The sequence below is a fragment of the Corynebacterium sp. KPL1995 genome (assembly GCF_000477935.1).
Classification (GTDB): domain Bacteria; phylum Actinomycetota; class Actinomycetes; order Mycobacteriales; family Mycobacteriaceae; genus Corynebacterium; species Corynebacterium pseudodiphtheriticum.
On record NZ_KI515715.1, the window covers coordinates 2,057,317 to 2,172,659 of the forward strand.

Sequence of the window (115,343 nt, forward strand, 5' to 3'; positions counted from 1 at the left end):
CCTTGAAGGCTCAAAGTTATGAGGCAAAAATCCCGCACAGATACCGACCAAACCCGAGGCGATGATCGCTGGTGGATATGCCGAAACTGCTCCGCCTTGGTCATATAACACCGTCAGGGAAAACACTAAGATCGCGCCTCCCGCAATCATTCCCAAACCAGCTGCTAAGCCATCCAAACCATCTACAAAATTTATGGCATTAATAAGCATCACGGTAAACAACACAGTCAAGATTAGAGACTGGACTTGACCAAGTACGACCGTGGTTCCGTCCCCAATCGGCAGAAAAAGCAGCGTCCAGGTTAATCCCAACAGGCTCATCAAACAGGCTGCAACAATTTGTCCCACCAACTTGAGCACCGCAGTTAGCTCAAACAAATCATCCAACACGCCAACGATGACAATGGCAAAAGCCGACCACAGTACCGCCGTCATTTCCGGGGTCACTGGCATAAAACCGCGGTTCAACGCCGGTAACTGCATTGCGAGAGCAACCGCGAGCAAAAAGCCGCTGAACATAGCAACCCCACCGAGCCGGGGCGTTGGCTGAGTGTGCACATCACGAGCGCGGATTTCCGCTATGCGTCCGGAACGCACCATTACACTCCGAACCAGGCCAGTGATCAGAAAAGTCACGGCTGCTGCAACCAAAAGCACCAGTCCAAGTTCCCGTATCGGGATTCCCGCCGCCCCCATCAGTTTTTCTCTTTATGCAGTGCCTCCGGCGAAAGCCCAAGCACTTCTGCAATTCGGTCCGTACTAATTGCGCCCTCACGCAAAACCACCGGGTGCGGCCCCGACAGATCAACGATGGTAGAGGCTTGCCCCACAGGACTGTCACCATCATCCAAATAGACAGCGACATTGCGCCCAAGTTGCTTTTCCGCCTCAAACACCGATTTCGGCGGCTTCTGTCCAGAAATATTTGCCGAAGAAACCGCCATTGGACCAACTTCCTGCAGGAGCGATATAGCCACGGGGTGCAACGGCATGCGCAACATAACCGTTCCACGCGTATCGCCCAGATCCCAAGGCAGCGAAGGAGCCTGCGGGACGATAAGAGACAGTCCACCTGGCCAAAATGCTTCAATCAGGGTTTTGGTCTGTTCAGGGAATTCTCGGACCAGGCCCTGGACCGTCGCCCACGAACCAACGAGCACGGCTATTGGCATGTCTCGCCCCCGTTGTTTCGCCTCGAGTAACCGAGCGACAGCATCATTGTCAAAAGCATTACACCCTAGGCCGTATAGAGTGTCAGTCGGCATAACCACCAACTCGCCAGCACGTGCTGCCTCTACTGCTGCGCTTATTCCAGCGTTGCGTTGATTACTGTCATCGCAGGAATATGTTGTGCTCATTGCGCCTTTGCCTTTCTCATCCCTCACGTGATCGCTGTCGACTTTTCCGTGCCCACCCAGGCCGGACATGGCTACTCAAGATCGCTATATAGATGTCCCTCGGAGCCGCAGCCAATACGTGCTTAGTCTACGCGCTAAGATTTTACGCGTTTGGCAGCAGTCACAAACCGCTTCCTGCCGGTCAAATCAGCTAACGGGGTAACGGCACAAAGATCTGCTTCTGCTTTAAACACCTGGAGTGATTGTTCTGAAGTTGCATCGTCATGTTCGATACCTACTAAACCTCCAGGTCTTAATAAGCGCGCACATTGCACAGCGAGCCCATTAATAACATCCATCCCGCTCTCGCCGGCGAAGACGGCATCATCAGGATCCGCATACACCTCAGCATCTAACGTGTCATCGCGCGGAACATACGGAGGGTTGCACACTATGAGATCCACCTGGCCCGCAATGTCGGCTAGCAGCGTCGGATCGAGTACATCTCCGTCGACTAACTCATAATTGAGACCACAATGTTGCTGCAAGTTGTACAGATTTTTTTCTGCCCACCGCATGGCTCGTGAAGAATATTCCACGCCAATGACCCGGGCGGCGCTGAACTCGTGCGCAATATAAGCGGCAAGAGCGCCAGTCCCGGTGCACAGATCTAACACCACCGGGTGCTCGGAAGTAATGTCTCCGACAAGCTTGTCGACGGCCCATTGCGCAAGCACTTCCGTTTCTGGCCGTGGAATGAAAACGCCTGGCCCGACGAGCATATCCAGCGGTCCAAAGGGAGCAGATCCGATAATGTGTTGCAGCGGCTCACGACGTTCTCGCCGCTCAATTGCCGAAGCTAAACCTTTGGGAGCAGGTTCACGCAAATGAAGAAATACTTCAGCGGACCCTACAGCAAGATAGTGTCCCGCAAGTAAACGAGCCTCACCCGCGGCGTTTGCAATACCGGCAGCAGAGAAACGACGAATGGCTGAATGCAGCACCGCGTGTAGCGGTGGCTGCTTATCCGGCACCGGAAACTCCACGCGTTACTTCGCCTCTAAGCGCTCTGCACGTTCTTGATCCTGCAAAGCCTTGATCAAATCGTGCATGTCGCCATTGAGGACGCTATCCAAGTTACTGGCTTTGTATCCGATGCGGTGATCCGCAATCCGGTTTTCCGGCCAGTTATAGGTCCGAATTCGTTCTGAACGGTCCATCGACCGCACCTGCGAAGCTCTTTGTTCACCCGCTTCTTCGTCTGCTTTTTCCCGCTCAATCTGATCCAACCGCGCCTGCAGCACCTGCATGGCCCGTGCTTTGTTTTGGATCTGTGAACGCTCCTGCTGGCAGGTCACCACCAGCCCGGTCGGCAAGTGCGTGATACGAACTGCCGAGTCCGTGGTGTTGACTCCTTGTCCACCTTTGCCTGAAGAACGGTAGACGTCGATACGCAAGTCTTTTTCGTTGATGTCGACCGATTCTACTTCTTCCGGCTCCGGGTAGACCAGAACACCAGCCGCGGAAGTCTGGATGCGCCCCTGGGATTCGGTTACCGGCACGCGCTGTACACGGTGCACTCCGCCCTCATACTTGAAAAATGCCCAAGCGCCATCACGACCAGGGTTTTTCGCACGGAAAGAAATCGTCATATCTTTAACGCCACCGAGATCAGATTCATTCAGCGCAAGTACGTTCCAGGCAAAACCGGCCTTATCGGCGAAACGCTCGTACATGCGGGCAAGGTCGGCGGCGAACAATGCGGCCTCTTCCCCACCTGCACCAGCCTTGATCTCCATAATGATATCTTCAGAATCTTGCGGATCCCGCGGTGCTAACAGGTCAGCAAGCTTTTCCTGCAACTGTTCTACTCGTACCGCAAGTTCATCAGCTTCCGATTGAAAATCATGATCCTCGTAAGCCATCTCCCGCGCAGCTTCTAAATCTTCTTTCGCTGCGGTCAGCTCTTCATAGGTGAGCATGATAGGCCGCAATTCGGCATAGCGTTTCGAGAGCTTACCGAATTGTGCCTGGTCACCGGCAATTGACGGATCTGACATCTGGGCTTCAATGCCACGATATTCAGAAACGACATCGTCGACAAGTGATACCTCATTAGCCATTAATTAGTCCTCTTCTTCAAGCGCCGCTGCCATCGGAGCCGACGACGCAACCTGCATCAAGAATTCGCCATTCGACTTCGTCTTCCGCAGCTGTTTAATCAACAAATCTATAGCCTGGTGCGAATCCAGCGCGGACAAAATCCTACGCAGCTTCGTCATAATGCGCGCTTCTTCTGGCACCAACAGCAACTCGTCTTTCCGCGTGCCCGATGGGTTGACATCAACTGCCGGGAAGACACGGCGCTCGGAGATTCCACGGTCCAGCTTCAGCTCTGCGTTTCCAGTGCCCTTGAACTCTTCAAAGATCACGGTGTCACCAGTCGAACCGGTCTCCACCATAGCGGTCGCAATGATCGTCAACGACCCACCGTTTTCAATGTTGCGGGCCGCACCAAGGAATCGCTTCGGTGGATACAGTGCGTTCGAGTCGACACCACCCGAGAGGATGCGACCAGACGCTGGTGACGAATTATTGTATGCACGGCCCAGACGGGTGATCGAATCCAACAACACGACGACATCCTGGCCCTGTTCTACTAAGCGCTTAGCACGCTCAATAGCAAGTTCGGCAACTGCGGTGTGCTCTGAAGGTGGACGATCAAAAGTTGACGCAATGACTTCACCATTGACGTTGCGTTGCATATCGGTAACTTCTTCTGGGCGTTCGTCGACAAGCACTACCATCAGATAGCATTCCGGATTGTTCGTCGAGATTGCGTTCGCGATGTTCTGCAAGATGGTCGTTTTACCAGCCTTTGGTGGCGAAACGATCAACGCTCGCTGGCCTTTACCAATCGGCATGATCAAGTCAATCACGCGGGTGGTTAGAATCTTCGGCTCAGTTTCCAGACGCAGACGCTTATTCGGGTACAACGGCGTGAGCTTACTGAATTGTGGTCGCTGCTTGGCTTCTTCAGGGTGCAAACCGTTGACGGTTTCCACGAACACCATCTGGTTATACTTTTTCCGATTACGGCCTTTGCCATGTGACTGTCCGCCACCGGTCATTTTCACCTTGCCGGTGAGATAATCGCCAGTACGCAAATGGAAACGGCGAACCAAATTGGTGTTGACGAAAACATCAAGCGAACTCGGACGATATCCCGTAGTACGCAAGAAGGCAGCATTGCCATCGACTACTTCCAGAATGCCCGCGACTTCTTGCAGACCGTTATTGCGGTTGTCATTGTTACCGCCTTGGTCATTGCCACCATCGTGGTTATCCCCCTGATGATTTCCAGAGTGATCATTGCTTAACCCGTTATTGTCCCGGTTGTTACCACGATTCCGGTGTTCCCGTGAACCCCGGTTGTCGCGGTCGTCGCGGCCACCACGTGCATTGCGGTTGCGGTGGTCATGGTCAGTACGATCTTGGCGCTCAGATTGGCCACCCCGATCTGCTACCTCACCAACATTGTTGTCAGTACTGCTGTGGTCCTGAGAATCATTTTGTACCGCTTCCTGCTGGTGATTGTTTTCACCTAAACGACGAACACGCCGACCTCGACGCCCTCTCCGGGTGTTAGCAGCCGGGCTAGTACGTTGCACAACGGGCTGCTGACCGGGGTGCTGCTCCTGGTCTTGCGTTTGAACCGCTTCATCAACCTCCGACGCCTGTGTAGCCTGCAACGATCCGCGACGGGAATCATTGTCGTTCCGGCGATTCCGGTCATGTTCATGCTGCTGGTTGTGCTGGTTGTTGTTAGCGCGAGCTTTAGCACGTGCCCGGCGCGCACGGCGAGCTGCTGCAGGCGAAGGGGTCTCTTCCTCTTGTGCAGCACCAGGGGTGTTCTTGTCTAGACCCGGTTGTTGCTGCCCTTCTTTGCTGTCCCTAGCGTGATCGCCACCATCCACTGTGGCATCTTGCTTTACAGATACGGGCTGCTCAGTGTGCTCGGTTGAGGCAGGAGCTTCATTTTCAGGCGAATTCCGTACGCTGCCTGCTCCGGATTCCTGAGCGGCCAATCGCGCGGCACGCTGTGCTTCTAACTCGGATTTCTTCATTCGCGGCAACGGTTTCTCAGTGGATTTACGTGGCACCTTACCAGTTTCAATTGCTACGATCAGCTCTCCCTTACGCAGGGCAGTGATGCTTTTCAACCCTTTGGCAATGGCAAGCTCCCGCAATTCAGGAAGCTTCATGGAATACAGGTCTGGGTTGTCCGTTGTGCTCACGGATATCCTTTCGCGTCGATTTTTCTCGCGTGATTCAGGTAGCCCCGATAACCGGGGATCCCGGACTACAGCCTGGGTGCGGGCAGTGCGCAACGCGTGCGCGGAAGAGATTGTGAGATGCCTTGGCATCACTTCCGGCTGCTTGCTTTCTGCGCGCAACACCGTGGCAGTAGTGAAAAGTTAAAAGACTAATTCCAAATTTCTCATTCGGATCCCGCACGGCGAGATACCGCAGCATCTTCGCTCGGGCATTCCTGATTGTGAGAATTTAGAATAATCGTGCAGACGGTGTGAATACTCTGCCTACCGATTTCACGCACCAGTGTAGCGCACATCAATGTTTTTTCGTATTTACCCCCTAATGGAGCCATATTCCCATTCATTCTCTAACCTTTTACTGTCCCGCTAGGCATTATTCGGCAGCTACTATCTAATGCCTGCAGTCACCGCTAAAATTGGGCTCATGCTCTCGACGATGCAGGATCTGCCGCTGTCTGTGTCCAGAATTTTGGAATACGGTCGCAGCACGCACGCCACGACGAAGGTCACCACCTGGTCTCCGGATGGCCCCCAAGAAACGACTTTTAGCGCGATCGCGTCCCGGGCAGCGGCATTTGCGCACGCATTACGTACACGTTTTCAGATTGATGGCGACCAGCGGGTCGGCACCTTGCTTAATAACTGCGCCGAACATCTCGAAGTCATGTTTGGCGTGATGTCAATGGGGGCGGTCTTCGCTCCACTCAACAAGCAGTTGATGCTGGATCAATTAACGCACATCGTCAATCACAGCCACACCGAGATGCTGGTCGCCGACCCGCGGATGATCAACCAAGTGCGAAAGATTACAGAAGAGGCGCCGTGTGTACGCACCGTGGCTTTCATTGGTTTACCAAGGCCTAATGAGCTCGCGGATTTCGCGGAGCAGTTACCAGCTCATATTTCGGTGTATTCCTATGAATCCCTATTAGATGGCCAACCAACCACTTTTGATTGGCCAATAGTTGACGAGCGTGATGCTACCGCGCTGTGCTATTCGACAGGCACAACTGGAGCACCGAAAGGCGTGGTCTATTCACACAGAGCAATCTACTTAGCAGCACTACAACTGCGTACCACTGATTCTCTTGCCATCACTCATGGCGAATCATTTCTGTGTGGTGTTCCGATCTATCACGTGTTGTGCTGGAGCGTCCCCTTTGCTGCTTTTCTATCCGGCGCTCCCTTAGTACTCCCCGACGCTGACACCTCTGCACCAACACTCGCCACGATCATAGAAGCAACACACCCGAGACGCGCGAACGGCGTGCCCAGCCTCTGGATCCAGCTGATGGTGCACTATCTGAAGAATCCACCAGAGCGGATGTCGCTGACAGAAATATTCGCTGGAGGCTCCCCAGCGCCACCGTCGTTGATTAAAATCTGGGAGGAGCGCTACGGTGTCGATGTCGTCCATGTCTGGGGAATGGCGGAAACTACCACCATAGGCACTGTTTCGCGCCCACCATCAGGCGTATCTGGAGAAGCGCGCTGGGGATACCGGATTTCGCAGGGGCGTTTTCCGTCGATGCTGGAATACCGCGTAGTAAACGACGGAGAAATCGTGCCGAACACCGACCGCAATGAGGGCGAGATCCAAGTTCGGGGAAATCTGGTTACTGGATCATACTTCCATTCTGCTGCAGAAGCGTCCAACGGAACCGCAGCGGAATTCCGAGGCCAAGATGTCGCCGATGATATTGATGCCGCTCGTAACAAGTTTACTGACGACGGCTGGTTACGGACTGGCGATGTGGGTTCCATCACCAAAGATGGTTTTTTGACGGTATCCGACCGTGCCCGGGATGTGATCAGATCCGGCGGCGAATGGATTTATTCCGTTGGGCTGGAAAACATGGTGATGGCTTCCGACAGGGTTGTGGAATGTGCCGTAATTGGCTACCCAAACCCGAAATGGAATGAGCGCCCGCTAGCAGTCACCGTGCTACACGCTGGTGTACCACGCACCGAAGCTACAGCCAGTGAACTGCGCAATTACCTTCGCGAATCGCTGCCGAATTGGATGGCACCGGAATATTGGGCTTTTGTCGATTCCATCGATAAGACCTCCGTCGGCAAGTTCGACAAAAAAGATCTCCGTGAGCACCTCGAAGCTGGTCGCTTGGATATCATTGCCTTGCCAGGTCCTGGTGTGCGCATCGAGCAAAAAGATGACACAGAAGATTCAAAACTCACCGATGGTACATCATGATCATTCCCACTGTCAGACTCATTGTGCCTGCCGCACAGGGATATTAAAATAGGAACTAATATGTCCACATCTGTTGCGCTGCCTGATCCTACTACCCCTCCGACCTCGCCTGTGCAGGATATCGCTAACGATCTTCCTGCAGCCAATGCCGACGGCACCCGTCTACTCCTTGATCGTTACGGGCGCACCGCGCGCGACCTACGCGTTAGTCTCACAGACAAATGTAATTTACGCTGCACTTACTGTATGCCAGCCGAAGGCCTGCAGTGGATGCACAATAGCGCAGTGCTTGCCGACGACGAAGTTATCCGTTTAGTTCGCATCGCCGTGGAAAAACTGGGGGTTCGAAAATTACGGTTCACCGGTGGCGAGCCCTTACTGCGTAAATCCTTGCCCAGCATCATCGAACGCAGCAAGGCCTTGACAACGGATACCGGGGATGCGCCAGAAATCGCCCTGACTACCAACGGGCTCGGGTTAGATAAGCGCGTAGCTAGTTTGTCAGCTGCCGGACTAGATCGAATTAACATATCCTTAGACACCATCGACAAGGCAAAGTACACGGCCCTAACACGCCGTGACCGTCTGGATCATGTGCTGCGCTCAATCGATAAGTGTGCCGAAGCTGGTTTAAGCCCTATCAAAATCAATGCCTTGGTAATGAAAGGCGTCAATGAAGACGACGTCGTCGATCTCGCGGCTTTCGCACTCGATAAAGGGGCGCAGCTGCGATTTATCGAGCAGATGCCACTAGGACCACGCGAGGCCTGGTCCCGGGAAGATATGATCACCGCCGACGAAATACTAGCGAAGCTGCAATCGTCGTTTATTATGACACCGGCAAAACAACCACGTGGTTCTGCCCCTGCTGCCTTATGGGATGTGTGGAAAAATGCAGATCGTAGCGTGCACCGAGGAAAACTGGGCATCATCAGTTCAGTCTCCTATCCGTTCTGCGGAGACTGCGACCGCACTCGTCTAACCGCAGACGGGGCAATCCGCACGTGCCTATTTAGCAACCGCGAAACTCAGTTACGCGATTTGCTTCGTGCTGGTGCCAGCGACGACGAACTAGCCACAATCTGGGCAGCTGCCATGTGGGAAAAACTTCCTGGCCACGGCATCAATGACGAAGGCTTTTTGCAACCTGCACGGACAATGTCTGCTATCGGTGGTTAAGGTGGCGACACAATAATGATTACTTCTTCAGTCTCGGTTGCAGAACACCTCAAGCGTGTACGTGAACTCGTACAACCGACCAAGCCCCAGCGCTTATCGGTAGAGGAAGCTCATGGATGCTACCTTGCGCAGACTGTGCAGGCCCGCGTCGCTATCCCCTCTTTCCACAATTCCGCGATGGATGGTTTCTTGGTCCATGACAAAGATCTTTCTGGATCTGGCCCGTGGACGCTGCCGGTATCCGGCGAAGTTGCGGCCGGCGGGCTTCCACAAGAAGTTGTGCCAAATCAAGCCCTTCGCATTATGACGGGGGCCCCGATTTCCGGGGATGCAAAATCATTGCGGGTGATTCCGTCAGAATTCACGGACGCATCGCTAGGACCCGCACAATTACCAACACAGGTAACCATCCACGAGGCACCAAAGAAGCGACATATCCGGTTGCGCGGTGAAGTAGTAACACCAGGCGAAGACATCGCTCACCCCAACACACTTATCGACGCTGGGACCCTGGCATTTTTTCTCACCGCTGGTGTCTCTCACGTGTCGGTATACCGTCGCCCGCAGGTTGCTGTGATTTCTTCCGGAGATGAATTAGTTTCCACCGCCAACGTTGGTGCCGCAGCTACTAACAATGTCTCGAACGCTGCCGGTGTTGCTACCGGTGTCGGCACCGCAGATGAAAATGCGGATTACCGCATTGCAGATTCCAATGGCCCAATGGTTGCCAATTTGTTGGCTGAGCACGGCCCAGTCGACGTTCGCCGATTCCACGTCGGCGATGGAACCGACAAGCTCACTGCGCTTCTCGACGAACTTACGTCGTCAAGCGCACAGCCAATAGATCTCATCGTTACCACCGGTGGGATCTCACAAGGCGCTTTCGACGTGGTCAAAGCTGCCGCTGTAGATTCCCCAAACGCGGATTTCTGGTTCGGAAACGCAGCACAGCGGCCCGGTTCACCACAAGGCGCTGGCCTCTGGAATGGCACGGCTGTCGTAACCCTACCGGGCAACCCTGTTGCTGCCTATGTCTCTGCGACGGTATACGTACTTGCCTGCCTATATATTTTGCAGGGTCGCGTAACCTCCACCCCAGCCGAGGCCAGGAGCACAACCAAGTGGTGGCCACACTGCGCTGCCTTGGTTCACGCTCACCCAACCCTGCCACTCCCGAGGCCTGGAAAAACCCAATTGGTACCCGTCCAGGTCGTTCCTGCTGACACCGGATTGCTCGCGGTTCCAAATACCGGAGGAAATCCCGGTTCACATTTCGTCAGTGCACTCATAGGAATCGACGGTCTAGCAGTGATTCCGCCAGCAGAAGACGTAGAGCACCCTGATTCCCCTGGAATGGCAACCGTACTCGGCTGGTCTCGTTAACATCTTGATAGGAAGCGAAAATACATGAAACAACCCCCGCATTTAGACAGTTCCGGCAACGCCTACATGGTCGATGTGACAGAGAAGAAACCAACTGTTCGCGCAGCAACCGCTGTAGCTTCTGTTGTGTGCTCCAAGGAGATTCTGGAAGCCTTACGCAATGGAACCGTCCCCAAAGGTGATGTCTTCGCTGTCGCACGTATCGGCGGTATCTCTGCTGCGAAACGGGTTCCAGAACTGCTCCCATTGGCTCACACAATCGGGGTTCACGGGTGTGAGGTTTCCCTAGATTTGTTGGAAGATCGCCTGCGCATCGAAGCCACAGTACGCACCGCGGACCGCACAGGCGTGGAAATGGAAGCCCTCACTGCGGTCAACGTTGCCGCACTCAACGTAATCGACATGGTCAAAGGCGTCGATCGGAGCGCATATATTAGCAACTGCGCGATCATTAAGAAATCCGGTGGCCGTTCCGGCGACTGGTCTCGCCCGGAGCCGCAATAGGTCACAAAAACACCACCACGTAAAAGCTATGACCAACGCAAATCAGCCAGAAATTCTTGCCGACGATTCCCCCGCCTACGACGACCTTGCCGTCATTATTTTGGCCGGGGGCCGTTCAGAGCGGATGGGCGGAATTGATAAATCCACGATCCGTCTCAACGGTACCCGGTTAATAGACCATCAACTTGCGGGTGTGCTGTCACTCGGTGTTGAGAAGCAAGCGATCGTGATCGTTTCCACCAAACAGCTAGCTGCAGAAATCTCGCACACTGCAGAAAATCCAGCCTTCGGTGGGCCATTAGCCGGGATTTCTGCAGGATTATCAGCAATTCCGACAGGTGCACAACGTGTAGCAATCTTGAGCGTAGACGCGCCGGACTCGTGGCAGCTACTACCCGCACTTATGGCTGAACTGACACGGCATACGGAACGGGATGCAGCAATCATTGAAGATGCGGCGGGAATCGCGAACCCATTGTGTTCAGTTTGGAAACCGGAACGCCTGCAGGTTAATCTCGCAGAAATTGGTACTGCGCACAACAAGCCAGCCCGTGCTTTAGTGCGTCACGCAGATTGGATTGGCGTCGACGGTGGCGGGCTTGAGGTAGATTACGACAGTCTCGCTGAGTTGAAAGTACGTGGCGCGGTAGAGCTACCTACAGATAATTCCCGCTAAATTTGCACGACTATGTGCTTCTATACTCTGCAGTTACTCGAGCTTGCGGTTCTGCAGAAGAAGTTTATTCAGCCTGCCGCGTGAGCCAGCCGTCAATCCCACCACGCAAATTTCCCAGGCGGGTCATACCCGTCGCCTGTAGGTACGCGATTGCTTGGCTTGAACGCTTACCTGCTGCACAATAAATGACTACCGGGTGCTGTGGATCATGTGCACGAACGGTGCTGATGACTTGAGCTGCGACAGTCTCACCGGCGATTACAGAACTCGCTTGCTCACCAGGGCGCTGAGCACTGCCGTTAAAGGTCGATAGCGGGATATTTAATGCACCAGGAACCGAGTATTCAGCATATTCATCGGGTTCACGGACATCAATGACCACAGCATCCTCTGGAATGTCATCGACCACTAGGCCTTCTTCGAGCTGATTTCCGGGCTCCTCATTAGCGTCTGCCCTTATAGGACCGCTAGACAATACAGACTCACGCGTGATTGCATTAGCTCGTACTGGGATATATTCCCATTCCCCCAACAGCGCGTCGAAGTAACCCAGACGCCCTGATAGCGGCTTTCCAATGCCTGTGAGTACTTTTATTGCTTCTAACGCCATAGCCGAGCCCACCACTCCGACCACTGGTCCCAGCACTCCTGCTTGTGCGCAAGAAGGAACCGAACCAGGCGGTGGCGGCGTAGGAAAAACATCCTCATAAATTGGACCATCGCCTAAACCGAACACTGAAACTTGTGCGTCAAATCCCAGAATTGAACCCCATATATGCGGGATTCCGCTGCGCAATGCAGCCCACGAAATAAGGTATCTGGCACCTAAGTTATCGGTGCCATCTATCACCAGATCAGCCCCAGCAAAAATCTCCCGCGCGTGTTCCCTATCTAGTTCAGCATTGATGACAGCAACCGCTATATGTGGGTTCAGGGTTTTGATAGTATCCCTCGCCGAAGCAGCCTTCGGGGTACCGATTGTCTCAGTGGTGTGGATAATCTGACGGTGCAAATTAGATAACGAGACTTCATCACCATCAATGATGGTTAGCGCGCCTACCCCTGCAGCGGCCAGATACAGCAGCGCTGGAGAGCCTAATCCACCGGCGCCAACCACAACGACGTGCGAACCAGCTAACTTTTCTTGTGCTTGTCGGCCAAAACCGCGCAAGCTAAGTTGTCGCTGATAACGCGCAACCCATTGCGGATCAAACTCCATGTACTCTTTGCCTCCCTAGTGATGCTGTCTCCCTTATGACGTTATGACGATTCACCGTCTAGTCCAGGCCGACCCATTGCGTTGAGCCATCAGTAAGAAATTGTTCTTTCCAAATTGGCACTGTAGCTTTGACACGATCTGCCAATTCAGCACAAGCAGCAAATGCTTCCTTACGGTGTGCACTCGCTACCACAACGGCGAAAGCCAGCTCTCCGATCCCAAGCTTGCCTGTGCGATGCGCAGCCCACAGGCGCACATCCGGGTACTCGGCGGCAATGTCAGCGACGACATTTGACAATTCCTTCTCGGCAGAGGGGTGCGCGGTATACACGAGCTCGTCGACCGAATGTCCGTGGTCATGATTGCGGATAATACCGTCAAAAGTAACAACAGCCCCGGCAGTCGCATCGGGCACCAATCGCTGCGCTTGTTCGCGTAATGGCTCCAACGGCTCGTCAGTAAGGGCAGTACCGATGATGTGCGCGTTTAGCGTGCGCTCTCTCGCTTGGTCCGCCGCAGCTGTGGGTTCTCCAGAAGAATTAGGAATGATGTTTGCCATGATTGGTGACTTGGCGTCCTTTCAAAATATTAATTGCATGGACCAACACGTCTTCTAGCACCTTGACGCCGTCGCGCACTCCTCCCGGTGAGCCAGGCATAGCCATCACGAAGGTCTGTCCCACAGTGCCTGCTAGTGCACGAGATAGTGTTGCAGTCGGCGTTTTTTCCAGACCTTTTGACCAAAACGCGTGTGCAATACCAGGCAGCTCCCGATCCAGATGTGCTTGGATCGACTCAATCACCTGATCATCTGGACTAATTCCTGTTCCACCTGACGTTAAAATCACGTCAGGCCTGTCAGAACTAGCGAAAATTTCAGCAATAACAACGGATATATCTTTATCCGCGACCACGCGTGCATCCGGGGTGCAAAAGCCTTGCTCCCGTAAAAATCTCACAGCAATGGGGCCGGATTCATCAGTGTAGAGTCCGGCTGCGGCACGAGTCGAGGACACCAGCACCAATCCTCTAGGTGCAGGATGCCCAGCATGCTCTGTATTTTGGTCATGCCCAAACTCAAGGGAATCTGCAGTATCGCTACGCGCCATGCTGGCCTTTCTGCTGTAGTGAGCTCACATTCGCCGCACGATCAGTACGGGCTTTCCGCCCCCAATCTTATTCGAAAACCCGCATACCGCGATAGAATGTGCGAATCTCACACTGCCTAGCACACCGTGATATTGCTATCCAGTAAACAATCCTGCCGCGCGCACCATCGTGTCCCATAGCCCGAAGGCCAAACTCACACCGATAAAAATACCCAGAATGAGCGAAACCGCGTTGTGCGCGAAACTAGAGTTGCCTTTTGCCTGACCGCTCTCCTTTGCTTCCCGTTCTGCGTCTTCAACAGCTTTGCGGTCAGCAGCTTCTTTTTGCTTGACGACGTCTACATCGACATGGTGTTTCTCATTGACAGGTTTGATCAAAAGGTTCGCGACGACACCGACAACCAGCAATCCACACATCAACAATAAACTTGCCCGATACAAGTCAGCACCTTCTAAGCCAGCATCGGCACGGGATTCCACCACCGTGTTCACGATCAGTGGGCCAGCGACACCGGCAGCAGCCCATGCCGTGAGCAACCGACCGTGGATCGCTCCAACGTTGTAGACACCGAATAGATCTTTCAGGTAGGCGGGCACTGTAGAAAAGCCACCGCCGTAAAAAGAAATGATGACCAGCGTACTGAGAACAAAAATGGCCAGCGACGCTGAAGAGAAACTGGCAACCACCAAGTACAAGAGTAATCCGAGACCTAAGTAAAGGAAATAGGTGTTTTTCCTGCCGATCCAGTCTGACACCGTTGACCAGACAAAACGACCCCCCATATTCGCTAGCGACAGCAAGCCCACATAACCTGCGGCTGCGCCCGCCGTAATTTCTGCGAAATAATCCTGCACCATCGGGGCCGCATTTTCTAAAATTCCAATGCCGGCCGTGACGTTCACGAAAAGCACAACCCACAGCAGCCAAAATTGTGGGGTCCGCAAGGCTGTATTCGCTGACACATTTCCCGTGGTTTTCATCTTCGTTCCGGAGTTACTCTCCGGTTGATATCCCTTAGGTTTCCAGTCTGGATGTGGTAACCGGATCGCATAAGCCCCTAGCGCAATGACCACCAGATACAAGGTAGCCAAGGTCAGGAACGTCCCATAGAGGCCGTCGGCAAGATTCGCGGTATCTGAACCGCCTCCAAAGAATTCCATCATGGTATTGGAAGCAGGACTCGCGATTAAGGCACCGCCGCCGAATCCCATAATCGCCATCCCAGTAGCCAGACCGGGTTTATCTGGAAACCACTTCATCAAGGTTGATACCGGGGAAATATAGCCAATCCCCAATCCAATACCGCCGATTACTCCATAGCCCAAATAGACTAGCCATAACTGCCCAATTGCGAGACCAATTGTAGCGACGAAAAAGCCAATAACCCAGAACAGACCAGCAGTTGCCATTGAGGTTCTCGGCCCAACTTTTTCAACCCAATTTCCAGCAACGGCTGAAGAAAGCCCCAGCATTCCAATAGCAAGGGAGAAGATCCACCCCACGGCCACTTCACGGACAGCAAAAAACTCCATCAACGGGGCTTTAAATACCGAAAAGGCATAAACCTGGCCGATCGATAAGTGAATTGCCAATGCAGCTGGTGGTATTAACCAGCGATTAAATTCTTTCGGCGCAATGATCCTAGTACGCAAAAAGAATGAGGTGGCCGTTGCCATAAGTGTCTCCCCATAATTATTGTGTGTTAATTCACTGACTCTAGTGTGCTAAACATAATAGAGGATGGTGACCCAGACAGCAGAAAATAGGCCGACCTTGTAGTCGTTTTGGGGCTTCCCGGGTTTTCGCTCACATCTTGGTGTCCTAAAACCTCATAGCCCCGTGCAGGGCAAACCAGCTAAAGCGGATAAGCCCACAACCGCTGACGCGCGTTAACGGTAGCACCAGCCGGAACGCGCACCAGCGCGTCTGCGGCTACTGCCTGCTGCAACAGGTGCGAGCCAGGCCCAGAAACGACTCGCGCTCGAACATGCCCGCTGGAATATTCAAGTCGGGCCCGTAAAAATTGATCTTTGTCAGATAGCCCCGTCAAAGGCTCCGCAGACATAACCTTGATTGGCTCCGGGACCAATCCCACCGCAGGAGCAACGAATAACCGGAAACTCACCAACGACGAGACCGGGTTACCCGGCAAACAAATACACGGTACACCTGCAAAACTTCCATAACCTTGCGGCCCACCAGGTTGTTGGGCTACCGCACCAAACCAGGCGCCGTCTCCGTCAGCAAGCAGCTGCCGCACGACCTCGTATTTCCCTTCGCTAATGCCGCCTGAGGTAACGACCAAATCTGGATGATGCACGTCGATAGCCTGCTGCAAGCTAGTAGCAAGCGAATCAACGTCATCATCAATATGCACCCGGCCTACCGGCTCTAGCCCGTAGCGCTGTGCTTGCGCCGCCAACATGGGGAAATTCGCATCCGGAATGACGGCGGAGCCAGCTTCGGCATCCAATTCACCAATCTCGGCAACCTCTGCCCCACCGGTAGCAATCAGAACCCGCGCGCGCTTGCGTACCTCAACATTCGAAACCCCCTGGAGTGCCAAAGCTGCAATCGCAGTTGGGTTCAACACCTCGCCGGAATCAACAATAATCTCGCCAGCTCTGCTATCAATGCCTTGTTGCCGTATGAACTGCCCTTGCTGCGCCATAGAAATTTCCCGGCGCGGTGCTGTGGGCTTGCCCCGGGAGGTGTCTGTATCCGTGCCACTAGCACCATCGTTGTGAATATTTTCCGGAAATTCCGGTGGTACAGCGTCTTCAACACGCACAATGGCTGCTACGCCTGCGGGTATTTTAGCTCCGGTCATGATTGGCACGATCGTCTCACCGCTATTGTCAGGGTCAATCCCCTGTGGATATTTCAGCGCCGGATCAGCTCCGGCTGGAATATCCGCGCCCACGGAGAAACTACCCGGCAGGCGGTCCAAAGCTGCCTGGCTTAGGGCATAGCCATCGACCTGTGAATTGGAAAACCGCGGCGAATCATACCGCGCGGGAACAGCTGTAACAAGGTAACGGTCTAAAGCATCAGACACCAGAATGGTTTCTGTACTCGGCCAAATACCGTATTGTGCGATCAATTCGGTGATATTAGCCAAGTGTTCTTCTGGAGTTGGCTTTGTGCTTCCAGCCGCTTGCTGTCGACAGTTGCTCATAATTCTATTTAAGCACTGTTCTATTTAAGGTGTGTTGTATTTAAGCAGTGTTCTGTTTAAACACCATGTATTCAAACAACGCGTTATTTAGGCACCTTCCAGCGACCTCAGCCGGGTATGTTCTAGAACATGTTGAGTCTAGAAAATGTCTCAGATTTTCAAGCTATTGCATACTCCCGAGTCAACCAGGCAGAATGGTGGTTATCATGCTGAGCATTCATTATTTTTCCGCCGCGCGCGCCGCCGCCGGAACCGCCGAAGAAGTGATCACCGAAACTGACCACGAAACACTAGGGGAACTCCTCGATTCCCGCGCCCAGCTACATACCGGGACTACAGATTCTGGGATGAGTTTGGCAGACATTTTCCCGCGGTGCAGTTTTCTCGTCGACGGCGCTTCCGCGACTCGGTCTACTTCCCTGGCTGGAGTGCAACGTATCGACGTGTTGCCGCCCTTTGCCGGGGGTTAAAGCGCTACCGCGGCTTGTCCCCAACGGATATTCCCCGTTGAGTGACTAAACCCATTAAGCATTTGATCCGACCAAGCACCTAAACTAGTGACATGTCTGGAGCACAGGAAGGCACGGGACCTGGTAGAAAAACTGCACAATCCACTAAAACTCTAAAACCCGCTAAAACCGCAAAATCAAGGCTGCACCCGAAAAAGTTGCTGCCAGCACTTGGCTTACCACCGTGACCTCAACACTTGATGTCGATCCGCAAGTGCTTCGCGCCACTATTAAGGATGTCCTGGACCTCACCAGTATTGTCGCCCACGAACACTCCCGTCCGGCTGCACCGGTGACAGCATTTCTAGCAGGTTTGGCCGCTGGTCAACGCACTTCTGGAGGCACCCACGCTGAACAAATCGAAGCTATACAACAACATCTAGCGCACCTAGCTGATTTAGCACGCGGTACCAGGTAGGTTGTCCGATATGGCGCGAAGGCTTACATCCCGCACTCCGATCACCCGCGTATACCGCGAAGAAACCAACCCTGATATTGCTGCTACAACGGACGCCAGTACTAAGGCACAGCGTGTCAGTCCTGCCGACTCTCGTATTGTTGTCTCCGAACGCATCGATTCACTCGCGGTCGAAGAACCCTTGCAGATCCGCGTCAATGGCACAGATTTCTTAACGACGATGCGCACACCAGGCAATGATTTCGAGCTCGTCCACGGGCTCCTGCATGCTGAAGGCGTCATCAGCCAGGCGTCGGATATTGCGACAATTCGATACTGTGGCGGGGCGGTCGGCAATGACGGACTCAACACGTATAACACTCTTGATGTGGCTCTAACCCCTGCAAAAACAGAAGATAGCAACCAAGATTTTGCCACTGTCACCGCAGGCAAAAGCGACAGTCAGCCGTTTTCATTGCCTGTACGCTCAGTGCTCACTACCTCAGCCTGCGGCATTTGCGGAACTACCTCGATCGATGACGTCGAAAAGCGTAGCTCCTACCCGATTCACCCAGTTCGCCCCACCGCAGAATTTGTGTTGTCCCTACCAGGGTTACTAGAAGCTGACCAAAAAGCATTCCGCCGTACCGGTGGTATCCATGCTGCAGGCGCTGTCAGCAATGACGGACAGCTCATCCTCGCCCGCGAGGATGTGGGTCGACACAATGCTGCGGACAAGGTAATCGGTGCGATGTTGATGCATGGTAATTTGCCGGCAAAACAGATGTATTTGGTGATGACCTCGCGCGCCAGCTTCGAGCTCGTGCAAAAAGCCGTACTTGCTGGATTCTCCGGACTGGTGACTGTATCGGCCGCCACATCATTAGCAGTTGATCTCGCACGTCAATCAGGACTTTTTCTCAGCGGGTTCACCCGTGAAAATCGTTTTAATTTGTACAATGGATTCTTAGAAGATACCCCCTAGAGACGTTTTATCAGGAGAGATTAATGCGTTCTCGTATCCGCGCAACCACCATTCGTCGCATCGCCATGGGTACTGTCACGGCCAGCGCCATCACTCTGGCTGGTTGCCAATCCAGTGGCGGAGACACCGCCGACTCCACCGCTAACGATTCCAAAGACGCTGCTGCGGCGCAGGATGTTACCCTGTTCGCCGCAGCTTCTACCCGCGTAATCGGCGATGACCTGGTAGACGAAGCGAAGAAGCTCGACCCACCAGTGAACTTAACGATCAACAATGCAGGATCCACCGATTTGGTAAATCAAATCAACGAAGGTGCGCCTGCCGACGTCTTGTTGACCGCGGATACCAAGTCCATGGACAAGGCCAAAGCCAACGGTGACGTCGATGAATCCAAAATGGTGGCCGCAAACACACTAGTAATGGTGGTTCCCGCCGATAATCCAGCCAATATCAACAGCGTCGAAGACCTCAACGAAGACACCACCCTGGTCCTCTGCGACCCGACGGTTCCTTGTGGCAATTTGACGGAGCAACTGGCCACAGAAAATAGCCTAGAGCTACACCCATCCTCGTTGGAACACTCCGTCACCGACACCCTGGGAAAGGTTACCTCTGGTCAGGCTGATGCAGCATGGGTTTATAAAACCGATGCTATTGCTGCCGGTGATAAAGTCGAAGTCATTGAAATTCCCAACTCCAAGAATTTCGTCAATGACTACCCTGCAGCTGTCCTAAAAAATGCGGCGAACGCGGAAGCTGCTCAGGCTGTTCTCGCATTGCTCCACGGTGAAGCAATGCGTTCGGTGTGGGAAAACGCTGGGTTTTTGCCAGCAGCCACCAAATAAATCACCGTTGAAAGTACCGCGCCATGGCACACCCGCATTCTGCTGATTGGACCCCATCCCCAGTTCGACCGAAAAACCCTATTGCCCTGGTTTTTCTCGCTGCGGTAGCCGTGATGACGGTACTGGGCCCGCTGTTAGCCCTAATCTTGCGCGTCCCTTGGGATCGCTTTACCGAAATTGCCACTAAGGCTTCCACGCTAGAAGCCTTAGGCTTATCCCTGTACGCCGCAGTTTTATCGACGCTCATCACCTTGGCGCTAGGCATTCCGCTCTCACTGTGGTTATTGCAAAGCCGTGCAAGCGGTTGGTTCATTCGCTTACTTTTTGTATTACCGCTAGCAATGCCACCGGTGGTAGCCGGTTTGGCACTCACCGCAGCAATCGGCCGGCGTTCTTATACTTCCGGAATCCTGGATGCGCTTGGCATTAATATCGCATTTACCTTTAATGGTGTCGTCGCTTCTCACGTCTTCATTACATTACCGTTCATCATCGTGTCCGCAGACTCTGCGCTGCGCCAAATTAACCAAGAAATCATAGATTCCGCACTCAGCATCGGCATGAGCTACCGTCGCGTGATCTATCACGTAATCCTGCCAACGATTTTGCCCGCGGTCGGCACCGGTGCAGGGTTAGCCTTGGCTCGTTCACTGGGAGAATTCGGCGCTACCCTCACTTTTGCTGGTTCCTTGCCCGGTGAAACTCGGACGCTCCCGCTAGCGATTTATCTTAACCGCGAAGTAGACGCAGATATTGCATATGTACAAGCAGCGTTGCTGATCTTCATCGCCATCATCGTTCTCTGCTTGTCGGCTCTTCCGACGGTATGGAAAAAGCGCCACAAGCACCGCGTAAGCCACAACATCGGGCTCGATCGGCAGCGGCTGGGTGAGCTCACAGGCGCAACCACTAACCCCGTGGGAATCAACGTGAATGGTTGCCACGTTGAAGCAGGTTCCACCACCGCGGTGGTAGGCGCCAATGGTGCCGGGAAAACGACGCTTATGAAAGCAATCGCGGGACGCTTGGGCGGGGCCGAACTGGATTTTTTTGCTGCTTCTGGCCACGAATCCGTCGATAAGCCGCGAGTCATCATCCTCACCCAAAACCCAGCACTGCCTCCGGCTTCCACTGTGTTACAGGCAATCACCATGGCAACACGAGATACGGGACGTGCGGAAGAATTGTTAAACGCAGCTGGGTTAAGCGAACTAAAATCTGTCCCCGTTCCGGCCTTATCCGGAGGCCAATCACGCCAGGTAGCCATCGTCCGTGCTATTGCGGCCAGCCCAGAAGTTTTGATTTTGGACGAGCCATTTGCCGGTCTGGATAGCTCTATTGCTGCCCAATGGAAAGCTTATTTCCGCTCTACCTCCCAACAACGCACAACATTGCTAGTCACGCACAATGGCCATGACATTTCTTCCTTGTCTGATTACGTAATGTCAGTTGCGGCTGGCAAAATCGTCTCGTATGACAAAACTACGAAACTCACTTCTGCACCAAGCACGAAGTTTCTCGCCACGACTCTAGGGCTTAACGCCCTTGTAGCGCGCTTGTCACAGAATGTAGGGGCAAACGCACTGGGTAGCGGTAGCGTGCAAATTAGTTGCGGGCAGCTCTCACTAACCGTGGGGGAAAAACGCATTGAACTTAGCGACGAAGACTTAAAGGCAAACAACGGAGAAAACCTCCAAGTCCTTGCAACCTGGTTACCTTCAGATGCCTGGTTAAAGAAGGGCGAAGCGAAAGAGACCACCGCTGAAGAAAATTGTTGGGTGGGCACGATCACGGATATCTCCGTGCCGCACCCCACAGTGTGTGACATAACTGTTTGTACTCACGGCGAACAAGTAAAGATTACTGTCTCGCCACTCGATGCTTCCGAACTCGGATTAGAACTCGATGATGAAATCACCTGGGGCGTCAGTGCCGATAAACTGGCGGTAACCAGCCTAGCTGCAGAAGAACATAAGAACTAAGAAAATTCCGCAAACCATCTGGTGGTGAGCACTGCCCACCGCCCCGCCAAAGACAACAGCGTCCCCTAGACAGAAAAAACTAGGAGCCCGAAGGCATACACGAACTTGCGGGCTCCTAAAATTCTCAGCGCTATTTTTTAGCGACATTCCTCGGCGCAGTGAAAACTAAGCGTGGCTCACACAAGTTTCCACGGGTCCGGCGACTCCAAGTTCAACGACTTTGAGGTTCTGTTCGCGGGCGTCAGCAAGTAATGCTTCGTCAATATCCTCGGTGTGCAAGACCATGATGGTCGGGCCTGCTCCAGACAAATAGGCAGCATAACCGCGATTGCGCAAACGGTTGACCCACTCGGCCGTCACTGGCAGCACATCAGAGCGGTACGGCTGGTGCAACCGATCGCGGGTACCTTCCCACAGCAAATCCGGGTGATGCTGGATGGCCACCGTCATGACGGCTACACGGGAAACATTGAATGCGGCGTCGCCGTGTGTGACGTGGCTCGGCAGCACCCGGCGGACTGCTGGTGTTGAAGCATGGAAATCTGGGACAATCGCAGTCGCACGAATCTCATCGTGTACATCAAGGCTTACAGCCTTATATTCTGGGGCAGAACGTCCGTCCACCGGCACCGTCATCCACGATACCGTGGCTCCACCGAGCACCGAAGCAGCAGCATTATCCGGGTGTCCTTCAAATGCTGAAGACAACTGCACCACCTGATCGTCGGAAAGAGGATATCCAGCAAGGGCATTCGCGGCAGCCACACCAGCGACGGCCGAAGATGCCGAAGATCCTAGGCCACGCGATTGCGGAATGGCGTTGGTACATGTGACTCGTAGGCCGGGCGCAGTAGCATCAGCTGCGTTTAACCCAGATCTTAAAGCTTTGACGACCAAATGTGAGCCGTCCCGTGGAAGGTCATCTTCACCTTCCCCATAGATCTCGATTTGCAGGCCGGATGAGATAACCTCGACTTCGATGACATCATAAATGCCCAATGCAAGACCTAATGTATCGTAGCCTGGTCCCAGGTTTGCTGAAGATGCAGGAACGCGAACGGTCGCTTTCGTGCCGATTTCAAGTTCAGTGCTCATAAACTGCGTAGCTCCCCTGATTCCCTAAACATCCAAACGGATGACAGAATGCACTTTCTTGACGTCTGAAGACTTCTTCAACGCCTCGACGGTGTCGTGCAATACAGATTCTTTCGCACTGTGGGTGACAACAATAAGACGGGCGATACCGTCTTCATTCTCCTCCTGGCGCACAGTGCGCAAAGAAATCCCCTGTTGTGCGAAAGTGGCAGACAGATCAGACAAAACTCCGGCGCGATCAACCACTTCCATGTCGATATGGTAGCGCGTGTGCACCTCACCAAAATCTGCGATTGGCAAGTTTGCGTAAGTGTTATCGCCCGGTGCTCGGCCGCCATGCACTTTATTCCGGGAAGCTCCCACGAGGTCGCCCAGCACGGCAGAAGCAGTTGGGTCGCCACCGGCACCATTACCGTAGAACATCAGCGAACCAGCGGCTTCTGCCTCCACGAAGATCGCGTTATAGGACTCATTAACCGAGGCCAGAGGGTGATCTTTCGCCACCAGAGTTGGGTGCACCCGCGCATTAACGGCGTCGTTGCCCTGATCGTCGGTGATCTTTTCACAGATTCCAAGCAGCTTAATGACATACCCTGCTTTATCTGCAGCCGCGATGTCTGCAGCGGTGATGTCACGGATACCTTCACAGTGCACATCTTTGAAGTTGACGCGCGTATAGAACCCAAGTGAAGCCATGATCGCTGCCTTGGACGCGGCGTCGTGGCCATCAACATCGGCAGTGGGATCTGCTTCCGCATAGCCCAAGTCGGTAGCAATTTGCAGAGCCTCGTCGTAGCCCATGCCCTCGGTAATCATCTTGTCCAGAATGAAGTTCGTCGTACCGTTGACGATTCCAGAAATACGCTGAATCTGGTCACCGGCTAGCGAACGGCGCAACATACCGACGACTGGGATCGCCGCGGCCACAGCTGCCTCGAAGTATAGATCTACTCCAGATTCTTCTGCAGCTTGTGCGAGTTCATCGGCATGAGCTGCGACAAGCGCTTTATTTGCCGTAACCACAGATTTACCAGCACGCAGCGCAGCAAGCACCAGCTCGCGGGGATATTCAATGCCGCCAATGAGTTCAACGACCACGTCGACGTCGTCACGCGCGATCAAAGCGTGTGCATCGCCGGTAATCATTTCCGGATCTACACCGCGACGCGGCTTGGAGGTGTCGTCAACTGCAACTCCGCGCAATTCCAATGGGCCCCCGACGCGCTGACGGAAATCCTCGGAATTTTCCGCAAGCAGGCGGATTACCTCGGTACCGACGGTACCCATTCCTAATACCGCAATTCCAACAGGCTTGCCAGCATTGTTCTCGGTATAGGTTGGTGAATTAGCGACCATGTTGTTTCGCATTCCTTCGTAAATCGTCGTTAGTCAGTTACTCAAACGAGCAATTACGTATCTACGCAATCGCTCATTCGGCGGTTTTCACGGGCGTGCGCATTCAATGGTACCGGCTTTAACGGCAGACTTAACTTGCTTGGCGAAATTTATTCAGGCCGCATTCACTTCAGCATCTGTGCTCAGTACGCGCTTCCACTCCACATAGTCAGCTCAATCCGCGTCCCGCACCACCTCGAGGCTAAGCAAATCCTCAATGGTTTCGCGACGCAGCATAAGCTCCGCTCTTCCGTCCCGTACTGACACCACTGCTGGGCGGGTAAACGCGTTATACCGCGATGACATCGGATAACAATAAGCTCCCGTCACAGCTAGACCCATCAAATCACCAGTACGAACATCCGCCGGGCAAGCAAAGTCTGGGATCAGAATATCCCCGGATTCACAATGTGCACCCACGAGGCGGGTAGATTTTTGGTGTCCATCAGTAAATCGTGAGACCACTCGCGCATCGTAATCTGCGCCGTAGAGTGCGGGACGAATATTATCCGACATTCCACCATCTACCGCAAGATACCTGCGGTAGCGCCCCTCGTCGATTTGCACGTTTTTATCAGTACCGACTTCGTAAACCGTTACCGCTGCCGGACCGACAAGTGCACGACCAGGCTCGACAACAACTTTCGGCGGTTCAATTCCCAAAAAAGCCGCCTTATTATGCACTGCAGTAATCAAATCTTCGGCAATTCCTGCAATGTCCAGCTCGGAGTCATCGGCGAGATACGGCACGCCGTACCCCCCACCCAGGTCCAAAATGGGTAGCTGCAACTCCAAATCTTGGTGCACGCGCGCAAACAATTCCAGCAAGCGATCCGCGGCTAGCTTGAAACCATCAGCATCGAATACTTGTGAGCCCACATGGCAATGGATTCCGTGCAGATCTAAGTTGTTCGCCTGGTGCGCGTCGACGATGGCCTGCCAAGCATCACCAGCGGCTAAGGAAAAGCCAAATTTTTGGTCTTCGTGACTGGTAGCAATGAATTCATGCGTGTGTGCATCCACGCCAGGCGTCACTCGCACCAAAACTGGCTGCTTCCTGCCCAGCTCGGCAGCAATCTCATTAAGTTCGACAAGTTCGCCAGGCGCGTCCAGCACCACGTGTCCTACATGTGCGGCAACGCAATGTCTTAAAAACTCCCGGTTTTTGGTATTGCCGTGCACCGTAATGTGCTCGGCTGGAAATCCGGCGCGTAACGCAATCAACAGCTCATTAAGTGAGGCTACGTCTAAAGATAAGCCCTCGTCATTGACCCAACGGACAATATGCGTCGACAACATTGCTTTCGAGGCGTAATGCACATTCCTGGCCCCGTGAAACGCCTGCGCCATATCCCGGCATCTGGACCGGAAATCATCTTCATCAAACACCATGACGGGAGTACCGTATTTCTCGACGATTTCTGGCAAAGACACTCCAGCAATAGCCACCGTGCCGTCGTCCTCACGGCAGGCATTACGAGGCCAAACATGGCTAGGTAGTTCGTTGAAATCAGAAAGGTGCATGCTCATGCGACTACATCCGTTCCGGAGCGTTAACCCCCACCATAGTCAAACCGTTATGCAGTACCTGTCGCGTTGCCCGTGCCAATGCCAACCGAGCGCTATGAATTGGTTCTGCGTCTTCACCAGCTTTTGGCAGAATCTGGCACTGGTCGTAAAAACGGTGAAAAGTCGCCGCCAAATCTTCTACGTAACGAGCGATTCGGTGCGGTTCACGCAACTGCGCTGCGGTGGCTACTACCTCCGGGAAATCACCCAGAGTACGGATCAAGTCGCCTTCCTTATCGTGCAACAACAGACCGAGATCGGGGTCATTGCCGTCGACTTTAAGCTCAGCAGCTTTACGTTCGATGGAGCACAGCCGAGCGTGACCATATTGCACGTAATACACCGGATTGTCGGCAGACTGCGCAGTCCACAATTCCAAATCAATGTCCACCGAGGTATCAACGCTGGAGCGCACTAACGAGTAACGTGCCCCGTCCGTACCAATGGCTTCGACCAAATCCTCCAGGGTAATCACGGTTCCAGCACGTTTCGACATGCGCACCGGTTTGCCATCGCGCAGCAGGTTAACCATTTGACCAATCAATACTTCGACGTTGTCTGGCTCATAACCCAGCGCCTGTGCCGCAGCACGCAAACGTCCGATGTAACCATGGTGGTCGGCACCTAGCATATAGATTGCTAAATTGTGGCCACGATCAAATTTATCAGCGACATACGCGATATCACCAGCAATATACGCGTGGTCACCATCCGATTTAATCACCACACGGTCTTTATCGTCACCAAATTTTTCTGCGCGTAACCACCAGGCACCGTCAGCTTCATACAAATTGTCGTTGTCTTTCAGCGTGGTAATTGCTTTTTCGACTGCACCAGACTCATATAAAGAGTTTTCATGGAAATAAACGTCGAACTCAACACCAAATTCGCGTAATGAGGCTTTGATCTGCTCGAACATCATCTCTACGCCAAGCGCACGGAAGTTTTCCTGCACTTCGGCTGGCTCACCATCAAGTGCTGCGGGGTTCTTTTCGACGACTGCACTAGCGATTTCCCGGATGTAATCGCCTCCATAGCCATCTTCGGGAGTCGGCTCACCTTGCGCAGCAGCCACCAACGACCGCGCAAAGCGGTCAATTTGCCCGCCGTGGTCATTGAAATAATACTCTCGGGTAACTTCTGCCCCGCAGGCTTCCAATACGCGGCCCAAAGAGTCCCCAACCGCGGCCCAGCGAGTTCCACCAAGGTGGATGGGGCCGGTAGGATTCGCCGAGACGAATTCCAAATTGATCCGCTGACCAGACAGTGCATCCGAATTTCCGAATGCTTCCTCTTCCCGTAGGATCTTGGCGACGATTTCCCCCTGTGCGTCGGCAGCCAGGCGAATGTTCAGAAATCCCGGGCCCGCAATTTCTGCTTGATCAATCGCGGAGTTTCCTGCTAATGCTGCCGCCAGCCAGCTGGCGAAGTCGCGCGGGTTTGCCCCTGCCTTTTTCGCTACCTGTAGAGCCAGATTACTGGCGTAGTCACCATGCTCCGGGTTGCGCGGCCGTTCCACTGTCACCACCTCAGGCAACGCAGACGTGTCTAAGCCGCGCTCTGCCAAGATGGTGGTGGCGGTGTCTTTAATTAATTGCGAAAGATCAGCTGGAGTCATAGCTCCTTAGTGTAATAGACAAGCAACCTGGCTTAAGAAACAGGCAAATTGAACATTTTTAGAAGTCCACAGAACGGTCGTACGGTGTCCGGCGTTTCCCGACACCCTGCACAACTTAAACCGCTAGCATCGCATGAAGTAACTATTTTCACTTTCGCCACTTTTGGAAGGACTTGCGAGTGCGATCGACACCATTTTTTCAACGGAGCCGTACCACTATCGCCAGCATTGCTTGCCTGGGCGCTTCCGTTGCGTTGTTCCAACCTTTAACAGCACACGCCGGCATCGCACAACACCCCGCCCGCAATGCAGAGATTACCTGGGAAGACTGCCCCGCGCAGGTTACCGACGACAATGCAGAATGTGGCCGCATCGACGTTCCTACCTACCACGACACCCCAGAAGCTGGCAGCATCTCCGTCGGCTTTGTCCGGCAGAAAGCTTCTGGAAGCTCGCGCGGCGCATTATTCGGCAACCCGGGCGGACCTGGCGGAGACGGTTATTCTTACTTCGCAGGTGACATGTTCGAATGGCCTGATGGCATCACCCAAGAGTGGGACCGTATCGTCGTCCAGCCACGCGGCCTACCGGGTTCTACGCCAGTGCGCTGCGATGAACCCCGAGATATCATTGCCAATAATCCCATCACCCGCCCTGGCGGATTCTGGAAAGATGCCTGCGAGAATTCCACACCGGGATACACCGATTCCTTGACCACGCAGAACACCGCGCATGATTGGGAGTGGGTACGCCAGGCGCTGGGATACGACGAAATCTCGATCCTAGGCCTGTCCTACGGCACCTACTTGGGATCTGCCTACGCAAGCGCGTACCCACAACATACAGATCGGTTAATCCTCGATTCCGCCATGAACCCCTATGCTTCGTGGGGTGGTGTACTCACGCAACAAAAACGGGGATACGACAACGCCTACGCAGATTTTTTCACCTATGTGGCTGACCGCAATGACATTTATGGTCTCGGCACCACCCCGCTAGCCGCCTATAATTCATGGTCGCACAAGGTTTTGGAAGAATCCGGAGTAAACCCCACCAATCTGCCCCCAGCTGCCCGAATTGGTGACCTACCAGCAGGATTGGAATGGTCCGGGGAAATTGGCACAGAAATTATCAATGCCACGAGTCAGGGTTCTGCCCAGCTGGAACATTTAACGCGTTCCGCACTCGCCCCTGGCGCCAGCCTCGATCAATCCTTGACCGCTATCGTCACCCACCAGTTGGTTCCGCAACCACGCCAGTGGGACAAGCTCGCGAAACAAATCAATGGCAGCGAGGATATGTTTGCTGAACTGGAACAGCCTACCGAACTCAGTGATGAAGAAATTGCGAAGATCCAACAAGCGCAAGTTGCCACGATTGCGACGCAGCAGTTATTAGTCTGCAATGAAAACACGACGCCAACGAACCCTGCGTTGCTGCCGGAATACCTGTGGGCAAACTATGTCGTCAGTGATATTCCTACTGCCAATTCTTACAGCTTGGCGGCTGGCCACACGTGCAACGGTGCGGCACCGATTACCGGAGTGGCTCACTTGGATGGCGCCGAACTTGCCGTGCAACCGCTTCAGGTCAGTGCCACTGGAGACCCACAAACCGTCTACGCTGACCACAAAGCTCTTGCCGACGTCATGAACGCGCACGTTCTCACCGTCCATGGCCCAGGCCACGGTCACGTGGGCAACGGCAACAAAGTCGTCGACGATATCGTCGTAAACTACCTTCGGACCGGCAAGGCCCCGCAGCAGTCCGATGCGCCGGGCTACTTCGAGCAATAATCGGCCCTATTTTTCCCAGAAACACCCGCGACCTGCTAATTATTGCCAATGAGAGACGAGATGTTAGTATTTAGGTCGCGGTAAATTCCGCGGGATTGCCCCCGTAGCTCAGCGGATTAGAGCGTCGGTTTCCGGTACCGAAGGTCGAAGGTTCGAACCCTTTCGGGGGCACACTGTATTCTCTCGAGACATCGTTGCTGTTTTCAACGGTGTCTCGAGACTTTCGTCGTTTAGCTAATTTTCTCTCGCACATAAGCCTGTTAATTATCCTGCCGGGGAGCAGACGATGCAGACGGCGGACACCCATCGGCTGCTTCGTATCCAGGGATATTGTCCACCGCGAGCACGGCATTCATAAAGCGTTGAATGCTTGGTTTATCGTCCTCATCTAAGTGATCGAAAATCAACCTGCGCACCGACTCCACGTGATCAGGCACTGCTTTTTGCAGCCGCTGCATACCGTCATCGGTGAGCACCACGCTGACGCCGCGGCCGTCACCGCTGAAGCGTTCTTTACGTAGCAATCTCCGCTTTTCCATACGCGTGATCTGGTGCGAAGTTCGGGATCGGTCCCACACCAATTCATCGCATAGTGCGCACAAGCGCAGGCAGTGATTAGGCGCTTCCGAAAGAACGACAAGCACCCCGTATTCCGCAGTCGACAATCCGCTAGCATTCAGCAGTGTCTCGTCTAAAACGCGATTGATCTTACGGTTTGCCTGCAAGATGCTACGCCACAGGTCTTGTTCATGATCATCAAGCCAACGTACTGGTTCCGCCATGACCATATACTAACGAATTTTGTTGACAAGTCAGATTTCACCGGATTGATCACTATCCTGCTGGTTATTCAGATGCGTGCTTAATGAACTAACCGGCGGTCAATTCACGCATCGAATAGCGCTGGGCGCCCACCACCCGGGAATAGCGCTCCGGCATACACGTCAACACGAATACCTGAGTCTGTCGGGCAATTTCACTAAATAACGTCGCCATAAGCCGGAGCCGTCGTGCATCAGTCGATCCCAGCGCATCGTCGACCATAACCGGCACAGGAATTATTGGCAGCTCACCTGCAGCAGTACTGCCCTGCTGGCCGTGAGCAGTCAATGCAGCAACCGCAAAACGAACCAACAACGCCAATTGCTCCTGGGCTCCGCCAGATAGATGCTCAGTCTCTAAAGCCTCATCACCAATGATGCGCTGAGAAATCGCGAGGCTTTCATCTAATTCGAAACTGACAGATTGATCAAAAACCACGCGGGCGAAACGCTCAAGCTCGCGGGCAAATGGTTCCATGTATCGCTGGCGTGCAGCATCCCTATGCCGGATTAACGTCTCCCGAAGGCGGGCTGCAGCGTGGGCACGTCGTTCGACGACGGCATAGTCAGCTTTTCGGTTCTCCAGCTGCGCCTCGGCCTTGTGTAGCCGCTCCGCCGCTCCGGTAGCGGCCTCGATGTGCGAGGTTAGGGCTAGTTTACGATTCTCGGCTTCGCGTATGGTCCTTTGTAACTGAACAAGATGGGCTTTTGCACCCTCCCAGTTCCGCATGGCCATGGAAACATCAGCATCATCGGCAGCGGCTTGTGCAGCTTCCCGTTCGTTGATCGCTTGCTGCCAATGCATATTCGCAAGTTCAACATTTTCACGCAGCTTCTCCATCGAAGCAGAATCCGCACTCACCGAAACTTTTTCTTTAGCATTAACAACGCGCTCAGTGGCTAGACCGTAGCGTTCACGCACACGCATCGCCTCCGTTTCGGCAGGCCGACCATCATAAACTGCAAGCTTATTTGCTGCGTCTTCCAATTCTTCACGGGCCTGTTCTTCAGCTGCTTCGGCAGTACTCAGTTCTGTTGCAATCTCATCAACAGTCAATCCTGCTAGCTGGTCCGCACTCGTTTCGGTGGCAATTTCGGTGCCAGGTTCAGTACCCGAATCCGCGACTCCACCATCATTGGCATACTGATCTAACCCGGCAAGCTCTTGGACCACATCGTCGATATCCTTATCACCTACGACACCAGCTCGCCGGTTCCGCAAAGCAGTGATTTCTCCATCAAGCGCATCGCACGTGGTATAAATCTTTTCTGCACTCTCCAGATCAGAACACTGGAATTCACGCAATAGTTCGTCTAAATGTGCCCGAGCCTGTTCCAGTGCAGATAGCGCGGACTGGGTGTCTTCCTGTTCCCGCTGTGCACTGCGATAAATCGCAGTAATATCGCCGAACTGCACCGACATGCCGTCGGAAAGCGCAAGGCTGTGTTCCGGCTGGAATTTTTCGGTAGCTTGCTCGTCATGTTCTCCGGCCCCGCTCAGCACAGGCGACCCGAGAGAAATTTCGCGGCTACCGGTGTCATCTACGACAGTGACCGTAGTTGGAGAACCTGCACACAGTTCCAGTCGCGCAGCATGGGCGTCGGCAAGCTTTTGTTCAACCACCACATCATCATGAGCTTGGCGCAGACGTTGCCATGCAGACCGATCTATATACGCGGGTAGAGCCGCCAGCTCCGCACGAGCTTCCGCGATCTTTGTATCAATCCCCTCTACCTGGTCTAGTAAGTGACGCAGTTCCTGTGCCCGCTGTGCGTTGCGTAGTTTGCTCGAGGCCACACGGACTGCCTTGTGCCGATCCCGTTGCGCTCGGTATTTTGCATCAGCCTTGTTTTTCGTATCCTGCAGCTGGTCAATGATTACTGCTTCTTGCCTTGCCGCTTCTTCTGCCTGCTGCAGCTGCTCTGACAGTTCGTCCCGGCGCGATTGCTCCTGCTTAAGTTCGTCGATCAGAGCAGTACGGGCTTCTAATAGCTCTAATTGCGAATTTTTCTGCTGCATTGCTTGCCGTACCGATTCCACAGCGTCGCTCAGCCGTTGCTGTACTGTTTCCGCATTCTGCTTCGCAGCTTCCGAATTGGCATATTCGTGCTCTGCATCGGGGATTTCGCCCGCGGCGAGTTTTTCACGTTCACTGAGTTCTTCGTATTCTGCGACGTATCCAGCTACGTGGTCGAGTTGCTTTTTTGCCTCGTCATAACGGGATTGAGCAGCGTTGAGTTCTTCTTCTGCAGCTTTCAATTCTTTCGCAGGCTTACCGGTCTTTGCAGTGTAATAACGTGCGTATTCTGCATTGACGGCCGCAAGCAGCCGTGATTCTTCCTGCGCTTGTTCCGTGCTCGTGCCTGACACAGGAGAAAAGTCAACGTTTTCTGAGTTCTCGATTGCTGTGCCTGCTATGTCCTGCGCCGTCGTATTCACGGAGCCGTTGCCTTCATACCATATATGCCCGGATTGCAATGAGCTTTCCACGCTAGGGATGCCGGCTGCGGCGAGCGAATGGTGTAGTTTTCCTTGTCGGACAAACAATGCATCCAACAGGTCGGTATCAAGATATTCACTGATGATCGCGCGGAACTCGTTTTCGGCTTCATCACCGCGCAAACTTGCTTTTTTCGGGCTTTGGAATTTCAGCTCGCATTTTTTGCTCGCGGCCGAGCTGGAAAATTGTTTGTAGATTTCCATGCGGTACGGACCAATCGACAGGTCAAGCCGTATCTCTGGCCATCCGGAACCGTCGGCAGGAACGAGAGACTTAATATCCTTCGGAAACCCCGAATACTTATAATTCAGGCACGCGTCGATGGCGTCCATGATGGTGGATTTTCCCGCCTCATTATCACCATGAATCACGACGACGCCTGTCTCGGGTAACTCAGAAAGCTCCAGCTGGCTAATTCCTCGGACATTGTGCAGGTTGAGTGAGTGTATACGCATCATCGGCGCGCCTCCTTCGTCAATCGGAATAGTAAGTGTGCGCCGTCACGCGCGGCATCGTCGTGGTCAGCATCATTCAACAACTCTTCAAGCGCAGCCCGGGCATAGCCACTAACGTCGAGATTTTCTAGCTCATCTGCTTCTGGCTGGAGATTCAGCCCCTGCGACGACCGCGATTCATACAGTGCCCCGAAGCTAGGGCGAAGCTCCGCTAACTCACGCTCCAACCGCATGGTATCGGTCAAGCTCAACGCACCGCGCAGATAATATTTCACCACCGTGCGTCGCTTGTTGGCGTAACTGTGCAGGTAGCTCAGAAACCCATCAACGGTAGCGGCATCATCGAGTTCGGGTTGAAGTGCGTGAAATTGCCACTGGCCAATAGTGTGCTTGACGACGCTTACTGCTGCTTGCTGCACGGAGTGTGTGGCGGGCTTGGTGATACTGACGACCAACACGTTCCCAGAATCGGTTTCTCCGCCGTCTGTGGGAAAACCCCAGTCCGTTATTTTATGAAAATCCGTTGTTTCTGGTGCCCCGGAGAACCATACTTTTCCGGTGGTGCCCAGTGACGCCGTGGAATGGGTATCACCAAGAGCAAGATAATCGATAGTCCCTGACTCTAAAGCTGTTTCCACACAATTCAGATCAATCAAATCGGGCTTGATCTCATCGCCATACGATTCCACCTGCCCGTGGCCCACCATCACGCGGATGGCATTTGTTGGTTTCAGCCCCTCTAGTGCGGCAGCTACCAAATCATGGTCCGGGCTTTTCACCAGCAAGGGAGCGCCAACGAGTTCGACACCATCTGCTACTTCCTGTGGCGTGTTGTTATCGATGACGTGAATATTGGACAATTCCCGTGCACTGAAAAAGATGGAATCCGCCACGAGTGGGTCATGATTTCCGGGAAGCAAATACACCGGCACCGGTAGCGATTGCATCGTCTCTAATGCGCGATCTAATGTCCGTCGCTCTAAGGAATTATCGTCGAAGACGTCACCTGCAACAAGGATGAACGCGCAGCCTTCTTGCTGAGCAAGCTCACCTAATTTTTCAATCGCTAACAGACGTGATTCTTCAAAGCGTGCGCCTGCATCGCCGTCAAGGAAACGCCGATGCATACCCAACTGGAAATCGGAAGTGTGGAGGAAAGTGACGGTCTGATCTGTGCTCGAATGCTTCACAACTACATTGTTAACACAGCCGTCTCACATTACTGCTTCCTGTGCGTTAAATGATGGTACATATCTTCGATATCGGATACGGCACGCAGCAAATCAATATTGGTGTGGCTAACCGCGCGCAATGCTTTGCGCAGAAGGTCTGGGTCTGAATCATCCAGCGCAGGGGCGATCTTTGGGCTGGGCACGGCTGGTAATTCCCTGCCACTCCAAAAAGTTTCTGCACCATCTTCGGTGGCTTTGCGGGCGACGTCCTGTGCAGAGGCAGCGATCATCTCTTCGAGTTGCCGCAGTGAGATTCCGCGCAGATGAAAAACGGCTGCCGGATCGGCGTCCAATTTTCCGCCCAGCTCCTCGGCAAATGCGACCAGGTGTTTACAGATCCACGCACTGTCGGGACAATCGCAATAACAGCGAATATCACTATCATCTTCTGCCAGCAGCACTGCCAGGACGTCGTCGGCAAGCTCACCGGCACGAACTCGCTCCATCGCCCCGGAAGTTTCGGCCAACATCCGCCCTACGGAGTTCAATTCAGAAACCGACCGCGGCGGGAGTTGGATAAGCACCGAAAACGGTTGATTCTGTGAGCCGGCTACCTTGCCATGCGCAGCACCGTTGTGAATATCGATCTCCACTACATGACCGCTGCGGGCGTAATCGATACCACGCTGATAGCGTCCGTTATCCGCATTCTCTAGGATCATCCGACGTAGCTCCAAGCCAGCAGATCCCTGCAATGGGCGTGAGCGTTGCATTTGTCGGACGGTCTCATGCAAATCAGGGGCTTTTTCTACCCGCTTTCGTGCCCCAAAGTTCGCATAAATGACATTATCCGACCCGGAATCCGATTCAGAGTCTTTCACACCCTTGGGTACCCCATTCTGCCTACGCTTATCATTCATAGCTATTGCTCACGGTAACTCATTAATTCTGCCAATTGTTGTGGGTCCAATTCAGTAATCCAGCCTTCACCTTCACCCACGATGGCGCCTGCCAAATGTGTCTTTCCGTCAAGAATATCCTGAATGGATTCCTCCATCGTCCCAGCGCTGATCATCTTATACACCGCCACATTCTTCTGCTGGCCAATGCGGAAAGCCCTGTCAGTCGCCTGGTTTTCCACCGCCGGATTCCACCACCGGTCCATGTGCACAACCATCGAGGCCGCAGTGAGATTCAAGCCGGTCCCGCCTGCTTTCAACGACAGAATCATCACGGCCGGACCGTCGTCTGCCTGGAAATCACTCACTAGCCGGTCGCGCTTTTGTTGCGGAACGCCGCCGTGCAAAAAAGGCACGCTTTCTCCGAGTTGCTCGCTCAAATATGGCTGCAGAATCTCCCCAAATGCCCGGTATTGCGTGAATACCAGCATGCGCTGGCCAGACTGCACGGCGTGATCCACCAGCTCCATGAGTTTCTCAATTTTTCCTGAGCGATGTTGGCCTTTCAGCGTCACTGGTGAGCCATCGCCTAAGTAATGTGCCGGATGATTACAAATCTGTTTCATCCGCGTCAGACTGGCCAACACCATGCCCCGGCGCGCCATGCCTTTATCTTTGGTCTCGAGCTGGCGTTGCACGTCATCAACTAGAGCTTTGTACAGGGCAGCCTGTTCATCGCTCAACGTGACGGTGAGCACTTCCTCTGTTTTTTCCGGAAGATCATCGATGATGGCGGGATCTGTCTTCAGTCGCCGGAGAATAAACGGTGCTGTCAAACGTCGTAACCGATCCGTTAATGCCTCATCATTATCGCGTTCAATTGGTTTCGCGAAGTGGTGTCGGAAAAAGCTTGCCGAGCCCAGCACACCCGGATTGGTGAAATCGACAATGGAACGCATCTCGGACAAGCGGTTTTCTACCGGGGTACCCGTCAAAGCAATGCGATGGCGAGAAGGCAAAGAACGCACGCTTTTCGACGCACGGGTCGACGAGTTTTTAATAGCCTGCGCCTCATCTAGCACTACGCGATCCCATTCTATGCGTCCCAGAGCAGAAAAATCGCGACTCACAGTGCCATACGAGGTAATAACGAGATCACGTTCTGTCGCCACACGAACAAACTCATCACCAGTGGCACGCTGGCTGCCGTGGTGCACCAAGATTCGCAGGCTAGGTACGAATTTCGCTGCCTCCCGGGCCCAGTTTCCTACCACTGAGGTCGGCGCCACGACGAGTGTGGGACCAGTCGATTGTTCGCGGTGTTTTTCGATCGCAGTCAAAGACAACAGTTGCAGTGTCTTTCCTAAGCCCATGTCGTCGGCAAGCACAGCCCCCAGGTTGTTGCGCGACATCCAGTACATCCAATCCACGCCGCGGCGCTGATAATCACGCAACTGCGCATGCACGGTATCTGGGATCTCTACCCTCTGGGGTGCTGGTGTTTCCATGCCTCCGAGCAGGCTAGCGTGCCAGTTCGATCCGGTAAATTCGATGGGCTCATCGGCCATCGACTGTAGCGCCAGCTCGCGGAGATCACCGACGGTCACTTCCTGGGCACTAAAACCCCCATTGCCTGGTGCGCCATCTGCATGGGCGGCACCTGCGTTGTTCTTGACAGCGTCGTTATAGGCCTGTCGCAATCTTTCGGCTTCTGCCGCCAGTTCGTCAGCGTCGGGGGAATCCGCCAAGCGTGCCATCTCCGCTAACCGTGCGGCTTTTTCCATCCGCTTTTTCGCGCGCTTCGTGGCAGTTTCCGACAGCTGATCCATATAGCTACTGATGCGGTTGAGGGCCTGCGTATCTGCCATAACCCAGTTACCGCGTAACTTGATCAAGCCGGATTTCGAGTTCACCAATTCCGACATTTCGTCGTCGCTCAGTTCCTGGTCGCCGATGGAAAGCCGCCAGTTGTATTGCACGAGCTTATCCATGCCCAGTTGCGATTGGGTTGCTTTCTCATTGACCTCGCGAGTTTCTAGTTTGGCGGTGGTTTCGAGCTGCGACCAGGCACGTGGCAGCATGACAGTAAACCCCGCTGTACGAAGATCAGTAATGTCTGAACTCACGAAGTCCACAACATCTTCGGTATCGACGTAGACATCCCAATCACCTGCATTAGCATCGTCGTGCCGACGACGCATGCGCTCTACCGGGTCCAGGTTTGGTTCCAACATCGGCGACACCCGGATTGCTTCCAGGTGCGATTTACGAAGCAACTCGACGCTCGAGTGGTCGAGCTGGTCTGTACGAATGGGCTGTGGAGAATCTGTTCCGGAACGAACTTGCACTCGGATAGGCCACTGCGCATCCGGTTCATCTGGCGGTTCATTCACAATCACGACTAATTGCAAATCAACAGAAGTAATCGAGTCGTTCCAGTCGTTTAGACCACGTAAAAGCGCTCCTTTACCCCGCCGGATAGGTTGACCTTTCAACAGAGCTTGCGAAAAATCATGCCATGGATAAGGGCGGGGTTCGCTAGCTAATGACTGTAACTGCGCAATGGTTATCCAATGCACCAGGTGGTGGGACAGCTCATCGGAAAGATCACGGTTATTTACCGTCAAAATACCCGGACATGCAGCAATCATTTCGCTAAGCCAGCCACGTTCTGACAATCCGGTAGCAAGGTGCCACTGCGGGAACCATTCACCTGCTTGATAACTCAACCGTATAGTGACTCGCCCAGCCTGAACGAATTTCGTCAGCCCCGTATACATACGAATAAGCCAATATAAATCCGGAGCGATCGCATTGCGCTGAGATTCGGTTGCCGCAGGGGATGCGCTGTCAAGAAACTCGAGTTCACTCAGGATTTTCACAGAATCTTCTGGGGCAAAAAGCCCCATCGGAACCATAAGCGAGACGTCTTTGCCCTTGGGGGTGCGCAAGGATATTCGCGCACGATTACGGAAGCTCCGCCGCTGCAACAAAGACTCCACGATCGGAGGAAAAGTACCCGCTGGGACCTGCTCCGGTAGGACAATTTTCCGCCCTTCTACCCTCTCGATCCATAAACTCAAGCCAGAAACAGGCAGCCATAGACCATGCAGAAGGAACGAAGACATAATGGACAGACTACCAGTTCGTAATCGCGACAGAATCCAATTGTTATTATTCTGTTACTTTTGTCAGTGTTCCCTGCTAAGAGCCTAAAAATCCTGATATTTCTCTGAGTTTGACGCAGCTAACATTTGGGTGAGCTGCGAATTCTCACTACGGTAAGGCATTGGTCCACAAAAACCAGGCGTTTTGCTGTGCACGTCAACAACAGTGACCACCGACAAGGTGCTCGCGGTGGCTTGACCACGCAGGAGGCTGCCAGGTTTTCAGTGGTAAGCAGAGCTCGACAAAAACTCTTGCCTGGCCGACTAACGCCAGGCCGTGTACAAGAAACACGTATTTTACAGTACGTCAGATGTCTATTTATTAGGAGTAACGGTGACAGAATCAACCTGGTTTGTCATCGCGATCATCATCTACATGTTCGGGATGCTCGCGATTGGCTACTGGAGCTATAAACAAACAGATCAATACGACGACTACGTCCTCGCCGGCCGTGGCCTACCACCGTTCGTGGCCGCCTTATCCGCTGGCGCATCGGACATGTCCGGATGGTTGCTCATGGGACTTCCGGGCGCTTTGTTCGCATCCGGCATGGTTGAGCTGTGGATCGCCATCGGCCTCACGATTGGTGCATGGGTCAACTGGAAGGTTGTCGCCCCACGACTGCGTGCTTATTCCGAGATCGCCGATGACTCGATTACGGTTCCTTCCTTCTTCGAAAACCGCCTAGCAGATAAATCCCGTGTCCTGCGTGTTCTGTCCGCAGCGGTTATCATCTTCTTCTTTACCTTCTACGTTTCGTCTGGCATGGTCGCCGGCGGCCGCTATTTCGAGTCAACATTTGATGGTGACTACCTGCTAGGCCTGCTGATCGTGGCTGCCATCACGGTTGCCTACACCTTTATTGGTGGATTCTTAGCGGTTTCCTACACCGACACCGTTCAGGGCATCATCATGTTCCTGTCCCTGATGATCGTTCCGGTCATGGCGTTCGTTTCTTTGGACAACGGCTCCGATATCTTTAGCTTCGCAGCAAACAACAACTACGCCACCGACGGCGTTGTTGAAGCAAACCCCGAATTCTTTAACTTGTTCAACGTTGGTTCTGCTGCAGCCGTGGCAGCCATCGTCGGTAACTTCGCTTGGGGCTTGGGTTACTTCGGCCAGCCACACATCATCGTGCGTTTCATGGCTCTGCGTAACTCCACCGACGCCCGCGCCGGCCGTTTCTGGGGTATCGGCTGGATGCTGCTCTGCGTCATTGGCGCAGTATTCGTAGCCTTGGTCGCTACTGTCTTCTTCACCCAGACCGGTAACTCCATCACCGATCAGGATTCCTTCGAGACCGTATTCTTGGACATGGCACGGGTAATGTTCCACCCATTGCCAGCAGGCTTGGTCCTGACTGCGGTTCTGGCAGCGATCATGTCCACCATGTCCTCTCAGCTACTAGCGGTGTCCTCCTCTCTCATCGAGGACCTCTACAAGATGTTCGCCAAGCGCAAGCCAAACGAGCAGGTCCTGATCAACCTGTCCCGCACTTGCGTTGTTGCCGTTGCCGTTCTTGCAGGAATTCTGGCAGTGAACCCAAGCGATTCCATCCTTGGCTTGGTTGGATTCGCCTGGGCAGGATTCGGTTCCGCATTCGGTCCAGTCGTGCTGTTCTCCCTGTACTGGAAGCGCCTAAACGCTCCTGGTGCTATCGCCGGTATGGCCACCGGTGCAATCGTCTCGGTTGTCTGGGGCGTATGGTTCTCCGACATCATCTACGAAATCGTGCCAGGTTTCGCCGCCTCGGTAATTGTGCTGGTACTGGTCACCTTGGCAACCAAGGAACCAGAGACAAAGGTCAAGAAGCAGTTCGATCAGGCTTCCAAATTGACTGACATTGCTACCGAGAACGAAGACGTAGATTTCGACGAGGCAGCACAAGAGGTTAAGAAGTAACTTCTTCTTTTCCACCTCCGATTATTCTCGTGGCACGAGATCCTACGGCTGCGGGAATATAAGACATCGATAGCCTTTGGGCGAGCAACATCTCGCCCAAAGGCTATTTTTATGGTCGTACGGAAACTGTTCGCAAATTAGGCGATATCGGTTGGCTTAGTGGAGCATGGAACTTTAGTGCAATCTTTGCCGTCCAATCGCTTATGACCGCTCAACTGATGCCGCTGACTCGCACGAAGACCGCAGAGCCGGAAAAACCATCGGCTAAATCTGACAGCTCACATTCGGTAGGCACGCTGATCTACCGTGCATTTTTGCTGCTTTTATCCATAGCAACCATAACTGCATTGGTGATGGGTGCATGGTCCAAACTAAACCCCACGACGTATGACAACGCCCTCATGCTCCCTGAGTGGCAGGAGTTAGAGAACCAATTAATAACGACACCACAAAGGCAAAAAATTCCAGGATACGAACGGGACCGCTTCGGCCGTGGTTGGGGCCAACAAGGAGCCTGCTCGACGCGAGAAGCCGTGCTTCTTGCATCGAATATGCAGCCACGTTCTGAAGAATATCGCCGTCACTCCAATGAACTACCACAGCCCACCAAACCAGAATCCTGCAAGATAAAGAATATCGAGATTTGGGATGAATATGCCGGTGGCTCAATTTCGATTGTAGATTCAGCGCGCCACGTAGATATTGACCATATTTTCCCGCTTTCCGCGGCTTGGGACTTAGGGGCACATTCCTGGGAACAGACCCGTCGCCAAGATTTTGCAAACGATTACCGGAACTTGGTTCCTACCGATGCAAGTGCAAACCGAGAAAAATCAGACTCCCTACCAAACGAGTGGATGCCATCTGACGTCTCAGCACATTGTTGGTACGCTCGCAGGGTTGCATATATCGCAGTGCTCTATGAGCTATCGATTCCCGAACCAGACGTTAAGCGAATGAATAAGGCGTGCCGACTCTTCGGTCTCTTCGCTGACTAACTATGCGCTGGTAGAGTGGCATGCGGAGTTTTTGCCCCCATTAATTTCCTTACCGAAAGGGATAGTCCATGACAAGTTTTTTGATTATTCTGCACATAGTCGCGGCGGTACTGTTTATCGGCCCGTTAATGGTTGCTACTTCTGCATTCCCTGCACAAATCCAAGAAGCCAAATCCGGTACCGCTACCGCAAAAGGTGCGGCTTCAGTCCTCTACCGGATCACCAAAGCCTACGGCTTCCTGTCCGCGCTTGTTCCGCTGTTGGGTCTCGTAGTTTTCCTTAGCGATATGGAAACCTACGGCACCCAAGGTAAATTCCACGCATCGATTTTATTGGCAATTATCGCTTGGGTTATCTTGCTCGTGGTCATTCTTCCACGCCAACGCACCGCCTTGGGAGTATTGGGGATGCTTCCAGAAAGCGAGGCTTCACCAGAAGAAGACAAGATCGCTAGCTGGTCTCAGGTGAAGAAACAACTATCTATGTACGCCGGAATCTTTAATCTCATCTGGATTGTGGTTATGGTTCTGATGTTCGTATAAGTCAAACAGATCCCAGAATTCCCGTAGCTTAGCCAACAAACAGCAACGCCCGGGCCAGGAATATTTTCCTGGCCCGGGCGTTAATTATCTACAGCATAGCTACTTAGAGCACCCTACTAGCTCAGGATAATAAGCTAGCAGGCTGGACGGGAGCTCGCTAATTACGGAATTTTCCGCCTTTGCGGCCGCCCTTGTTCTGCCGACCACCGCCGTCACCGCCTCTGAAACCACCACGCGATGGCGCTCCATGATCTTTCCGGATCTTAATCAATTCACCAGAGATCCGGGTATCAGACAAGCGGTCCAATACTGCGGGATCCAAATCGCGTGGCAGCTCAACAATCGTATGCTCGGCTCCGATGTTAATACGGCCGAAATCTTTGCTACTCAAACCGCCTTCATTTGCCAATGCTCCGACGATGGCACCTGGACGTACGTGTTGGCGTTTACCCACTGCCAAGCGGTAAGGCTGGAAGTTACCATCTCGGTTATTCCGGCCACCGCGATCACGACCGCCACGATCACGGCCACCACGTCCACCTCGGTCATCAAAGTCACGGCCACCTCGGTCATCAAAGTCACGGCCACCGCGTTTATCATTGAAACGGTCTTTGCGCTTATCAGCCGGCTGTTCTTTCAGCAGGAATTCTTTGTCGCCTTGCATCTTCACAGCCAGAGCTGCAGCGATATCGTCCATGGCAACGTCATTGTTCTTCGAGTACTCACGAATCATGGTACGGAAGAAATCTTTGTCCTTCGCTGCAAGCGCCTCAGTGATGCTCTGTGCGAAGTTTTTCTTTCGCACTTCATTTACTTCATCAACCGTCGGCAACTGCATCTCTTCGAGCGTCGCCTTGGTAACTTTCTCAATGGAACGTAGCATGCGACGCTCGCGTGGAGTTACAAACAAGATCGCTTCACCACTACGTCCGGCTCGAGCTGTACGGCCGATACGATGCACATAAGACTCGGTATCGCCAGGGATATCGAAGTTAATAACGTGCGAAATACGCTCTACGTCTAGGCCTCGTGCGGCAACATCAGTTGCAACCAGAATATCTAGACGACCAGACTTCAGCTGTTCAACGGTACGTTCGCGCTGGTTTTGTGCAATGTCACCATTGATTGCCGCTGCGCTATAACCCGCTGCACGCAGTTTTTCCGCAACTTCTTCTGTCTCATGCTTCGTGCGAGTAAACACGATCATGCCGTCATAATCGATGACTTCCAAGATACGGATGAACGCATCAAACTTAGCGCGGTGCTGCGTAAAGAGGTAGCGCTGAGTGATGTTTTCGTTAGTACGCGCCTGGGACTTAACAGTTACTTCTGCTGGGTCATTCAGGTACTGCTTAGATAAGCGGCGAATACCATTGGGCATTGTGGCGGAAAATAATGCAACCTGTTTTTCCTCAGGAGTATCGGCCAAAATGCGCTCAACATCTTCTTGGAACCCCATGTTGAGCATTTCATCTGCTTCATCGAGCACAAGGTACCGAAGCTTGGAAATATCCAGGCTGCCTTTTTCCAAGTGGTCGATGACACGGCCAGGCGTGCCGACGATAATTTGCGCACCACGCCGCAACCCGGCTAGCTGAATCCCGTAGGCTTGCCCACCATAGATCGGCAAGACCTCGATACCACCGAGGTGTTTGGCAAAAGACTCAAAGCTATCTGCAACTTGCAGTGCTAGCTCGCGAGTAGGTGCCAATACCAAAGCTTGCGGGAATTTCTCGGTGGAGTCCAGCTGAGCCAGAACAGGTAAAGCAAAAGCTGCAGTTTTTCCTGTACCAGTTTGAGCCAAGCCCACCACATCGCGACCCTGCATAAGGATCGGGATGGTTTGTTCTTGAATTGGAGATGGCTTTTCAAAACCTACGGCTTTTACCGCTTCTACCACATTGGTAGGCAGGTCGAGGTTGGAAAAACCCTGAGGACTATCGTTGGCCGTAGCTTGCGCTGCAGCGTCGGTGTGCTCAGAAGTTTCGCCACTCTTAGCAACGGCACCTGCGGTGTCCTTGGTGTTGCCTTGCGAATTTTCCTGAGATTCCGACCTAGTCGATGGAGACTGACTGAAGTTATCCGGCTCGTTGTCGCCGCCGGTGGCGTTATCGGTAATGCTCATTGCCTGATACACACTACGTCAGCAAACAGAAAAACACCATTTAGCGCCAATTTTCGCACACCCGAGTTCCCCACAGCACAAAGCCACCAACCTAACAGTGAGGTGGAACACATTATTTTTCTCTATACTTGTGGCATGACTTCTCATTCAGCTGTTTCCTCTACTCCACACCACTGGGATGGTCGACACGATGGCGATGGTCCAGAATTCCACCGTTGGCATTCAGTTATCGACACAATACGAAGCAACCCTGGAGCCGCAATTCTCGGCTTCGCATGTGATGAAGGAGCCCGGCGTAATGGATGCCGTCGTGGCGCCGCCGAAGGCCCGCATGTACTCCGCGAAGCTCTAGCTAACCTTCCAGTTCACAACGCACTACCCCGATACGACGCCGGCACCGTCACAGTCAACGGCACCGATATGGAAGGCGCCCAGAACGAGCATGCCAAACTGCAAAAATAGTCGCTACCGCGCAACAGGCATTTCCTGAAGGTTAGCGTCACGGCTAAGCAAGGTTTCACGTCCCGGGATCCAAGCAAAGAATGCCAACGCAGCTACTCCAGCACTGAGTAAGAATGCCCAAGTAAAGCCCCAATTATCAGCGGCAGCACCTATCGCGAGAGGACCGAAGATCATCCCAAGGTCCATGGACATTTGAAATGCTGCGAGGACTTTGCCTCCGGAGCGTTCATTGCCAATTACATCAGCCAGTGTTGCCTGCTGCGCAGGAACTGCAATCCCAGCTGCTGCACCACTCAGGGTTGAAAGAACAAGCAGAAGCCACAATGTGTCTGCTGTTCCATAAAGCCCGACACAAAGCGCACTAGCTGCGAACCCCACCACAATCATGGGCTTACGGCCGATCCGGTCAGCTAATCGACCCGAAAACTGCAATACTATGGCGTTACCAGCTGCATAGGCAGCTAACGCGTACCCGGCAGCAGCTGCACTATCGGTAAATACCGCAGCAGCAAACAATGGAATGACTGCGACGCGCACCCCCATATTGACCCAGCCATGCGCAAAATTCGACACCAGCACGCTACGAAATGCAGTATCCTGCATAGCTTCCCTATAAGTCATTTTCGCATTGTTCGTGGGCTGCTGCGTCGAAGCATTCATTCTCGGCATTAATACCCAGACCACCACCGCTGCGAAACACAAACCGATACCATAGATCAAAAACGGCCACCGAAAACCCAAAAAAGCAAGAGCTGAACCCACTAATGGCCCGAGGATGCTGCCTAACAAAAAACTCGTGGCATAGGTGGCAGAACATTTACCTCGAATTTCTGGCGGTGCGAGTTTCACGATCAGGCCCATTGCAGAAACGGTAAACATAGTGGAACCGATTCCTGCTAAAAAGCGCAGCAACAAAATTTGCCAATATTCTTGTGCGATAGATATGAGTCCGGTGTTGATCGCGACCAGCAGCAATCCCGTTATGTATACCCGCCGAACACCGAGTTTGTCAGCTAAGATTCCCGCACCTGTCGCAAAGATGAGACGCGATACGGAAAACACCGAAATAACAGCCCCTGCAGCGGCCATGCCAACATCAAAGCTCACGACGAATTGTGGCAATAAAGGCGCTATTAAACCGTACCCCAAAGCAACCAAGAAAAACGCTGCGACCAGGACCCAAATTTCTTTGGGGATCTGCGGCCGTTCTGACTGGCTTTCAGGCTCGTAAGCATCTTTATTGGGGTTCGCAATAGGCATAGTTCTTGCGAGCCTACTCCGCAAGAACTATCAGTGTGGTGTAACCAGCCAGAATCACACCTAACACATAACGAACAAAAATTCGAACTTTTTATATCTCGTGTGCTCCCAGTTCCCTATTATCCAGCGTATGACTACACAACACGCACTTACGCACATCTCGCACACCACCCGTGACGTTGTAACCGAGATTCAGACAACCGCGAGTGATCAGCTCTTCAAGCTGGACAGTGTGCTACATCATCCGCGTTCACTAGCACGACCAATGGCAAACTGGCGTCCGCCACATCTGACCCTTGCAGTCGGTAAACATCGCCAGCTGAAAGCAACTCTTTCACGTTACCGAGTTGGCCCGCTAGCGCAATCAAGAATTCGCGGATACGGCGAACAGCGCACCCCAGCCTATGCCGTCAGCGTACGGCTCACAGACCCGGCCGGAACACCTCCGCCCATGGTTGTGGCCGAGGCCTGGATTCGGGCTATCGTGCCCCAGGACATGATCAATGCAGTGCACCTCATCGACAGGAAAGATGACACCGCGGCAATCTACGTTTGGCTCGTTGATGCAAATTATGTGCCGATACACTCACCGGCTTCAATGTTTGCAGGTTTTTCTAAAGCAGCATAGAAATCCTTTTGAGATCTATGCTGTGTTCCTAACCAGGGAGCTAAGGGCACAACACAAATTTTTATTGTGACTCAATGCCGTCATCACACGGTTTTAGCTGGAGTTCCCAGTCGTCGGCCTGCTCAACGCATAAGGACAAGACCTCAAACAGCCGGTCAAAGTCAGTGAAAGTTCCCAACTCCAGAATTTCAGGCTCTCCCCCATACTCCAAATCCCCTACTCCGGAAAAATCACTGTCAGTGTCCTGGTCATCTTGATCAACAGGCTCGCCTAAGGGCGATATCAATTCCGCATTCGCATCGGGGGTATAAGCCAGGAAAGACAAGCTGGCGGTTGGTACTCCGTCAGACAATTCCACTGACACGCGCAAATGAGAATTTTCTGCAACGTCCGCGAGCACCACCGCAGGATCATGATGGTGATGCTCAAATTCTAAGTCCGCGATCCGTTCGTCCCGTCCCTCCAGCAAATCGCGGAGGACTGTGACCACTTGGTCTGTAGCAATATGCTCGGCGACAGTAGCCACGGCATCTTCCACAGAAAATGCTACTGACACCAGCGCAGCTTCGAAATATTCATCGTCTTCGTCAACATCAGCCGCCGCAATATAGACATTTGCGGCTGGCAATACCGCATCAATTTCCACAAACTGAATCTCTATATCCGAGGTTATTGGCACAAACAGCACATCGCCATTTACGCGTGATTCCACCCCTTCGGCATCGAGGGCAGCAGCTATATCTTCAAAGAAGCTCATAAGCGCTAATCTACTACGGTAAAGCTAATCATCGACGCGGAATCCTAAATCTCTCAATAATTCTGGACGCCCAGCGCCCCATTCCAGCACGTTATATCCCTTCCAAGCTCGACGCTTGTCAGCTTTAGGGTCGTATTCCACACGAGACTGCGCATCGAAAACCATAGTTGGACGTGAGTGGTGCTGATCAGTCGGCGGTTTATATTGCGGCCAGTCAGAACCCGGTTGACCACTAGAAATAAAACTCGCCCAATGACGCTGCATTTCTGCGGTCAGCCGCTGCATGGCTTCGTCATCACGTCCAACTTTGGAGAGTAAACGAGTTTTCGAAGCTTCCGGGGTGCCAAAAACATTTGATAACTCAGCAGAATGGGCAGCGCCAATTCCGAGCTTCCGCATTAGTTGCGGGGCAAAATCAAAACGATACATCCAGGTTGGGGCTACTTCATTGTGATGGCTAGCGATCCGCACAGTCGGTGCCCAAAACAAAGCATCCGTTACTAAGTCTGCAAATTCCGCACGGCTGCGCGCGCCACCATAAGCTTTCAAAACGGTATCCGTATGTTCTGGATCATAGGGATAGAGCAAGCGTCGCCCCGCTTTAGCACGCCGAGCCGTTCGCTGGAAAAAATAGCGGGTAATCCCTGCTTCATCCAGGTTTGTTCCCAACATCAAAGGAACACGTGCCTGCCTGCCATGCTGAAATGCCACCATCGGGTGTTCCGGCAGAGACTCCGACTCCACCGTCGGCCCGAACGTCGAGTTCAGGAATTGTAACTCCCCTGCTCGCCACATCATAGACATGCCAGCACGCACTAATTCATCCGCACTAAAAGTACGCAGATCTTCTACTGTACTGTCGTGCGACAATCCCAAACGGGTCAGCAGTTGCCGCGCCCATAATTGTGACTGTGCTTTAGAATGAATCAATCCGATAGGCGGTGATTGCGCAATTGCGCGATGGAAAAGGCCGTGCGCCGGCGGTGAGCACAACAGTGCCAACACGGCAGCTCCCCCCGCTGACTCCCCCATGATCGTCACCGAATCCGGATCGCCACCAAATTGCGCGATATTTTCACGAACCCATTCCAAGGCCAAAACTTGGTCCCACAAAGCAGGATTAGCGACGCAATCTCCACCCAGACTGCGTAGATCGAGGTAGCCAAGCACGCCAAGCCGGAAATTCAGAGATACATAAACAACATTCATTACGCGGGCTAAGCGATAACCTCGCAGCATGTTTTGATGGCTTGCACCCATCAGAAAAGAACCACCGTGAAAATAGACCACAACCGGCAATCTTTCCACGGAATGTGGACGCACAATGTCCAAATGGAGGCAATCCTCATCCCCTATGAGCCGTTCACTGAGTCCATAGTTCGGTTGCGGGGCCGGTGATTGGTAGCGTGTGCAATCTAAAATTCCTTGCCATGGCCGTGGTGGTTTCGGCCGACGAAACCGCCCTGCACCACCCGTAGGCGCACCAAACGGGACCCCTTTCCAGACTGCAATAGTGCCGTCCTGAGCGAATTCACCTTGAATTTCTCCACTACTGATGCGTACCCGCGGATAATCCGACGTCAGGTGTGACGATTCATCCATAATGCCCCAGGCTAGTTACCCCAGCAAGGATTAGCACGTACCGTCGCAAGCAGTGAAATACACGCGTTGGCATATGAGGTGCCATTACACAACGCATAAGCGCGTAGAATGAATGCAAACTGTCTATTAAGCTTGAAAAGAGCGTAAGTCAGACAGCAAATGCGCAGATTAAACGAATGCACGCAAATTAACGGAAAGAGGCGAGCACCTGCCGTGAGCACTAACAATCCCTTCGGCTTGAGCACCTGGCTAGCAGACGAGTTGTACCAGGAGTACAAGAAAGATCCACAGTCGGTGGATAAAGAATGGCGCGAGTTATTTGATAAGCACGGCGCCCCATCCAGCATTGCCGAGTCATCGGAAGCCAATTCCGAGGAAACCGCCGGCACCACCAAAGCCCAAAAAGCTCAAGGTGGAAAAGAGGCTGCTAGTGTGGCACCACCGACACAGAAATCGTTGTCGCATAAGCGGGAACAACGTGAGTCTGTAGTAGAAGAATCTGCACGTAAGGCTAAGAACAAGGCAGGCGTTGATAAGCGCGACGTCGCTCCAAAAGCGCCGAAGAAGGCACCTTCACCGTTAGACGAACTACCGGACTACGAGGGCGGCGAATCCAAGGCTCTCAAAGGCATGTTTAAAGCCATTGCCAAGAACATGGATGAATCTCTAGAGATTCCAACCGCTACTTCCGTGCGTGATATTCCAGTCAAGCTTATGTGGGAAAACCGCTCCCTAATTAACGAGCACTTGAAGCGCACCCGTGGTGGCAAGATCTCGTTCACTCACATCATCGGTTATGCCCTGGTCAAGGCGACCCAGAAGCACCCTGACATGAATGTGCGTTATGAACTTGTTGATGGCAAAAAACCCACCGTGGTTTACCCAGAAGACATCAACTTGGGCTTGGCCATTGACTTGCCCCAAAAGGATGGTTCCCGCGCGCTAGTAGTTGCCGCACTGAAAAAGGCGCAGGAGAAGAACTTCGCCGAGTTCATCGAAGCCTACGACGACATCGTAGCGCGGTCCCGCAAAAATAAACTGACCGCAGCCGACTTCCAAGGTGCAACGATTAACCTAACCAACCCAGGTGGCATCGGCACCCGACACTCCATTGCGCGTTTGACCAAGGGGCTTGGAACCATCATCGGTGTTGGATCCATGGACTACCCTGCCGAGTTTGCTGGTGCCTCTTCCGACCGTCTGGCAGAACTTGGAGTCGGCCGTTTGGTCACTCTGACCTCTACTTATGATCACCGCGTCATCCAAGGCGCAGAATCCGGCGAATTCCTGCGCACCATGTCACAGTTACTTGTCGACGACGTCTTCTGGGATGAGCTGTTTTCCGACCTGCAAATTCCTTATGAGCCAATGCGCTGGGCCCAAGATATCCCGAACACAGGAATCGATAAGTCCACCCGCGTCATGAACCTCATCGAGGCATACCGTTCGCGTGGTCATCTGATTGCTGATACCAACCCGCTGCGTTGGAAGCAACCGGGCTTGCCTTCCCCAGACCACCGTGACTTGGATATCCGCACCCATGGCCTGACGCTCTGGGATCTGGACCGCACCTTCCATGTCGGTGGATTCGGCGGTAAAGAATCCATGACTTTACGTGAGGTTCTCTCACGCCTACGTGCCGCCTATACGCTCAAGGTCGGCTCTGAGTTCACCCACATCATGGACCGTGATGAGCGTGAATGGCTGCGCGATGCCCTTGAAGCCGGAATGCCAAAGCCAACCAATGCCGAACAGAAATACATTCTGCAAAAGGTGAACGCTGCTGAAGCATTTGAGAACTTCCTGCAGACAAAGTACGTCGGCCAGAAGCGTTTCTCCCTGGAGGGCGCAGAAGCTCTGATCCCTCTGATGGACTCGGTCATCGACACCGCCGCGGGCCAAGACCTCGACGAGGTGGTCATCGGCATGCCACACCGTGGTCGTTTGAACGTGCTGTTCAACATCGTCGGCAAGCCACTGGCAGAGGTCTTTAACGAGTTCGACGGTAACTACAAGGGCGGCCAAGCTGGCGGTTCCGGTGACGTGAAGTATCACCTCGGCGCTGAAGGCGAGCATCTCCAGATGTTCGGTGATGGTGAAATCAAGGTCACCTTGACTGCGAACCCTTCACACTTGGAAGCTGTCAACCCGGTGGTAGTTGGTATTTCCCGGGCAAAACAAGACATCCTGGACCGCATCGAAGGCAGCCATGACAAGCGAGTCGTGCCTCTGTTGCTGCACGGAGACGCATCCTTCGCTGGATTAGGCATTGTGCAAGAAACCATCAACTTGATGGGACTAGATGCTTATAACGTAGGTGGTTCCATCCACGTAGTCGTCAACAACCAGGTTGGTTTCACGACTACTCCAGACTCTGGTCGCTCCACTCTGTACTCCACAGATCTCGCGAAGGGCTTCGATTGCCCAGTTTTCCACGTCAACGGTGATGACCCGGAGGCTGTTGTTTGGGTTGGTCAGTTGGCCACGGAATATCGTCGACGCTTCGGCAAAGATGTCTTTATTGACCTAATTTGTTACCGCTTGCGCGGACACAATGAGGCAGACGACCCATCAATGACCCAGCCACTGATGTACGAGCGCATCGGAAACCGCGATTCGGTTCGCCAGAAATACACTGATGAGCTCATCGGTCGTGGTGACCTCTCTGAGGAAGACGCTGAGGCGGCCGCTCGAGACTTCCGCGACCAGATGGAATCCGTGTTTAACGAGGTTAAAGAAGCCGAAAAAAATGGGCCGCAAGAACAAACTGGTATTGCCGCTTCTCAGGAGCTGACTCGCGGTCTGGATACCTCAATTTCGGCAGATACGTTACGTGAGCTGGGTGAAGCTTATCTGAATCTGCCAGAAGGCTTCGAGCTACACGACCGCGTCGCACCAATCGCGGAAAAACGTGCCAAGTCAGCCGTCGAAGGCGGTATTGACTGGGGCTGGGGCGAGCTCATTGCTCTGGGTTCTCTGGCGAGTGAAGGCAAGCAGGTTCGTTTGGTTGGTGAAGATTCCAAACGCGGTACATTCACTCAGCGCCACGCAGTGACTTTCAACCCGAACACCGCTGAGCAGTACAACCCGCTACACGCACTGGCTCAAGAAACCGGCAATGGCGGCAGCTTCGAAACCTACAACTCGGCGTTAACCGAGTTCGCTGGACTGGGCGTTGAATATGGTTATTCTGTCGGTAACTTGGATGCTGTTGTTGCTTGGGAAGCGCAGTTCGGCGACTTCGTCAACGGTGCGCAAACCATCATCGACGAGTACGTCTGCTCTGGTGAGGCTAAATGGGGCCAGTTGTCCAAGGTCATCCTTCTCTTGCCACACGGTTACGAAGGACAAGGCCCCGACCACTCCTCTGCGCGCATTGAGCGTTTCCTGCAACTAGCTGCAGAAGGCTCCATGACCATCGCCCAGCCATCGACGCCAGCAAACCACTTCCACTTGTTGCGTCGTCACGCACTGGGCACAATGTCTCGTCCGCTCGTGGTCTTCACGCCGAAATCTATGTTGCGTGCAAAGGCTGCAACCTCTGAGGTAGCAGAATTTACCGAGGTAACCTCTTTCCGTTCTGTTATCAACGACCCTCGTTTGGTCGATGCCGATAACAACGTCATCGGTGACGCAGACAAGGTGAAAACTGTAATGCTGTGTTCCGGTAAGGTCTACTACGAATTGGAAAAGCGTCGCCAAAAGGATGAGCGTGAAGACATCGCGATTGTCCGTATCGAGATGCTGCACCCAATCCCGTTCAACCGCCTGTCGGAAGCATTCGACAGCTTCCCGAACTTAGAAGAGATTCGCTTTGTTCAGGATGAGCCAGCTAACCAGGGCCCCTGGCCGTTCTACAACGAGCATTTGCACGAGCTGATTCCAGATATGCCTCGTATGCGTCGTATCTCTCGCCGTGCACAGTCTTCGACGGCTACCGGTATTGCTAAGGTGCACCAGCTGGAGCAGAAGCAGCTCATCGACGAAGCATTCGCTGACTAAAACCTGGTTCCAGTACGCGCATTCGCTTAACCCGCTTGCGGTGAGCCAAGGCATCTGTTGTCTTGCATCACCGTAAGCCCCAAAAAGCCATGCAACTGGTCTTTGTAGCGCCCTCAAACGGACACCGCTACATTTCGACGGTGCTGGCTGCAGACTTCCTATCTCTGCAGCCAGCACCGTCGCACCATTGCATGGCTTTTCTGCTGCGCAAACTTAAGTTCGAAGCCTTCGGGAACAACCAAGGCGGCACAACTTTCCAGTTCGCCATCACAAGGGTCCAATCCCTACCGAAGCTTGCGCGGCTTTACAGACGCTAAGCCCCAACCTCGTGCAATCAAGCCTCGTCGCTAACCGAATCTAGGGATTCCCCAGTTACGTTGACGCTAGCCCATTGCCCGACCGCATCCTCGGCGCTGAGACCGTCGGCAAGCTTGTCTTCTAGTTCTTCCAAGGCCCGCTTATCGATCAGCCGAGTAACGCCCTCAATTGCTCCAAATTCCTCTCGGGAAAACAAACGAGAGCTAAACAGTGGTGTGAAATCTTGCGGAAGATCCAATTCTGCATCCGGACAGCCTTCAGCAGATGACGGATTGGTAGTCACGATATGCACCGGTAAAAGGCCCATAACCTCACGGTGTAAGTGTTCGTGAATATCCGTCGCGTTAGGATCACGCTGTTCGTCCTCATCTTGCTGGCTGGCAAGCTCCTTCGCGAGTACCGGGCTCGTGTCTTCCACGAATTTTCCAGTACAAGTAATCATGAAATCTGCTTTTCCGGTCTGCAACTGTTCCCAGCGGTCCGCGGTACTAACGGCGTCGTCGCCGAGTACGTGGGCTTCACGGCCAGACTCACGAAGTACTTGACGGTAAATATACGCCCACAAGAGTTGCTCGGTTGATGAACTGTCTGCAGTAATGCGCACTGCACGGTCTTGAGCATCAGCTGCGGCGGTACGAGAATCTGATTGCTCTTTATTGTTTGCCTGCTCAACCTGATTAACATTCTCTGGTGAGGAGCATGCAGTCAACAGCACGGTGGTTGCCAGCACAGTTACAAGCGAGCGTTTTTTCACGTTATTCATCGTTATTCATCCTAGCCACGCTGTGCAGTTTACAGATTAACTAGCAGGACTAAGATGGGTAATAATGAGTGCCATTACAGAATCAGCAGTCCGCGAAGCCTTGGCGCGCGTCGAAGACCCGGAGATCGGAAAACCAATTACTGATCTCGGCATGGTGAAATCCATAACAATCGACGGCGCCGACGTTAATGTCGAGGTGTACCTCACCATTTCTGGGTGTCCGATGAAATCGACAATTCAGTCGAATACCCAGGCAGCCGTTGCCGAAGTCGACGGCGTGGAGAATGTCTCGGTATCGCTTGATGTCATGAGCGATGAACAACGCAGGGAGTTACGTAACTCCCTGCGTGGATCGCAGCGCGAACCAGAAATCCCGTTTTCCAAGCCAGAAAGCACCACGCGAGTTTTCGCCGTCGCTTCGGGTAAAGGCGGCGTCGGCAAATCGTCAATGACTGTTAACTTGGGGGCTGCGCTAGCAAACCAAGGATTAAAAGTCGGCATCGTCGACGCCGATATTTACGGCCATTCTGTGCCCAATTTACTGGGATCTACTGAGGCTCCGACCGTGATCGACGATATGCTCATGCCTCCGCAAGCCCATAACCTAAAATTTATTTCCATCGGGCAGTTTGTGGAAGGTAACGCCCCCGTCGTGTGGCGTGGCCCAATGCTGCATCGTGCAATCCAACAATTTCTTGCCGACGTATTCTGGGGCGATCTCGACATTCTGCTGTTGGATCTACCACCGGGAACTGGAGATATTGCGCTCTCAGTCGCGCAGTTGATTCCTAACGCCGAGTTGTTAGTAGTCACTACGCCACAAGCGGCAGCAGCAGAAGTCGCAGAGCGTGCAGGATCGATCTCCCAACAGACGCGGCAACGCGTAGCCGGCGTTATCGAGAATATGAGCGCCATGGTGATGCCGGATGGTTCCACAATGGACATCTTCGGTTCCGGTGGCGGAGAAATCGTTGCTCAACGCCTAACTACACTGGTAGGTACAGAAGTTCCGCTGCTGGGACAAGTGCCACTCGATCCCCCTTTGCGTTCACACAGTGACGAAGGCACCCCCGTGGTTTTGGCAGAGCCCGACAGCCCGGCTGCAAAAGAAATCACAAAAATCGCTGCCGGTTTAGCGAAACGACGCACGTCACTGGCTGGCAAGCCACTAAACCTTGGGGTTAATTAAATTCTGCAGGGTTGCTCCACGGGATAATTTCTCCGCTGGGGCATCATTTAGGTACGGCACCTCGCCAGCCTAAATCACATCAGCCCAGTTAAATTCCGCTTTACCGCCGGGGTTCTGATGACCTGTGCCTGATTGCCGGGGTCGGCGAGCCTGCTCATCGATGGTATTTTCCTGGTTTCCGGCCCGCTGTTTACCGGCTGAGTCACCTCCGGAGCTTTCTAAGCGATGCTTATGCTCCGGCTGCACCTGGGTACGCTTTTCTTGGCCCTGAGACGTTTTTGCAGAGCCCAGTCCGCTAGCAGCATCTTTCCCGCGCCCCTGTTCTTTCAAAATGGTGCGGGGGTCAAATTGGTTGAAGAAGTCATCGTCTTCGTCGAAAAGCGTCTTCGCGATAGCAGCACGCGGGCCCATACGGCTCAATTGACCAACTTTTTCAAGAGGTGCACGGAATTGTTCAAACTCAGTGCCGAGTTCTTCGAACTCGCCGTTAAGTTCTTTTTTCGCATTATTGATGGCCTTACGGGCGGCAAATACCGCGGCTCGAATATCCTGTAATAGCCCAGGTAAACGCTCGGGACCGATGACGATAATCGCCACCACAATGATGACGGCAATCTCCGACCAACCGATATTGGAAAACACGAAACTAGTTTAGCGTCTAGTCGGAGCGATTTCGAAGCACCGTACGTCCCAACTTTTCAAGACGACGCAGCAAATCGGACTGTGTTTTTTCACATCGGGCATCATCTGATTGGGAATCGTTAGATACATCCGCTATCCCTCGCAGTCGGTGTAACAACGATTCAGGCACTTGCACCTGCTGATCACCGTTGCAGCTACGCAAAGCCTGGGCTGCGCGACGTTGTCTATGGACATCAGCACGGCAACTTTCGCAAAGCACAAGATGTACCCGTGCGTTGTGTTCTGATTTGCGTGTCATTTCCCCGTCCACAAACGCGGTGATGGCCTCAGGTCCTAGATGGTCGAATCGACGGCGGGGTTTTGCGACACGCTTCTTTTTCTCCGGGCCGGATTCTGCAGGCGTCATGATAAAAATTGACTCGCCTCCCTCGTGAATACTCAGGTTAGCCACGTCCACATTGCTAACGTGTACGCAGCAAGATCTGGGTTTCTTCGTTGTGGGTCGCTTCTTGCTCTAGGTAGGCACGCAGTTGTGAACGCCCGCGGTGAATACGGGAACGCACGGTGCCCATCTTCACACTCAGCGTAGCGGCAATTTCCTCATAGCTCATCCCTACGACATCACACAAAACGATTGCGACTCGGAAATCCGGTGCAAGCTCATCCAATGCTTTTTGCAACGCAGGATCCAAATTGGCGACATTATAAGCCTGTTCAGGCGTCATACCGTTACCAGCAAAACGCTCATAATCCTCTGGTAGCGATTCCATACGAATCTTGGAGCGATGCCGCACCATGTCTAAGAATAAGTTGGTCGTGATCCGGTGCAACCAACCAGCGAAAGTACCGGGTTGATAATTTTGCAGCGAGCGGAATACACGCATGAATGTCTCTTGCGTGAGGTCTTCAGCATCTTGTGGATTTCCCGCTAAACGAAACGCTAAGCGGTAGACGCTATCAGCGTGCTCAACCACTAACTCGTCCCAGTTTGGCATCGCACCAACACCTTCATCGAATGCTTCGGTGCCGCGCAGTTCCGCGGTGGATTCTATGCTCCCTGGGGCGCCATCCTGGATCGTCATAAGCATGATTGTGCTACAAGTCTCTCAAGAAAGCCAACCTACTACCTGTGTTATCACTGTGAACCACTAACAGCACCAACCAGGCGCTATGCACCGCAACAACCGAGAAACACTACAGACAAAGTCTTCAGCAAAATAACACAGCAAAGCACGCTGGAGAGGACTATGAACACTCTCTGCTGCTTGGGAAAAATTTAACTAAAGGCGTTTAGCAACGGTTTTCGCTAATCACCCGCGCCACATTGCAGCGTATACTGCAAAAAATATTTAGACTGTTGGTGTGTCTACTTCAGAGAATTCTCCGCACACTTCACCAGTCTCAGCCATGCTCGGATATATTGACTCCACCGCGGTGGTTTCTGAAGGCCTGCAGGCTGCACTCGCCCACGCCCAGGAATATTCGCTGCCTGCCCCGGATGCTACTGTCGGGCAACTTTTAACCACCCTCGCTGCAAGCGCCACGCATCCAGACAACCCAAAAAGCGCAGGCGTAATCGCAGTCAGCCCAGCGTCAAGCGTGGTTGGCCTATATCTCTTGCAAGGCTTACCCGAAAAAGGAGTTTTGACCTGCATTGACCCCGAGGTGGAACATCAGCGACATGCCAAACATGCATTTCGGGAAGCCGGATACAGTGCTTCGCGAATCCGCTTCTTACCGTCACGTCCACTCGACGTAATGGGAAGATTGGCTGCAGCCTCGTACCAAGTGATTTATGCCGACGTACCGTCGACCGATCTCCCGAAATTGGTCGAAACCGCCTGGCCATTATTGGGGCGCCGAGGCACCTTAGTTCTGGCAAATTCGCTTCTCGACGGCACCATTGGTGACTCCTCACGCAACGACCGCGCAACCCACGCTGCACAAACCGCAGATGAATACTGCAGGAAACTCGACGACGCTATCGTCACCCGCCTACCCCTGGGCTCAGGGTTGACTCTGGTCACAAAACTGTAAGCACAAACCTATCCTGACCTGCAGTGACCCACTTTTAGCAGGCATTCCTGCTGCAAGACATTACAAACATCACTACCCTGGTCGTGAGTTCAAAGACCCAAGGAGAAATCATGACTGAGATCCATCGACCGGAACTCCACATCACCCCGGAACGTGGCGTGCTAGATGCCCCTGCTGGAGTTCTGCTCGACGGTAATGATTGGCACGTGTTCTATCAATACCGCCCCGAGGTTCCGGGACCGGCACGCTGGGCACATACGATCTCTCAAGGTGATCCGTTCTCTTGGTTCGAATGCGATGACGTATTAGCACCGGTCGGAGGGGAGCTGACGGTTCGTGCCGGTTCTGTGGTTCCTATCGACGGGGACGGCACACAAGATGCCAACTTATATTTCACTTCGGTAACTTCCGGTGGCACGAACATTCAGCTCGCAAAGATGAATGAGCTTACCGCGGATTGCCCGCTGTCTGAAGAACACACAGCCTTAAACCCAGCGATCAATCGTGTCTCGGCGGTGCTCGAAAATCAGGAAGGTTTCCAACGTTTCCGTTCACCGTGTGTGGTTCCGAATTGGCAAACCCCGGTCAATCGAGAAGCTGGGCATGCTGGCTGGTTGATGTTGGCTTTAACTGGTGATGCGGAGACTCCTACCCCGGTTATCGCCACGTCGCAGGATGGTCAGTCTTGGGATTTCCAAGGGGAACTGGAATTTGAGGGTGAGCTCGGTTTAGATCTTTCCCCGGAAGAAGGCCAGCTCTCCACTATCGTTGCCCCACGTATTTTGCGTTTGCGTGATGAGGTCGACGGCGAAATCTATGATATTTTATTGCTCACTCTAGAGCGCGCTGGCGTGGATATTTCCGGTTACCTCGTCGGCACGTTACGCGGGACAACCTACCATGTGCGCAGTGGCTTCCGCCGTATCGACCACGGCCATGATTTCACACGCCCACGCAACACCAACATGACCACAGGCACTACCCTGCGGGGATCCACGAATAACTCGACAAACCCGGCTGATTATTACACAGAAGCCGCTCTCTTTGGATTCATCAACGGGGTAGGTCGACACGACGATCCAACCCAGCATCCTTCGCTTACCGACGAAGGTTGGGCGAATGCTTTAACGCTGCCACGCATGATTTCTCTGCAGGACGGTCTGCTGTACCAAACACCACCTGCTGGGCTACCGGAAGCTATATCTGCATCTGAGCGAGCACATGGCTACACCGTTTTGTGTGAGGTTCCGGCCGATGAAGGTTCCGCTCTAACGGTGTCGTTAATGGACTCCAACGGCAAAGAAACTGCCCGTATCACGCATTCCGGTGACACGCTAAGCATTGACCGTAGCGTCGGTCCTAGTGATCGATACCGGGACGAAGCCCCCGCTGTAGCAGAACTTGCCGATGGCGACAGCGATTCTTTGACCATCATTGTTGATGGTTCCACGGTCGAAGTTTTCGCGGATGGCGGCTGCGTGGCAATGACTTCGCGCGTATATTTCGACGGTGGATGCTCTGCGATTGAAGCTAAAACTACTGGGCATGCGAAAATAGAGCGCGACTGGCACCGCAGCGCTTCCTAAATTTAAACTCCCCCATGCTCGATGCATGTGAAGAGCTGCGCTCAAGCGGGTTTGCTGAAGCAGTCCACGCGCCCCCGCGCAGTCACTGTCATGATTTCCGGTAGTTTCGCTAAACGCTTTTCCAAGTCTGTAGCAGCAATATGGCGCGCGGACGGGCTCATGCCAATCTGGGCGCTGATCGAGGACTTATCCAAACGCATCGTAAATTCGACGAACGTCGGATCGTCCAATGAAGTTAATAGTCCTTCGGCTTGGTCATGTAGCCGAGCAACCTTGTCTTCTTCCACGTCAACGATGCCCAAAGGTTCCCGCAATTCTTGCAAATGCCCAGCATGGGGAGTCAGCACAACCAGTTGACCACCAGGTTTGAGCACCCGTGCAAATTCCGGCATGTTCCGTGGAGCAAAAACCACAGAAAGAGCATCAGCGCAAGCGCTAGCGATTGGTAGCCGTTGCCACACGTCTGCGACCACAGCTCCTGCTTTCGGATGGCATTTAGCTAGTTGTTTCGCGGCCGGGGTGGAAATATCCAGCCCTATCCCGCGTGCTCCTGCAATGCTATCGAGAGTATGTGACAAGTAATATCCAGTACCTGCGCCCGACTCAATAACTACCGGGGCATGATCGCTACCGGTCAATGCTGCAGTATTAGCCAAATCAACCGCCGCCACCATCGCAGAAGTGACGGCCTCCACAAACGGCGCAAAATGCCCGTGCGAAAGAAACGTTTCCCTCGCTTGCACCATTGCTGCGCTATCACCATCGTGCTTGCGGCCCGCCCCCGGAAGCAGCGTAACGTAGCCTTGTTTAGCAACGTCGAAACTATGGCCAGATTCGGATACTAGACGGCGAAATTCATCTTCCCCGTGCAACGCTGTCCCATCGTTCGGATCAGCCAGCAGGTCAACTACCTCATGGAGCATCTCATTCTTCCTTTTATCTCTCAGTATCCTGTGCACGTTGTGCATGCGGGGCTTGTTGCGCACGCAGGCGGTCTATTTCTGCTTGACATTCGGCTAGTACCGCATCAACTTGATCCGCACGGTAGCCACGCGGCACAACCGAAAATTCCACCGCTGCAAGCTGCCCGTGTGCGACAGCTCTTCGGTTAGCAGAAACAATCTGGCTCTCCGTCTCTTGGTGTGCAGCATCTGCAGAGTCCCCACTGCTTTGTGCGGTACCAGGGTGGGCTGCCAAGTCATGAATGCCGAAAAATTTAGCCCAGAGCACAATTCCCAATATTACGAGAACCGCGATGATGAGCACTAGAAAAATCCATGATAGAAACATCGGCCCGAATTATTCCTTGTCGTTAGTAGTCTACGAAATTATCTAGAATGCTCATGCCGGTTTAGCAGACCCCATAGTCAGATAGACTCGGGCGTTCTAGACTTTGTGTCTGCGTTAGCGCTGATATTGCCCCATTCAACTTTAAATGTGTCGCTTCGGTAGTTCGTCCTAGTTCGTCTGAACCAAGGCAAGGATACTGTTCGGCCCGTCCAAGGATTGTGGCTGCAACTACATCTGCCATTGGGGCTAATTCTGCCAGGGGTTTGTTCCGATGATGTCGGGTACCTAGCTCTACCTGAGTAATAGCAGCAGCACCATAGGCGCCAGCAATATCGATCAACAATCCAGCTTCGACACCAAATCCACCGACAAAAGGAAGCGTTAACGCCGCCGAACGTCGAATCGCATATTCCCCACCCAAAGGTTGCGCGATGTGTGCCAAATGCGGAAATAGTAGCCTTAGCAGGGGTTTCGCAGTTAGTTCCGTCACCCGTCCGCCGCCACTATCGGCCCCCTGGTAGCCCCGACGATAGATTGGTTTCACAAGTTGCTTGGTACTATCTTCTGCCAATGGTCGCGCAAGTCTGCTGACTAGTTCAGCAGGGGGCTCTACCAAATCGGCGTCGACAAATACGACATAATCACCGCGTGCTTCTGCAACTCCACGCCACAACGATTCTCCTTTGCCTGGCTGTGTTGGCACACCGCGGCCCGGCGCAGCATCCTGCCAGTTAATAACCTTGGCACCAGCAATTTTCGCACGATGGGCAGTGGCATCGGAAGAATCAGCATCGATAACGATGATTTCTCCAGGCTGCTCTGCAGCAATTGCAGCCACTACTTGCCCAACAGTATTTTCTTCATCCAGTGCGGGGATCACTACGCTTACGCGGTGCATGAAGTCGGTAGCCTGCATCATAACAGCCCGCGAATGGTGTCTTCAGGCGCGCGTAAACCTGCAATTGCTTCTGTCATTTTAATGACATCGAGAGTTTCTGCCACCTCGTGTACACGGAAAGCTGCTACACCACGAGCAGCAGCCCATGCGGTTGCTGCCAGTGTCCCGACGACTCGCTCACGAGGCGCTCGTTGTAATGTTTCGCCGATAAAATCTTTATTCGACAGTGCCATAAGAACCGGCCATCCGGTCGCAACAAGTTCATCGCAACGGCGCAATAATTCCAGCCCATGAAAGGTATTTTTTCCGAAATCATGCGTGGGGTCAATGAAGACCTTATTTTCCGGCACACCGCAGGCTACGGCACGTTCTGCTAATGACGTGGTCTGTGCAATCACATCAGCTACCACGTCGTCGTAGTGCACGCGATGTGGGCGGGTGCGCGGAGTGTTGACTCCGGTATGCGAGCAAACGTATCCGACCCGGTGTGCCCCGGCAACTTCAATGAGTTCTGGGTCATATCCGGCCCACGTATCGTTAATGAGCCTAGCTCCGGCGCCAATCGCTGCCTCGGCAACATCAGCACGCCAGGTGTCCACAGAAATGGTGACGTTAGGGTTTAGCTCATGCACAGCAGCGATCGTTGGGATTACCCGGTCGATTTCCTCTGCAGCATCAACGTCGTCACCGGGCCCAGCTTTTACTCCTCCAACATCGATAATGCTCGCCCCATCGGCAATGGCTTGTTGTGCACGTGCCAACGCGGAATCTTCGGCAAAAGTCGCGCCTTTATCATAAAACGAATCTGGGGTGCGATTAATAATCGCCATGATCTCAGTCATCAACTCTAGCCTTACTATCTGCGGTGTTCGTCTCAGTAAAACGTTCGTGGACGCGCACAATATGGGCAATAGCCTCGTCTACGTCGTCAGTCACGATGAAGAGATCTAGATCGGCCTGATCGATCATGCCTTCTGCGACCAGACGTTGCTGCAACCAATCCACCAGGCCAGACCAAAATTGCTTCCCGACAAGCACGATCGGAAAGCTAGTAACTTTTTTGGTTTGCACCATGCACAGGACTTCAAATAACTCATCGAGCGTTCCCAAACCTCCAGGTAAGCAGACGAATGCTTGGGAATATTTCAAAAACATGGTCTTGCGTGCAAAGAAATAGCGGAAATGAATACCTAACCCAATATAGTCATTAAGCTGCTGTTCAAATGGCAGCTCGATGCCTAGCCCCACGGACCGGCCACCGGATTCGAAGGCTCCTTTATTGGCGGCTTCCATCAATCCTGGTCCACCCCCGGTGATCACTGCGTAATCATTCTCAACTAGTTTGGCAGCGATCTGCTCGCCCCACTCGTAGTATTCCTGCCCGCGTGGGATTCGGGCAGAACCAAAAACCGTCACCGCTTTCGGCAACTTCGCCAAGGCATCAAAGCCAGATACAAATTCGCCCTGGATGCGTAAGATCCTCCAGGGGTCGGCATGCATCCAGTCATGGTCAGCACTGCGTTCCAATAAGCGCTGGTCATAAGTTGATTGCGAAAGGTTTTCGTCGCGCGTGATCACCGGACCCCGCATATTCATTTCCCGACGCTGGCCGTCACGCCTTGCATCGCCGTCACGCCTTGCATCACTATTGTCAGCTTCGTGGGCGGAGTAATCTGCATGCGGGGAACATTGTTCATGCGGGGGCACTGAACGCTCTTTGGGGGTTTCTGCAGCCATATTAGGAAGGTAATTCCTCTTTCTGGAGGTAGTCAACAAGTTGTTGCGCTACCTGGGTAATCTGCGCTGTCGGGCATTGTTCATCGCGTTTATGCGCAAATCCTGGGTCCCCGCAACCGAAGTTGACGGCTGGCACACCTAGCGCACTGAACCGAGCTACATCGGTCCAACCAAGTTTCGCGCGATAATTTCCGCCTACCGCTTCTAATAAGCGCTTAGCGACGGGCGCCCCCAGGCCTGGTAACGCTGCGCCTGCACTGTCATCAATTTCCACGCTCAGTAGCGAATCGTCGGCGAGATTTCTAAGCCCCAATACCTCGAGTGCGTGTGCGAGTGCTTCGTCTTCACTACGGTCCGGGGCGTAACGGAAATTCACGAACATCCATGCATCATCCGGAATAGTATTTGTCGCAACTCCTGCTTCCAGGTGCACAATATTGAGGCCCTCGCGATAAGTACAGCCATCAATCGTCACTTTACGTGCCTCATAATCGGCGACTTTGACCATCACCGGCGCCAGAGTATGGGCTGCATTCGATCCCAACCATGACCGAGCAGAGTGCGCGCGTTGTCCACGCGCAGAGATTTTCAACCGCAGAGTTCCCTGACAGCCGGCTTCAATCATGCCGCCTGATGGTTCACCCAGTAGTGCCAGGTCGCCAGCCAACCACTCAGGGTGATCGCGTTGCAGATGGTACAGACCGTTGTACTTGGTGGCTACCTCTTCGCCCTCATAGGCGATCATCGTGAGATCGCACGAAAGATTGCCGGTTTTTACCAACCGCGCAAAAACGTGTAGGTAAACAGCCAAACCAGATTTCATATCGGTAGTTCCGCAGCCATGCATGATTGTTTGCCCATTCGCATCCTCAGTCAAATGGTGCGGCACGTTATCCGCAATAGGAACGGTATCCACGTGACCTGCGAGAACAACGCGGGTATCACGCCCGGTATTGGTTTTTGCGCAGACCGTATTGTTATAACGCTGCACCACAAAATCGATTGCTGCATGCTTCCGAACTGCGTAGAGCGCGGATTCGATGGCATCAGCAATATTCTTTTCATCATGGGACGGTGATGCAATGTCTACCAATGCCGCAGTCAAAGAGACTGGGTCAGCATCGAAATCTAAGTACGGCACAGCCTGCTCCCCGGAATTCCGCGAGCTATCTTCTTGTTCACTAGACGACTGATGTTTTTGCTCGAGTGGTGTCTTCACAGTGCCCAAGCCTACCGCGCTTGCGGTCTGCATTCGCACCCTATTTTGCACAAACTGCCGGTTCACTCCCCTTCGATACCGCAGCAACTAGCATATTTTCTTGCTCGTGAGTCCACGATCCGGACCATCCGAGGACAAGTAACCGGCATTTATTTCGCCCCGTATCGTGAGCAAGAAAACGTTCTGGACTAGGGTGTTGAGTATTCTGCAAAGCGATTGTTCATTTTAAGCAACAGTCACCGGAGCCATCGGACGCAGATCGACCGGCCATAGCGGGACCGGCCGAAGAGAAAAAGAAAGGCGCAACTCATGTCGCAACCACAAGCTGGGGCGTCACCAGCGAAAAAACAGGGCGCGAACCTGATGAAAACCCGCCATCTGACCATGATGGGGCTGGGTTCTGCTGTCGGTGCAGGGCTGTTCTTAGGGGTCGGTCTGGGAATCCAAATTTCCGGCACCTCAGTATTGCTGTCCTATATCGTCGCCGGAATTCTTGTCACCCTGATCATGCGCATGTTGGGTGAAATGGCCGCCGCCCGGCCATCATTGGGCTCTTTTTCGACGTTTTCTGGCATGGCTTTCGGTAACTGGGCACGATTCACCAACGGCTGGATTTATTGGTTCATGTTAGTCATGGTGATGGGAGCGGAAATCACCGGAGCATCAGCGATTATTGGTGCCTGGTTTGGTATTGCACCAGTGATTCCGGCCCTCGTCGTTGTTGTTCTTTTTGCTCTGGTGAACTTCGCTAACGTCCGTGGTTTCGGTGAATTTGAGTTCTGGTTCGCCATCATCAAAATTGTGGTGATCATTGGTTTTATTGGCATAGGTTTGCTACTGATTTTCGGCTTGTGGCCGAATGCTACAGGCGCTAACCCCGGCGAGTTCATTGAAAACTTTGCCCCTAACGGTCTCTCCGGCATTGCCGCTGGCCTATTGGCAGTTGCTTTCGCATTCGGTGGCATCGAACTAGTGACCATTGCTGCCGCGGAATCAGAAGATCCAGCAAAAAACGTCAAGACAGCAGTCAATGCGATCATTTTCCGTATTCTTTTCTTCTATATCGGATCCGTACTGGTCATCACACTGCTCTTACCTTTTGATTCCATCCAAGACGCAGACGTTGCTGCAGATTCACCGTTTACCCAGATTCTGTCCATGGCTAATATCCCTGGGGCAGCTGGATTCATGGAATTGATCATCGTTATCGCTCTGCTTTCAGCTTTCAACGCACAGATCTATGCCACCTCGCGCCTGGTATTTAACATGAGCCGCGATGGAAATGCCCCAGCAACTTTCTCCAAGGTCAACAAGGCATCAGCACCACAAAACGCGGTCGTTCTCTCAGTTATCTTCGCTTTTGGTTCAGTCGCGCTGCAATGGTGGAATCCACCTGGGCTACTGGAATTCTTATTCAACGCCGTGGGCGGATGCTTGTTGGTAATTTGGATTCTCACCATTTTGTCGTACTTGAAATTGCACCCAGTGATGAAGCGCAACGGAGAACTGGGAGAACTCAACGCCGGTTTTTACCCATGGGACGCATATATCTCATTGGCTGCGCTGGCTGGCATCATGATCCTCATGCTGACCGACCCAGGAGCGCGCGGTCAACTACTAGCAGTCGCTGTACTGCTTTCGGGGTTGCTCATCATTTCGATATTCGTGGGACAAAACCGCAAACGCAAAGGCCTATCCAACGTCGTTAAGCAATAAAACCACAATATTTCGGGTATGCTCGAACTCGGATAGCAAGCCACAATTGCACCCGCAATCACAGTTGTGACATGCACAGTTGTGACTTGCGCGCTTGTGACTTGCTTTGACAGTTTCCGAAACAGAATAGGTAGCAGCTTTTCTATGACTTCAGCATCGGCACGTGGACTCGCGACTGTCACTCATGACGGCACCGTCCTCGACGTCTGGTATCCCGCACCAAAGCTCGGAGAATCCGTCTCCTCCAGCACAACGAGCAAACTAGACGAGGTTCCCCAACAATTCGCCGACCTGGTGGGTCCAGACGAAGAGCGAGGGGTCGCGCGTATAGGTGTGCGTACTGACATCGCCGATTTAGACCAAGCCCCCAAGGATACTTACGACGCTTACCTGCGCCTGCACTTGCTATCTCACCGCTTGATCAAACCCCATGAGCAGAACCTAGAGGGTTTATTCGGCCTGTTAGCAAATGTTGTGTGGACTAACTACGGACCATGCGCAGTGGAAGATTTCCAAATGGTCCGAGGCCGCTTGGCAAGCCGTGGCCCAGTTACCGTCTACTCTGTCGATAAATTCCCGCGTATGGTCGATTACGTAGTGCCATCAGGAGTGCGCATTGGTGATGCAGACCGGGTACGCCTCGGCGCTTATCTCGCAGAAGGTACCACCGTCATGCACGAGGGCTTTGTCAATTTCAATGCCGGTACTCTTGGCTCCGGCATGGTCGAAGGCCGGATATCTGCCGGTGTAGTCGTAGATGATGGCTCTGACGTCGGCGGCGGAGCCTCGATCATGGGCACTCTTTCCGGTGGCGGAAAAGAGGTTATCTCCGTCGGTAAGCGCTGCTTACTTGGTGCTAATGCCGGAATCGGTATCTCCTTGGGCGACGACTGCGTCGTAGAGGCCGGATTGTATATCACCGGTGGCACAAAGCTCACCGTCTTCGGACCGGTAGCCGAAGCCATCGGAGTGTCTCATGGATCAACGGTCAAGGCCAGCACCCTTAGTGGTGCCAGCGGTATTTTGTACCGCCGCAATTCAGTCTCCGGTTCTGTGGAGGCCACCGAATGGAAGGCTTCGGCGGTCCAGCTCAACGAGGAACTACACAATAATTAAGGGCTAAAACCAAAGCGCTGCGGCATAGCTTCCGGTGACGGAAAGCACCGCAACCTAAGATATTGGGGAGTCGAGAACCACTCGGCTCCCCTTTGGGCTTTTTCGGAAAGTCCAAAATTTATTAATCACAAAATTAACTGGCATAGAAACCAATATCGACAGCGCACTGGCCCAATAAAACTTCGTGCGCAGCCCAGTGGAATCGTCAAAGACACTTTCTGAGAGTGCAATTGGCGAGCCTGGGTTCATGAGCAGCACCAAAACAATCTGTGATACCACAAGAGCACCAATACCAGTGATCATAAATGGCACAAGCCCGCGAATCCACCCCACCGAAGACACGCCTTTAAACGTCCACGATCGGTTCAACTGATAATTCCAAATATTCGCAATGACGAACGCCACCACGGTAAAAACGTTATACCAGCGGATGTTGAAATCAGTGCCCAAAAGTGGCAGAAAAACCTCACGCTCGTTTAACGCAAAGACCACCTCTGCGAATTTTTTGCAAATATATACAACGGTGAGGTTGACGATCACTCCGGAGCCACCGACCATCCCAAATTGGATAAACTGACGGAGGCTCGCTAACGTCTGCACCGTCTTCGGAGAAGTTTCGGCCACAAAGTCCCTTTCGACGATTGACCAAGCCACTATTTATCAGAGCACAATCGCGAAACCGCGGCTGCTATACGCTCATCCGTTTCGGTCAGCGAAATACGCACATGGTTTTTACCCTTAGGGCCGTAGAAGTCTCCGGGAGCAACGAGAATGCCACGCTCCGCAAACCAGTTCACAGTGTCACGACAGGGCTCATCGCGGCTCGCCCACAAATACAGCCCGGCCTCAGAATTATCAATCCGGAAACCAGCGTCCGATAACGCGCCAAGAAGCTTAGCTCGCCGTTCACCGTAAATCTGTTTTTGTGCTAACTCATGGGCGTCGTCGTCCAAGGCTGCCACCATCGCTGCCTGAATTGGCCCCGGAACCATAAGACCAGCGTGCTTACGTGCCTGCAGCAAAGCGTCGATAATTTTCGGGTCTCCCGCCAAATATCCGGCCCGATACGATGCGAGATTAGAAGTTTTCGATAAGGAATGAATGGCAATCAAGTTGGTAGTATCACCGTCACACACCCTCGGATCCAGGATAGACAGTGGTTCGTCTTCTCCCGCAGACTGCCACCCGAGACCTAAATAGCATTCGTCAGACGCGACAATGACACCGCGAGATTGCGCCCACCCCACCACTTTGCGCAGGTGCTCAATGCCCAAAACTTTACCAGTTGGGTTCGATGGGCTATTGATAAACAGCAAATCGGGACGCGCTGGGCCGATCTGTGTCAAAGAATCTGCACGAAGAACATTTGCTCCTGCCAAGCGCGCAGAAACTTCATAGGTCGGATACGCCAGCTCCGGTATCACCACAAACTTGGCGCCCAGCAATGTCGGTAACCAGGCAATCGCTTCTTTTGTTCCGACGACCGGCAAAACTGCCTCTACGTGCATGTGATATCTACGCCGCAGCGCAGACGAAATCGAATCGCGTAGCTGCGCAGTGCCAGCAGTTTGTGGATATCCTGGTGCGGAACCGGATTCTGCCAATGCCAGCTGGATGCCTGGGGCTACTGGGTCGACTGGGGTTCCAACCGATAAGTTAATGATCCCGTCGGCATGCGATTCCGCAATCTTTTTCGCGTCGGTCAAGCTGTCCCACGGAAAATCTGGAAGAGAAGGGGTACGCATCATGATTTTGGTCCTTAATCGCTAGTTATTCACCGACGTGGGCTAAGGGATTTTTCTCCCTGGCCAGGCAAGCGCGCCAAGTAGCCAATTAGGCGTCCACGTCTTGATTTTGTGGCGGAAGCTTGGCAATCATTGGATGGTCAAAGTCTTGTGGCCCCAAGCCAGCGGCACCACCTGGTGAGCCGAGGTCATCAAAGAATCCGACGTTGGCATCGTAATATTCTTCCCACTCGTCAGGGGTATCGTCTTCATAAAAAATTGCTTCTACTGGACAAGCTGGCTCACAAGCACCACAATCCACACATTCATCCGGGTGAATGTACAGCATGCGCTTGCCTTCATAGATGCAGTCGACCGGGCATTCTTCCACGCAACCGCGATCCATCACATCCACACACGGTTGGGCAATGATATAAGTCATGGGCTCTCCTGATTGATATTCACTATTTCGGTACGACAGCTTTGTGGTTTTTGATGACCGACCAAGCTGCTCCTGCTAAGACGGCACATACCAAAGCCACCACGTACGCGACCGCAGCTGACGTGGGCGACATCAGCCCAACTACTCCCACCCAGACTACCGCGGGCAGTAGCTGAATAAGGTAGTTTGCCGACCACAACGTGGCGGTTTTCACCAAAACCATGACCAAGCCGTAGGCTAATGGAATAGTCCACGGCAGGTTCGTAACCTCTACTGTGATGGTAGCGGGCAAATACCAGAGACAAAAAACCGCACCTATTGCGGCAAAAGTACAGAGCCAGGCTAGTGCCCCGACAACCTCACTACGACTGAATTCGGTTCGTATTACGCGTTGTCCCACCGGTGCTGCTCCTGTGCTCGAGCAACCGGTCCGGGACCAAACGGCAACTGGTAGTGTTCAGTTCGCAAAATGGGATAAGCATATAGGTTCGACAAGGCGTATACCCCGGCAATGGCATCATCATGAGAGGCCACCACCCTATCCGGATTGACGGTCGAAGCTCTTCCGTCGGCGATCCAAACTTGCGTGGCGTGTGCTGCCATTGCTTCACGTTTAGCAGTCACTTCAGCTGGGCTGAGTTCCAAGCCGACATCGACAAAATCATCGGTTCCGTTAAATAAATATTCCTGACCCGGCCATTGCCACCCCTCTGGCAAAACAAACTGTTGCTGCCCATCTATTACGTCTTGCCGGTACAACACTGACCACCACACTTCAGGATCAATTCCAGATGCATGAACCCGAGACAACGCCTCGTGCGTAGCATTGTGTGCGGCAATGTGATCAGGGTGCCCATATCCCCCGTCAGGGCCATAGGTAATCACCAGATCAGGCTCCTCGGCCCGGAGAAAATCCTCTATAGCAGCTGCCGCTTGTTCGGTATTATTTACCAATGCCTTAGGATGCTGCGCGGACTCAGCCCCGGCCATACCGGAGTCTCGCAGATTCAAACGTTGGCCAGAAACTTGTAAGGCCTCTAGCGCTTCTGCCAGTTCGCCCAAACGAAATTGAGCCAGATCATCAACGAGTTCCGCCCTGCCAATAATTTCGCCTTCCTCGCCATTCGTGCATGTCAGCACTGTGACCTCGGCGCCTTGCTTAGCAAACCGCGCTAACGCCCCGCCTGTCCAAATAGATTCGTCATCCGGATGCGCGTGGACGGCTAAAACCTTCATTATCTTCCTCCGAGGATAGGGGCCGGGTACCGTGAAATCTGATTGTACCCAGTCCACGTACTACCCTTCTTGCGGGTTTTCTATCTAGAGCCCTCGACCAACACCGCCCACACCGGCTTTATCCCCAGCAGCCAATAAACGCCACTGTGGAGCCGATTTCAGCCCAGCTGGCCACCGCTCTAACTGTTCTTCCGGGCCAATAATCCCACTGCCCAGAACCCGGATTCTTCGTTCATCGAGCACAGGAATTTGCAATACGTATTCGGAATCTAAGCTACTAACTAAATCAAGTCCGTATTCGGCATCTACGCTGCCTTCGAGAACCTGAATCCACGCATCGTCGAAATCTGGTAGACACTGTGGAATCCACGCGGCTTTCTCAGTACTCAACCCCGGGGCACGACAGAGTAGTTCGTCGGCGAGGTTCACAGAAGAAGCACTCGTATCTTGCCAACTCACCACTGCATCGACGTCCCCATTTGGTACCATTTCTCTGGCGATAGCAGCAAAATCATTTGCAACGACCTCAGCATGGACTCCCACCGCGACCAACTTATCAACCACTGCAGCCGCCGCAGCACTAGCAACGGGATCGGTGGGATCAGCGGCAATCCTTAGTGGACGCTGCAGAGTGCTGCTTTCGCGTAACCGTTCCACTTGCGCGGCAGTCGCGTCACCGTCAATAGTGTTTTTGTTGGCATCGGGTGCTTCCTCACCTCGGGTTTCACTATGGGCGACGGATTCTGCATATCCCGGGACTCTCACGTCCGTTCGTCGACCAGCCGCTTGTACGGCTACCTCGGGTCTATCAATCAATCTGGCAAACTCGGATCGAGCCAATTGTTGGCTAAAAATCGGTGACTGCGTCAACAAATCAATCTGCATTTGCCTCGGAGTATTGAAGCGGAAAACCTGTGTTCCCGGCAACGAGTTGTAGGCAAGGAATGTGGTTTCTTCAGGGGTGAGATCTGCAAACGATATTTGGCCGGAACGCATGAGATCAAGCCCTTGCCTGGGGTTTCTAATCTCTGTCAGTTCAATCACGTCGATGTTGGCCGGGTCGGCACCCCAGAATCGATCATTACGATGCAATGTTAGCTTGCCACGTGCCCAATCAACACTGTCGATTTGGTAGCGACCTGCACTGGCAGGTATTTCTCTTACTGCTGCGAACGGGGCATTCATCAAGTGCGCCGGCAAGAGATAATGGAATAATTCTTGCCAGTCGTGTACACGCTGGGAAAAAGCAACTTCAACCACTTTGCCCCCGGCGGTAGAGGTGATGTCCGAAATTGCAAAATATCCTGAAGCGCGCACCACACCCGGAGTTGTCGTCATCTGCTGCCACAAATAAATAAAATCTTCGCCGGTAATTGGGGTTCCGTCAGACCATTGCGCTTGCTGTGCGATTTCGTAACGGACTCGCTGCACGACGACTTGGTCTTCAGCACCTTCCGGTTTGGGCTCTGTGGCAACGGCGTCTGTGTCCACGCCTGTTAGTTCCACTTCTTCGGCCGAGTCCAATAATTCCGTAATTTCGCCGTTCACAAAAGCAGATGGCAAGGCCAATGCTGCAATATCATCGACGACGGCTTGTTGGTTCGCCTGCAAATGTGGATTCAGCCCGTTGTGTATTGGGTCAATCCCAATGCCTACTTGGGATTCTTCTACCGAATTGCGGCGGCCTCCTGAACGTTCTTTTGCACCATGATCCGCCTCTCCGTGGTTTTCCGAGGAATTAGAGCTTGCCTTGGCATCACCACGGGCTACATCCGCCGCACTAGATTCAGCTTCTTGTCCGGTTTCGATCGGTGGTGGCCCTGGGTTGGCCACGCATGAAGTCAATAAACCAGCAGCAGCCACGATGATTAACGGAAATCTATAGCTCCGGGTGACTTTCATCACCCAATTTTTATCCGCGCCTATCGCGGCGGCATTTCCTAATCTGCGCATCATGGCTGTTGGTGCGGATCTATCCGCTGTTTCTGCGAATTACTTCTGATTTTTCGCACGCGAGGCTGCACGACGACGTTCAGAAGCGTTCAGCTCAACCTTACGTACTCGTAGAACCTCCGGGGCTACTTCAACGCACTCGTCATTGCCGCAGAACTCCAAGGCTTCTTCCAACGACAAAGTCTTAGCTTTTGCCAGCGTAACGGTAGTGTCCGCGGAAGCTGCGCGCATATTCGTCAGCTTCTTTTCCTTCGTGATGTTGATGTCCATATCTTCATCACGGTTATTAGCACCGACGACCATGCCTTCATAAGCTTCGGCGCCCGGTTCAACGAAGAAGTTGCCACGATCAGCCAGCGACATCAAAGCAAACTGGGTGATCTTGCCCGAACGGTCAGCCACAAGCGAACCGGTTGCGCGCGACTTGATCTGCCCGGCCCAAACATCCATGCCATCAGACATGGAGTTCGCGATGCCGGTACCACGGGTTTCAGTCATAAACTGTGTGCGGAACCCAATCAGGCCACGGGCTGGAATACGGAAGACCATGCGAACCCAATCGCCTTCTTTGATGTCCATGGACTGCATCTGGCCTTTCCGGCCTGCCAATAGCTGGGTGACATTACCTTGGAATTCACCAGGCACGTCGATCGTGACGATCTCATAAGGCTCATGCACCTGTCCGTTAATCGTCTGTGTAACAACCTCTGGCTTACCAACGGTCAACTCAAAACCTTCGCGACGCATCGACTCAATGAGAACCGACAAAGCCATTTCGCCTCGTCCTTGCACTTCCCATGCATCTGGCTTTTCAGTCGGCAAAACGCGCAGCGAGACGTTACCAATGAGTTCCTGGTCCAGACGGTTTTTCAGCAACCGAGCTGTCATCTTGTCGCCACCGCCGCGTCCAGCCAACGGAGAAGTATTCACGCCAATCGTCATGGAGATTGCTGGCTCATCGACAGCGATACGAGGTAGCGCCTTTGGAGATTCTGGATCAGCGACGGTATCGCCGATCATGATTTCAGGAATACCTGAGATCGCAACGATGTCACCTGCAATAGCTTCTTGCGCTGGTTTGCGATCAAAGCCTTCTGTACGCAGCAGCTCGGCAACCTTGACATTGGTAGTCTTTTCGTTGCCGTCTTCGTCGTAGTGAATCCAGGCCACCTGCTGCCCTTTGGTAATCTTGCCTGCGTACACGCGTAGTAGCGCCAAACGGCCAAGAAAGTCCGAGGAGTCCAGGTTGGTGACATGCGCCTGCAACGGAGCATCAACGGTTGCAGATGGCTCCGGCAAAACGTCGTAAATGACATCGAACAGTGGTTGCAGATCTTCTGAATCTGGAACATTGCCATCTCCCGGATTTTCTGTCGAGGCCTTGCCTTCACGCCCAGACGCGTAAAGAACCGGCAAGTCCAGAAGTTCTTCCGCTGCTGCAGCGGCCTCTTCGTTTTCCAATCCGGCGGCGATTTCCAGCAACAAGTCCTGGGATTCTTGCACAACGGCATCGATGCGAGCGTCTGGGCGGTCAGTCTTGTTGACCGCGATGATCACCGGCAACTTCGCTTCCAACGCCTTGGTGAGAACGAAACGTGTCTGTGGAAGTGGCCCCTCGGCGGCATCGACAAGCAGAACTACACCGTCAACCATCGAGATTCCGCGTTCGACTTCACCACCAAAATCCGCGTGGCCCGGGGTATCAATGACGTTAATGATAAGGTCAGCACCGTCTTTACCAAGACCTTTACGGCGGACCGCGGTGTTTTTCGCGAGGATCGTAATGCCACGCTCTTTTTCCTGGTCATTCGAGTCCATGACGCGATCATTTACTTCGCCATGTTCGCCGAACGCTCCGGATTGCTCGAGCATCCCGTTGACGAGCGTGGTTTTGCCATGGTCGACGTGTGCGACGATTGCGACGTTGCGGAACTCAGTGTTCACAGTACTCCTGAAAAATCGTGGGTTTTAACGGTTCAACGATACTCCCCTTGCCCATTCGTTGCACCTTTTCTTTAATGCAATGCCCCCAATCCCCCATAAATCACAATACGAGCACCGAAAACCAATTGTCGTTTGCACCAGGCGGCTTGCACCATACGGCTAACCGTCTTGAGCTCTCTTGAGTTTTCTAAAGAAGCTTGCTCCAGGCTGCAGTTCACACGCGCGGATAACGATGGTTAGGTGACGGATAGAGCACAAATCTCGACATGAAGGCAATAACGCACCCCTATTGCAGATAAGGAACAACCCAACTAATGTTGTGAGAATTGTGAGCAATGTTTTTAGTGTTACTCATGTGACACCAAAGTGTCGACTACTTCGCTCCATTCATCTTATTCAACGGTAATTTCACAGCTATCGTTCACAGACCATTTCCCGGAGGAACACATGGTTGCAGCCCCCCGCACCCGCACAGTCATAGCTAGCATCGTCGCCAGCTGTGCCTTACTCGCGTCATCGGCACTGCAGGCTCACGCAGCCCCCCAAGCATCCAGTGTGTTACCTGCACCGAACCCTGCCTCGCAACAGGGACAACTGCTCAGTAGTCAACTCAACGATCTGTTTACCCGGTATTCTCCAGTCGATCACCTGGGGCGACCAACTCCGGAAACAGCCGCCCAAATCCGCGGTTTCGCGCACCAGCCATGGGTCCCGCCACAGGCAAAAGACGCCATCTTACAGGCACTGGATTTCGCAATCGGAGCAGGTGAAACTGGCGGACCGGATTTACCTAAACAAGGCCCACAATTCACGCAATTTGGCTGGCCTACGGTCGCCAGTTCCTGCATCAACGGCGCTCATAACAGCGTCGGTACAGCTATCGCAGTACCAGGCCCCGCAGACATTCCCTTGCCTGGCGCCAAAGCACATGAAACCGCTTTCTTGTTCACAGCATTAGGCACCGCACCCGCCGCACAACACCAAGATATGCGCGCTCATTGGTTCAACCTCTCCAATGGCAGGCGCGGCAGCATCAGTCTTGGAAACCACGGTATTAATCCAGAAGGGCCGGCAACCATTTCTGGTGTCGCGGACACCGGTCGCGGGATTATCGTGGTCTTACTAGAAGGCAGCGTCCACACAGAAGATAGCACCTGTAACTACTTCCCTACCGCCGCGATCATTACTAGCTAACACTTCACAGGTCACGATCATGCACCCCGTTAAACACGAAACCTTTGCCACCGAGAGCAAGGTGAATATCGACCCGAAAGGTTTTCACCGCCACGTCGATATTTATCGCACCACCGATTTCGGCTTATACATGGCCCGAGGTGCGGATCACCCACAATTCGGTTATCTCGAATCATGGCTGCTTCCAAAGCTGTCGTTGCGAATCAGCATTTTTCACTACCGTCCAGGCTTCGAAAGACCGCAAGATTTCTACATTGACATTGTCGAAATCAAAGACGCTGTCGAAAACAAACTTCCTACTGCTGAAAACACAGCAGGTGAACCATTGCCTGAGGAAGAATCGGCAACAACATCTACGGTGGCGAAAGTAGAACCGGCTTGGCACACTCGTGACCTCTACGTAGATATCGTCTCCCTCACCGGCCATCCAGTTGAGGTTCTCGATATCGATGAACTTGCGGAAGCCACCTCACAAGGTTTAGTTAGCGCCGACGACGCCGAACACGCAATTGAAGCAACTTTACGGGCTGTCGAAGGCATCACGCGGCATAACGACGATGTTCTAGCTTGGTTAAGGTCTCTGGATATGCCCATCTCCTGGGCCCACCCCGAATCGTTTACCCTGAGCCCTCCAATAGAGAGCTAGGCTAAAGCCAATGTGGGGCCACAAAATCGATGGAAGCTATTTAGGCACCCAGTAACAACGAGACTGCCATAATCGCCATTCCGGCAATCAAGCCATATATCGCGGCATGATGGCGGCCCGTAACCTCGGCCGTCGGCAGGAGTTTGTCCAAACTGATAAATACCATGACACCGGCTACAGAAGAGAACACGAAACCAAGTGCCACTGGTCCCATCACGGGCATAAGCAAAGCAAACCCAACAAACGCCCCCAGCGGTTCCGCCAACCCCGACAAGGTTGCTGCTGCCCACGCTTTCCACCGGGATCCTAGCGCTTCACGCAGCGGGATGGCTACCGCAATGCCTTCAGGAATATTATGGATCGCTATCGCCAACGCTACCCCCACCGCGATTTCTGGTTCTTCTAAACCCGCAATGAACGTCGCCAACCCTTCTGGGAAATTGTGAATTGCGATTGCCACGGCAGTAAAAACCCCGGTCTTCAGAAACCTACTACGTGCGTCTTTCTGAATCTGCAAAGGTTCATGGGGGTTGACGTCTTCTGGGACTAACCTGTCGACCACCAGGATCAGCGCTATGCCTGCGAAAAAGCCAGCAACCGCCCAACCACCGATACTCTCCATGGCCTTTGGTAAAATTTCCACAAACGAGACATACAACATAACGCCCGCAGATAAGCCCAAAGCTATCGCCATAAAAGCCGGACCTGGGCGTTTTTTCGCAACCGCAATCGCGCCCCCGATACCGGTAGAAAGCCCGGCTCCAAGGGTAAGTGCGAACGCAAATAAGATCGTGGAAGTTTCGTACATTCTTTTTATTAGACTTTATTCGACTGGTTAATTTAAGAAGCTCACTAAGCTGGTCAATTTCTGGTGTGCGGATGCAAGGTTTCTACCTACAATGCTTAACCAGGAGTTTATTGCAATACGCGGTATAAACCATGGTAGCCACACAAAACTATAAACACGATAAGCAGGGTGATCGAAGTGCAGTTTTTTCCGCTGCCTGCTAGCGCTGTCCACGTCAGTGACCCAATTCCAGCTGAGAAGGCGTTCAGCGCAGCCATTTTGAGCTTGCCAAGCATTCACGTGGCTCCGCCCAGCGGGCGGCACGCTCGCGCTGATGAGGACCATGCGAAACAGTTCGAGATTCCAGTAACTATGACGTTCCAGGGTAAATGGCGAATCAATGCGTCGAAGGGGATTATCGGCGTACTTCCCGACGTCGAGGCATTACGCCCATTGCGGACTCTCAAGATTGCAGCAACGGCACGCATTTCTCTCGATTCCGGGTATATAGACCTAGAAATTCTAGCTCCAATTGCACCGTGGATTGTCGCGGTAAATAACCCTGCAGGTCCGGTAACTGTGGGTTCACGATACTATCCCGTGCACTCTAGTTATGACATGCGTACTTACGGCACGTCACACATGTACGCAGTGGTTTCGGGTACCAGTGTGTTCATCGATGGCAATAAACTTGGCTCAATCCCTGTCACAGAGCCGATCGCTACCCCGCTCAACGTTCGGGCATATTGTTCGGAAGGACACGTGGTCGTCGCGCTTCCCCACGGTGACGGGCGTGTAGTAGAGATTCCTAGTCTTGCGCAACCACTGGACATCTACCCTGCAGCCACAATCTTGCAACCACTGCCGCACGGCCAACGCAGCATTCAACAACCTGCCAACCCAATTGGACCACAATCCTCGCCTTAAAGTTCATAAACCTTAAACTTAACGCGCGGGCTTTCCTTTAGGCTCTCACCACGTAAAATTAAGGGAATGAAGTCTTTAGCAGGCGGATGGTCCTCAAGTGCAGCCAAATATTTTTTATGGCATTCTAGCGAAGCAATAGCGGCTTGTTCATCATCGCAATCCACCCGATAAGCGTGGTCTGCAGCCACGTCATTCACTATCCAGAATTGCCGAGCGGACCAGGCCGGTTCTGGTAGCTCACGAAAGACCCACGGATTAGCGGCATCGCGGGCAGCATCGAGTGCTGCCAGTCCAGCTACCCGGTGATCAGCTTGGTTCAATCCCCAGGACAACTCCAAGCTCATGGGCAAAGTCACGACGGCATCAGGCTGAAATTGGCGAATTTTGCGTGCAATCGCCTTTCTTAATTCCAGACTATAAACGAGCTGACCGTCCAGGAAATCTAATATTTCCAGTGACTCCACGCCAATCGCATTACAGGCCTCGCGTTGTTCAGCAGCACGCAGCGGACCGCACTCTTCCGGCGTCATCGTCGCGATGCCGGCCTCGCCAGAGGTTAACAGCAAATAGGCGATCTCAATGTCTGAGTGCTTAATCCAAGCATGTGCGGCCGCAGAGAGACCATATTCGGGATCATCTGGGTGTGCCACAACAACCAGGATTTTCTTAATACCCGAAATATCTAACGGCGTTAATTCAGGTTCTGGTTGTTCTGGGGATTTGGATACTGCTGGTTGCGTCTCATTCATATTTACCTGGTTTCCCTAGGGCTTCACCGGCATTTCACGCTTTTTCACCCAGGCGACCACGCGATAAGTTACCGGCAATAAAACTGCTTCCATCGCCGTCTTCCAGACAAACCCTACGATTACGTAATTCACCAAATCCGATAATGTACTGATACCGATCGCGGTCGCTGCAATCAGGCAGAACACCAAGGTGTCACCGAATTCGCCAACGACAGTCGACCCCATCAACCGCTGCCATAATGGAGCGTTGGCATTGCGGTTTTTCATCGTGGTCAACACCCAGGCGTTGAGCAGCTGGCCAACAGCATAACCAGCCAGCGAAGCCGCCACAATCTGCGGAACCAACCCAAGAACTGTAGAGAATGCCTCTTGATTTTCGTAAAAATCAGCAGCTGGCAACCAAATGGCGACATAAAACGCTAGTACCGCCACTAATGCCGAGGCAAAACCTGTCCAAATGGCTACCCGAGTAGCTTTGAACCCATAGCATTCCGCCAAAACGTCGCCAATAATATAGGCGATTGGGAACAAGAAAAATGCGCCATCCGTAACTAGCGGACCTATCGTCACACCTTTACTGGCGGTTATATTCGAGATGACAAAAACAACGACGAACGCAGCCAGAAAAATTGGATATAGCCCGGCATGAATCGGAATGTAGCGAGCGTGGGCATCACCGGTGGTCTGCCGGGAAGCATCTTGCGGGGTGTTCTTTGTCATCTCGAAGTTCTTTCGGGTTGTTCCAGACGGCTGTGTTAAGCGCCGGTCTTCCAATCACATACGTCGCCATCTTGCATAACGTAGTCCTTGCCTTCCAGGCGCACTTTGCCAGCATTACGCGCTGCAACCATGGAGCCTGCCTCGTCGAGATCAGAGAAAGACACGATTTCACCTTTGATAAAGGTTTTTTCAAAGTCCGAGTGGATCACGCCCGCTGCCTGTGGGGCTGTAGCTCCCTGCTTGATAGTCCACGCACGGGCTTCTTTCGGTCCCGCGGTCAGATAGGTCTGGAGCCCGAGTGTCTCAAAACCAGCACGCGCGAGGGTGTTCAGCCCAGGCTCATTTTGCCCGACAGATTCCAACAATTCGGCTGCTTCGTCTTCTTCTAATTCGAGCAATTCAGTTTCGGTCTTTGCGTCCAAGAAGACGCAGTCGGCTGGCGCTACTAATTCTGCCAATTCGGCCCGCTTCGCCTCATCTGTCAGTACCTCTTCATCAGAATTAAAGACGTACAGAAACGGTTTAGTGGTCATCAAATGCAGATCACGCAAGGGAGCCAATTCAATCTCACCGTTTTTCGCAGCTGCGTACAGTGTGCGGTCGTCTTCCAATACTGAACGAGCTGTCTTCGCAGCTTCAACGACCTCGGTCAGGTCTTTATTCTTTTTGGCTTCTTTTTCCAGTCGCGGGAGGGCTTTTTCCAAAGTCTGCAAATCCGCAAGAATAAGCTCAGTATTAATGATGGAGATATCACTAGTTGGGTTGACCTTACCGTCAACATGGATCACGTTGTCATCGGCAAAGGCACGAACCACCTGGCAGATCGCATCGGCTTCGCGAATATTCGACAAGAACGCATTTCCCATGCCTTCACCTTCCGAAGCGCCTTTCACGATGCCGGCGATATCTACGAAGGAAACGATGGCTGGCAAAATCCGCTCAGAGGAGAAAATCTCCGCGAGCCGACGCAATCGTGGATCCGGAAGCTCCACCTGGCCGACGTTGGGCTCGATGGTGGCGAACGGATAATTCGCTGCCAGAATATCGCTACGGGTCAGGGCATTAAACAGAGTGGACTTGCCAACATTGGGCAATCCGACGATTCCTAAAGTAAGACTCACACGGCTCATCCTAACGTATTAGCTTTAGGTACTTCGAAGCCATCGCAGGATTGGAGTTAACTTGCCCAGGCAACGATCCCACAGCGCCCTGCGAGTGAATCTGCATCTGCGTTCTTCGCCTAGCAGCTAGGAATAAGGCATGATATTAGGCGTGAGTACGAAGCCAGACCGAGCACAAGATCGCCAGGAGCAAGAATCTGCTCCACAGGATATCGAGTGGTCAGATATCACGCCGCACCCACCCGGCGATCAAGTCGATCGTTCTGTGGTGCTCGGCCACGGCATTAAACAGGCCGCCACCTGGGCATTACGCCTAATTATCCTTGGTGCATTCATTTACTTTTTGGGCAGGATCGTCGGTCGCTTCTGGGCTGGCGTATTGCCGATTGCATTTGCATTAATCATCTGCACCATGCTGGCTCCGATCTCGCGCCAGCTAAGAAATGCAGGCTTTCCGAGTTCACTCGCGGCGCTAATAACCTTGAGCGGTTTCGTCAGCTTAGTAGGCGGAACTATATTCTTCATCGCCCCCGACTTCGTTCGTCAATCCCAAGGCCTTTACTTACAGACGGTGGAAGGCATTCAACGAGTGCAAGTCTGGTTACAAGGCCCACCTCTCCACCTCAATAGCGATGATCTCTCAAATTTCATTGAAGAGGTATTTACCTGGCTGCAAGAACAGGCCGACACCATCGTCGGCGGTGTTTTTGCTGGCATCGAAACAGCAACCTCAATGGTCATCACTCTATTTGTGGTTTTAGTTCTGACCTTTTTCTTCCTCAAAGATGGACATAAATTCCTACCTTGGCTGCGCCGCGCTACGGGTCGTCGTACTGGTTGGCACTTGACCGAACTCTTCACCCGAGCGTGGCTCACCCTGGGCGGATTTATCCGCGCACAAGCCTTAGTGTCTTTAATTGACGCCATCTTTATTGGTCTCGGGCTCGTTATCATCGGAGTTCCGCTGGCACTAGCACTGGCGATTATCACCTTTATGGCCGGCTTCATTCCCTTTGCCGGGGCGATTACCGCCGGAGCTTTATCGACGCTAATTGCGTTGGTGAGCCTTGGATTTACTGAAGCAATTATGGTGCTCATCGTGGTCGTCGCAGTCCAACAACTTGAGAGCAATATCCTCTCACCGTGGTTCCAGGCGCGCGCAATGAACTTACACCCAGTGGTCGTGTTAATTTCCGTAATTACTGGTACTGCACTGTTCAACCTAATCGGCGCATTCTTGGCAGTACCAGTCGCAGCAATGATCGCCGTCGGTTATCGTTACGTCCAAGACCTCCTCACCTTGAATTCTGGTGAGCGCCGCGCACGCGATATCACTTCGGTGACGATCGCTGGTGAGCTGGCCGCTAAATTCACCGAAGATAACGGACGCAACTTACGTCGTTCCTGGCGGCAAGACGGAAGCACACACGCCCATGCCCACGAGGATGCCGCGAAATACACCAAGGAAGCCACCATTCATCTCGACGATGATCTCGAAGATCAACTCGAAAAACGCATCAATTTAGACGCCCGACCAAGCATCAAAAAGTCCGACCGCCAACATCACCGCTTGGCCACCGACCGCGTGGAACGCTGGTGGGCAAAAATGTCCAAATCAAATAAACATAAGCATCAACCTGATGCCTGATCGCATTTCCCCTACTCTCCGCAGGCCATACCATGACCATTTCTACAGTTGCCATCGTTTCCGTATTTATTGCACTCGTGTTGGGCATCGCTCTCGGATGGTTCGCACACGGTAGCTTGCGCCCACACGGCACAATAAACGCCACTCGATCCCTTGACCGCCCGAAGTTTGCAGGAGACTCGGGGCTACTCAATGAAGAGTCAGTAAATCAACATCCCCCAGCCTCCCGGCCTGAACCTGGGCTCACGCCCGCGCTAGAATCTCTCGCAGTCGTGGAAAGATCGCTGGAAAGCATCAATGGGCAGTTGCGCACCATGGAATCCGAGCGCAGCCATACCGAGGCATCGCTGACCAGCCAAATTCAGGCACTATCACGCACATCTACGCGTTTAAACGAACGCACAGATCAGCTTGTAAACGCCCTGCGCAGCCCAAATGTCCGAGGCCGCTGGGGAGAGATGCAGCTCGAACGCGTCGTTGAGCTCGGGGGAATGGTTGAACACTGTGATTTCAGTGTGCAAACAAGCGCCAAGCTGGGAGAAAGACTCGTTCGCCCCGATATGGTTGTTCATTTAGCTGGAGGTCGGCAGATCATCGTCGATGCCAAAGTACCGTTCACGTCATATCTGGATGCTCTTGATACCGATGATCCGGAAGAACACGCCGGTTATTTGCGTCGACATGCTCACCTACTGCGCAACCACGTCGCAAATCTTTCAGCAAAACCCTATATTGATGCATTCCAACCCAGTCCAGAATTCGTGGTCATGTTCGTACCTGCGGACCCATTCCTTGATTCGGCACTCAATACCGACCCGGAATTACTCGAGTATGCATTTTCCAGAAACATTGTAATTGCAACACCGACTACACTATTTGGACTCCTACGTACGGTAGCTTTGGGCTGGCGACAAGAAGATTTTTCCGAAAAAGCCAAAGAAATTCATGAGCTGGGCCGTCAGCTATACTCGCGCTTAAATACGGTCAGCGAACATTACAATCGTGTCGGAAGGAGTTTGGACAAGGCTGTTGAAGCCTACAATTCCACGCTCTCTTCACTAGATTCCCGAGTGCAGGTTACTGCTCGACGATTAGCAGAAATGGGAGTGAGTTCACGAGAACCCACCAAGCCGTATCACGCAGCACACCGTGCACGGCGCAGCTCCACAGACTCTTCGCCTACGTATGTAGATGTCGCAGACTATCACGAATCTGACTTCCGCTAAGATGACCTACTGTGTCTACGCAGTCTCGAAGGTCCCCCGCGCCAGGTTTTTCCGGCCTGTCGTTGTCGCTTGCACTTGTACTAGTGCTGGCCGCCAGCGTGACAGGACTACTACTTAGCATCTTGTTTAATGGCCTTGGCTGGCCTTTCTTGTTGTGTTTTTTGCTTGCCGCGGTTTTCGTCACGCTCTTCGTAGAAGCAGAGTCGTTATTTCTGACCGTAGCGCCGCTTCCGCTAATTTTTGGTTTTTTCGCGTTCTCCACCTCCTGGGGCAACAACATCGCTTCAGCGCCAGACGGGGCCAAGGCTGCATCACGCACGATGGTATGGACCTCGATTTACGCCGTGGTCGAATATTTTCCCGCGCTAGCTTTGATCACCGTCATCTCCATCGGTATCGCTGTGGCTCGATTATTGCTACTAAACAGTCAAGCAAAGATACACGAGCGAAACAGAAGGCAGCAGCGCAGCCGTAATCGAGAATCTAATCGACGCAATATTCGCTCTAGTTCGCGCGCCCGCGAACGCACCAACCGTGTAACCGTAGAAGAATTGATGGCACGTAACCGTGCTGACAACGCTACTTCTTCCCCTGTGCGTTCATCACGGCTCCCCCGATCAACACGCCCAAGCAGTCAACTGGAAGCCAATGCCCGAAGGGCACAGGCTAGCGCACATGCGTCGAAGTCCGCTAATGAACCAACGGCATCCACAGAACGCATCCACCCAGCAGCTCCCACTCGTACGTCAGCGCGACGGGCAGGCGAAAGATCTTCGGCCTTCTCCCGGAGCAATAACCGGGATAATTAATGAACCAACCAGAATCTTAGTTTTGGACCTGCTTTTTCCGGTTACGGGCTGGACGGAGATCGCGCGGCAGTGAGAACTGGATCGTCTCGGTTGTCGTCGTCACTTCTTTCACATCAGAGAATCCACGCTCATCGAGCCATTGTATGACGTCACGAACCAGTAATTCTGGAACCGAAGCACCACAGGTCACACCAACGGTTTCCACACCGTCCAACCATTCTTCCTTGATCTCATCAGCAAAATCGACCAAGTACGACGCTTTAGAACCAGCATCAAGGGCAACTTCTACCAATCGTTTGGAATTCGAAGAGTTCGTCGATCCCACCACGATTACTAGTTCACACTGCGGGGCGATTGCACGAACAGATTCTTGGCGGTTTTGCGTCGCATAACAGATGTCATCACTCGGTGGGTTTTCTAGGTGCGGGAATCGTTCTCGCAATTTATTGACGATTTCCATGGTCTCCGTTACCGAGAGCGTGGTCTGTGAAAGCCAGACAATCTTTTCATCAACCAACGATTCCGGAAGCTTGTCAACCCCCTCCACACCGTCGACAAGATAGGTCACCTCTGGCGCATGCCCAGCGGTGCCTTCGACTTCTTCGTGGCCTTCGTGGCCGACCAGCAAAATATGATAGCCGTCGCGGGCGAAGCGTTCAGCCTCACGGTGTACTTTTGTCACCAGCGGGCAGGTGGCGTCAAGCGTAATCTGTTTTCGCTCACCAGCTTCAGCCCGCACCGCCGGCGAGATACCATGTGCAGAAAACACCAGGTGGGCGCCTTCTGGGGCCTCCGATGCTTCATTTACGAAGATAACGCCCCGCTTTTCAAAGGTCTTCACCACGTACTTGTTATGCACAATCTCTTTGCGCACATAGATCGGTGCTCCGTATTTTTCTAAGGCTTTTTCCACCGTTTCAACGGCGCGGTCCACACCAGCGCAGTAGCCGCGGGGTGCCGCGAGAAGAACATTGGGTTGTCGCTCAGCCTGTTCAGTCATGCCCTCCAGGGTATCCAATACGTCAACACCCAGTACAATGGGCAGCTGTTACCGGGTACAACCGCTACGCGCATCGTTGGACGAAGGGATCGTTGTTGAGTAAACCACCCGCTACATTAGAGAATCCATGGTCAGTCAGCACTGCCAATACCGAGATCAAGGGCTGGATTGAACGGCTCGGTTATTTGTGGGTCGAAGGCCAACTCACGCAGGTCAACATGAAACCGTCGTGGAAGCTGTCCTATCTCACTTTGCGCGACGTCAACCAGGAAATGTCGGTTTCTCTCACGACCTCCACACATTTACTACAAAATTTGCCTACTCCGATTAAAGATGGCGATCGCATCGTGGTGTACGGTAAGCCAGCGTTTTACGCAGGCCGTGGGTCGTTTTCATTATGGGTTACTGACATTCGGCATGTGGGGGTTGGTGAACTACTCGCTCGCATCGAAAATCTGCGTCGGCAGCTTGCCGCTGAAGGTCTTTTCGACGCCTCGAAAAAACTTCCGCTCCCTTATCTTCCCCGTACAGTGGGTCTGATTACCGGGCGCGGATCAGCTGCTGAACGTGACGTTCTTTCAGTAGCACGTGACCGCTGGCCTGCCGTGGACTTCCGCGTTATTAATACGGCAGTGCAGGGTGCCCAAGCGGTCAGTCAAGTAATAGACGCTCTCCAGCAGCTAGACGCCGACGACGAGGTTGATGTCATTATCATCGCACGTGGCGGCGGCAGCGTGGAAGACTTGTTACCGTTTTCCGAAGAAGCTCTGCAACGTGCAGTAGCAGCGGCACGCACACCCGTCGTTTCAGCAATCGGCCATGAACCAGATTCACCGGTTCTGGACAATGTCGCAGACCTACGTGCAGCGACTCCGACGGATGCGGCAAAGAGAGTCATCCCTGACGTCGCCGAGGAACGCGCGCTTCTCGACGAAGCACGCGCCCGAATGGCGCAGGCTATCGGACAGTGGGTAGCACACGAACGACAAAATCTGGATGCTTTATGCTCCCGCCCGGTGCTGGCAGACCCGCGTACCCCGATCAAAGCCCGGCACGACGAACTCGAAAATGCATTAGCTGCTATTCGCCGGGAAATCCGTCATGTCGTTGGCCAGGAAAGCTCGCGGGTTGCAGCTCTACGCGGACAGGTTTCTGCGCTCGGGCCAGCATCCACATTAGAACGTGGTTATTCAATCGTGCAGGTACTGCCTCGTGATGGCGATCCAGAGGTTGTAACCACGATTGCACAAGCACCTCCTGGTTCTCAATTACGCATTCGCGTCGCCGACGGCTCGATCACTGCGGCGGGTATGGGAACCCAGCATGCGGATTAGGCAACGAGCAGTCCCCTCCTCATGCCATTAACTTGTTGCTGAGTCCCTGTACCTTGCGTTAACTCTGTAATTATTTATTTCGAAAGGCTGTACAATGAACGATTCTTTTGGTACCGGAAATCCTTCCCCAGAGCGCCCAGTTGATGAACTCAGCTATGAACAAGCCCGTGACGAGCTGATTGAGACCGTCAAAATTTTGGAATTAGGTCAGATGGGGCTTGACGAATCGCTAAAGTACTGGGAACGTGGCGAGGCCTTAGCCAAGCGTTGCGAACAGCATCTAGATCGGGCAAACCGCCGTGTTGACGAGGCAATGAGTACTAGGAATAGCGCAGGAGATGAATCTGGCGCACAGAATCGGGATTCTGGCACCGATCACGGCGAATAAGGATAAAACACGTTATTGAGCACGCAGAACGATACCCGGATTGATTTCCTCTATCTATCCGAACAGGACATGGTTGACGCACAAGTCACAGATTCTGCCCAATGCGTCAAGACTATGGAGGAAACTCTTATGCTGCTTGCCGACGAAGACGCCGGAATTACCGGAATAGCCGACCACCCCAAAAGAAACTTCTGCGAGGAACAGACATCGCCGTCACTACTGTGACCGAGTTACTCGTTTTTTTCGAAGCACATTCCGTCGAGTATTTGGATATGCGTTTTACAGATCTGCGCGGCACCGAGCATGCATTGACCATTCCGGCAAATACTTTTACTGAGGCTTCAGCGGTAGCGGGGTTTGCCTTTGACGGTTCGTCGATTGATGGTTTCACTACCACCAATGAACCCGACATGATTCTGCGCCCAGATATTTCCACCGCGTATATTGATCCGTTTCGTGCGCACAAGACTGTCAATATGAAGTTTTTCGTGCACAAGTCGGCCTCCGACGGCACACCCTATTCCCGGGATCCACGCAGCATTGCCCGTCGCGCTGAAGAATACTTGCAAGACACTTGCATTGCCGACACCTGTTATATCGGGTGCGAGGCGGAATTTTTCGTGTTCGATTCCGTGCGCTATTCCACTTCAGTTAATACTGCATTCCACCACGTCGATTCTGATGAGGGCGGGTGGCGTTCTGGCGAAAAGACCATGATCAACGGGGATCTGAACCGCGGAAACCAAATCCAAATTAACGACGGCCGCTTCCCCGCCGCCCCATATGACAAAACCATTCCGGTTCGTGATGAAATCGCACATCACTTGACGGGGTGCGGGTTTGCAGTAGAGCGGTTCCATCACGAGATCGCTACAGGCGGTGCGCAAAAGGTCGAGTACAGGTTCAATACCTTGTTGGCTGCTGGCGATGATTTGCAGACCTTCAAATACATCGTGAAGAACACAGCCGAGTCTATGGGGCGGACTGCAACGTTCATGCCTAAGCCATTAGAATCCCGGCTGTAGGAAATAACCCGGATGTCAAGCGCTTAGAATTCCGTGCGCCAGATCCTTCAGGGAATCCGTATCTAGGTTTTGCCGCGCAGCTACTAGCAGGCTTGGATGGTATTCAGAACCAGATTGATCCAGGCAACCCTGTTGATTTCGATTCGTCTGACTCGTCTAGCTTGTCTGACGTCAGCTTCTCCAAAGCAAAAACAGTTGCGCAAGTGCCGTATTCACTGGAACGGTCCTTAGAAGCTTTGGACAATGACCGAGAATTCCTAACGCGCACAGGCGTGTTCAGCGACTCTTTGCTTGACGCTCATATCCGGTTGAAATACGACAAAGAAATTATGCCGCTGCGTGAAGGGCCTACCCCAAAAGAATTTGAGCTCTATTACAACGTGTAGTGCGCTACCTATGCAGGCTGGTAGGCGTCGGCCTGCAGGGTGTTTGCAATGATCGTGGTGAACTCGTCGTCAGAAGCAACCCCGTCAAATAGCAACGTGGTGCCGTTTTTCTCCACTCCCCACAGCCTGCTTACGGAAGCATCGTCAGAAGATTTCACGGTCACCTCGCGGCCGACAATCTGACGCGCTTCTTGGTTCGGACGATATTTGCTGTCAAATTTCTGCAACGCTTGCGCAAGTGGCACGCCTGTTTGCGCAATTTGGATGAAACCGCGCTCTGCTGTCACCCATCCAACGACACTGGAGGTTTCGCCGTCGATCAGTTTGCGGCGCGCTGAGTTCGGAACCCAATCCTGTGGGGCCTCCGGGAAGTAGATGTCGTACGCACTAGCACGGGCTTCATTATCGATAAACGCCTGCGGGTCTACTTCGCGCACCGGCTCGAATTCTGGCTCCCCTGGGCTATAAGACCAGAGCCCTGTAGGAGCTACTACCACAATCATGGCAATAACAATGACGGCGACAGAGATAAACATGTCTCGGCCACCTTGAAAAATTGCGGTTTTTTTAGATTCGCCAGCCACGTCCAACAGTATGGCACGTTTAGCTATTAGAGGTGGTAATTCCAGGCGCGAATTCACAACGAATTCACAACGCCCAGCGATGTGTTCAATTAACCATGCGATCGGCTGACTCACACATTTCATCGGCTTTATTAGCGGCTTATTGGGTGTGCCCCACAACGGTTGACTATTTTAGTGGAACAATGGGAGGCACGTTTATGCCCAAGCTAGAACCCAGGAGGATTTATGTCCGCTCCCACCTCGTATATCCCTGATCGCAACCTCGCCATGGAATTAGTCCGCGTTACCGAAGCCGCAGCTTTGGCCTCGGGGCGCTGGGTAGGTCGCGGACAGAAAAATGAGGGCGACGGTGCTGCAGTCGATGCCATGCGCAGCCTGATTAACTCGGTGCATATGGACGGCGTCGTTGTGATTGGCGAGGGCGAAAAAGATGAGGCTCCAATGCTCTACAATGGCGAAAACGTTGGCACCGGCGAAGGCCCAAAGGTAGATATCGCAGTAGACCCGGTTGATGGCACGCGATTGATGGCAGAAGGTCGCCCAAATGCCATTTCCGTCATTGCAGCTGCAGAGCGTGGAACAATGTTCGATCCATCCGCGGTCTTCTACATGAACAAGATCGCAGTTGGCCCAGAAGCACGTGGTGCGATCGACATCAATGCTTCGGTAGCTGACAACGTAGCCGCCGTCGCTAAGGCCAAAGGCATCAAGGTTGCGGAAATCAACGTCGTAGTCTTGGATCGCCCGCGCCACGAGAAATTGATTAAAGAAATTCGTGAAGCTGGTGCCAAAGTACGTCTCATTATGGATGGCGATGTTGCTGGCGCAATTGCCGCTGCACAATCGCATGATTCCAACAGTGTTGACATGATGATGGGCATCGGCGGCACCCCAGAAGGCATCATTACCGCCTGCGCGATGAAATGTATGGGCGGTGAAATCCAGGGCAAGTTGTGGCCACAAAGCGAGGAAGAAGCAGAAAAGGCGCGCGCTGCCGGGCACGACTTGGACAAGGTTCTAACTACTGACGACTTGGTTTCGTCGGACAACTGCTACTTCGCCGCCACCGGCGTGACTGATGGCGATATGGTCCGTGGGGTTTCTTATCGTCCTGCCGGCGCTGTCACACGTAGCTTGGTGATGCGTTCGAAATCCGGCACAACCCGTTATGTCGAATCAATTCACCAGCTCGCTAAGCTGCAGGAATACTCCGTGATTGATTACAGCAGCAAATAAGCAACAATTTATACGGGAAATAATTGCGCAACGCTGGAATACTGGTATGCAGCACAGGCCATTACCCGGCCAAGTGCACAGCTTCCCGGCTACACAAATTACGCAATTAAGTATTGACTTGAAGGTGAGAAAATGACTGAGCAAGAATACCGCATCGAACACGACACGATGGGCGAAGTCAAGGTACCAAAGGACGCTTTGTGGCGTGCACAAACCCAGCGCGCAGTGCAGAACTTCCCTATTTCTGGCCGTGGTTTGGAATCTACACAGATTCGCGCAATGGGTCTGCTAAAGGCCGCATGTGCACAGGTTAATAAAGACAACGGCGCTCTGGACGGTGCCAAGGCTGACGCCATCATTGCCGCTGCCAAGGAAATTGCTGAAGGCAAATACGACGACGAATTCCCAATCGACGTCTTCCAGACTGGTTCCGGCACCTCATCGAACATGAACACCAACGAGGTTATCGCATCTCTGGCAAAGCAGGCCGGCACCGAGGTTCACCCGAACGACGATGTCAACATGGGCCAGTCTTCCAACGACACCTTCCCAACGGCTACCCACGTCGCAGCTACTGAGGCCGCGGTGAAGGACCTCATCCCTGGTTTGCAACAATTGCACGATTCGCTTCTAAACAAAGCTAAAGAATGGAAGGATGTCGTCAAGTCGGGCCGAACCCACCTGATGGACGCTGTTCCTGTGACTTTGGGCCAGGAGTTTGGTGGTTACGCTCGCCAGATCGAGCTTGGTATCGAGCGTGTTAAGGCCACCTTGCCGCGTCTGGGTGAGCTCCCAATTGGCGGTACCGCAACCGGAACCGGACTGAACACCTCCGCTGATTTCGGTGCCCAGGTCACCGAAGAACTGAAGAAGTTAACCGGACTCGAAGAACTGCGCGAGGCAGTAGATCACTTCGAAGCCCAAGCGAACCGCGACGCACTGGTGGAATTCTCAGGTGCGATGAAGGTCATCGCTGGTTCGCTGTACAAAATCACTAACGACATCCGCCTGATGGGTTCCGGTCCACTGACCGGCCTAGGCGAGATCCGGCTGGCTGACCTGCAGCCTGGTTCTTCGATCATGCCGGGCAAGGTCAACCCGGTTCTGTGTGAGACCGCCACCCAGGTCTCCGCACAGGTGATCGGTAACGATGCTGCTGTTTCCTTCGGTGGCACCCAGGGTCAGTTCGAGTTGAACGTCTTCATCCCTATGATGGCACGCAATGTTCTAGAATCGGCTCGCCTGCTGGCTAATACGTCCCGTGTCTGCGCTGAGCGCCTAATCGATGACATCGAGCCAAACCGCGAGATGATGAAGACTTCCGCGCAATCATCCCCATCGATCGTGACTCCGCTAAACTCGGCTATCGGCTACGAAAACGCTGCGAAGGTAGCAAAGCATGCACTGGCCAAGGAAATCACCATCCGTGAGGCCGTCATTGACCTGGGCTTCGTTGGCGATGATCTATCCGAAGAAGAGTTGGATAAGCGCCTCGACGTACTCGCCATGGCCAATACCGACCGCGATCGCTTCTAAGGCTTGCAGTTCTGCCTGCAGCTAGCCTGGCCGCAGGCAGCTGTACACACAGCTCTTACTGCACATTAAATTAACGCTCTAGGCTCAATGCCTGGAGCGTTAACCATTTCTATGCACACCCAAAAATGCGCCGGTCCCTAATGCAGAATTTTTCTTTAGGCTATCCGCCTATTTTTGCTGTGCACGTAATTCCTTAAGCGAGCTAACGACGGTTATTATTAGTCAATGACTTTGCCAGCTTGCCCAGAGTGCACCAGTGAATACACCTATGAGCTACCTCCAATGATCGTTTGCCCCGAGTGTGCATACGAGTGGAATCCAAGCAACGATTCCACAGATGGCGATGTAGATGCTTCCAACAACATCATTAAAGACAGCGTGGGCAATGAGCTCGCCGACGGCGACTCGGTCACGATCACACAAACGGTAAAGGTAAAAGGCGCCCAACAACCGCTGAAGACAGGCACCAAGGTGCGTAATATTCGCTTGAATTACGACGCCGGCACCGGCCCGGAAGACCACAATATTGATTGCAAGATCGATGGATTTGGCGCAATGACGCTGAAGCCCGCCGTCGTAAAGAAGTCTTAATTACTTTCTCTTCTCCACTTTGCCAACCCCGAAAGGGATTTCTGAGGCTTTTCCGCCAGAAACCTGACAACGCCGCTGAGAAAATCAGGGGCGTATTTTTCTATTCGGGGCTACACATTGTTCTTTCAGCACCCCCTGTGCCCCAACCGATGTCGGCATAAAGCACCGGAAATACCCCCAGATTAGGGGTAGAACAAACAGGCCCTAGCTTTACGGCCATGAACACACATTTCACCCACCCAAAACCAGGGTTCGAACATGTTCCCGTTTTAAATTTTCCCAGTTCTCTTCCAGGCAATTTTTAGCTACAACCCCACACGTCTCAAATTTCACAGCCCTCTAATATTAGAGTGAGGCAAATCCACCCCGACTGCGCTTGCAAAACCCCGCCGCCAGCCATTTAGTTCACAGCATTTTCTCTCGAAAAACTATCAAGAAAATATCTAACACTCAGGCCATACTAGGCTTATCGAACTCAGCCCCGAATGCATTCCCGCAATCCAAAACTTCCTTGAAATGGTTGATCAATCATGTATTTTATTTCTTTGCACCCGGCGGGACAAATCACCGGTTCTCATGCACAATGAATTCCGGCGAACGAAATCAGTTCCCGCTGATTATTCGCTGAGAGCACGTTTGTAATCACCGGCTAGAAGCGGGGGATCATTGATGCAGCTACTTCGGAACGGCCTCACGCTGGCTGCCGATTCGGCCTTGAGCTACGGCCTGGTTAACCACATTCGGGGGAATAATGTTAACCAGAATCGTCGTTGTTCAATCACCGTGTCAGGCGCGCGGAGGTCAAGGGCTGCATCAATTGCTCGGGTTTCGCCTGTGAAGACGAAAGGAGGCCCGAGAAGCGGCTATAGCCGAAGCTGCCTATTCAGCGGATACACGATGGGGGTCATCGCGTGTATCGCCAGCGTGCTCTCGGAAAGCGCTTTCGGGGGCGCTTTCCAAAAGGCCACAGGATTCCGACCCAATGGGGGTTATGAGTAATCAATGTTGATCATCGATTGCTCGGGTCGGAATCCGGCTGATTTTAGGAAATAAATTAATAGGGTTGCGAGCGCGAGGCGCCCCGGATCTCACCGCAGTGTTGATCCTGGGCGCCTCACGTCTATCTAACGAAAGTTCTCGGACTGCACTAGTTCGCTGAGTGCGGGAACCTTCTGACCTAATGCAGAGTCTAATCGACTCGTAGTACTCCTCCCCTGATAATCCAAGATCACCAATAGTTATTGAAAATAGGATGGAAGGAAAGCTGATGAGCAGATACCGAATTAGCCTAGCGACATTGCTTGCCGGCAGCTTAGTCGCAGGCTGCACGTCGGACAATGCTTCTGTAACCGAGAGCAACGATGATACCGTAGCCGATGAACCAGTACAGGAATCCATCGAATTTGCTGACTGGGTGCCCGAACGCGGGCCCACGGATCGTCACGCTCCCGACTTCGAATTATTCAACTTATGCGACGAAGCACCAGATTCAGTCTGGGAAAAGGCAGGTTTGCATTATCATCCGGAAATCTCCGAAACGAGAATCTACGGAACACATATCACATGCTTTCTCGGTATGTCCGAAGATCTCACCGAGTCTTACTCAACCGGCCAAGCAGGAAACCTCGCAATTACGGTTGATGATTATTCTATGAAAGAGCTCGAGGAAAAAAGAGAAATTCTCGACATTCCATCCGATTCCTCCATTGCAGAGGTCCACTTCAGGGAATTGACTGCTACTGATGAATGCACTGCTGGAATCGAAACTGTAAAGGGGCGTATAAACATCGGTGACCACGGCAAACTTAGAGGTCTTACACTAGAAGAAAGTTGCATGATCGCACTAGAGAACTTAGAAAGAATCGTTCTCAACTAGATAAAAATCGGGGGCAATTATGGAATTAAACATTTCAACCGAATCACTATCCGCTATCCGATCAAAGCTGGCGGGAATTGGAGCGTCGGCATACCAAGCTAGCCGGGAAAGTGGACGCTCACGCCTCTCTGAGGCTTTTTCACAGATCCCAGGGCTAGGTTTCCTTGCCGCCGAGCATGGTAGAACGCTTTCTGGTAATCCTGGTGCTGCAGCGGAAGAATTCATGGCACTACGTGACAAAATTTCATGGGCCGCCGACAACCTGCACAACCTGGCAAGCGCAGTCTACGAGCAGGATGAATACCTCTCTAGCAGCCTGACCCACATGTATTCTGGCCATCCTTCCGCTAGCAGCAAGTTCTTTACCGCCGCTGAACCATCTGACAAGTCTGCTCCGGTAGCAATCAACAGCCCCGCTATCGGCCGAGTTCCGGACATCAATCTGTTGGCAAGTTATTTTTCCGGCACAGTCGATTCTGCAGCACACCACGACGCTGATCTCTGGCAGCAACTCAGCCAAGCCGCCACCGAAATTTCCGATGGCTTGGAAGAAGTGGCCGCGGATCTAGAAGCAAATAACTATGGTGACGCAATCTCCGGTGGTGCACAGAAACTACGTCATTTTGCAGAAACCAGCCGGACATTGAATGCTAATTCTCAGATCATGAACAGCACCATCAATAACCTGATCGCCACGATTGAGGCGGCACGGAATAACACCAGAGCTGTGCAAGCCGCGGTGGCTCTAAATCACACCCCAAGCGCACGCGAATTGATTGAGAAAACTTATTTGGATATTTTCCCTACCCAATTCAGCACCGCCTTACAGACGGCCGTTCCGCGTCTCCTGGGACTGAGCATCCCTAGCCCAGCCGCTAGCGGCGGCGAAAACCAAGCAGTTGGCACCGGCCATGCAAAATCTGGCGTGGAAGAAGCACGGGCCGCCATGCAGTTGCCCCGTGAAGTTCAACGGACCATCGCCGAATACGGACCAAACCAAGCAACGTTTGCTGCCGCAGACAACGGCACAGCACAAGTAGCGAACGTGGGCCAAAATAGTGTGTCAACCCATGCCGCAGCCCACCATTCTGCGGGCACCAATAACACGCCTACGAATGTAGCTTCGCAAGCAGCAACTTTTAATCCAACTAATGCGCAACAAACAGGTTTTTCTGCTCCCAACCATGGTGGCGCTGGATCCCCTGGTTTGAGCCGCTTCGAAGGTACGCCGGGAACCATGGCTGCCAACAATTCGCCTAATGCTGGTGCCGCCCGTGTTTTAGGTAATGGCAACACCGGTACCCCGCTCAACACTGGCATCACGCATCCATCCCCAACAACTACGAACGGTTCCCAACCAATTAATGCATCAGGCACAAATGTGTTTGGTGGTGCACGCGGTGCCAACACATCGTTACCAGGGGTGTCGGAATCAGGACGGGGCGTCAACAACAGCATCTCTGGCCGTGGCGGAATGAATCCTGGCGCGCAACTCGGAATTGGAGCGCGCGGGTTGGGTTCAACTGCGATTCCTGGTGCCGGCGGTTATTCTGGAGGGCACAGTGAAAACTTTTCTGCCCGTCCCATTGGCTCCGGCGGCGGAGCTTCCCATGCGGGTGGCCCTAATCAACCTGGATCCCCCGGGCCACATGCAGGCCAAAACAGCCCCAATGCAACTGGTAACCATGGCTCTAATGGACATGGCGGATCCGGTAGTTCTGGTTCCAATGGACAACACGGTGCCCACAACCCACACGGCAACAGCGCTTCCGGAAACCACAGCTCTCAAGCAGGAAACTCTGGTCGTTCGGGTTCCGGCCACATGGGTCGTGGAATGATGCCAATGATGGGTGGTGCCGGGCAACAAGGGCAAGGTACTGGAACAAATTCCAAACCAAGCCGTGCAAAGGCTGTAACCACAGCAATTGAACGCGAGGGGAACCAAAAAGCACTACTCGGTGAACGTCGACCGGTAGTACCTGGGGTTATCGGTGCCTGGGTGCGAGATTAACGGTTTAAGTACCTTTAATCCGTTCAACCAGATAATCCGTTGGGTACAGCAGATAGCTGTTATCCGTTACGTCGGAAATCGCGTGGATTTCGCCCCCAACGCTTACATGTAAGCGCGGCGAAATTCCACGCTTGTCAGCCGCAAATAATGCCAGTGCCGCTCCCGCCATCGTTGCCATACCTTCAGCTAAGTCATTTCCGTACGTGACTGGGCGAATTAACACCATGTCTGGTTGTGGCACCGCAAAAAGTATCCCAGCGTCGAATTCTTCACCAGGAATGAAACGCTGCACACACCAATCTAAAAATAGCGGCATAGAAGACCAATGCGGGTTCGAGCAACGCAACACATAGGCGTACTCTCCACCCGGCCCACTACGTCGGCGTTGCACATCCACTTGTGCATTATCTAAAGCGCGAAATAAATTCTTTCGCGCAATTTCCACAATTGTTTGAATGTCGTCGTCAATTTTTCGTACCTCATACGCCGGTAGCCGAAGATAGCTTCCAGCGCCACCAACCACCAGATAGCGAGCCAAATCAAGGCTAAAGCTGCCCCACTCACCACCGCGCTTGGCATCCAAATGCATAAAAGCCCCGCGATAAAGCTGCGACAAGGTCAAACCACGCGCAACGGTTTCGGTCTCGTAACGGATGATCTTTGCGACGAATTCGTCCACACTAGCCGACAAGGCAGCACCATCAGCAATGTCTTCCAACAGTGGCGCCAGCTCCCTGCTAGTCTCGTGGCCTTCTCGCCACCGCAAATGAATTTTCCGTCCAGTTAACTGCATGCTTATACCTGCAGTGCTGAAGGTTGTTTCTAATTCAATTTCCAACGCTTTAGCTTGTGCAACGGGTAAGCCCCAATTTTTCTTACCGCGGGCAGGCATAAACCTTGGTTTCGGGTTAATTCTCTTAGGCCACATGGTATTTTCGCGCCGTTGGTAGTAATTCGCAGCCGGTGGCTAAGTGTCCCGACGCGGGTACTGATCCCCGGGACCGTGACCGTTTTCGTCTTCACCGTCACCAACATTATCTATATCAGCTGGTGTATCAGGCAATTCAAAATCGTCCGGCAACGGCGGCAATTCGCCAGATTCCCAAATACCCCCACCAGATTCAATCGCAGCCTGTGGATCAAAACCTCCTTTGATCAGCTGATTCATGATATGTGCGTTTGGTGCGATTTCAATTTGTTGGCTACCTGGCGTCCAATTAGAAATCGTAGTGATCTCGCCATCGTCATATACGTGCACTAGTGGTGAAACTGTTGACTCCGCACTATCGGCAATCTGCGCAGCCACCGGAGCCATCCGCGAGATACCTTCCAACAGATCAGTGCCTTCAGTCACCGCACGTACCAACAGCAAATGTCGAGTCGGCATAGAAAATAGCAAGCCATTAGTGGTGTCAATTTCCGGTGCCCACATGTCGATAAATTCCTCTAGCAGCAACGGGGCCGAACCGAGATAGTGGGAGCTCGATTCAAAAGTCCATGCTGAAGCCCCTGGTGATTCGGCGGGACCATTATGATATTGCACGTCGATATCAGTAGTGCGCAATTCTTCGCGCAAATTCGTCCGCGCAGCACGTTCTAAAGCATCAATATCATCAATTTCAGACAGCTTTTCCAAAGCAATTGTCTGTATAGAAGAGGCCGTATCCACAGCAATCGTGGCGGAGGTATCCTGTGTGAAACTGAAAAGCGTCGCCGAATCAATAATTTTTTGTTCTTCCGCGCTGAGATCACGCGTCGAAACTAGGCGTAAACGCAACCGCGAATAAATCGATGCGGTATCCAACTGTTCCATATAGGTATCGTCGTCAAGACTTGACATAAATGACGCTGCCAGGTTCGGAATCGCTTTCGGATGCTGCGAGCTTGCTACTTGGCGCACTAAATCATCTAGGCGCACCGACATGCGGCCTCGTCTCGGGTGTTCAATAGTCGCCGACATGCCGTCAAAACGAATCGACGCACCTTCAGCTGCCAGCTGGCGACGCAGCGAGGAACGAAGCTGATCCGCGGTTTTCCGACTTAGGCTCGGAAACGACGGATCTGGCTGCCGCAACAGGCGGTTTTGGCGATAGCGTCGGAACATCATGGTGCTAGTCTAACGGCAACTAGGAATCTAGGCGGTCCAGTACATGTTGTTGTGCAATATCCAGCAACTTCCGCAAAGCCACGACGGCGTCGTCACGTCGTTTTTCCCGCAATAAATCAATGATTTCCGCATTCTGCGAGATAAACGGTTCATGAATATCACGCTGCGCAAGCGACAAAAAGGCAATGCGCGCTTGGGCAATGACCGGGCGAATGTCTTCCACCAGCCGGTCTACTCCAGCAAGCGCCACGAATTCGAGGTGCACCTGGGCATTGAGACTGCCGACGACATGCCAATCATCATGTTCTGCAGCCCGGCGCGCCTCGGTAATAATTGTGTCGAGGTGCGACAAATCAATGCTGTCTAAATCAGATTCTGCCACGGCTGCGCACTCGACGATACGACGATACGTATAGATTTCGCTGATCGCCTCGGCCGTCAGGGTGCGTACAAAGACCCCACGATTAGGAATGTGTGTAACGAGCCCATCGTTAACCAAAAAACGAAAGGCCTCACGCAATGAGTTTCGTGAGCAATCGAGTTGCCGGGCAAGGCGAGTTTCAGGCAAGCGTTGGCCCGGGCGGAGGTCTCCGCGCGTGATGCGCTGCGTGATCTCGCGGGCCAAAGAATCAGCGATCATACACAGTAATTTTATCGTCTTTACTGGCATTAGCAATTTTTCATGACGCATGTGCCCCCTGCGGATTTTTCCGTGAGTTAACCCACAGTTATGCTATCGTTGTTCAACAATCACCACGATATTGGTTCCATGCCACTTCCCAGCAACTGCTGGGAAGTCAGCAGCAAATAATCTCGCTTTCACGAAAGTCACCCTTATATAGCCCTGTAACATCCCACAGCCCTCTAAGAGCAAGGACCTGGAAATGTCTTCATCAAGCAATGCTGGTACTTCGGCCTCCAGCCCCCAGCCAAACAGCACTCCACAACAGCCCAATCTAAAACAAGCGGCAGCAACTGCCTCAACACGCAGCATCCTAATGGGTGCAATCTTCCTGATGGCTACTTCTGCCATCGGCCCTGGATTCCTGACGCAAACTGCGGTATTTACTAACCAGCTAGCTGCGGCTTTTGGTTTTGCGATTCTGGTGTCAATCATTATCGATATCGCGGTCCAAATGAATGTCTGGCGCGTCATCGGTGTTTCGGGACTACGCGCCCAAGAACTTGGCAACGTGGTATTTCCTGGCCTGGGCTACTTACTTACTGCGTTGATTGGCATCGGTGGATTTGTTTTCAATATCGGCAATATTGCCGGAGGTGGCCTTGGACTAAACGCCCTGTTAGGGATCGACGCAAAGTTGGGTGGTCTCATCACCGCTGGACTGGCCATTATCGTCTTCCTCTTCCAACGCCTTGGTGCGGCCCTGGATAAGATCCTTGTGGTCCTGGGCATCGTAATGTTCGCGCTGACGATCTACGTTGCGTTTGTCTCCCAACCACCGGTAGGTGAAGCTCTCACCCAAACCGTATGGCCAGAAACCGTAGACTGGGTGGTTGTCACTACGCTGGTCGGCGGCACCGTCGGTGGCTATATCACCTACGCTGGCGCACACCGCATGCTTGACTCCGGCACCACCGGGCCAGAAAACGTCAAGGCTGTAACCCGCGCTTCTGTTACCGCCATTGTGCTGACCGGCGTTATGCGCTTCGTCCTCTTCCTCGCAATCCTCGGCGTCATTGCTGGTGGAATCGTTTTGAACGTCGATGACAACCCAGCTGCAGAAGCTTTCCAAGCCGCCGCAGGTGATTTCGGTATGCGTGCATTCGGTGCAGTCTTGTTCGCCGCTGCACTGTCTTCGGTGATCGGAGCTTCCTATACCTCGGCAACGTTCATCATCCCGAAGAAGGATAAGCTCCGCAAAGCACAAAACATCGTCACCATCATCTTTGTTGTCGGCTCCGCTACTACTTTCGCTTTCCTCGGCTCTGCACCTGCTGCTTTGCTGGTATTCGCCGGTGCTTTCAATGGATTAGTCCTGCCCGTCGGCTTCACGATGATTATTTACGTCGCCATATTCCGGCAGAAAGACCTGCTCTTTGGTTACCAATACCCACGCTGGCTCATCGTCCTGGGCATGATTGGCGTAATCATTGCCTGGTTCTTGGCCATCCGCTCATTCAGCGGAGTCTGGGACTTCGTGTTCTAAACGACAACTAACTCGTCAAAACCACACAATGCAGAACCGCATATAACCACCCCATCCCTGTGTCAGGAGAGACAACCACGATGAGTACCGCATCCGAAACCTCGGCCCTGCACATCGACCTCAACAGCGACCTCGGCGAAAGCTTCGGCAACTGGACCATGGGCAACGATAATGCCGTACTGGACCTGGTCAGTTCCGCCAATATCGCCTGCGGGTTCCATGCTGGCGACCCGAAGGTATTGCTCGATACCGTCAAAGCAGCGCACGAGCGTGATGTTCGCATCGGCGCTCACATCGGCTACCGCGACCTGCCCGGTTTCGGCCGCCGTTTCATAGACTACGACGCCGAAGAACTACTCGCTGAAACCATCTATCAGCTCGGAGCAATCAAGGCTGCCGCCTCCGTGGTTGGCGCGGAAGTCAGCTATGTCAAGCCACACGGGGCGCTCTATAACCGCATGGCCACCGATAACTACCAGGCAGAAGCAGTCATCGGCGGAATACTGGCCGTCGACCCACAGCTCAAACTCATGGCCCTGTCCGGCACCCCCGTCGTCGGTGAAGCTCGTGCGGCCGGGCTCGAGGTCATCGAAGAAACCTTCGCCGATCGCACCTACACCGACGAAGGCCGGCTGGTCCCCAGGAAACAACCGGGTGCAGTGCATGACGACGTCGACACCGTCGTCAAGCAAGCCCTTGCGATTGCCACCGGGCAGCCATTCGCCTCCGTTAATGGCACACCAGTTGAAGTTTCTGGCCAATCGATTTGTGTCCACGGCGATAGCCACAAAGCCCTGGAAATGGTGCAAGCAATCATCACCGCACTTAAACAGGAGGGCATCGCTATATGTTAATTCCATACGGCGACCGAGGTCTGTTAATCGACTTCAGCGACCACAAGGACCCATTGGGCCAGGTACTGGCCTACCAGGCACAACTGCAGCGCGCAGGCCTCGAATCCATCATCGATCTCGTTCCTGCCGCACAAACCCTGCTAATCACATTCGACCGCAACCCCAGCCAGATATCTCTGCCGAAACTGGACACACAAGCCGCAGCACACAGCAGCGGCAATGCGCACACCATTGAGGTCTCCTATAACGGGGATGACCTGGACGAGCTTGCCGACGAACTCGGTGTCAGCGCCGAAGAACTCGTCACTGCGCATACGGAGACGACCTGGACGGCCGCATTCGCTGGGTTCGCGCCAGGCTTTTTGTACTTGCGCCCTGACCTCACGAACCCACATGCAAAGGTGTTCGCCAATATTTCCCGCCGTAGCCAACCACGCACCTCGATTCCTGCTGGTTCTGTGGGCTTGGCCGGAGGTTTTTCCGCAGTTTATCCCCAAAGCTCGCCCGGCGGCTGGCAGTTGATTGGCACCACAGAAGCGCGTATGTGGGATATAGAACGCGACCAGCCAGCTTTACTCCAACCCGGCGATACCGTGCGATTCCAGGAGAAAACATGTTAAAGGTGTTAGAAACCGGACCACAGGCAACTTTTCAGGATCTCGGGCGCGCAGGTTATTCCGGCCTCGGTGTGAGCCCCTCCGGCGCGTTTGATCGCGGTGCTGCCCGTCGTGCAAATCGCATGCTCGGGAATGACGAAAACTCGGCCGTTATCGAGATCCTTTTCGGAGGTTTTGAGGTGGTCGCTGAAAAGCCGGTACGCATCGTTTTTACTGGTACCGATGCGGATGTATTCGTCGATAAGCGATGTATGCGCACCAACACGGTACTCGATATTCAAAAAGGCCAAACAGTCCGCTTGGAAATCGGCACAGGGTTGCGCGCTTACCTGGGTATTTCCGGTGGCTTCGCGGTCGAGCCAGTGCTTGGTTCAGTCGCCACTGACACGCTTTCCGGTATCGGCCCGGATCCGATCACATCCGGGACTAGTTTGCCGACGAATGCGAAAAACCCAACCGTGGAATTACCACGCATCAAGCACTTGCCTACACAATTCGTTCCGAAATCACATGAGGTTCTCGACATTGTTCTCGGACCACGCCAAGATTGGTTCGCGGAGACCGCAGAGCTGTTTAACCAAACGTTTCAAATTTCATCCGATTCGGACCGCATCGGCGTCAATCTGATAGCCAGCCGCCCGTTGCAACGAGCCTATGACGGTGAGCTAGCATCCGAAGGCGCAATGCGCGGTGCGCTGCAAATACCTCCCAGCGGGCACCCCGCGGCCTTCGGTGCTGATCACCCGATTACCGGCGGCTACCCTGTCATTGGTGTACTGACCAGCGAATCCGTCGATAAGATGGCGCAGCTAAGCCCCGGCACTATAGTGACGTTCCGGGCCGCAAATTGCACAAACTAGCGCTCAGCGCTAGGCCGCTGGCGGACCAAAAGCTACTTCTCGTCTGGTTTTTTCAGCAGCTTTTCCCAAACATCGGTATCGCGCCATTCCCCGGCGCGCTCGCCGTAAGTCATTTTCGCCATATGACTAAACGTGCCGACCTTCTCATAGCCACGGGATTCATGCAGTTTCGCCGAGCCTTCATTCTCTGGGAAAATCCATGCATGGATGGCCCACTTGTGCAGCTCTTCTGCCACCTCAATCAACTTATCCAACAGCGCTCCGGAAACGCCACGACCCTGCGCGTCCGGGTGCAAGTAGATTGAATCCTCCAACACGCCGTGAAACGCCGGTCGGTGGCTGGCAGGTGCACCAGAGACCCACCCCAAAATCTTGGAATCATTGCCCTCTTCTACAGCCACAAACACTGTTTCCATGACTTTCAGGCGGGTGAATTGCTCCCAGGTTGGCGCTTCCGTCTCATACGTTGCGTGGCCGGTCTCTAAACCGAGTTCATAAATTTCGCGAACCTGTGGGTAATCATCCGGCCGGATGGGGCGCAGGTTGAAGTCGTCAGACATTGCTGTTGGTCCTCCCGTGACTATGTCGAGTTCAGTGTTTTCGAGCTTATGGTGTCGAGTTCACCGGAAAGTTTTGGTACGACTCGCAGCAATGCGTGAAGTACATTTGGCCTTCGTCAGGCCCCCAGTTTACACCCAGCATCAGCGGCGTTTCTTCTTGCGCAGTCCGCCCGGCGCTTGCCCACGTGCCCGCGTTGCCTTTCCAGATTTTTTCTTGCCGCTGCCACTTTTCCCGGCACCGCTCCCAGAGTTTTTCCCAACACCTTTTACGCTGTTGTTCCCAGTACTTCTCCCAACACCTGCCCCGGGCCTTTTCTTTTGTCGCGTCTCTTTTAGCGCCCTATGCCGCGTCGATCCTGCTTTACGCCCTTTCGCAATTCCGACAAAATCTTGGATGGCATCCCCATCTGCAGCTACTTTCCATACCAAAGCGATCTCAGTCTGTGCCACGGCACGTTGGCTTCCTGAGCGCCCGTCTGTTGGTTCTGTGTCTGACCCCCCTGTTGATTTTGCACCGCCTACATGCTCGCCGTTGTACGGCAGCACACGGATCTGATTTTTCGACAGCATCTTCAAAAGCGGCAGTGGCCCTATCGTCACCCCAACATTGGCTGCAACCACTTGCAAAGACTCACGAAGTTTGTCTACGTCAATCGGACCAAGTTTTTCTGCCACAAAATTGATGATCTCGCCTTCGATGTCTCGCGAGCCGACGGGCTCACCAACTTCTGCGAACACGCTGTCTTTCGGTACCGCGATCCCGCATTGCTCGGTATAAAGCTTGACGACGTGAAACTCTCGGCCGATTATGGCTTCGTCGATGCGTGAATCAGGTAACCGCATCAGCGCTACCTCGCAACGATCAGCTGCACTGGCATCGCCATGCGCTACGCTGTCGGCGTTCGCACCGTCGGCAAGCATTGCGAAAGGATCATCCGCCGCCACTGCTTTGAGCCCATGCGGGGTATCACGTTGAAATCGCTGGAACCATTTGCCGGGTTCGGTTCCGGTAGCGAATACGAGGTGCAACATGACGGCCATGCTACCGCGGCTGGAATATAATAATAGAACTTAGAACACCTTAAAGGAAGGACTCCCGTGGAATTCAAAGCGATTGCCGAATGGACACTGTTTGAAGAAACCCCGATCCCAGACGATGTCTACCCACTCCTGACCAGCGGCGAACAAGCACACGTTGCGTTCAAGACTTTCCGCGACAGTGCGGTTTTTACCAATAAGCGGCTGATTGTCCGGGATTCACAAGGCCTTCGCGGCAAGAAAGTGGAGATGTATTCTCTGCCGTACTCCGCGATCAATATGTGGTCCACGGAAAACGCTGGGACGCTGGACTTCAACGCGGAAATTGAACTCTGGACCCGCGCGGGCCACATAAAGATCAAGATTGGCCGCAAACTGGATGTCCGGGCGATCGATAAGCTCATCGGCGACTGCGTGTTGGGTTAATAGCTTCGGCTTCATTGCAGCTGCTCAGCTTCATAGCTGCTGAGGCGTACTAGTTGGGGCGACCGTCATGGCTGCTGGGTTGATGTACGTGCCGTGTTGTAGTGTGCAGGTGTGAACGAAAGCAATAACTCTACCGCTAACGCCGATCAGATCAGCGCTGATCACAACAACCACGAGAGCACTAACCAGACCGGCACCGCTGATACCACGATTCGCGGTGCCGACGCAGCATCCCCGTCCAGTACGGCTATGAAGCCGCAAACGGCAGCAAAGAAACTCGGCATCCACCTGCCTGCCTGCCCTCCGGAGTTTCAAAACGGTGGCATTAGCCATGCGCAGCTGCGCTCATTGCAACACGAACCGCCAGAGTGGCTGCAGCAATTGCGCTTGGAGGGCCCACATCCACGCGCTGAGGTGGCCCGGAAACTTGGTGTCTCCGTCAACGCGGTAAAAACCCACTTGGATAAAGCTCTGACCACGGCCGAGATCAAACAGCTCCTGCAAAACCAGCCAGAGTGGTTGTCCAAAGCCCGTACTCAACTGGCGGAATCCCGCAAGGAAAACACAAAGCCCGGCAACGCTGATTCCAATTAGCTTTCCAGCATCCAACTAGCTTTCCAGCCCGGATCCAGCGGCACCGTTGTCGGCTAGCTAGCGTGCTCCCATAACGCGCGATTAATCGATGTCGGGTCTGGCGCGGCAACCGCTTGCCGACGCCCGGCATCAGTGCGCCACGCGGTCAGCCGAGTCCAGCCATGCAATGAACTTCCCACCCACGCTGGCGTTTCCAAGGCTTCTGCCAGACTCAACACCCCGCGGTGGACTTGCCACCCGGCATTGTGCAAGGCGCTCACACTGCTGTGTGCAGTCACCGATGCTAAAACTTGCGCTTGTTCCGGTGGCAACAGTGCAATTTTGTCCGGCACTGCACTCGGATCTGATGGTGCACCGTTATCTGGCGTTAGACCTGCCGCCCCCGCTGCACTGTCAGTCTCCTGCTTCCAGCCCGGAAAAAACATGATCGCGGCATTCGCTGCTTCCAATACTTTCCCGTTGCGGTGCAACAGCGCGTCATCGGCCCCCACGGTACGGGCTTGCTCACGCAACTGCTGCAGATAGCCGTAATCAGGGCCTTTTACACGCGGGTATACGCGCTGGTCCTGTTCAGTTGGGATATACAGCTCCGTGGTGCTGCGTAATGCGGGTGGGTGCCGCAATTGCCATCGAAGGGCACCGTTTGCACCAACTTCTATTTTCGGGAAATATGTGCCATCATCCGGCAGTTCATCGCGTACCCGCAGCAAGAAGGCTTCGATATCCCACTGGTCCAATCCTGCCTCGCGCGCGCCAAGGCTAAAACGGTGTTCGTGAGCTTCACGGCCAACCACGCGGCCGTCTTTAATGAGGTAAGAATCCAGGATTTTCATCGCCTGCCCGATTATGCCAGAGTCTCCATCTCGGGCTCTTCTCCATCTCAGCCCTCATCACCGTCTCGCCTACGCACTCAGCAGAACTGCTAAGCCCCGACGTTTTACGAAGCGCGTTCAGGCAGCTGCGTGCCGTCGGCAAGATGCTCGGCCAGGCCGTCTTGAATCAGCGTTGCCGACAGCCACGAGGCATTCAGGTACCAGCCATCATTGTCCACTTCAACAACCTGGTCTTTGTGTACCGCGCCCAGGCTGCCCCACAGGGAGGTTTCGGTGGGGTTTGGGCTTCCGGGTACTACGCCGTAGAAAATCCAATCAGCGTCAGCAAGCCCAAGTTCCTCCGCAGAAATATCGTGACTGGATTTATCCGTGAATTGCTGGCTATCCGGCCGCTGCAATCCGGCATCTGCAGCGACAATTCCTGCCATGGATTCGACACCGAAAATATTGAAGGAATCATTTTTCGGGCGTAACAGAGAAATCGTGCCGACGCCATCGTCGATTGCAGCATCCAATGCATCTGCACGCTTCTCGTAGTTCTTCATAAACTTGTCGTATTCTTCGGTTTTATCGAGCGCGTAGGCAAGTAACTTAAAATCGCCTTTCCAGTTTTCACCGCCGCCTTTGCCCAATGTCACGGGTGCGAGTTGCTCTAGTTTTTTCACAATCTCGGAATCCGTGCGCTCGTTAGCGAAGATATGCGTTGGCTTCAGTGCTGCGATGGCTTCAATATCCGGATTCGCGCGTTCACCAACGACTTCGATTCCGTCAAGGTCAACCTCGTCACCATATTCTTCGTGCACAAATTCCGGGATCGCCTCTGCATTCTTAGCGACGGCGACACCTACCGGAACCACTCCGAGCTGCAGGGCGTTTTCCAGTTGTCCCGTATTCAGGACAACCACGCGTTCCTCGCTGCCAGCATCCGCTGCGTTGTTTTCAGGATCAGGTTGCTCAGTACCACATGCTGTCAGTGCGGCAAGCATTCCAACGCCAGCCAGTGCCGCACAGGCTTGTCGAATACGCAAAAATCTCACGAGTTTCTCCTAGTTCAAGCACCGTAGCGCGCAGGAAATCTGCCAATTAGCGTGGTGCAGCCAACAAAACTCACCTATATTAACACAGCCTAACCTGAATTGGCTACGTGAATAGCCACCCAAACAACGGCCGGGCCTTCACTTGGGTCTCGGTATATTCGTCCTCCGGGTCAGACAAGGACACGATCGCTCCGCCCACGCCATAAGTCACCTGTCTGCCCTCAAAAATCAGGGTGCGAATTGTCATGGACAAATCCACTGCCCCATGAAATGAAAAATAACCAAAAGCACCGGAATATGCACCGCGGTGGCTGCCTTCCAGCCGGTCAATGATGTCGAGCGTGCGTTTTTTCGGCGCGCCAGTCATCGAACCCGCGGGAAACAGAGCACGCACGGCTGCAACTGGACTGACCTCTCCCAACCGGGCAGACACTGTGCTGACAAGCTGATGCACGCTCGGAAATGATTCCACATCCCACAATTTCGGCACCTCCACGCTGCCGGGCACCGCAACGGTATTCATATCGTGGCGCACCAGATCCACAATCATCAGATTTTCCGCGCGGTCTTTTTCAGCTGTCTGGAGGCCTTCACGCAACGCCATATCTTCACTATCGCTAGCGCCCCGCGGGCGGGTCCCTTTAATCGGTTTGCTGGTAACCACACCACCTGCGATGCGCACGAAACACTCCGGGCTTGTCGACGCCAACCCGAAATCAGTAAATTCCAGCAGCCCTGCTCGCGCCGACGCATGGTTGTTCCGCAAATACGCGAACGCATCTTTTGCGTGATGCCCGGCAGCTGGCATAGTCAGCCGGTTAGTCAAACAAATTTCATAAGACTCACCGGCTGCAATGAGTTCCTGGGACTGCGCAATCAAATCTAGGTATTCCGCACGCGAATGTAGTTGCTGCGCGACGCTTTGTGGTGCGCCTTCCTCCTCAGTAGTCTTGGAGTGCTTGGGCCAAGCAACAGAGACGCCAGCGTCTGCAGTCTCGAACTCCTGAGCTTCTTGTAATCCTGCGACCATGGCATCCACCCACGCCTGTTGCACAACAGCCGTTTCTGCATTCTCACACAGCGCCACCACATGGCACTGGCCGTCGACAAGAATGAGCGCCCGATCCGCCAACAACAGCTGCGCATCCCAAAAATCCTCGCGCGCATGGGGAGCAGAATAGCCGCAATCCGCCTTGAGCTCGTATCCCAAATAACCCACTAGCCCCAAGCCAAATTCGCACCCAGGCACGGGTGGTTGCACCGCGGAATAGTGCTGCAGCAAGCGCTCAATAGTGTCAAAGACAGATTCTTCGAGTACCTCAGAGCTTTCAGTGCGCCAACCAGTGCCTGCATGAGAAACCTCCACTTCTCCGCGCACTACCGACGCTTTGATGTGCCTGGCCAGTGGCCCGGAATCATCCCCCATACAGATTGCTCCGGAGCCGTCTTCGATCCACCAACGCTGCCCACGCAAATACTCATAAGCACGCATCGGGTCGGTGGCCAGCGCTCCTGCCGGAAAAGCTCGGGAAATCAACCACGGCTGAGTGTCCGTTGTATTCGACTCGTCACTATGGGGCCCGGCAAGTGTCGATTCGGAAATCTCCAGTCCGGCAATTTCTGCACGCGCTGAATCTGATTCATTATCGCGACTAGCATCATCACGGCTGGCACTATCAGCAGAGGCCCTATCCTCTGCGGCAAGCTGCAAAAAATTGCGCACAATTCCCATGCCCTGCGCATCGGCTATAGATTCTGGGTGAAACTGCACACCCCACCACGGTTTATGCTTATGCGCTAAGCCCATCACCAAGTTATCCGCATCCGCGGTGCGAGCGGTGACACGAAAACATTCCGGTACAGGATTGTTGGCGTCATCAGCAACCACGAGCGAGTGATAACGCACCGCCTGATAATCCTGGTTAATACCGGAAAACAACCCGACCCCGTCGTGCGTAATCTGACTCCGACGCCCGTGAAACGGTTCGGGCGCACGCACCACAGAGCCGCCTTCTGCCCAGGCCATAGCTTGTTGTCCTAAACAAACCCCCAGCACCGGCAGCCCAACGTGCAACGCGGCCGCCGAATGCCCCAAATCAGACGGGTTCTCCGGCGTTCCTGGCCCCGGCGAAATAATCACCGCACCAAAGCCACCCTGACGCAGAAAAGTGGCGAAATCTACTCCACCAAGATCAGCGTCATTGGCGACAACGACAACCTCCTGGCCAGCCATGCGCACATAGCTAGCCAGGTTATTGGTAAACGAGTCGTGGTTATCAACCAGGACTACTTTCAATTACCTAAACCAGCTTCCAGTCTTCCAGGCCCTCATACAGTGGGAAGTCCTGGGTGAGCTTCTCAACGCGTCCACGCAGCTGTGCAACGTCTTTGCCCAGCAATGCCTGCGCAATCACATCAGCCGTTTCCTCGAACGCCTTCTCATCGAAACCACGAGTAGCCAATGCCGAAGCACCGATGCGCAACCCGGAGGTCACCATTGGTGGACGCGGATCATTCGGCACCGCATTACGGTTAACAGTAATACCAACCTCGTGCAAGCGGTCCTCTGCCTGCTGGCCGTCTAGTTCTGAGTTCCGCAGATCTGCCAAAACCAAGTGGGTATCGGTGCCGCCGGTGAGCACGGAGATACCAGATTCCTGGCAATCCTGTGCAGTCAGGCGCTCTGCCAAGATGCGTGCACCGTCGATGGTGCGCTGCTGACGCTCCCGGAATTCCTCAGTGGCAGCCACTTTGAACGACACAGCCTTCGCCGCCACCGCGTGCATCAACGGACCACCCTGTTGGCCTGGGAAGACTGCCGAGTTGATCTGCTTAGCGTAGTCCTGTTTCGCCAGAATCAGGCCGGAACGCGGACCGCCCAAGGTCTTATGCACGGTGGAAGAAACAATATCGGAGTGTGGAACTGGTGATGGGTACAGATCAGCAGCCACCAGACCAGCGAAGTGCGCCATATCAGTCCACAGATAAGCGCCAACCTCATCAGCGATGGAACGGAAGGCTTCGAAATCCAAACGACGCGAATACGCCGACCAGCCAGCGATGATCACCTGTGGCTTTTCCGCCAAAGCCTGCTCGCGAACCTTGTCCATATCAATGCGATGGGTTTCCGGGTCCACCTCGTATGCAGCAACCTCATACAGCTTGCCGGAGAAATTTAGCTTCATGCCGTGGGTCAGGTGCCCACCGTGTGCCAAAGACAAGCCCATGATCTTGTCACCTGGTTTGATCAGTGAAGCCAATACCGCGGCGTTGGCCTGTGCACCCGAGTGCGGCTGTACGTTGGCAAATTCTGCACCAAATAGCTCCTTGGCACGCTGCCGAGCGAGGTCTTCAATGACATCGACGTGCTCACAACCGCCATAGTAGCGGCGGCCGGGATAGCCCTCGGCATATTTGTTAGTCAGTACCGAACCTTGTGCCTGCAACACCGCGCGCGGCACGAAGTTTTCCGAGGCAATCATTTCCAAGGTTCCACGTTGACGGGAGATTTCTCCGTCGATGGCAGCAGCTACCTCTGGGTCAAACTCAGACAGCGGGGATTCAAACATCAAAGCGGGCCTTTCTGCACGCAGGTGGCGATTATGATGCTTATAACAATAACACCAAGCGGTAATGAGACAATACCTACTATGACTACCAGCCCCTACCTGGATTTTTCCCGAGAACACTGGCGCAACCTGCGTAAATCTGTCCCGCAGTTGTTAACGGAAGACGAGGTTACCGAGCTCGCCGGTATCGGAGAAAATATTGACCTCGAAGAGGTGGCCGACGTCTACCTACCACTGGCTCGTCTACTGCATTTACAGATCGAAGCTCACCGCAGAGTCAACGACGCCGCTCAACAGTTCTTAGGGCACCCGCCGCAAAAGGTGCCATTCATTATCGCGGTCGCGGGATCAGTAGCCGTCGGCAAGTCCACCACTGCCCGTCTGCTGCAGGTGCTGTTGCAAAAATGGGATAAACACCAGCGGGTTGATCTCGTGCCTACCGACGGTTTTTTACTGCCCACGGCAGAGTTGAAAAAGCGTGGATTAATGAAGCGCAAAGGCTTCCCCGAATCTTACGACCAACGGGCGCTGTTGCGGTTTGTTACCGAGGTGAAATCAGGTGCGCCCGAGGCCCATGCACCGGTGTATTCCCATACTGCTTACGACATTTTGCCTGGTGAGGTCCAGCGTATTCGGCAACCAGACATCTTGATCATCGAAGGCCTGAACGTTTTGCAGACCGGCCGCACGCTCATGGTTTCAGATCTGGTGGATTTTTCCGTCTACGTCGACGCTCATATCGACGACATCGAAAACTGGTATATCGAGCGTTTCTTGAAGCTTCGACGCACTGCATTCCGGGAACCCGGCGCTCACTTCGCTCATTTCGCGGATTTGGAAGAAACCGCAGCCCGCGCCGAAGCCCGCGAGATCTGGCAGTCCATTAACTTACCCAACCTGGTAGAAAATATCTTGCCAACGCGCGTGCGGGCCTCGCTAGTACTTCGGAAAAACCACGACCACCTCGTGGAAAAAATTCGGCTCCGCAAGTTGTAATCCTAGTGGCTCCCCCAACGGGAACTTGCCTGCAGAACAGGGCAGATGCAAAGGAATATGCAACGGTTATTTGCCAAATCGTCGTGAGCGTTGCGAAAATTCTCGCAACGCCCGGAGGAAATCAATCTTGCGGAACGCCGGCCAATAAGTATCGGTAAACCAAATTTCCGAATAGGCAGCCTGCCACAGCAAGAACCCAGATAAGCGCTGCTCGCCCGAAGTTCGGATCACTAAATCTGGGTCCGGTAAGCCTTTGGTATACAAGTGATGCGAAATAGAATCTGCCGTTACGGCATCGGCAATCTCGTCTGCGGCCAAGCCTTTCCTTGCTTCCGCGCGAATAAGCTTTTGTACCGCGTCCACTATTTCTTGTCGACCGCCGTAACCCACCGCAACGTTGACGATAACTCCCGTGTTGTCCCTGGTAGTCGCTGCGGCATTTTCCATACGCTGTGCCACCTCAACCGGAAGCAGGTCCAGATGACCAACCAAACGCACCTGGCAATTCGGTTCCCCTTGCGAAAGCTGAACGACGACATCGGTAATGATGTCAAAAAGTAGGTTCAGTTCTTCCGGGGCTCGCTGTAGGTTTTCTGTCGACAATAAATAGCAGGTGACTACTTCTACTTCGGTTTCTGCGCACCAGGAAACCAGTTCTGCGATCTTGTGTGCACCACGTCGGTGCCCATGACTAATGTCGGTGAACCCGGCTTCCCGCGCCCAACGCCGGTTGCCGTCAGCCATGATTGCGACGTGCTTCGGCTGCGGCTTTCCCTGCAAGCTGCGGCGAATACGCGCTTCATAAATGGGATAGACCAATTCCCGCAGTTTCATTGCTACCGCCGATCGTGCACGCCGACTTCGCGCATTGCAGTATCAATGGCCTCGATGTCGAAGGGGTCAAGACCGTGATCTTCTGCGAATGCACGACGACGTCGAAATCTGGACTGTCGTCGGTGAAACGACCAGCCCAACATCATAATCGCCACAACTAAAGCAACGATAACCAGTAAGCCGATTGGTGAAGCTTTCCCGAATTCTGGCCCCATAGGTCCTTCCTGCACCTGGTTTTGGGCCCAGTAAAACGCCTCGGTCGCTGCTTCCGATGCCTGCGCCACCGATGCCGAGACAATGGCTGCAGATAGTGATGTTTGCATTAGTTGGCTTCCTCCAAACCGGCAAACAAATCGGTCTCCGGCAATTGTGTTTCTACCCGACTACGCGCTAATTCGTATTCCTCAGTAGGCCAGAGCTCTTGTTGGGTTTGCACGTCTGTGGCCATAAAGGCGCCAGCTGGATCAATCTGCGTGGCGTGGGCGCGCAATGCCGCTTCCCTGTGTGCAAAGTAGTCACTACACTCCACCTGCGTAGTAACACGAGCCATAATATCCGCCAAGTGTGGAGACCAGCGCTGCATCATCGGCTCATATGGAGAAGACTTACCTTGTTCCAACAAACGGTTATGGAATAACTCCATGCGCTGATAGACAAAGCCATGGCTGTAATAGAGTTTCAACGGCTCCCAAGCTGGAACCTCCGGGAGAAATTCCGGATCACCCGCGCGCTCCCATGCGATCATGCTGATCTCATGGACTTTCAAGTGGTCTGGGTGTGGGTAGCCACCGTTTTCGTCGTAAGTCATGATGACATGTGGCTTAAACTCCCGGATGATTTCTACCAGTTCGGTAGCAACCTTCATGGTGTCTTCGCGAGCAAAGCAGCCATCAGGAAGCGGTGGCATAGGATCACCTTGCGGTAAACCGGAATCAATATAACCCATCCACTTGTGCTGGACACCGAGAGCCTGAACAGACTGCGCCATTTCTTCGTGACGGACAGCCTGCATGTTTTCTTTGACCCCGGGCTTATCCATCGCAGGATTAATAATATCGCCACGCTCACCGCCAGTGCAGGTGAGAATCAAAACTTCGTGACCATTGTGCGCATACATCGCGGTGGTGGCTGCGCCCTTAGATGCTTCGTCATCAGGGTGGGCATGGATAGACAGCAACCGGTAGCTCACATCGGTCCTTTCACATATTCGCTTGATTCATCATTCTGATGGATCGTCTCAAAGTTCTTCGAATCGACGTTACCCGAATCGATTGTGCTGAAATTGATTATATTACCTAATTGTACTGGCTTCTACGCCTGCCTTAAGATGCGAAGAATGAGCACTCGCACGCGCGCACGTTATGGTTCCAACCGTTCCGGCAGTAGGAAAACTCCCGCTAATAATCTCACCGGCAAAATCCTCGTTGCGCTCTTAGTTCTTATGCTCGCGATTGGCTCTTGGGGCCTGTTCCGCTTGTTCAACGCGGACACACCACCTGCGGAAATCACATTGCTCAGCCAAGAGTACCCAGACGACGATACGCTGCGGGTATGGGTTGATATTACCCGGGACGATCCCACCGTTCCCGTCTATTGCATTGTGCAGGCGTTCAATTATGACAAGGCTGAGGTAGGCCGAGTAGAGATCCCCATGGCACCGGGCGAGAAGCGAACCGAACGCATTAGCGTCGATGTCCCTGTTCGTTCTGGCGAAAAGGCCGTTGCAGGCGGGGTCTACGGGTGTTCTGGAACCATCCCAGCACATCTAAAGCTCGACAGCTAGCGACCAGGTCTTGTTTGATAAGGGCTAGGGACGAAAAACGATATACACATACGTTAAGATCTAGACAGAATCGTCGCATCGCAGCGAGTTCAAACACGAAGGGTTTGAACGACCAGAAGAATCTAAGGAAGGCTTCATACGGACATGGCTGAAAATAAAAAGCAGTACATCACGCCAGAAACCAAGGCAAAACTGGAAGAGGAGCTGCAGGCGCTTATTGACCACCGCCCGGTAGTCGCTGCCGAGATCAACGAGCGCCGCGAAGAAGGCGACTTGAAAGAAAACGCCGGCTACGATGCTGCTCGCGAGATGCAGGACCAGGAAGAAGCCCGCATCAAGCACATCTCGGAAATTCTTGCTAATTCCACCACCGAGCGCACCGGAGTCCAGGAGGGCGTAGCCAACATCGGCTCAGTTGTCCACGTGCACTACAACGAGGACCCAGAAAATAAGGAAACCTTCCTTATCGGCACCCGCGCTGCCGCAACCGACAACGAGAACCTAGAAACCTATTCGGAACAGTCTCCCCTGGGTGCAGCCATCCTGGGCGCAGAAGAGGGCGAGACCCGTCAGTACACCGCACCTAATGGCAACGTCATTAAGGTGACCGTGGACTCTGCTGCTCCATACGACTCCGCACTGTACGCCACCCCACGCGACAAAAACTAAGAAGGATACCCCCATGACTAACTATCGCAAATTCGCCGTCACCGGAGTGTCCGCGGCTGCTTTGGCTTTGGCTGCTTGTACTCCTCCAAACGAAAATCCTTCAGATCAAAAGGTCGAAACTGGCAACACTTTCGAGGCTCCACGTAGCAGCGAACCAACCAGCACGAACGG

Annotated in this window: 104 protein-coding genes, 1 tRNA gene and 1 pseudogene (2 of these 106 only partly in view); 48 read left to right on the forward strand and 58 right to left on the reverse strand. The window is 53.3% G+C overall.

What is annotated here, in order from left to right:
* The 5 genes from HMPREF1292_RS09145 to rho form a co-directional block, all read right to left on the reverse strand.
* On the reverse strand, positions 1-696 hold the 5' portion of the coding sequence (locus HMPREF1292_RS09145) for a glycosyltransferase family 4 protein (protein ID WP_023019636.1). Its footprint begins 480 nt before the window's first position; only the first 696 of its 1,176 coding nucleotides appear in the window; it begins with the start codon at positions 694-696; the stop codon falls past the left edge of the window.
* Entirely contained in the window at positions 696-1,358 is a 663-nt protein-coding gene (locus HMPREF1292_RS09150; RefSeq protein ID WP_034645264.1) for an L-threonylcarbamoyladenylate synthase, read from the reverse strand. Before HMPREF1292_RS09150 ends, HMPREF1292_RS09145 begins: the two co-directional genes overlap by 1 nt.
* A 134-nt stretch (positions 1,359-1,492) precedes the next feature.
* The gene (gene prmC / locus HMPREF1292_RS09155) at positions 1,493-2,383 is read right to left on the reverse strand and encodes a peptide chain release factor N(5)-glutamine methyltransferase (protein ID WP_156912286.1); all 891 of its coding nucleotides are present in this window, start codon (positions 2,381-2,383) and stop codon (positions 1,493-1,495) included.
* 3 nt (positions 2,384-2,386) lie between these two features.
* Positions 2,387-3,460 carry a peptide chain release factor 1 gene (prfA, locus tag HMPREF1292_RS09160; RefSeq protein ID WP_021353094.1) on the reverse strand — a complete coding sequence of 358 codons (1,074 nt, stop codon included), beginning with the start codon at positions 3,458-3,460 and terminating at the stop codon, positions 2,387-2,389.
* Positions 3,461-3,463: 3 nt separating this feature from the next.
* Positions 3,464-5,635 (reverse strand): transcription termination factor Rho, encoded by a 2,172-nt coding sequence (gene rho / locus HMPREF1292_RS09165; protein ID WP_023019639.1) that lies wholly within the window; start codon positions 5,633-5,635, stop codon positions 3,464-3,466.
* A 463-nt stretch (positions 5,636-6,098) separates the two neighbouring features.
* On the opposite strand from rho, the gene HMPREF1292_RS09170 reads away from it, so the two are divergent.
* The 5 genes from HMPREF1292_RS09170 to HMPREF1292_RS09190 are packed head-to-tail and all read left to right on the forward strand — an operon-like array spanning position 6,099 to position 11,628.
* Positions 6,099-7,886, forward strand: a complete 1,788-nt coding sequence (locus HMPREF1292_RS09170; RefSeq protein ID WP_034646146.1) for a long-chain fatty-acid--CoA ligase — start codon at positions 6,099-6,101, stop codon at positions 7,884-7,886.
* A 60-nt stretch (positions 7,887-7,946) separates the two neighbouring features.
* Positions 7,947-9,065: a GTP 3',8-cyclase MoaA gene (gene moaA, locus HMPREF1292_RS09175; RefSeq protein ID WP_023019642.1), complete on the forward strand. Its 1,119-nt coding sequence runs from the start codon at positions 7,947-7,949 to the stop codon at positions 9,063-9,065.
* 15 nt (positions 9,066-9,080) lie between these two features.
* A complete protein-coding gene (locus HMPREF1292_RS09180) occupies positions 9,081-10,448 on the forward strand; it encodes a molybdopterin molybdotransferase MoeA (protein ID WP_023019643.1) in 1,368 nt (455 codons plus the stop codon).
* A gap of 24 nt (positions 10,449-10,472) precedes the next feature.
* Positions 10,473-10,952 (forward strand): cyclic pyranopterin monophosphate synthase MoaC, encoded by a 480-nt coding sequence (moaC, locus tag HMPREF1292_RS09185; protein WP_021353089.1) that lies wholly within the window; start codon positions 10,473-10,475, stop codon positions 10,950-10,952.
* Between the two features lie 28 nt (positions 10,953-10,980).
* Positions 10,981-11,628, forward strand: a complete 648-nt coding sequence (locus HMPREF1292_RS09190) for a molybdenum cofactor guanylyltransferase (RefSeq protein ID WP_023019644.1) — start codon at positions 10,981-10,983, stop codon at positions 11,626-11,628.
* Positions 11,629-11,692: 64 nt separating this feature from the next.
* Here the strand turns inward: HMPREF1292_RS09190 and HMPREF1292_RS09195 are convergent, their stop codons facing one another.
* The 5 genes from HMPREF1292_RS09195 to HMPREF1292_RS09215 form a co-directional block, all read right to left on the reverse strand.
* On the reverse strand, positions 11,693-12,847 hold the full coding sequence (locus HMPREF1292_RS09195; RefSeq protein ID WP_023019645.1) for a ThiF family adenylyltransferase: 1,155 nt from the start codon (positions 12,845-12,847) through the stop codon (positions 11,693-11,695).
* Between the two features lie 58 nt (positions 12,848-12,905).
* A complete protein-coding gene (locus HMPREF1292_RS09200) occupies positions 12,906-13,406 on the reverse strand; it encodes a molybdenum cofactor biosynthesis protein MoaE (protein ID WP_023019646.1) in 501 nt (166 codons plus the stop codon).
* Positions 13,387-13,956 (reverse strand): MogA/MoaB family molybdenum cofactor biosynthesis protein, encoded by a 570-nt coding sequence (locus HMPREF1292_RS09205; RefSeq protein WP_023019647.1) that lies wholly within the window; start codon positions 13,954-13,956, stop codon positions 13,387-13,389. The genes HMPREF1292_RS09200 and HMPREF1292_RS09205 overlap by 20 nt, the downstream gene beginning before the upstream one ends.
* A 135-nt stretch (positions 13,957-14,091) precedes the next feature.
* Positions 14,092-15,633 (reverse strand): OFA family MFS transporter, encoded by a 1,542-nt coding sequence (locus HMPREF1292_RS09210; protein ID WP_023019648.1) that lies wholly within the window; start codon positions 15,631-15,633, stop codon positions 14,092-14,094.
* Between the two features lie 179 nt (positions 15,634-15,812).
* Positions 15,813-17,135, reverse strand: a complete 1,323-nt coding sequence (locus HMPREF1292_RS09215) for a molybdopterin molybdotransferase MoeA (protein ID WP_023019649.1) — start codon at positions 17,133-17,135, stop codon at positions 15,813-15,815.
* A gap of 206 nt (positions 17,136-17,341) precedes the next feature.
* Here HMPREF1292_RS09215 and HMPREF1292_RS09220 point away from each other — a divergent pair, with 206 nt between their 5' ends.
* The 5 genes from HMPREF1292_RS09220 to HMPREF1292_RS09240 all read left to right on the forward strand — a co-directional run bounded on the left by HMPREF1292_RS09220 (position 17,342) and on the right by HMPREF1292_RS09240 (position 21,853).
* Positions 17,342-17,605: a MoaD/ThiS family protein gene (locus HMPREF1292_RS09220; RefSeq protein WP_023019650.1), complete on the forward strand. Its 264-nt coding sequence runs from the start codon at positions 17,342-17,344 to the stop codon at positions 17,603-17,605.
* A 223-nt stretch (positions 17,606-17,828) separates the two neighbouring features.
* A complete protein-coding gene (locus HMPREF1292_RS09225; RefSeq protein ID WP_023019651.1) occupies positions 17,829-18,062 on the forward strand; it encodes a DUF6457 domain-containing protein in 234 nt (77 codons plus the stop codon).
* 10 nt (positions 18,063-18,072) lie between these two features.
* On the forward strand, positions 18,073-19,026 hold the full coding sequence (gene fdhD, locus HMPREF1292_RS09230; RefSeq protein WP_023019652.1) for a formate dehydrogenase accessory sulfurtransferase FdhD: 954 nt from the start codon (positions 18,073-18,075) through the stop codon (positions 19,024-19,026).
* Positions 19,027-19,049: 23 nt separating this feature from the next.
* Entirely contained in the window at positions 19,050-19,871 is an 822-nt protein-coding gene (modA, locus tag HMPREF1292_RS09235) for a molybdate ABC transporter substrate-binding protein (protein ID WP_023019653.1), read from the forward strand.
* A 23-nt stretch (positions 19,872-19,894) separates the two neighbouring features.
* Positions 19,895-21,853, forward strand: a complete 1,959-nt coding sequence (locus HMPREF1292_RS09240) for an ATP-binding cassette domain-containing protein (protein WP_023019654.1) — start codon at positions 19,895-19,897, stop codon at positions 21,851-21,853.
* Positions 21,854-22,018: 165 nt separating this feature from the next.
* On the opposite strand, the gene thrB is transcribed toward HMPREF1292_RS09240, so the two are convergent.
* The 4 genes from thrB to argS all read right to left on the reverse strand — a co-directional run bounded on the left by thrB (position 22,019) and on the right by argS (position 27,530).
* Positions 22,019-22,948 (reverse strand): homoserine kinase, encoded by a 930-nt coding sequence (gene thrB / locus HMPREF1292_RS09245; RefSeq protein ID WP_023019655.1) that lies wholly within the window; start codon positions 22,946-22,948, stop codon positions 22,019-22,021.
* Between the two features lie 24 nt (positions 22,949-22,972).
* Entirely contained in the window at positions 22,973-24,304 is a 1,332-nt protein-coding gene (locus tag HMPREF1292_RS09250) for a homoserine dehydrogenase (RefSeq protein ID WP_021353076.1), read from the reverse strand.
* 213 nt (positions 24,305-24,517) lie between these two features.
* Complete coding sequence (lysA, locus tag HMPREF1292_RS09255; RefSeq protein ID WP_021353075.1) at positions 24,518-25,873, reverse strand: diaminopimelate decarboxylase; 1,356 nt, start codon at positions 25,871-25,873, stop codon at positions 24,518-24,520.
* Positions 25,874-25,877: 4 nt separating this feature from the next.
* A complete protein-coding gene (gene argS, locus HMPREF1292_RS09260; protein WP_023019656.1) occupies positions 25,878-27,530 on the reverse strand; it encodes an arginine--tRNA ligase in 1,653 nt (550 codons plus the stop codon).
* Between the two features lie 179 nt (positions 27,531-27,709).
* Between argS and HMPREF1292_RS09265 the strand changes: the two genes are divergently transcribed.
* Positions 27,710-29,326: an alpha/beta fold hydrolase gene (locus HMPREF1292_RS09265; protein WP_023019657.1), complete on the forward strand. Its 1,617-nt coding sequence runs from the start codon at positions 27,710-27,712 to the stop codon at positions 29,324-29,326.
* Positions 29,327-29,423: 97 nt separating this feature from the next.
* Positions 29,424-29,497, forward strand: a tRNA-Arg gene (locus HMPREF1292_RS09270).
* 89 nt (positions 29,498-29,586) lie between these two features.
* On the opposite strand, the gene HMPREF1292_RS09275 is transcribed toward HMPREF1292_RS09270, so the two are convergent.
* The 5 genes from HMPREF1292_RS09275 to HMPREF1292_RS09295 all read right to left on the reverse strand — a co-directional run bounded on the left by HMPREF1292_RS09275 (position 29,587) and on the right by HMPREF1292_RS09295 (position 38,302).
* Positions 29,587-30,108: a MarR family winged helix-turn-helix transcriptional regulator gene (locus tag HMPREF1292_RS09275; RefSeq protein WP_034646161.1), complete on the reverse strand. Its 522-nt coding sequence runs from the start codon at positions 30,106-30,108 to the stop codon at positions 29,587-29,589.
* Positions 30,109-30,196: 88 nt separating this feature from the next.
* A complete protein-coding gene (locus HMPREF1292_RS09280; RefSeq protein ID WP_023019659.1) occupies positions 30,197-33,106 on the reverse strand; it encodes an AAA family ATPase in 2,910 nt (969 codons plus the stop codon).
* Positions 33,103-34,293, reverse strand: coding sequence for a metallophosphoesterase (locus tag HMPREF1292_RS09285; protein ID WP_023019660.1), 1,191 nt, complete (start codon positions 34,291-34,293; stop codon positions 33,103-33,105). The genes HMPREF1292_RS09280 and HMPREF1292_RS09285 overlap by 4 nt, the downstream gene beginning before the upstream one ends.
* Positions 34,294-34,322: 29 nt before the next feature.
* The gene (locus HMPREF1292_RS09290) at positions 34,323-35,195 is read right to left on the reverse strand and encodes an SWIM zinc finger family protein (protein ID WP_023019661.1); all 873 of its coding nucleotides are present in this window, start codon (positions 35,193-35,195) and stop codon (positions 34,323-34,325) included.
* 2 nt (positions 35,196-35,197) lie between these two features.
* A complete protein-coding gene (locus HMPREF1292_RS09295; protein WP_023019662.1) occupies positions 35,198-38,302 on the reverse strand; it encodes a DEAD/DEAH box helicase in 3,105 nt (1,034 codons plus the stop codon).
* A 373-nt stretch (positions 38,303-38,675) separates the two neighbouring features.
* On the opposite strand from HMPREF1292_RS09295, the gene putP reads away from it, so the two are divergent.
* The 3 genes from putP to HMPREF1292_RS09310 all read left to right on the forward strand — a co-directional run bounded on the left by putP (position 38,676) and on the right by HMPREF1292_RS09310 (position 41,787).
* Entirely contained in the window at positions 38,676-40,247 is a 1,572-nt protein-coding gene (putP, locus tag HMPREF1292_RS09300) for a sodium/proline symporter PutP (RefSeq protein ID WP_021353066.1), read from the forward strand.
* Positions 40,248-40,450: 203 nt separating this feature from the next.
* On the forward strand, positions 40,451-41,245 hold the full coding sequence (locus HMPREF1292_RS09305) for a DUF1524 domain-containing protein (RefSeq protein WP_023019663.1): 795 nt from the start codon (positions 40,451-40,453) through the stop codon (positions 41,243-41,245).
* A gap of 68 nt (positions 41,246-41,313) precedes the next feature.
* Entirely contained in the window at positions 41,314-41,787 is a 474-nt protein-coding gene (locus HMPREF1292_RS09310; RefSeq protein WP_023019664.1) for a hypothetical protein, read from the forward strand.
* Positions 41,788-41,944: 157 nt separating this feature from the next.
* On the opposite strand, the gene HMPREF1292_RS09315 is transcribed toward HMPREF1292_RS09310, so the two are convergent.
* Positions 41,945-43,912, reverse strand: a complete 1,968-nt coding sequence (locus HMPREF1292_RS09315) for a DEAD/DEAH box helicase (RefSeq protein ID WP_023019665.1) — start codon at positions 43,910-43,912, stop codon at positions 41,945-41,947.
* A 135-nt stretch (positions 43,913-44,047) separates the two neighbouring features.
* Between HMPREF1292_RS09315 and HMPREF1292_RS10925 the strand changes: the two genes are divergently transcribed.
* Positions 44,048-44,374, forward strand: a complete 327-nt coding sequence (locus HMPREF1292_RS10925; protein ID WP_193857581.1) for an arginase family protein — start codon at positions 44,048-44,050, stop codon at positions 44,372-44,374.
* A 3-nt stretch (positions 44,375-44,377) separates the two neighbouring features.
* On the opposite strand, the gene HMPREF1292_RS09320 is transcribed toward HMPREF1292_RS10925, so the two are convergent.
* Entirely contained in the window at positions 44,378-45,634 is a 1,257-nt protein-coding gene (locus HMPREF1292_RS09320; protein ID WP_023019667.1) for an MFS transporter, read from the reverse strand.
* Positions 45,635-45,764: 130 nt separating this feature from the next.
* Here HMPREF1292_RS09320 and HMPREF1292_RS09325 point away from each other — a divergent pair, with 130 nt between their 5' ends.
* Positions 45,765-46,262: a hypothetical protein gene (locus HMPREF1292_RS09325; RefSeq protein WP_081820563.1), complete on the forward strand. Its 498-nt coding sequence runs from the start codon at positions 45,765-45,767 to the stop codon at positions 46,260-46,262.
* A 61-nt stretch (positions 46,263-46,323) separates the two neighbouring features.
* Here HMPREF1292_RS09325 and HMPREF1292_RS09330 read toward each other — a convergent pair whose 3' ends face one another.
* Positions 46,324-47,019 carry a hypothetical protein gene (locus HMPREF1292_RS09330; protein ID WP_023019669.1) on the reverse strand — a complete coding sequence of 232 codons (696 nt, stop codon included), beginning with the start codon at positions 47,017-47,019 and terminating at the stop codon, positions 46,324-46,326.
* Positions 47,020-47,043: 24 nt separating this feature from the next.
* Complete coding sequence (locus HMPREF1292_RS09335) at positions 47,044-48,621, reverse strand: carboxylesterase/lipase family protein (protein ID WP_021353057.1); 1,578 nt, start codon at positions 48,619-48,621, stop codon at positions 47,044-47,046.
* 213 nt (positions 48,622-48,834) lie between these two features.
* Between HMPREF1292_RS09335 and HMPREF1292_RS09340 the strand changes: the two genes are divergently transcribed.
* Entirely contained in the window at positions 48,835-52,623 is a 3,789-nt protein-coding gene (locus tag HMPREF1292_RS09340) for a multifunctional oxoglutarate decarboxylase/oxoglutarate dehydrogenase thiamine pyrophosphate-binding subunit/dihydrolipoyllysine-residue succinyltransferase subunit (protein ID WP_023019670.1), read from the forward strand.
* A 334-nt stretch (positions 52,624-52,957) separates the two neighbouring features.
* On the opposite strand, the gene HMPREF1292_RS09345 is transcribed toward HMPREF1292_RS09340, so the two are convergent.
* The gene (locus tag HMPREF1292_RS09345) at positions 52,958-53,704 is read right to left on the reverse strand and encodes a hypothetical protein (RefSeq protein WP_023019671.1); all 747 of its coding nucleotides are present in this window, start codon (positions 53,702-53,704) and stop codon (positions 52,958-52,960) included.
* 64 nt (positions 53,705-53,768) lie between these two features.
* Here HMPREF1292_RS09345 and HMPREF1292_RS09350 point away from each other — a divergent pair, with 64 nt between their 5' ends.
* Entirely contained in the window at positions 53,769-54,893 is a 1,125-nt protein-coding gene (locus tag HMPREF1292_RS09350) for an Mrp/NBP35 family ATP-binding protein (RefSeq protein WP_021353054.1), read from the forward strand.
* Between the two features lie 69 nt (positions 54,894-54,962).
* Here the strand turns inward: HMPREF1292_RS09350 and tatB are convergent, their stop codons facing one another.
* Both tatB and sigE read right to left on the reverse strand, forming a co-directional pair.
* Entirely contained in the window at positions 54,963-55,535 is a 573-nt protein-coding gene (gene tatB / locus HMPREF1292_RS11435; RefSeq protein WP_023019672.1) for a Sec-independent protein translocase protein TatB, read from the reverse strand.
* Positions 55,536-55,996: 461 nt separating this feature from the next.
* Entirely contained in the window at positions 55,997-56,623 is a 627-nt protein-coding gene (sigE, locus tag HMPREF1292_RS09365) for an RNA polymerase sigma factor SigE (protein ID WP_023019674.1), read from the reverse strand.
* Between the two features lie 319 nt (positions 56,624-56,942).
* Between sigE and HMPREF1292_RS09370 the strand changes: the two genes are divergently transcribed.
* Positions 56,943-57,572: an O-methyltransferase gene (locus HMPREF1292_RS09370; protein WP_023019675.1), complete on the forward strand. Its 630-nt coding sequence runs from the start codon at positions 56,943-56,945 to the stop codon at positions 57,570-57,572.
* Positions 57,573-57,682: 110 nt separating this feature from the next.
* The gene (locus HMPREF1292_RS09375) at positions 57,683-59,158 is read left to right on the forward strand and encodes a GH32 C-terminal domain-containing protein (protein ID WP_023019676.1); all 1,476 of its coding nucleotides are present in this window, start codon (positions 57,683-57,685) and stop codon (positions 59,156-59,158) included.
* Between the two features lie 41 nt (positions 59,159-59,199).
* Here the strand turns inward: HMPREF1292_RS09375 and HMPREF1292_RS09380 are convergent, their stop codons facing one another.
* The 6 genes from HMPREF1292_RS09380 to dapE form a co-directional block, all read right to left on the reverse strand.
* Positions 59,200-60,081 carry a methyltransferase domain-containing protein gene (locus tag HMPREF1292_RS09380; RefSeq protein ID WP_021353048.1) on the reverse strand — a complete coding sequence of 294 codons (882 nt, stop codon included), beginning with the start codon at positions 60,079-60,081 and terminating at the stop codon, positions 59,200-59,202.
* A gap of 13 nt (positions 60,082-60,094) precedes the next feature.
* Complete coding sequence (locus HMPREF1292_RS09385; RefSeq protein WP_198010707.1) at positions 60,095-60,388, reverse strand: DivIVA domain-containing protein; 294 nt, start codon at positions 60,386-60,388, stop codon at positions 60,095-60,097.
* A gap of 121 nt (positions 60,389-60,509) precedes the next feature.
* Positions 60,510-61,367, reverse strand: coding sequence for a glucosyl-3-phosphoglycerate synthase (locus tag HMPREF1292_RS09390; RefSeq protein WP_021353046.1), 858 nt, complete (start codon positions 61,365-61,367; stop codon positions 60,510-60,512).
* A complete protein-coding gene (gene folP, locus HMPREF1292_RS09395; protein WP_023019678.1) occupies positions 61,364-62,188 on the reverse strand; it encodes a dihydropteroate synthase in 825 nt (274 codons plus the stop codon). Before folP ends, HMPREF1292_RS09390 begins: the two co-directional genes overlap by 4 nt.
* Entirely contained in the window at positions 62,181-62,942 is a 762-nt protein-coding gene (locus HMPREF1292_RS09400) for a TIGR00730 family Rossman fold protein (protein WP_051137479.1), read from the reverse strand. Before HMPREF1292_RS09400 ends, folP begins: the two co-directional genes overlap by 8 nt.
* A gap of 142 nt (positions 62,943-63,084) precedes the next feature.
* Positions 63,085-64,302 (reverse strand): succinyl-diaminopimelate desuccinylase, encoded by a 1,218-nt coding sequence (dapE, locus tag HMPREF1292_RS09405; protein WP_369707485.1) that lies wholly within the window; start codon positions 64,300-64,302, stop codon positions 63,085-63,087.
* A 309-nt stretch (positions 64,303-64,611) separates the two neighbouring features.
* Here dapE and HMPREF1292_RS09410 point away from each other — a divergent pair, with 309 nt between their 5' ends.
* Both HMPREF1292_RS09410 and dapD read left to right on the forward strand, forming a co-directional pair.
* Complete coding sequence (locus HMPREF1292_RS09410) at positions 64,612-66,018, forward strand: amino acid permease (protein WP_023019681.1); 1,407 nt, start codon at positions 64,612-64,614, stop codon at positions 66,016-66,018.
* Positions 66,019-66,162: 144 nt separating this feature from the next.
* A complete protein-coding gene (gene dapD / locus HMPREF1292_RS09415) occupies positions 66,163-67,134 on the forward strand; it encodes a 2,3,4,5-tetrahydropyridine-2,6-dicarboxylate N-succinyltransferase (RefSeq protein WP_023019682.1) in 972 nt (323 codons plus the stop codon).
* 54 nt (positions 67,135-67,188) lie between these two features.
* Here the strand turns inward: dapD and HMPREF1292_RS09420 are convergent, their stop codons facing one another.
* The 7 genes from HMPREF1292_RS09420 to typA all read right to left on the reverse strand — a co-directional run bounded on the left by HMPREF1292_RS09420 (position 67,189) and on the right by typA (position 74,433).
* Entirely contained in the window at positions 67,189-67,692 is a 504-nt protein-coding gene (locus HMPREF1292_RS09420; RefSeq protein ID WP_126849698.1) for a GtrA family protein, read from the reverse strand.
* A gap of 95 nt (positions 67,693-67,787) precedes the next feature.
* A complete protein-coding gene (gene dapC / locus HMPREF1292_RS09425) occupies positions 67,788-68,882 on the reverse strand; it encodes a succinyldiaminopimelate transaminase (protein WP_021353039.1) in 1,095 nt (364 codons plus the stop codon).
* A gap of 85 nt (positions 68,883-68,967) precedes the next feature.
* Complete coding sequence (gene fdxA / locus HMPREF1292_RS09430; protein WP_021353038.1) at positions 68,968-69,300, reverse strand: ferredoxin; 333 nt, start codon at positions 69,298-69,300, stop codon at positions 68,968-68,970.
* Between the two features lie 22 nt (positions 69,301-69,322).
* A complete protein-coding gene (locus HMPREF1292_RS09435; RefSeq protein ID WP_152514628.1) occupies positions 69,323-69,592 on the reverse strand; it encodes a hypothetical protein in 270 nt (89 codons plus the stop codon).
* Positions 69,593-69,684: 92 nt separating this feature from the next.
* The gene (locus tag HMPREF1292_RS09440; RefSeq protein ID WP_021353036.1) at positions 69,685-70,536 is read right to left on the reverse strand and encodes a PIG-L family deacetylase; all 852 of its coding nucleotides are present in this window, start codon (positions 70,534-70,536) and stop codon (positions 69,685-69,687) included.
* Between the two features lie 84 nt (positions 70,537-70,620).
* Positions 70,621-72,438, reverse strand: coding sequence for an ABC transporter substrate-binding protein (locus tag HMPREF1292_RS09445; protein WP_051137391.1), 1,818 nt, complete (start codon positions 72,436-72,438; stop codon positions 70,621-70,623).
* A 90-nt stretch (positions 72,439-72,528) separates the two neighbouring features.
* The gene (typA, locus tag HMPREF1292_RS09450) at positions 72,529-74,433 is read right to left on the reverse strand and encodes a translational GTPase TypA (protein WP_021353033.1); all 1,905 of its coding nucleotides are present in this window, start codon (positions 74,431-74,433) and stop codon (positions 72,529-72,531) included.
* Between the two features lie 447 nt (positions 74,434-74,880).
* On the opposite strand from typA, the gene HMPREF1292_RS09455 reads away from it, so the two are divergent.
* Together HMPREF1292_RS09455 and HMPREF1292_RS09460 are read left to right on the forward strand one after the other, a co-directional pair.
* Positions 74,881-75,627: a hypothetical protein gene (locus tag HMPREF1292_RS09455; protein WP_023019685.1), complete on the forward strand. Its 747-nt coding sequence runs from the start codon at positions 74,881-74,883 to the stop codon at positions 75,625-75,627.
* 19 nt (positions 75,628-75,646) lie between these two features.
* Positions 75,647-76,273 (forward strand): DUF402 domain-containing protein, encoded by a 627-nt coding sequence (locus tag HMPREF1292_RS09460; protein ID WP_023019686.1) that lies wholly within the window; start codon positions 75,647-75,649, stop codon positions 76,271-76,273.
* Positions 76,274-76,313: 40 nt separating this feature from the next.
* Here the strand turns inward: HMPREF1292_RS09460 and zupT are convergent, their stop codons facing one another.
* A complete protein-coding gene (gene zupT, locus HMPREF1292_RS09465) occupies positions 76,314-77,081 on the reverse strand; it encodes a zinc transporter ZupT (protein ID WP_021353030.1) in 768 nt (255 codons plus the stop codon).
* 168 nt (positions 77,082-77,249) lie between these two features.
* Here zupT and HMPREF1292_RS09470 point away from each other — a divergent pair, with 168 nt between their 5' ends.
* The gene (locus HMPREF1292_RS09470; protein WP_034645274.1) at positions 77,250-77,987 is read left to right on the forward strand and encodes a hypothetical protein; all 738 of its coding nucleotides are present in this window, start codon (positions 77,250-77,252) and stop codon (positions 77,985-77,987) included.
* Here HMPREF1292_RS09470 and HMPREF1292_RS09475 read toward each other — a convergent pair.
* The 3 genes from HMPREF1292_RS09475 to ychF are packed head-to-tail and all read right to left on the reverse strand — an operon-like array spanning position 77,984 to position 80,577.
* A complete protein-coding gene (locus tag HMPREF1292_RS09475; RefSeq protein ID WP_023019688.1) occupies positions 77,984-78,736 on the reverse strand; it encodes a PIG-L deacetylase family protein in 753 nt (250 codons plus the stop codon). The genes HMPREF1292_RS09470 and HMPREF1292_RS09475 overlap by 4 nt on opposite strands.
* 15 nt (positions 78,737-78,751) lie before the next feature.
* A complete protein-coding gene (locus HMPREF1292_RS09480; RefSeq protein ID WP_023019689.1) occupies positions 78,752-79,456 on the reverse strand; it encodes a queuosine precursor transporter in 705 nt (234 codons plus the stop codon).
* A 35-nt stretch (positions 79,457-79,491) separates the two neighbouring features.
* The gene (gene ychF / locus HMPREF1292_RS09485; protein WP_021353026.1) at positions 79,492-80,577 is read right to left on the reverse strand and encodes a redox-regulated ATPase YchF; all 1,086 of its coding nucleotides are present in this window, start codon (positions 80,575-80,577) and stop codon (positions 79,492-79,494) included.
* Between the two features lie 151 nt (positions 80,578-80,728).
* On the opposite strand from ychF, the gene HMPREF1292_RS09490 reads away from it, so the two are divergent.
* From HMPREF1292_RS09490 to HMPREF1292_RS09500, 3 genes are read left to right on the forward strand one after another with little or no spacing between them, the layout of a single operon-like run.
* A complete protein-coding gene (locus HMPREF1292_RS09490) occupies positions 80,729-82,225 on the forward strand; it encodes an AI-2E family transporter (RefSeq protein WP_034646178.1) in 1,497 nt (498 codons plus the stop codon).
* 32 nt (positions 82,226-82,257) lie between these two features.
* Positions 82,258-83,451 carry a DNA recombination protein RmuC gene (locus tag HMPREF1292_RS09495; RefSeq protein WP_023019691.1) on the forward strand — a complete coding sequence of 398 codons (1,194 nt, stop codon included), beginning with the start codon at positions 82,258-82,260 and terminating at the stop codon, positions 83,449-83,451.
* A gap of 11 nt (positions 83,452-83,462) precedes the next feature.
* Positions 83,463-84,260 (forward strand): DUF6542 domain-containing protein, encoded by a 798-nt coding sequence (locus tag HMPREF1292_RS09500; protein WP_023019692.1) that lies wholly within the window; start codon positions 83,463-83,465, stop codon positions 84,258-84,260.
* Between the two features lie 16 nt (positions 84,261-84,276).
* Here HMPREF1292_RS09500 and HMPREF1292_RS09505 read toward each other — a convergent pair whose 3' ends face one another.
* A complete protein-coding gene (locus HMPREF1292_RS09505; RefSeq protein WP_023019693.1) occupies positions 84,277-85,260 on the reverse strand; it encodes a 4-hydroxy-3-methylbut-2-enyl diphosphate reductase in 984 nt (327 codons plus the stop codon).
* 95 nt (positions 85,261-85,355) lie between these two features.
* On the opposite strand from HMPREF1292_RS09505, the gene xseA reads away from it, so the two are divergent.
* The 4 genes and pseudogenes from xseA (at position 85,356) to HMPREF1292_RS09520 (ending at position 88,393) form a co-directional block, all read left to right on the forward strand.
* On the forward strand, positions 85,356-86,594 hold the full coding sequence (xseA, locus tag HMPREF1292_RS09510; protein WP_034646183.1) for an exodeoxyribonuclease VII large subunit: 1,239 nt from the start codon (positions 85,356-85,358) through the stop codon (positions 86,592-86,594).
* Between the two features lie 94 nt (positions 86,595-86,688).
* Positions 86,689-86,982: an exodeoxyribonuclease VII small subunit gene (locus tag HMPREF1292_RS09515; RefSeq protein ID WP_021353020.1), complete on the forward strand. Its 294-nt coding sequence runs from the start codon at positions 86,689-86,691 to the stop codon at positions 86,980-86,982.
* A 15-nt stretch (positions 86,983-86,997) separates the two neighbouring features.
* Positions 86,998-87,207, forward strand: a complete 210-nt coding sequence (locus HMPREF1292_RS11625) for a hypothetical protein (protein ID WP_084526798.1) — start codon at positions 86,998-87,000, stop codon at positions 87,205-87,207.
* Positions 87,189-88,393: pseudogene (locus HMPREF1292_RS09520) on the forward strand (glutamine synthetase beta-grasp domain-containing protein). The gene HMPREF1292_RS11625 and the pseudogene HMPREF1292_RS09520 overlap by 19 nt, the downstream one beginning before the upstream one ends.
* An 8-nt stretch (positions 88,394-88,401) precedes the next feature.
* On the opposite strand, the gene HMPREF1292_RS09525 reads toward HMPREF1292_RS09520, so the two are convergent.
* A complete protein-coding gene (locus HMPREF1292_RS09525; RefSeq protein ID WP_023019697.1) occupies positions 88,402-89,100 on the reverse strand; it encodes a DUF4245 domain-containing protein in 699 nt (232 codons plus the stop codon).
* 102 nt (positions 89,101-89,202) lie between these two features.
* On the opposite strand from HMPREF1292_RS09525, the gene glpX reads away from it, so the two are divergent.
* The 5 genes from glpX to HMPREF1292_RS09550 all read left to right on the forward strand — a co-directional run bounded on the left by glpX (position 89,203) and on the right by HMPREF1292_RS09550 (position 96,227).
* On the forward strand, positions 89,203-90,213 hold the full coding sequence (glpX, locus tag HMPREF1292_RS09530; RefSeq protein ID WP_023019698.1) for a class II fructose-bisphosphatase: 1,011 nt from the start codon (positions 89,203-89,205) through the stop codon (positions 90,211-90,213).
* 132 nt (positions 90,214-90,345) lie between these two features.
* A complete protein-coding gene (locus HMPREF1292_RS09535) occupies positions 90,346-91,749 on the forward strand; it encodes a class II fumarate hydratase (protein ID WP_023019699.1) in 1,404 nt (467 codons plus the stop codon).
* 225 nt (positions 91,750-91,974) lie between these two features.
* Complete coding sequence (locus tag HMPREF1292_RS09540; protein WP_024272773.1) at positions 91,975-92,340, forward strand: zinc ribbon domain-containing protein YjdM; 366 nt, start codon at positions 91,975-91,977, stop codon at positions 92,338-92,340.
* Positions 92,341-93,607: 1,267 nt separating this feature from the next.
* Positions 93,608-94,216: a hypothetical protein gene (locus tag HMPREF1292_RS09545; RefSeq protein WP_023019700.1), complete on the forward strand. Its 609-nt coding sequence runs from the start codon at positions 93,608-93,610 to the stop codon at positions 94,214-94,216.
* Positions 94,217-94,235: 19 nt separating this feature from the next.
* Positions 94,236-96,227, forward strand: coding sequence for a hypothetical protein (locus HMPREF1292_RS09550; protein WP_023019701.1), 1,992 nt, complete (start codon positions 94,236-94,238; stop codon positions 96,225-96,227).
* Between the two features lie 4 nt (positions 96,228-96,231).
* Here the strand turns inward: HMPREF1292_RS09550 and HMPREF1292_RS09555 are convergent, their stop codons facing one another.
* The 4 genes from HMPREF1292_RS09555 to HMPREF1292_RS11440 form a co-directional block, all read right to left on the reverse strand.
* The gene (locus tag HMPREF1292_RS09555) at positions 96,232-97,119 is read right to left on the reverse strand and encodes a hypothetical protein (RefSeq protein WP_021353010.1); all 888 of its coding nucleotides are present in this window, start codon (positions 97,117-97,119) and stop codon (positions 96,232-96,234) included.
* A gap of 75 nt (positions 97,120-97,194) precedes the next feature.
* Entirely contained in the window at positions 97,195-98,334 is a 1,140-nt protein-coding gene (locus tag HMPREF1292_RS09560; RefSeq protein WP_023019702.1) for a hypothetical protein, read from the reverse strand.
* A gap of 19 nt (positions 98,335-98,353) precedes the next feature.
* On the reverse strand, positions 98,354-98,974 hold the full coding sequence (locus tag HMPREF1292_RS09565; RefSeq protein WP_034645279.1) for a GntR family transcriptional regulator: 621 nt from the start codon (positions 98,972-98,974) through the stop codon (positions 98,354-98,356).
* A gap of 93 nt (positions 98,975-99,067) precedes the next feature.
* Positions 99,068-99,367, reverse strand: a complete 300-nt coding sequence (locus HMPREF1292_RS11440) for a hypothetical protein (RefSeq protein WP_231892374.1) — start codon at positions 99,365-99,367, stop codon at positions 99,068-99,070.
* Here HMPREF1292_RS11440 and HMPREF1292_RS09570 point away from each other — a divergent pair.
* The 4 genes from HMPREF1292_RS09570 to HMPREF1292_RS09585 all read left to right on the forward strand — a co-directional run bounded on the left by HMPREF1292_RS09570 (position 99,333) and on the right by HMPREF1292_RS09585 (position 102,833).
* Positions 99,333-100,502, forward strand: a complete 1,170-nt coding sequence (locus HMPREF1292_RS09570) for an NRAMP family divalent metal transporter (RefSeq protein WP_161970015.1) — start codon at positions 99,333-99,335, stop codon at positions 100,500-100,502. The genes HMPREF1292_RS11440 and HMPREF1292_RS09570 overlap by 35 nt on opposite strands.
* Positions 100,503-100,582: 80 nt before the next feature.
* On the forward strand, positions 100,583-101,356 hold the full coding sequence (locus tag HMPREF1292_RS09575) for a 5-oxoprolinase subunit PxpA (protein WP_023019705.1): 774 nt from the start codon (positions 100,583-100,585) through the stop codon (positions 101,354-101,356).
* Positions 101,350-101,976, forward strand: a complete 627-nt coding sequence (locus HMPREF1292_RS09580; protein WP_023019706.1) for an allophanate hydrolase subunit 1 — start codon at positions 101,350-101,352, stop codon at positions 101,974-101,976. The genes HMPREF1292_RS09575 and HMPREF1292_RS09580 overlap by 7 nt, the downstream gene beginning before the upstream one ends.
* Complete coding sequence (locus tag HMPREF1292_RS09585) at positions 101,970-102,833, forward strand: biotin-dependent carboxyltransferase family protein (protein ID WP_023019707.1); 864 nt, start codon at positions 101,970-101,972, stop codon at positions 102,831-102,833. The genes HMPREF1292_RS09580 and HMPREF1292_RS09585 overlap by 7 nt, the downstream gene beginning before the upstream one ends.
* A gap of 32 nt (positions 102,834-102,865) precedes the next feature.
* On the opposite strand, the gene HMPREF1292_RS09590 is transcribed toward HMPREF1292_RS09585, so the two are convergent.
* Both HMPREF1292_RS09590 and HMPREF1292_RS09595 read right to left on the reverse strand, forming a co-directional pair.
* Positions 102,866-103,393 (reverse strand): GNAT family N-acetyltransferase, encoded by a 528-nt coding sequence (locus HMPREF1292_RS09590; protein WP_021353001.1) that lies wholly within the window; start codon positions 103,391-103,393, stop codon positions 102,866-102,868.
* A gap of 141 nt (positions 103,394-103,534) precedes the next feature.
* Positions 103,535-104,425 (reverse strand): hypothetical protein, encoded by an 891-nt coding sequence (locus HMPREF1292_RS09595; RefSeq protein ID WP_034645282.1) that lies wholly within the window; start codon positions 104,423-104,425, stop codon positions 103,535-103,537.
* A 66-nt stretch (positions 104,426-104,491) separates the two neighbouring features.
* Between HMPREF1292_RS09595 and HMPREF1292_RS09600 the strand changes: the two genes are divergently transcribed.
* Positions 104,492-104,857, forward strand: coding sequence for a PH domain-containing protein (locus HMPREF1292_RS09600; protein ID WP_021352999.1), 366 nt, complete (start codon positions 104,492-104,494; stop codon positions 104,855-104,857).
* A gap of 249 nt (positions 104,858-105,106) precedes the next feature.
* Positions 105,107-105,451: a DUF5997 family protein gene (locus HMPREF1292_RS09605; protein ID WP_024272769.1), complete on the forward strand. Its 345-nt coding sequence runs from the start codon at positions 105,107-105,109 to the stop codon at positions 105,449-105,451.
* A 53-nt stretch (positions 105,452-105,504) separates the two neighbouring features.
* Here HMPREF1292_RS09605 and HMPREF1292_RS10535 read toward each other — a convergent pair whose 3' ends face one another.
* From HMPREF1292_RS10535 to glyA, 4 genes are all read right to left on the reverse strand, one after another.
* Entirely contained in the window at positions 105,505-106,284 is a 780-nt protein-coding gene (locus tag HMPREF1292_RS10535; RefSeq protein ID WP_021352997.1) for an aminotransferase class IV, read from the reverse strand.
* Between the two features lie 104 nt (positions 106,285-106,388).
* Positions 106,389-107,321, reverse strand: coding sequence for an ABC transporter substrate-binding protein (locus HMPREF1292_RS09615; protein WP_021352996.1), 933 nt, complete (start codon positions 107,319-107,321; stop codon positions 106,389-106,391).
* Between the two features lie 103 nt (positions 107,322-107,424).
* Positions 107,425-109,617 carry a chorismate-binding protein gene (locus HMPREF1292_RS09620; RefSeq protein WP_023019710.1) on the reverse strand — a complete coding sequence of 731 codons (2,193 nt, stop codon included), beginning with the start codon at positions 109,615-109,617 and terminating at the stop codon, positions 107,425-107,427.
* Between the two features lie 4 nt (positions 109,618-109,621).
* Positions 109,622-110,890 (reverse strand): serine hydroxymethyltransferase, encoded by a 1,269-nt coding sequence (gene glyA / locus HMPREF1292_RS09625; RefSeq protein WP_023019711.1) that lies wholly within the window; start codon positions 110,888-110,890, stop codon positions 109,622-109,624.
* Positions 110,891-110,971: 81 nt separating this feature from the next.
* Between glyA and coaA the strand changes: the two genes are divergently transcribed.
* Positions 110,972-111,886, forward strand: a complete 915-nt coding sequence (gene coaA, locus HMPREF1292_RS09630; protein ID WP_021352993.1) for a type I pantothenate kinase — start codon at positions 110,972-110,974, stop codon at positions 111,884-111,886.
* Positions 111,887-111,952: 66 nt separating this feature from the next.
* On the opposite strand, the gene HMPREF1292_RS09635 is transcribed toward coaA, so the two are convergent.
* Genes HMPREF1292_RS09635 through mca form a run of 3 tightly spaced genes read right to left on the reverse strand, consistent with a single transcriptional unit; the run spans position 111,953 to position 113,909 of the window.
* On the reverse strand, positions 111,953-112,720 hold the full coding sequence (locus HMPREF1292_RS09635) for an isoprenyl transferase (RefSeq protein WP_021352992.1): 768 nt from the start codon (positions 112,718-112,720) through the stop codon (positions 111,953-111,955).
* Positions 112,721-112,722: 2 nt separating this feature from the next.
* Positions 112,723-113,043, reverse strand: coding sequence for a hypothetical protein (locus tag HMPREF1292_RS09640; RefSeq protein WP_023019713.1), 321 nt, complete (start codon positions 113,041-113,043; stop codon positions 112,723-112,725).
* The gene (gene mca / locus HMPREF1292_RS09645; protein WP_023019714.1) at positions 113,043-113,909 is read right to left on the reverse strand and encodes a mycothiol conjugate amidase Mca; all 867 of its coding nucleotides are present in this window, start codon (positions 113,907-113,909) and stop codon (positions 113,043-113,045) included. Before mca ends, HMPREF1292_RS09640 begins: the two co-directional genes overlap by 1 nt.
* A 147-nt stretch (positions 113,910-114,056) precedes the next feature.
* Here mca and HMPREF1292_RS09650 point away from each other — a divergent pair, with 147 nt between their 5' ends.
* The 3 genes from HMPREF1292_RS09650 to HMPREF1292_RS11165 all read left to right on the forward strand — a co-directional run.
* Complete coding sequence (locus HMPREF1292_RS09650) at positions 114,057-114,503, forward strand: DUF4307 domain-containing protein (protein WP_023019715.1); 447 nt, start codon at positions 114,057-114,059, stop codon at positions 114,501-114,503.
* Between the two features lie 144 nt (positions 114,504-114,647).
* On the forward strand, positions 114,648-115,172 hold the full coding sequence (gene greA / locus HMPREF1292_RS09655; protein ID WP_021352988.1) for a transcription elongation factor GreA: 525 nt from the start codon (positions 114,648-114,650) through the stop codon (positions 115,170-115,172).
* A 13-nt stretch (positions 115,173-115,185) separates the two neighbouring features.
* On the forward strand, positions 115,186-115,343 hold the start of the coding sequence (locus HMPREF1292_RS11165) for a hypothetical protein (RefSeq protein ID WP_023019716.1). Its footprint extends 466 nt past the window's final position; the window shows 158 of its 624 coding nt (coding positions 1-158); the start codon lies at positions 115,186-115,188; the stop codon falls past the right edge of the window.

Bases quoted from the DNA above. Each gene is read 5' to 3' on its own strand.
- HMPREF1292_RS09150 (WP_034645264.1), bottom strand. From the start codon at position 1,358: ATGAGCACAACATATTCCTGCGATGACAGTAATCAACGCAACGCTGGA.
- HMPREF1292_RS09445 (WP_051137391.1), bottom strand. From the start codon at position 72,438: ATGAAAGTCACCCGGAGCTATAGATTTCCGTTAATCATCGTGGCTGCT.
- HMPREF1292_RS09480 (WP_023019689.1), bottom strand. From the start codon at position 79,456: ATGACAAAGAACACCCCGCAAGATGCTTCCCGGCAGACCACCGGTGAT.
- HMPREF1292_RS09290 (WP_023019661.1), bottom strand. From the start codon at position 35,195: ATGAATGATAAGCGTAGGCAGAATGGGGTACCCAAGGGTGTGAAAGAC.
- HMPREF1292_RS09570 (WP_161970015.1), top strand. From the start codon at position 99,333: ATGGGTGCAATCTTCCTGATGGCTACTTCTGCCATCGGCCCTGGATTC.
- HMPREF1292_RS09420 (WP_126849698.1), bottom strand. From the start codon at position 67,692: ATGGTCGGTGGCTCCGGAGTGATCGTCAACCTCACCGTTGTATATATT.
- HMPREF1292_RS09350 (WP_021353054.1), top strand. From the start codon at position 53,769: ATGAGTGCCATTACAGAATCAGCAGTCCGCGAAGCCTTGGCGCGCGTC.
- HMPREF1292_RS09210 (WP_023019648.1), bottom strand. From the start codon at position 15,633: ATGGCAACGGCCACCTCATTCTTTTTGCGTACTAGGATCATTGCGCCG.
- HMPREF1292_RS09180 (WP_023019643.1), top strand. From the start codon at position 9,081: ATGATTACTTCTTCAGTCTCGGTTGCAGAACACCTCAAGCGTGTACGT.
- HMPREF1292_RS09310 (WP_023019664.1), top strand. From the start codon at position 41,314: ATGACAAGTTTTTTGATTATTCTGCACATAGTCGCGGCGGTACTGTTT.
- HMPREF1292_RS09635 (WP_021352992.1), bottom strand. From the start codon at position 112,720: ATGAAACTGCGGGAATTGGTCTATCCCATTTATGAAGCGCGTATTCGC.
- HMPREF1292_RS09390 (WP_021353046.1), bottom strand. From the start codon at position 61,367: ATGATGCAGGCTACCGACTTCATGCACCGCGTAAGCGTAGTGATCCCC.
- HMPREF1292_RS09315 (WP_023019665.1), bottom strand. From the start codon at position 43,912: ATGAGCATTACCGATAACGCCACCGGCGGCGACAACGAGCCGGATAAC.
- HMPREF1292_RS09605 (WP_024272769.1), top strand. From the start codon at position 105,107: ATGAAGCCGCAAACGGCAGCAAAGAAACTCGGCATCCACCTGCCTGCC.
- HMPREF1292_RS09460 (WP_023019686.1), top strand. From the start codon at position 75,647: ATGCACCCCGTTAAACACGAAACCTTTGCCACCGAGAGCAAGGTGAAT.
- HMPREF1292_RS09370 (WP_023019675.1), top strand. From the start codon at position 56,943: ATGCTCGGATATATTGACTCCACCGCGGTGGTTTCTGAAGGCCTGCAG.
- thrB (WP_023019655.1), bottom strand. From the start codon at position 22,948: ATGAGCACTGAACTTGAAATCGGCACGAAAGCGACCGTTCGCGTTCCT.
- HMPREF1292_RS09275 (WP_034646161.1), bottom strand. From the start codon at position 30,108: ATGGCGGAACCAGTACGTTGGCTTGATGATCATGAACAAGACCTGTGG.
- HMPREF1292_RS10535 (WP_021352997.1), bottom strand. From the start codon at position 106,284: ATGAAAATCCTGGATTCTTACCTCATTAAAGACGGCCGCGTGGTTGGC.
- HMPREF1292_RS09595 (WP_034645282.1), bottom strand. From the start codon at position 104,425: ATGTTGCACCTCGTATTCGCTACCGGAACCGAACCCGGCAAATGGTTC.
- HMPREF1292_RS11440 (WP_231892374.1), bottom strand. From the start codon at position 99,367: ATGGCAGAAGTAGCCATCAGGAAGATTGCACCCATTAGGATGCTGCGT.
- HMPREF1292_RS09335 (WP_021353057.1), bottom strand. From the start codon at position 48,621: ATGGATGAATCGTCACACCTGACGTCGGATTATCCGCGGGTACGCATC.
- HMPREF1292_RS09240 (WP_023019654.1), top strand. From the start codon at position 19,895: ATGGCACACCCGCATTCTGCTGATTGGACCCCATCCCCAGTTCGACCG.
- fdhD (WP_023019652.1), top strand. From the start codon at position 18,073: ATGGCGCGAAGGCTTACATCCCGCACTCCGATCACCCGCGTATACCGC.
- zupT (WP_021353030.1), bottom strand. From the start codon at position 77,081: ATGTACGAAACTTCCACGATCTTATTTGCGTTCGCACTTACCCTTGGA.
- HMPREF1292_RS09455 (WP_023019685.1), top strand. From the start codon at position 74,881: ATGGTTGCAGCCCCCCGCACCCGCACAGTCATAGCTAGCATCGTCGCC.
- moaC (WP_021353089.1), top strand. From the start codon at position 10,473: ATGAAACAACCCCCGCATTTAGACAGTTCCGGCAACGCCTACATGGTC.
- HMPREF1292_RS09410 (WP_023019681.1), top strand. From the start codon at position 64,612: ATGTCGCAACCACAAGCTGGGGCGTCACCAGCGAAAAAACAGGGCGCG.
- HMPREF1292_RS09170 (WP_034646146.1), top strand. From the start codon at position 6,099: ATGCTCTCGACGATGCAGGATCTGCCGCTGTCTGTGTCCAGAATTTTG.
- HMPREF1292_RS09325 (WP_081820563.1), top strand. From the start codon at position 45,765: ATGACTACACAACACGCACTTACGCACATCTCGCACACCACCCGTGAC.
- HMPREF1292_RS09295 (WP_023019662.1), bottom strand. From the start codon at position 38,302: ATGTCTTCGTTCCTTCTGCATGGTCTATGGCTGCCTGTTTCTGGCTTG.
- HMPREF1292_RS09205 (WP_023019647.1), bottom strand. From the start codon at position 13,956: ATGGCGCGTAGCGATACTGCAGATTCCCTTGAGTTTGGGCATGACCAA.
- HMPREF1292_RS09380 (WP_021353048.1), bottom strand. From the start codon at position 60,081: ATGCTCCATGAGGTAGTTGACCTGCTGGCTGATCCGAACGATGGGACA.
- prfA (WP_021353094.1), bottom strand. From the start codon at position 3,460: ATGGCTAATGAGGTATCACTTGTCGACGATGTCGTTTCTGAATATCGT.
- HMPREF1292_RS09535 (WP_023019699.1), top strand. From the start codon at position 90,346: ATGACTGAGCAAGAATACCGCATCGAACACGACACGATGGGCGAAGTC.
- HMPREF1292_RS09575 (WP_023019705.1), top strand. From the start codon at position 100,583: ATGAGTACCGCATCCGAAACCTCGGCCCTGCACATCGACCTCAACAGC.
- HMPREF1292_RS09545 (WP_023019700.1), top strand. From the start codon at position 93,608: ATGAGCAGATACCGAATTAGCCTAGCGACATTGCTTGCCGGCAGCTTA.
- HMPREF1292_RS09640 (WP_023019713.1), bottom strand. From the start codon at position 113,043: ATGCAAACATCACTATCTGCAGCCATTGTCTCGGCATCGGTGGCGCAG.
- fdxA (WP_021353038.1), bottom strand. From the start codon at position 69,300: ATGACTTATATCATTGCCCAACCGTGTGTGGATGTGATGGATCGCGGT.
- HMPREF1292_RS09400 (WP_051137479.1), bottom strand. From the start codon at position 62,942: ATGAATATGCGGGGTCCGGTGATCACGCGCGACGAAAACCTTTCGCAA.
- HMPREF1292_RS09515 (WP_021353020.1), top strand. From the start codon at position 86,689: ATGAACGATTCTTTTGGTACCGGAAATCCTTCCCCAGAGCGCCCAGTT.
- HMPREF1292_RS09330 (WP_023019669.1), bottom strand. From the start codon at position 47,019: ATGAGCTTCTTTGAAGATATAGCTGCTGCCCTCGATGCCGAAGGGGTG.
- HMPREF1292_RS09505 (WP_023019693.1), bottom strand. From the start codon at position 85,260: ATGACTGAACAGGCTGAGCGACAACCCAATGTTCTTCTCGCGGCACCC.
- HMPREF1292_RS09555 (WP_021353010.1), bottom strand. From the start codon at position 97,119: ATGCCTGCCCGCGGTAAGAAAAATTGGGGCTTACCCGTTGCACAAGCT.
- HMPREF1292_RS09550 (WP_023019701.1), top strand. From the start codon at position 94,236: ATGGAATTAAACATTTCAACCGAATCACTATCCGCTATCCGATCAAAG.
- HMPREF1292_RS09580 (WP_023019706.1), top strand. From the start codon at position 101,350: ATGTTAATTCCATACGGCGACCGAGGTCTGTTAATCGACTTCAGCGAC.
- HMPREF1292_RS09590 (WP_021353001.1), bottom strand. From the start codon at position 103,393: ATGTCTGACGACTTCAACCTGCGCCCCATCCGGCCGGATGATTACCCA.
- argS (WP_023019656.1), bottom strand. From the start codon at position 27,530: ATGACTCCAGCTGATCTTTCGCAATTAATTAAAGACACCGCCACCACC.
- HMPREF1292_RS09320 (WP_023019667.1), bottom strand. From the start codon at position 45,634: ATGCCTATTGCGAACCCCAATAAAGATGCTTACGAGCCTGAAAGCCAG.
- moaA (WP_023019642.1), top strand. From the start codon at position 7,947: ATGTCCACATCTGTTGCGCTGCCTGATCCTACTACCCCTCCGACCTCG.
- folP (WP_023019678.1), bottom strand. From the start codon at position 62,188: ATGACTGAGATCATGGCGATTATTAATCGCACCCCAGATTCGTTTTAT.
- dapD (WP_023019682.1), top strand. From the start codon at position 66,163: ATGACTTCAGCATCGGCACGTGGACTCGCGACTGTCACTCATGACGGC.
- HMPREF1292_RS09250 (WP_021353076.1), bottom strand. From the start codon at position 24,304: ATGGTCGCTAATTCACCAACCTATACCGAGAACAATGCTGGCAAGCCT.
- HMPREF1292_RS09565 (WP_034645279.1), bottom strand. From the start codon at position 98,974: ATGATCGCTGATTCTTTGGCCCGCGAGATCACGCAGCGCATCACGCGC.
- HMPREF1292_RS09560 (WP_023019702.1), bottom strand. From the start codon at position 98,334: ATGATGTTCCGACGCTATCGCCAAAACCGCCTGTTGCGGCAGCCAGAT.
- HMPREF1292_RS09195 (WP_023019645.1), bottom strand. From the start codon at position 12,847: ATGGAGTTTGATCCGCAATGGGTTGCGCGTTATCAGCGACAACTTAGC.
- HMPREF1292_RS09190 (WP_023019644.1), top strand. From the start codon at position 10,981: ATGACCAACGCAAATCAGCCAGAAATTCTTGCCGACGATTCCCCCGCC.
- glpX (WP_023019698.1), top strand. From the start codon at position 89,203: ATGTCCGCTCCCACCTCGTATATCCCTGATCGCAACCTCGCCATGGAA.
- HMPREF1292_RS09440 (WP_021353036.1), bottom strand. From the start codon at position 70,536: ATGAAGGTTTTAGCCGTCCACGCGCATCCGGATGACGAATCTATTTGG.
- sigE (WP_023019674.1), bottom strand. From the start codon at position 56,623: ATGCTTATGACGATCCAGGATGGCGCCCCAGGGAGCATAGAATCCACC.
- HMPREF1292_RS09495 (WP_023019691.1), top strand. From the start codon at position 82,258: ATGACCATTTCTACAGTTGCCATCGTTTCCGTATTTATTGCACTCGTG.
- coaA (WP_021352993.1), top strand. From the start codon at position 110,972: ATGACTACCAGCCCCTACCTGGATTTTTCCCGAGAACACTGGCGCAAC.
- HMPREF1292_RS09305 (WP_023019663.1), top strand. From the start codon at position 40,451: ATGACCGCTCAACTGATGCCGCTGACTCGCACGAAGACCGCAGAGCCG.
- HMPREF1292_RS10925 (WP_193857581.1), top strand. From the start codon at position 44,048: ATGACTTCTCATTCAGCTGTTTCCTCTACTCCACACCACTGGGATGGT.
- dapC (WP_021353039.1), bottom strand. From the start codon at position 68,882: ATGATGCGTACCCCTTCTCTTCCAGATTTTCCGTGGGACAGCTTGACC.
- glyA (WP_023019711.1), bottom strand. From the start codon at position 110,890: ATGTTTGAATCCCCGCTGTCTGAGTTTGACCCAGAGGTAGCTGCTGCC.
- HMPREF1292_RS09220 (WP_023019650.1), top strand. From the start codon at position 17,342: ATGCTGAGCATTCATTATTTTTCCGCCGCGCGCGCCGCCGCCGGAACC.
- HMPREF1292_RS09650 (WP_023019715.1), top strand. From the start codon at position 114,057: ATGAGCACTCGCACGCGCGCACGTTATGGTTCCAACCGTTCCGGCAGT.
- modA (WP_023019653.1), top strand. From the start codon at position 19,050: ATGCGTTCTCGTATCCGCGCAACCACCATTCGTCGCATCGCCATGGGT.
- HMPREF1292_RS09375 (WP_023019676.1), top strand. From the start codon at position 57,683: ATGACTGAGATCCATCGACCGGAACTCCACATCACCCCGGAACGTGGC.
- lysA (WP_021353075.1), bottom strand. From the start codon at position 25,873: ATGAGCATGCACCTTTCTGATTTCAACGAACTACCTAGCCATGTTTGG.
- HMPREF1292_RS09345 (WP_023019671.1), bottom strand. From the start codon at position 53,704: ATGAATAACGTGAAAAAACGCTCGCTTGTAACTGTGCTGGCAACCACC.
- HMPREF1292_RS09215 (WP_023019649.1), bottom strand. From the start codon at position 17,135: ATGAGCAACTGTCGACAGCAAGCGGCTGGAAGCACAAAGCCAACTCCA.
- greA (WP_021352988.1), top strand. From the start codon at position 114,648: ATGGCTGAAAATAAAAAGCAGTACATCACGCCAGAAACCAAGGCAAAA.
- HMPREF1292_RS09585 (WP_023019707.1), top strand. From the start codon at position 101,970: ATGTTAAAGGTGTTAGAAACCGGACCACAGGCAACTTTTCAGGATCTC.
- HMPREF1292_RS09540 (WP_024272773.1), top strand. From the start codon at position 91,975: ATGACTTTGCCAGCTTGCCCAGAGTGCACCAGTGAATACACCTATGAG.
- HMPREF1292_RS09475 (WP_023019688.1), bottom strand. From the start codon at position 78,736: ATGAATGAGACGCAACCAGCAGTATCCAAATCCCCAGAACAACCAGAA.
- HMPREF1292_RS09525 (WP_023019697.1), bottom strand. From the start codon at position 89,100: ATGAAATGTGTGAGTCAGCCGATCGCATGGTTAATTGAACACATCGCT.
- HMPREF1292_RS09200 (WP_023019646.1), bottom strand. From the start codon at position 13,406: ATGGCAAACATCATTCCTAATTCTTCTGGAGAACCCACAGCTGCGGCG.
- HMPREF1292_RS09280 (WP_023019659.1), bottom strand. From the start codon at position 33,106: ATGATGCGTATACACTCACTCAACCTGCACAATGTCCGAGGAATTAGC.